Origin of the sequence: Bradyrhizobium sp. BTAi1, from assembly GCF_000015165.1 — a bacterium.
GTDB lineage: Bacteria > Pseudomonadota > Alphaproteobacteria > Rhizobiales > Xanthobacteraceae > Bradyrhizobium > Bradyrhizobium denitrificans.
In genome coordinates this window covers 6890263-7005605 of record NC_009485.1, presented here as the reverse complement: position 1 = coordinate 7005605, position 115343 = coordinate 6890263, and the positions used below count along the sequence as shown (strand labels likewise).

At 65.3% G+C, this 115343-nt stretch carries 97 protein-coding genes and 1 pseudogene (1 of these 98 running past the window's edge); 47 read left to right on the top strand and 51 right to left on the bottom strand.

The window, feature by feature from the left end; translation table 11 throughout:
• Window positions 1-403 precede the first annotated feature (403 nt).
• Window positions 404-928, bottom strand: coding sequence for a ParB N-terminal domain-containing protein (locus tag BBTA_RS31480; protein WP_012046554.1), 525 nt, complete (start codon window positions 926-928; stop codon window positions 404-406).
• Window positions 929-1399: 471 nt separating this feature from the next.
• Here BBTA_RS31480 and BBTA_RS31475 point away from each other — a divergent pair, with 471 nt between their 5' ends.
• Both BBTA_RS31475 and BBTA_RS31470 read left to right on the top strand, forming a co-directional pair.
• Window positions 1400-2380 carry a catalase family peroxidase gene (locus tag BBTA_RS31475; protein WP_012046553.1) on the top strand — a complete coding sequence of 327 codons (981 nt, stop codon included), beginning with the start codon at window positions 1400-1402 and terminating at the stop codon, window positions 2378-2380.
• A gap of 611 nt (window positions 2381-2991) precedes the next feature.
• Window positions 2992-4644 (top strand): outer membrane protein, encoded by a 1653-nt coding sequence (locus BBTA_RS31470; protein ID WP_012046552.1) that lies wholly within the window; start codon window positions 2992-2994, stop codon window positions 4642-4644.
• 129 nt (window positions 4645-4773) lie between these two features.
• Here the strand turns inward: BBTA_RS31470 and BBTA_RS31465 are convergent, their stop codons facing one another.
• On the bottom strand, window positions 4774-6966 hold the full coding sequence (locus BBTA_RS31465) for a methyl-accepting chemotaxis protein (protein WP_041751008.1): 2193 nt from the start codon (window positions 6964-6966) through the stop codon (window positions 4774-4776).
• 384 nt (window positions 6967-7350) lie between these two features.
• On the opposite strand from BBTA_RS31465, the gene BBTA_RS31460 reads away from it, so the two are divergent.
• Complete coding sequence (locus BBTA_RS31460; RefSeq protein WP_012046550.1) at window positions 7351-8400, top strand: helix-turn-helix domain-containing protein; 1050 nt, start codon at window positions 7351-7353, stop codon at window positions 8398-8400.
• 147 nt (window positions 8401-8547) lie between these two features.
• Window positions 8548-10065, top strand: a complete 1518-nt coding sequence (gene adh / locus BBTA_RS31455; protein ID WP_041751007.1) for an aldehyde dehydrogenase — start codon at window positions 8548-8550, stop codon at window positions 10063-10065.
• A gap of 159 nt (window positions 10066-10224) precedes the next feature.
• Here the strand turns inward: adh and BBTA_RS31450 are convergent, their stop codons facing one another.
• The 6 genes from BBTA_RS31450 to xylB form a co-directional block, all read right to left on the bottom strand.
• A complete protein-coding gene (locus BBTA_RS31450) occupies window positions 10225-10692 on the bottom strand; it encodes a molecular chaperone DnaJ (RefSeq protein ID WP_041751006.1) in 468 nt (155 codons plus the stop codon).
• 87 nt (window positions 10693-10779) lie between these two features.
• Entirely contained in the window at window positions 10780-11118 is a 339-nt protein-coding gene (locus tag BBTA_RS31445; RefSeq protein WP_041751005.1) for a Rieske 2Fe-2S domain-containing protein, read from the bottom strand.
• A 220-nt stretch (window positions 11119-11338) separates the two neighbouring features.
• Window positions 11339-12286 carry an ABC transporter substrate-binding protein gene (locus tag BBTA_RS31440; protein ID WP_012046546.1) on the bottom strand — a complete coding sequence of 316 codons (948 nt, stop codon included), beginning with the start codon at window positions 12284-12286 and terminating at the stop codon, window positions 11339-11341.
• A 102-nt stretch (window positions 12287-12388) separates the two neighbouring features.
• Entirely contained in the window at window positions 12389-13429 is a 1041-nt protein-coding gene (locus BBTA_RS31435; protein ID WP_012046545.1) for a ribose ABC transporter permease, read from the bottom strand.
• Entirely contained in the window at window positions 13422-14945 is a 1524-nt protein-coding gene (locus BBTA_RS31430; RefSeq protein ID WP_012046544.1) for a sugar ABC transporter ATP-binding protein, read from the bottom strand. Before BBTA_RS31430 ends, BBTA_RS31435 begins: the two co-directional genes overlap by 8 nt.
• A gap of 154 nt (window positions 14946-15099) precedes the next feature.
• Window positions 15100-16545, bottom strand: coding sequence for a xylulokinase (gene xylB / locus BBTA_RS31425; protein WP_012046543.1), 1446 nt, complete (start codon window positions 16543-16545; stop codon window positions 15100-15102).
• A gap of 126 nt (window positions 16546-16671) precedes the next feature.
• Here xylB and BBTA_RS31420 point away from each other — a divergent pair, with 126 nt between their 5' ends.
• From BBTA_RS31420 to BBTA_RS31405, 4 genes are all read left to right on the top strand, one after another.
• Entirely contained in the window at window positions 16672-17505 is an 834-nt protein-coding gene (locus BBTA_RS31420; RefSeq protein ID WP_012046542.1) for an SDR family oxidoreductase, read from the top strand.
• A 162-nt stretch (window positions 17506-17667) separates the two neighbouring features.
• The gene (locus tag BBTA_RS31415; RefSeq protein ID WP_012046541.1) at window positions 17668-18801 is read left to right on the top strand and encodes a GGDEF domain-containing protein; all 1134 of its coding nucleotides are present in this window, start codon (window positions 17668-17670) and stop codon (window positions 18799-18801) included.
• Window positions 18802-18927: 126 nt separating this feature from the next.
• Window positions 18928-20262 carry an acyclic terpene utilization AtuA family protein gene (locus tag BBTA_RS31410; protein WP_012046540.1) on the top strand — a complete coding sequence of 445 codons (1335 nt, stop codon included), beginning with the start codon at window positions 18928-18930 and terminating at the stop codon, window positions 20260-20262.
• A gap of 87 nt (window positions 20263-20349) precedes the next feature.
• A complete protein-coding gene (locus BBTA_RS31405; protein ID WP_012046539.1) occupies window positions 20350-21900 on the top strand; it encodes a GMC family oxidoreductase in 1551 nt (516 codons plus the stop codon).
• A gap of 3 nt (window positions 21901-21903) precedes the next feature.
• Here the strand turns inward: BBTA_RS31405 and ggt are convergent, their stop codons facing one another.
• Entirely contained in the window at window positions 21904-23577 is a 1674-nt protein-coding gene (gene ggt, locus BBTA_RS31400) for a gamma-glutamyltransferase (protein WP_012046538.1), read from the bottom strand.
• A gap of 208 nt (window positions 23578-23785) precedes the next feature.
• Between ggt and BBTA_RS31395 the strand changes: the two genes are divergently transcribed.
• Entirely contained in the window at window positions 23786-25279 is a 1494-nt protein-coding gene (locus tag BBTA_RS31395; RefSeq protein WP_012046537.1) for an amidohydrolase family protein, read from the top strand.
• Window positions 25276-26205 (top strand): GTP-binding protein, encoded by a 930-nt coding sequence (locus BBTA_RS31390; protein ID WP_012046536.1) that lies wholly within the window; start codon window positions 25276-25278, stop codon window positions 26203-26205. The genes BBTA_RS31395 and BBTA_RS31390 overlap by 4 nt, the downstream gene beginning before the upstream one ends.
• A 20-nt stretch (window positions 26206-26225) precedes the next feature.
• Here BBTA_RS31390 and BBTA_RS31385 read toward each other — a convergent pair whose 3' ends face one another.
• Window positions 26226-27362 (bottom strand): GGDEF domain-containing protein, encoded by a 1137-nt coding sequence (locus BBTA_RS31385; RefSeq protein WP_041751004.1) that lies wholly within the window; start codon window positions 27360-27362, stop codon window positions 26226-26228.
• Window positions 27363-27469: 107 nt separating this feature from the next.
• On the bottom strand, window positions 27470-28537 hold the full coding sequence (locus tag BBTA_RS31380) for a DnaJ domain-containing protein (RefSeq protein WP_012046534.1): 1068 nt from the start codon (window positions 28535-28537) through the stop codon (window positions 27470-27472).
• Between the two features lie 95 nt (window positions 28538-28632).
• Here BBTA_RS31380 and BBTA_RS40375 point away from each other — a divergent pair, with 95 nt between their 5' ends.
• From BBTA_RS40375 to BBTA_RS31370, 3 genes are all read left to right on the top strand, one after another.
• Complete coding sequence (locus tag BBTA_RS40375) at window positions 28633-28893, top strand: hypothetical protein (RefSeq protein WP_148221542.1); 261 nt, start codon at window positions 28633-28635, stop codon at window positions 28891-28893.
• Between the two features lie 294 nt (window positions 28894-29187).
• Window positions 29188-30063, top strand: coding sequence for a dihydrodipicolinate synthase family protein (locus tag BBTA_RS31375; RefSeq protein WP_041751708.1), 876 nt, complete (start codon window positions 29188-29190; stop codon window positions 30061-30063).
• A gap of 249 nt (window positions 30064-30312) precedes the next feature.
• A complete protein-coding gene (locus tag BBTA_RS31370) occupies window positions 30313-32646 on the top strand; it encodes a xanthine dehydrogenase family protein molybdopterin-binding subunit (RefSeq protein WP_012046532.1) in 2334 nt (777 codons plus the stop codon).
• Between the two features lie 84 nt (window positions 32647-32730).
• Here BBTA_RS31370 and BBTA_RS31365 read toward each other — a convergent pair whose 3' ends face one another.
• The 4 genes from BBTA_RS31365 to BBTA_RS31350 all read right to left on the bottom strand — a co-directional run bounded on the left by BBTA_RS31365 (window position 32731) and on the right by BBTA_RS31350 (window position 37104).
• Window positions 32731-33816 (bottom strand): tetratricopeptide repeat protein, encoded by a 1086-nt coding sequence (locus BBTA_RS31365; protein WP_244424214.1) that lies wholly within the window; start codon window positions 33814-33816, stop codon window positions 32731-32733.
• An 8-nt stretch (window positions 33817-33824) separates the two neighbouring features.
• Entirely contained in the window at window positions 33825-35003 is a 1179-nt protein-coding gene (locus BBTA_RS31360) for a lipopolysaccharide assembly protein LapB (protein WP_148221541.1), read from the bottom strand.
• Window positions 35004-35075: 72 nt separating this feature from the next.
• A complete protein-coding gene (locus BBTA_RS31355) occupies window positions 35076-36464 on the bottom strand; it encodes a sensor histidine kinase (RefSeq protein WP_012046529.1) in 1389 nt (462 codons plus the stop codon).
• Complete coding sequence (locus BBTA_RS31350) at window positions 36439-37104, bottom strand: response regulator transcription factor (RefSeq protein WP_012046528.1); 666 nt, start codon at window positions 37102-37104, stop codon at window positions 36439-36441. The genes BBTA_RS31355 and BBTA_RS31350 overlap by 26 nt, the downstream gene beginning before the upstream one ends.
• Window positions 37105-37224: 120 nt before the next feature.
• Between BBTA_RS31350 and BBTA_RS31345 the strand changes: the two genes are divergently transcribed.
• The 6 genes from BBTA_RS31345 (at window position 37225) to BBTA_RS31320 (ending at window position 42153) form a co-directional block, all read left to right on the top strand.
• Window positions 37225-38004, top strand: a complete 780-nt coding sequence (locus BBTA_RS31345; RefSeq protein WP_012046527.1) for an ABC transporter ATP-binding protein — start codon at window positions 37225-37227, stop codon at window positions 38002-38004.
• Window positions 38005-38021: 17 nt separating this feature from the next.
• Window positions 38022-38888, top strand: a complete 867-nt coding sequence (locus tag BBTA_RS31340) for an ABC transporter permease (protein ID WP_012046526.1) — start codon at window positions 38022-38024, stop codon at window positions 38886-38888.
• 41 nt (window positions 38889-38929) lie between these two features.
• Window positions 38930-39946 carry an ABC transporter substrate-binding protein gene (locus tag BBTA_RS31335; RefSeq protein WP_012046525.1) on the top strand — a complete coding sequence of 339 codons (1017 nt, stop codon included), beginning with the start codon at window positions 38930-38932 and terminating at the stop codon, window positions 39944-39946.
• A 175-nt stretch (window positions 39947-40121) separates the two neighbouring features.
• A complete protein-coding gene (locus tag BBTA_RS31330; RefSeq protein ID WP_012046524.1) occupies window positions 40122-40733 on the top strand; it encodes a LemA family protein in 612 nt (203 codons plus the stop codon).
• A gap of 15 nt (window positions 40734-40748) precedes the next feature.
• Window positions 40749-41645 (top strand): YgcG family protein, encoded by an 897-nt coding sequence (locus BBTA_RS31325; protein WP_041751003.1) that lies wholly within the window; start codon window positions 40749-40751, stop codon window positions 41643-41645.
• A 10-nt stretch (window positions 41646-41655) separates the two neighbouring features.
• Window positions 41656-42153: a TPM domain-containing protein gene (locus tag BBTA_RS31320; RefSeq protein ID WP_012046522.1), complete on the top strand. Its 498-nt coding sequence runs from the start codon at window positions 41656-41658 to the stop codon at window positions 42151-42153.
• A 156-nt stretch (window positions 42154-42309) separates the two neighbouring features.
• On the opposite strand, the gene BBTA_RS31315 is transcribed toward BBTA_RS31320, so the two are convergent.
• The gene (locus BBTA_RS31315) at window positions 42310-43293 is read right to left on the bottom strand and encodes a YafY family protein (RefSeq protein WP_012046521.1); all 984 of its coding nucleotides are present in this window, start codon (window positions 43291-43293) and stop codon (window positions 42310-42312) included.
• Window positions 43294-43377: 84 nt separating this feature from the next.
• On the opposite strand from BBTA_RS31315, the gene BBTA_RS31310 reads away from it, so the two are divergent.
• Window positions 43378-44022 carry a glutathione S-transferase family protein gene (locus tag BBTA_RS31310; protein WP_012046520.1) on the top strand — a complete coding sequence of 215 codons (645 nt, stop codon included), beginning with the start codon at window positions 43378-43380 and terminating at the stop codon, window positions 44020-44022.
• A gap of 271 nt (window positions 44023-44293) precedes the next feature.
• Here BBTA_RS31310 and BBTA_RS31305 read toward each other — a convergent pair whose 3' ends face one another.
• Entirely contained in the window at window positions 44294-45034 is a 741-nt protein-coding gene (locus tag BBTA_RS31305; protein WP_168167933.1) for an FkbM family methyltransferase, read from the bottom strand.
• A 1161-nt stretch (window positions 45035-46195) separates the two neighbouring features.
• Between BBTA_RS31305 and BBTA_RS31300 the strand changes: the two genes are divergently transcribed.
• Window positions 46196-47899: a hypothetical protein gene (locus BBTA_RS31300; protein WP_012046517.1), complete on the top strand. Its 1704-nt coding sequence runs from the start codon at window positions 46196-46198 to the stop codon at window positions 47897-47899.
• A gap of 204 nt (window positions 47900-48103) precedes the next feature.
• Entirely contained in the window at window positions 48104-49642 is a 1539-nt protein-coding gene (locus BBTA_RS31295) for a hypothetical protein (RefSeq protein ID WP_012046516.1), read from the top strand.
• A gap of 1 nt (window position 49643) precedes the next feature.
• Here the strand turns inward: BBTA_RS31295 and BBTA_RS31290 are convergent, their stop codons facing one another.
• The 3 genes from BBTA_RS31290 to BBTA_RS31280 all read right to left on the bottom strand — a co-directional run bounded on the left by BBTA_RS31290 (window position 49644) and on the right by BBTA_RS31280 (window position 53321).
• Window positions 49644-50852 carry a CaiB/BaiF CoA-transferase family protein gene (locus BBTA_RS31290; protein WP_012046515.1) on the bottom strand — a complete coding sequence of 403 codons (1209 nt, stop codon included), beginning with the start codon at window positions 50850-50852 and terminating at the stop codon, window positions 49644-49646.
• A 279-nt stretch (window positions 50853-51131) separates the two neighbouring features.
• Complete coding sequence (locus tag BBTA_RS31285; protein WP_006609369.1) at window positions 51132-51332, bottom strand: cold-shock protein; 201 nt, start codon at window positions 51330-51332, stop codon at window positions 51132-51134.
• 255 nt (window positions 51333-51587) lie between these two features.
• Window positions 51588-53321, bottom strand: a complete 1734-nt coding sequence (locus BBTA_RS31280; RefSeq protein ID WP_012046514.1) for an adenylate/guanylate cyclase domain-containing protein — start codon at window positions 53319-53321, stop codon at window positions 51588-51590.
• A gap of 203 nt (window positions 53322-53524) precedes the next feature.
• Between BBTA_RS31280 and BBTA_RS31275 the strand changes: the two genes are divergently transcribed.
• Window positions 53525-55054 (top strand): glycosyltransferase family 39 protein, encoded by a 1530-nt coding sequence (locus BBTA_RS31275; RefSeq protein ID WP_012046513.1) that lies wholly within the window; start codon window positions 53525-53527, stop codon window positions 55052-55054.
• 3 nt (window positions 55055-55057) lie between these two features.
• Here the strand turns inward: BBTA_RS31275 and BBTA_RS31270 are convergent, their stop codons facing one another.
• Window positions 55058-56086, bottom strand: a complete 1029-nt coding sequence (locus BBTA_RS31270; RefSeq protein WP_012046512.1) for a YcjF family protein — start codon at window positions 56084-56086, stop codon at window positions 55058-55060.
• Window positions 56083-57546 (bottom strand): YcjX family protein, encoded by a 1464-nt coding sequence (locus tag BBTA_RS31265; RefSeq protein ID WP_012046511.1) that lies wholly within the window; start codon window positions 57544-57546, stop codon window positions 56083-56085. Before BBTA_RS31265 ends, BBTA_RS31270 begins: the two co-directional genes overlap by 4 nt.
• A gap of 191 nt (window positions 57547-57737) precedes the next feature.
• Between BBTA_RS31265 and BBTA_RS31260 the strand changes: the two genes are divergently transcribed.
• The 3 genes from BBTA_RS31260 (at window position 57738) to BBTA_RS31250 (ending at window position 61446) form a co-directional block, all read left to right on the top strand.
• Complete coding sequence (locus BBTA_RS31260; protein WP_012046510.1) at window positions 57738-58433, top strand: hemolysin III family protein; 696 nt, start codon at window positions 57738-57740, stop codon at window positions 58431-58433.
• A gap of 23 nt (window positions 58434-58456) precedes the next feature.
• Window positions 58457-59251 (top strand): SDR family oxidoreductase, encoded by a 795-nt coding sequence (locus BBTA_RS31255; RefSeq protein WP_012046509.1) that lies wholly within the window; start codon window positions 58457-58459, stop codon window positions 59249-59251.
• A gap of 479 nt (window positions 59252-59730) precedes the next feature.
• Window positions 59731-61446: an outer membrane beta-barrel protein gene (locus tag BBTA_RS31250; protein WP_244424212.1), complete on the top strand. Its 1716-nt coding sequence runs from the start codon at window positions 59731-59733 to the stop codon at window positions 61444-61446.
• A 376-nt stretch (window positions 61447-61822) separates the two neighbouring features.
• Here BBTA_RS31250 and BBTA_RS41905 read toward each other — a convergent pair whose 3' ends face one another.
• The 10 genes from BBTA_RS41905 to BBTA_RS31205 form a co-directional block, all read right to left on the bottom strand.
• Entirely contained in the window at window positions 61823-62314 is a 492-nt protein-coding gene (locus BBTA_RS41905; protein WP_012046507.1) for a hypothetical protein, read from the bottom strand.
• A gap of 109 nt (window positions 62315-62423) precedes the next feature.
• Window positions 62424-63710 carry a hypothetical protein gene (locus BBTA_RS31245; RefSeq protein ID WP_012046506.1) on the bottom strand — a complete coding sequence of 429 codons (1287 nt, stop codon included), beginning with the start codon at window positions 63708-63710 and terminating at the stop codon, window positions 62424-62426.
• Window positions 63711-64039: 329 nt separating this feature from the next.
• On the bottom strand, window positions 64040-65662 hold the full coding sequence (gene mdlC / locus BBTA_RS31240; RefSeq protein WP_012046505.1) for a benzoylformate decarboxylase: 1623 nt from the start codon (window positions 65660-65662) through the stop codon (window positions 64040-64042).
• A 109-nt stretch (window positions 65663-65771) separates the two neighbouring features.
• Entirely contained in the window at window positions 65772-66617 is an 846-nt protein-coding gene (locus BBTA_RS31235) for a MaoC family dehydratase N-terminal domain-containing protein (protein WP_085972736.1), read from the bottom strand.
• 2 nt (window positions 66618-66619) lie between these two features.
• Entirely contained in the window at window positions 66620-67732 is a 1113-nt protein-coding gene (locus tag BBTA_RS31230; protein ID WP_012046503.1) for a CaiB/BaiF CoA-transferase family protein, read from the bottom strand.
• A 9-nt stretch (window positions 67733-67741) separates the two neighbouring features.
• Window positions 67742-68908, bottom strand: a complete 1167-nt coding sequence (locus BBTA_RS31225; protein ID WP_012046502.1) for an acyl-CoA dehydrogenase family protein — start codon at window positions 68906-68908, stop codon at window positions 67742-67744.
• A 162-nt stretch (window positions 68909-69070) separates the two neighbouring features.
• Window positions 69071-69652, bottom strand: a complete 582-nt coding sequence (locus BBTA_RS31220; RefSeq protein ID WP_012046501.1) for a thiamine pyrophosphate-dependent enzyme — start codon at window positions 69650-69652, stop codon at window positions 69071-69073.
• Complete coding sequence (locus BBTA_RS31215) at window positions 69652-70197, bottom strand: thiamine pyrophosphate-binding protein (protein ID WP_012046500.1); 546 nt, start codon at window positions 70195-70197, stop codon at window positions 69652-69654. The genes BBTA_RS31220 and BBTA_RS31215 overlap by 1 nt, the downstream gene beginning before the upstream one ends.
• 340 nt (window positions 70198-70537) lie before the next feature.
• Window positions 70538-71809, bottom strand: a complete 1272-nt coding sequence (locus BBTA_RS31210) for a cytochrome P450 (RefSeq protein ID WP_012046499.1) — start codon at window positions 71807-71809, stop codon at window positions 70538-70540.
• 222 nt (window positions 71810-72031) lie between these two features.
• Entirely contained in the window at window positions 72032-73327 is a 1296-nt protein-coding gene (locus BBTA_RS31205) for a cytochrome P450 (protein WP_012046498.1), read from the bottom strand.
• Window positions 73328-73550: 223 nt separating this feature from the next.
• Here BBTA_RS31205 and BBTA_RS31195 point away from each other — a divergent pair, with 223 nt between their 5' ends.
• The 3 genes from BBTA_RS31195 to BBTA_RS31185 all read left to right on the top strand — a co-directional run bounded on the left by BBTA_RS31195 (window position 73551) and on the right by BBTA_RS31185 (window position 77199).
• On the top strand, window positions 73551-74723 hold the full coding sequence (locus tag BBTA_RS31195) for an isovaleryl-CoA dehydrogenase (RefSeq protein WP_012046497.1): 1173 nt from the start codon (window positions 73551-73553) through the stop codon (window positions 74721-74723).
• Between the two features lie 216 nt (window positions 74724-74939).
• Entirely contained in the window at window positions 74940-76073 is a 1134-nt protein-coding gene (locus BBTA_RS31190; protein WP_012046496.1) for a DUF898 family protein, read from the top strand.
• The gene (locus BBTA_RS31185; protein WP_012046495.1) at window positions 76048-77199 is read left to right on the top strand and encodes a M48 family metallopeptidase; all 1152 of its coding nucleotides are present in this window, start codon (window positions 76048-76050) and stop codon (window positions 77197-77199) included. The genes BBTA_RS31190 and BBTA_RS31185 overlap by 26 nt, the downstream gene beginning before the upstream one ends.
• Window positions 77200-77334: 135 nt before the next feature.
• On the opposite strand, the gene BBTA_RS31180 is transcribed toward BBTA_RS31185, so the two are convergent.
• Complete coding sequence (locus BBTA_RS31180; protein ID WP_083780801.1) at window positions 77335-78072, bottom strand: DUF2927 domain-containing protein; 738 nt, start codon at window positions 78070-78072, stop codon at window positions 77335-77337.
• Between the two features lie 121 nt (window positions 78073-78193).
• The gene (locus tag BBTA_RS31175; protein ID WP_012046493.1) at window positions 78194-78766 is read right to left on the bottom strand and encodes a L,D-transpeptidase; all 573 of its coding nucleotides are present in this window, start codon (window positions 78764-78766) and stop codon (window positions 78194-78196) included.
• Between the two features lie 271 nt (window positions 78767-79037).
• Between BBTA_RS31175 and BBTA_RS31170 the strand changes: the two genes are divergently transcribed.
• Window positions 79038-80585 (top strand): acetolactate synthase large subunit, encoded by a 1548-nt coding sequence (locus BBTA_RS31170; protein ID WP_041751704.1) that lies wholly within the window; start codon window positions 79038-79040, stop codon window positions 80583-80585.
• Between the two features lie 137 nt (window positions 80586-80722).
• Window positions 80723-81238: a hypothetical protein gene (locus BBTA_RS31165; protein ID WP_041751703.1), complete on the top strand. Its 516-nt coding sequence runs from the start codon at window positions 80723-80725 to the stop codon at window positions 81236-81238.
• Between the two features lie 234 nt (window positions 81239-81472).
• Here BBTA_RS31165 and BBTA_RS41465 read toward each other — a convergent pair whose 3' ends face one another.
• Both BBTA_RS41465 and BBTA_RS40370 read right to left on the bottom strand, forming a co-directional pair.
• A complete protein-coding gene (locus BBTA_RS41465) occupies window positions 81473-81817 on the bottom strand; it encodes a hypothetical protein (RefSeq protein ID WP_244424211.1) in 345 nt (114 codons plus the stop codon).
• Between the two features lie 705 nt (window positions 81818-82522).
• Window positions 82523-82930: a hypothetical protein gene (locus BBTA_RS40370; RefSeq protein ID WP_148221539.1), complete on the bottom strand. Its 408-nt coding sequence runs from the start codon at window positions 82928-82930 to the stop codon at window positions 82523-82525.
• An 857-nt stretch (window positions 82931-83787) separates the two neighbouring features.
• On the opposite strand from BBTA_RS40370, the gene BBTA_RS31155 reads away from it, so the two are divergent.
• Window positions 83788-87225 carry an AAA family ATPase gene (locus BBTA_RS31155; RefSeq protein ID WP_041751001.1) on the top strand — a complete coding sequence of 1146 codons (3438 nt, stop codon included), beginning with the start codon at window positions 83788-83790 and terminating at the stop codon, window positions 87223-87225.
• 16 nt (window positions 87226-87241) lie between these two features.
• Window positions 87242-88075, top strand: coding sequence for a protein-L-isoaspartate O-methyltransferase (locus tag BBTA_RS31150; protein WP_012046486.1), 834 nt, complete (start codon window positions 87242-87244; stop codon window positions 88073-88075).
• 65 nt (window positions 88076-88140) lie between these two features.
• Here the strand turns inward: BBTA_RS31150 and BBTA_RS31145 are convergent, their stop codons facing one another.
• The gene (locus BBTA_RS31145; protein ID WP_012046485.1) at window positions 88141-89904 is read right to left on the bottom strand and encodes a sigma-54-dependent Fis family transcriptional regulator; all 1764 of its coding nucleotides are present in this window, start codon (window positions 89902-89904) and stop codon (window positions 88141-88143) included.
• 353 nt (window positions 89905-90257) lie between these two features.
• On the opposite strand from BBTA_RS31145, the gene BBTA_RS31140 reads away from it, so the two are divergent.
• The 4 genes from BBTA_RS31140 to BBTA_RS31125 all read left to right on the top strand — a co-directional run bounded on the left by BBTA_RS31140 (window position 90258) and on the right by BBTA_RS31125 (window position 95055).
• Window positions 90258-91730: a benzaldehyde dehydrogenase gene (locus tag BBTA_RS31140; protein WP_012046484.1), complete on the top strand. Its 1473-nt coding sequence runs from the start codon at window positions 90258-90260 to the stop codon at window positions 91728-91730.
• 80 nt (window positions 91731-91810) lie between these two features.
• Window positions 91811-92911 carry an NAD(P)-dependent alcohol dehydrogenase gene (locus BBTA_RS31135; protein ID WP_012046483.1) on the top strand — a complete coding sequence of 367 codons (1101 nt, stop codon included), beginning with the start codon at window positions 91811-91813 and terminating at the stop codon, window positions 92909-92911.
• A 135-nt stretch (window positions 92912-93046) separates the two neighbouring features.
• Window positions 93047-93991 carry an alpha/beta fold hydrolase gene (locus BBTA_RS31130; RefSeq protein ID WP_041751000.1) on the top strand — a complete coding sequence of 315 codons (945 nt, stop codon included), beginning with the start codon at window positions 93047-93049 and terminating at the stop codon, window positions 93989-93991.
• 176 nt (window positions 93992-94167) lie between these two features.
• Window positions 94168-95055, top strand: a complete 888-nt coding sequence (locus tag BBTA_RS31125) for a helix-turn-helix transcriptional regulator (RefSeq protein WP_063719767.1) — start codon at window positions 94168-94170, stop codon at window positions 95053-95055.
• Between the two features lie 30 nt (window positions 95056-95085).
• On the opposite strand, the gene BBTA_RS31120 is transcribed toward BBTA_RS31125, so the two are convergent.
• On the bottom strand, window positions 95086-96114 hold the full coding sequence (locus BBTA_RS31120; protein ID WP_012046480.1) for a helix-turn-helix transcriptional regulator: 1029 nt from the start codon (window positions 96112-96114) through the stop codon (window positions 95086-95088).
• A 147-nt stretch (window positions 96115-96261) separates the two neighbouring features.
• Here BBTA_RS31120 and boxC point away from each other — a divergent pair, with 147 nt between their 5' ends.
• The 7 genes and pseudogenes from boxC to BBTA_RS31085 all read left to right on the top strand — a co-directional run bounded on the left by boxC (window position 96262) and on the right by BBTA_RS31085 (window position 106301).
• Window positions 96262-97950 carry a 2,3-epoxybenzoyl-CoA dihydrolase gene (gene boxC, locus BBTA_RS31115; RefSeq protein ID WP_012046479.1) on the top strand — a complete coding sequence of 563 codons (1689 nt, stop codon included), beginning with the start codon at window positions 96262-96264 and terminating at the stop codon, window positions 97948-97950.
• 50 nt (window positions 97951-98000) lie between these two features.
• The gene (boxB, locus tag BBTA_RS31110) at window positions 98001-99437 is read left to right on the top strand and encodes a benzoyl-CoA 2,3-epoxidase subunit BoxB (protein WP_041751700.1); all 1437 of its coding nucleotides are present in this window, start codon (window positions 98001-98003) and stop codon (window positions 99435-99437) included.
• A gap of 63 nt (window positions 99438-99500) precedes the next feature.
• Window positions 99501-100682 (top strand): benzoyl-CoA 2,3-epoxidase subunit BoxA, encoded by a 1182-nt coding sequence (boxA, locus tag BBTA_RS31105; protein ID WP_012046477.1) that lies wholly within the window; start codon window positions 99501-99503, stop codon window positions 100680-100682.
• 59 nt (window positions 100683-100741) lie between these two features.
• Window positions 100742-102343 (top strand): benzoate-CoA ligase family protein, encoded by a 1602-nt coding sequence (locus tag BBTA_RS31100; RefSeq protein ID WP_012046476.1) that lies wholly within the window; start codon window positions 100742-100744, stop codon window positions 102341-102343.
• A gap of 435 nt (window positions 102344-102778) precedes the next feature.
• Window positions 102779-104476 (top strand): methyl-accepting chemotaxis protein, encoded by a 1698-nt coding sequence (locus BBTA_RS31095; RefSeq protein WP_012046475.1) that lies wholly within the window; start codon window positions 102779-102781, stop codon window positions 104474-104476.
• A gap of 219 nt (window positions 104477-104695) precedes the next feature.
• Window positions 104696-105331: pseudogene (locus tag BBTA_RS31090) on the top strand (transporter); the annotation flags it as partial.
• Window positions 105332-105467: 136 nt separating this feature from the next.
• The gene (locus BBTA_RS31085) at window positions 105468-106301 is read left to right on the top strand and encodes a hypothetical protein (RefSeq protein ID WP_244424209.1); all 834 of its coding nucleotides are present in this window, start codon (window positions 105468-105470) and stop codon (window positions 106299-106301) included.
• Window positions 106302-107250: 949 nt separating this feature from the next.
• On the opposite strand, the gene BBTA_RS31080 is transcribed toward BBTA_RS31085, so the two are convergent.
• The 13 genes from BBTA_RS31080 to BBTA_RS38320 form a co-directional block, all read right to left on the bottom strand.
• The gene (locus BBTA_RS31080; protein WP_012046473.1) at window positions 107251-108120 is read right to left on the bottom strand and encodes an STM4504/CBY_0614 family protein; all 870 of its coding nucleotides are present in this window, start codon (window positions 108118-108120) and stop codon (window positions 107251-107253) included.
• Window positions 108121-108213: 93 nt separating this feature from the next.
• Window positions 108214-108591: a hypothetical protein gene (locus BBTA_RS31075; RefSeq protein WP_041750998.1), complete on the bottom strand. Its 378-nt coding sequence runs from the start codon at window positions 108589-108591 to the stop codon at window positions 108214-108216.
• Between the two features lie 64 nt (window positions 108592-108655).
• Entirely contained in the window at window positions 108656-109087 is a 432-nt protein-coding gene (locus tag BBTA_RS31070) for a helix-turn-helix domain-containing protein (protein ID WP_012046471.1), read from the bottom strand.
• Window positions 109088-109099: 12 nt separating this feature from the next.
• Window positions 109100-109348 (bottom strand): type II toxin-antitoxin system RelE/ParE family toxin, encoded by a 249-nt coding sequence (locus tag BBTA_RS31065; protein ID WP_012046470.1) that lies wholly within the window; start codon window positions 109346-109348, stop codon window positions 109100-109102.
• A gap of 127 nt (window positions 109349-109475) precedes the next feature.
• Window positions 109476-109646, bottom strand: a complete 171-nt coding sequence (locus BBTA_RS40985; RefSeq protein WP_012046469.1) for a hypothetical protein — start codon at window positions 109644-109646, stop codon at window positions 109476-109478.
• Window positions 109643-110803, bottom strand: coding sequence for a site-specific integrase (locus tag BBTA_RS31060; protein WP_012046468.1), 1161 nt, complete (start codon window positions 110801-110803; stop codon window positions 109643-109645). The genes BBTA_RS40985 and BBTA_RS31060 overlap by 4 nt, the downstream gene beginning before the upstream one ends.
• A 286-nt stretch (window positions 110804-111089) precedes the next feature.
• On the bottom strand, window positions 111090-111380 hold the full coding sequence (locus BBTA_RS31055; protein ID WP_012046466.1) for a hypothetical protein: 291 nt from the start codon (window positions 111378-111380) through the stop codon (window positions 111090-111092).
• Window positions 111381-111385: 5 nt separating this feature from the next.
• The gene (locus BBTA_RS31050; protein WP_041750997.1) at window positions 111386-111646 is read right to left on the bottom strand and encodes a hypothetical protein; all 261 of its coding nucleotides are present in this window, start codon (window positions 111644-111646) and stop codon (window positions 111386-111388) included.
• Between the two features lie 145 nt (window positions 111647-111791).
• Window positions 111792-111965: a hypothetical protein gene (locus BBTA_RS40980; protein WP_168167932.1), complete on the bottom strand. Its 174-nt coding sequence runs from the start codon at window positions 111963-111965 to the stop codon at window positions 111792-111794.
• Window positions 111962-112294, bottom strand: a complete 333-nt coding sequence (locus BBTA_RS40975) for a hypothetical protein (protein ID WP_012046463.1) — start codon at window positions 112292-112294, stop codon at window positions 111962-111964. The genes BBTA_RS40980 and BBTA_RS40975 overlap by 4 nt, the downstream gene beginning before the upstream one ends.
• Window positions 112291-112560 carry a hypothetical protein gene (locus BBTA_RS31040; RefSeq protein ID WP_041750995.1) on the bottom strand — a complete coding sequence of 90 codons (270 nt, stop codon included), beginning with the start codon at window positions 112558-112560 and terminating at the stop codon, window positions 112291-112293. The genes BBTA_RS40975 and BBTA_RS31040 overlap by 4 nt, the downstream gene beginning before the upstream one ends.
• Entirely contained in the window at window positions 112542-112889 is a 348-nt protein-coding gene (locus BBTA_RS31035; RefSeq protein ID WP_041750994.1) for a hypothetical protein, read from the bottom strand. The genes BBTA_RS31040 and BBTA_RS31035 overlap by 19 nt, the downstream gene beginning before the upstream one ends.
• A gap of 200 nt (window positions 112890-113089) precedes the next feature.
• Window positions 113090-113794 (bottom strand): hypothetical protein, encoded by a 705-nt coding sequence (locus BBTA_RS38320; protein WP_148221537.1) that lies wholly within the window; start codon window positions 113792-113794, stop codon window positions 113090-113092.
• A gap of 410 nt (window positions 113795-114204) precedes the next feature.
• Here BBTA_RS38320 and BBTA_RS31025 point away from each other — a divergent pair, with 410 nt between their 5' ends.
• The 3 genes in view from BBTA_RS31025 to BBTA_RS31015 are tightly spaced (at most 16 nt apart) and all read left to right on the top strand, a layout consistent with a single transcriptional unit that may run on beyond the window.
• Window positions 114205-114594: a hypothetical protein gene (locus tag BBTA_RS31025; RefSeq protein WP_041750993.1), complete on the top strand. Its 390-nt coding sequence runs from the start codon at window positions 114205-114207 to the stop codon at window positions 114592-114594.
• Window positions 114595-114610: 16 nt separating this feature from the next.
• Entirely contained in the window at window positions 114611-114916 is a 306-nt protein-coding gene (locus tag BBTA_RS31020; protein WP_012046458.1) for a hypothetical protein, read from the top strand.
• 3 nt (window positions 114917-114919) lie between these two features.
• Window positions 114920-115343, top strand: the 5' portion of a protein-coding gene (locus BBTA_RS31015) for a hypothetical protein (protein ID WP_012046457.1). It continues 14 nt past the right edge of the window; 424 of the gene's 438 nt are visible here — the first part of the coding sequence; it begins with the start codon at window positions 114920-114922; its stop codon lies off the right edge, out of view.

Genomic DNA, 115343 nt, shown 5'->3' with positions numbered 1-115343 from the left:
TGCCCGAAGGATAGGGGCGGGACCGGACCCGTGCAATGCTGGTCCGATGCGTTGGCCGGCGATCAGCGCCTGTCATAAACCAATGTTGACCTCGCCCGTTCCGCGACGTCAGCGGATCCGCAGGGCGGAACGGTCTCGCGATGTTCTCTCGATGGCAGTGGCTGACGGGCGAAGAATGAACCGTGGTGCTGCGCCGCGGTCACGGAGTTCGCGGCCTGCAGACGATCGCATGGTCTGATGCAAGTTGGTCTCAGCTCTATCCCCGACGTCATGGTCAGGCTCCGTCCCGGCCATGACGGCAGGGGCGGGCGTCGAGAGACGCGCAGAAGTCCGATCGGTGGATTTGAGCGCGCCGGCGTGCCAGCGGGTGCGGAACGCCATCCGCGAGGCGGCGCGGACATCGTCAGTAGCGGCCGCCGCTGCGCTCCTGTTGCTTGATCCAGTCGGACAGCGTCTTCGGCGCGGCGGCGGCGGCCCGCGCCGGCTTGGCGGCCCCTGCGCGGCCGGTTCGGCTGGTGGTGTCGGCTGCCCCGCGCGCGCGCGTCGCGGCGTGGGCGGCCGAGCCGCCTCGCGCCGCCGCGGCGAGCTTCTCGGCTTCCTCTTTCTCCAGCCGCAGCTTGCGCAGGCGCTCCATCTTCTCGCGCTCCGGATCTGGCGGCGGTGGCGGCAGCTCGCGCAAGCGGGCCTCCTCGGCTGAGATCAGCCGGCCCTTGATGGCGGGCTCGCCGAGGGCCTTGCAGGCCTCCAAACGGTGCAGGCCTTCGACCAGCACAAAATGGTCCTTCTCGCGGCGGATGAGGATGGGCTCGCGCTGGCCCGCCTCCAGGATGCTCTCGGCAAGCTCCTCGACCGCCTCCGGCTTCAGCGCCTTGCGCTTCCTGTCGGGGACGTGGATCTTGTCGATGGGGAAGCTTTCCGGTGCGGGCACTGTTGGAACTCCGTCATAAGCGCGCCGGTCCGACCTCACGGTCGAACATCGTCACGATGCCGGATCCGGACCGAGGCATCGCGGAGGCGATGGAGACGCGGGCACGCGCGGATACAATAGGGACATTCCGCCGGCGACCGCAAGGCGCGCGCGATGTCACGGTTCGGGGCTGCCGGGCCGCCGAGGGCGTCATCCTGAGGGTTTCACACCGCAGCCGGAGCTGCACATGGGCCATGAGCCGCGTGCTTCTCTATGAACACGCCTCTCGGCGTGTTCATGGTCCGGTGTGCAGTGCCTCGGCTTTTGCCCCTCATGGAGAGGGAAGCTGCAGGCGGGGTCGCCACACATGGCCGCAAGCGGGCCGTCAGTTCCATTCTTTCGCTGAGATGCGCTGCACACCGCTGCAACCGAAAGTCGTTCGCGCGTCAATGGGTGCTGCTATGCTGCATCGCCTCACAGGAGATGTCACTCATGAAGACACGCACGCTCGTTGCCGCCCTCGCCGGGATCAGCCTCGCCTGGCCCGTCGCAGCCTTCGCCCAGGACGCACCGGTCGAGCAGCAGCTCGTCGATGCCATGAACAAGGTGTTCGGCGTCCACGCCGGCTTCCGCGCCAATCACGCCAAGGGCGTGGTGGTCGAGGGCAAGTTCAAGCCGTCGGCCGAGGCGGCGAGCCTGAGCCGGGCGTCGCTGTTCAGCGGCGGCGAGATCCCGGTGACGGTGCGGTTCTCGGATTCCACCGGCGTGCCGAACCTGCCCGACGGCTCCGACGACGCCAATCCGCATGGCATGGCGGTGAAGTTTCACCTCGCCGACGGCAGCGACATGGACCTCGTCATCAACTCGCTGAAATTCTTTCCCGTCTCGACCGGTGCGGAGCTGCGCGACCTGTTCCTGGCGATCGCCGACAGCGGGCCGGGCGCGGCCAAGCCGACCAGGCTCGAGCAGTTCATCGGCAGCCATCCGTCGGTGCCGGCCGCGCTCGGCACCATCGCGACGCCGGACAGCTTCGCCAACGAGGCGTATTTCGGCGTCAACGCCTTTATGCTCGTCAACAAGGCTGGCGCCAGGCAGGCGGTGCGCTGGCAGATGCTGCCGGAGAAGGTGGTGCATCTCGACAAGGCCGACGCCGCCAAGCGCGCGCCGGACTTCCTGATGACCGAGCTGCCGGCGCGGCTGAAGCAGGGGCCGGTCGCATTCCGCTTCATGGCGCAGCTCGCGGCCGCCGGCGACGACACCAAGGATCCCGCCAAGCCGTGGCCCGCCGATCGCAAGCTGGCCGCGCTCGGCACGCTGACGATCGACAAGGCGGTCGACGACAGCGACGCCGCGCAGAAGAAGCTCTTGTTCCTGCCGGGTCAGCTCACCGACGGCATCGAGGCCTCGGACGATCCGATGATCGACATCCGCAACGGCGCCTACGCCATCTCGTTCTCCCGGCGCAATCCCTGATCTCCCTCCACGCCGTGACGCAGGCTCGATTCGGATCCTGCGTCACGCCGCGCGCCGCCATGATCATGGCCGGGATCGGCCGCCGCCGAGGCGCGACACGCTTTCACCACGCTTGACCGATGATCGCCAAATCCTCGCGCCGGCTGCGCCACACCACGCGCATCATCGCGGCGAGCTGACGGCCGAATTGGCGCGCGCACGCCGCGTGATGTTGTGAGTTGCATGGGCCCGCGCGCCGCTTCGGGGGACGACACGTCGACGACGCAGCGTCGCAACTCGTGAGCCGACCGCGTCACGCGCGGCGATCAGTTCGCCGGCACGACTGACAGGCGCGGCGCGTTTCGTCCCTTCACACATGCTCTCCGCCGCATCTGCATCGGTGCGGGCCGCCGCGCGGAGGTGACGACGCGGCACGATGGTCGTTTGTCGCCAGCGTGGTTTTGCCGGAATCCTGCAGCGGCCTTGCAACACTCGGAGTCGAATTTTGCGCGCGGGAACGGCGCGACGCGCATTCCATCGCGCTGACATTTTTCCAATTAGTTCGCGACACATTCTGATCCTCCTGATGCGGCCGTCGTTGTTGCGGCATATGTTCAGGAGTTGTGAGTTCAATGCGTCGCGTATTTGGCGTGTGTCTTTGCCTATCGACTTTCGCGGGAAGTACGACATCGGTCTGGGCGACTGATCTCGCTCTGCCTCCTCCGCTCCCACCGCCCGACATCGTCGCCTACAGGTGGAGCGGCTGTCATGCCGGCGCCAATGGCGGCTATGCCTGGTCGCGTCAGCAGCAGACCTGGAGCCGCAGCGCCAATGCCGCCGCAGCGCCTGTCCCGGCGGTGTTGCAGCCCGCCGCGCCGCCGGCCGGCAATGCCGGCAATGCTCCGCCAGCGAACCCTCCGGCGGCCAATCCGCCGGTCGTCGCGAAGCCGGTGCCTACGCCGCCGAACACTCCGAACACTGGCGGCGGCAAGCCGCCATACAAGCCGCCGGTCTATGGTCAGCACGGCGACAAGGGATGGTGGCAGCCGTCGAACCATGATCACGGCGGCAAGGATCATGATGGGTGGCAGTACGGCCACAAGCATGGCAAGCCCGATCGTGATGATGGTCATTATTGGCCGCAATGGGGGACAAAGGACGGCGGCAGCAAGTACGCCGACCATGACTGGGGATGGCATGCGCCGTCCACCAAGGACAGCAACTACTCCTCCAAGGACAGCAACTATAAAGACGACAGGCACGCCGGCGAGGGCTGGTCGCAGCTGCATTCGAGCGGCTACGCCGACAGGCTGGCCTGGCTGCGCCACGACGATCACGAGCGGCCGGGCTATGGCTGGTCGTCACAGCCCGCCGCCGACAAGCACGAGGCCGAGCTCTGGAAGAGCCATGGCGGCAAGGACAATTGGGGCAAGGATAACTGGGGCAAGGACAATTGGTTCAAGAATGATTGGGCCAAGCATGACGGCAAGGATGACGGCAAGCATGACCATGGCGGTTACGCCTGGAAGCCGGTGCCGCCGCACAAGCCCGGCTGGCCGCCGAAGACCCCGCCCGCCAACAACAATGCCGGCCAGCCGCCACAGCAACCGCCGGTCCAAGGTAACAACAATCAAGGTAACAACAATCAGGGCAACAACCAGGCCAATAATGGCGGCGCTACGCCGCAGAACCCTGCGCCTGTCGCCGGTGCCGTCGCGCCGCTGCCACAGGCGGCGCTGCTGCAGACGCCGGCCAATGTCGCGAGCAATGGCGGCGACGTGATCGGCGGCGTGCAGCTCGGCTGCGACTATCAGATCGACCGATTCGTGCTCGGCATCCAGGCGATGGCCGATCTCGGCATCATCAACGCCTCCACCGCGGTGGCGCCGCAGCTGACCTTGAACGCGCGGACCAGCAATCTCTATACGGCGACCGTGCGGGCCGGCTATCTGGTGACCCCGGAGGTGCTGCTCTATGCGCGCGGCGGTGCGGCCTGGACGCGGACCAGCGTAACGGCGGTCAACGCCGCCAACGGTCAATCCGCAAGCGCGGCGTTCAACCGCAGCGGCTGGACGGTCGGCGCCGGCGTCGAATGGATGTTCGCCCGCAACTGGTCGGCCTTCGCCGAATATGATTATGCGGATTTCGGCACGGTGACGGGCAGGTTGCCGGGCGCGGCCGCGGTGACCGGCGGGCCCGATGTCGTCAGCCTGAACACCAAGATCCATACCGCGCTGGTCGGCGTGAACTACCGGTTCGAGATGCTCGCGCGCGCCGGCCGCTGAGGCCGCGTCCGTTTCGATCGAGAGAAGACGACAAGGCCGCCTGGGCTGGTGCAGGCGGCCTTTTCGTCACTTGTGCGGGCGGCCGGCGGTCTGGCGGCCGCCGGTGGTGATCGCCGATTCCGCGCCTGCTCAGCTCGCGCGGACGGAGACCAGGAACTTGCCGACCTCCTCCTTGAGACGGCCGCTGTCGCGCGACAGCAGCTTCGCCGCCGAGAGCACCTCGGAGGAGGCCGTCCCGGTCTGCGTCGCGCCGCGCTGGACATCGGTGATGTTCGACGAGACCTGCTGCGTGCCCTGGGCGGCCTGCTGAACGTTGCGCGAGATCTCCTGCGTCGCCGCCCCCTGTTCCTCGACGGCGGCGGCGATGGTGGCCGAGATCTCCGACAGCCGTTCGATGGTCTCGCTGATCTCGCGGATGGCGCCGACGGATTCCTGCGTCGCCGCCTGGATGCCCGCGATCTGCTGGCCGATGTCGCCGGTCGCCTTGGCGGTCTGCTCGGCGAGCGCCTTGACCTCGGTGGCGACCACGGCGAAGCCGCGTCCGGCATCGCCCGCCCGCGCCGCCTCGATCGTGGCGTTGAGCGCGAGCAGGTTGGTCTGGCCGGCGATCGTGTTGATGAGCTCGACGACGTCGCCGATCCGCGCCGCGGCCTTCGACAGCTCGCCGACCCGGCCGGTCGTGGTTCGCGCCTGGCTGACAGCCTCGTTGGCCATGCGGGCAGATTGCTGCACCTGACGGCTGATCTCGGTCACCGAGGAGGCCATCTCCTCGGTCGCCGAGGCCACCGACTGCACATTGGTCGACGCCTGCTCGGACGCCACCGCGACCGTCGTGGCCAGCGTCTCGGCCCGTTCCGCCGTCCGGCTCAGCGTTCCCGCCGACGTTTCCAGCGTGCTCGACGCCGCGGAAACGGTCTCGACGATGCCGCCGACGGAGGCTTCGAACTGATCGGCCATCACGTTCATGGCGCGGCGGCGCTCCGCGTCGGCGGTCGCCTGATCCTCCGCACGTTGCGCGATGCTGTGCTTCAGGTCGCCTTGCATGGCCTTCAGCGAGGTCGCGAGCGCGCCCACCTCGTCGGCCTGCTCGATCGTCAGGGTCTGGTTGAAATCGCCCTTGGCGATGCCGTCGGCGAATTCGGCGCAGTCGCGGATCGGACGGGCGATGCTGCGGGCGGCCACCGAAATGAGGAAGATCGCCAGCGCGGTGATCACCACGCCGACCCCGAGCTGCCAGACCGTGCTGGCGGTCGAACGGCCGCTGAGCGAGGCATCGAGCTGCCTGGCCGCGGCCAGCACCACGTCGCGCGGCTCGGAGATGACGACGGACCACGGCGTATCGGTGCGGCCGAACTGGATCGGCGCGTAGATATCGATGTTGGTCACGTTGGGATCGTCCTGAACCGCGCCTTTGCCGGCCCGCACGATCGCGGCGCTGTCACCCCAGTGCGGATCGGCGGCCGTGGCGGCCTTGCCGATGACGCTCTGATTGGCGCTGTTGGCGACGACGAGCCCGGTGTCGTTCAGGATCACGACCTTGCCCTTGCCGTCGAACAAGGAGGCGTTGATCTTCTCGGCGAGCTTCTGCACAAAGTCGAGATTGTAGTCGGCGCCGGCGAGACCGCGGAACTTGCCGTCGATCATCACCGGGACCGACATCGTGGCGAGAAACACCGGCTTGCCCTGAACGATATAGGGCAGCGGCCCGAGAATGTTCTCTTTCCCGGTCGTGCTCGGATTGATGTACCAGGCGCCCTTCACGAGGCCGTTCGGATGGCGTTCGCTGCTGTCATACTCGACCAGCGGCTGGACGGCGATGGCGCCGCCAGCGCTTCTCGTCCAATAGGGCAGGAAGCGGCCGGTCTGGTCGGACCCGAACTCCTTGCGCGCCTTGAACGCGGTATCGTTGCCATCGAGCGCATCAGGCTCCCACGCCGAATAGGTGCCGTTGAAGGCCGGGTTGAGCTCGAGCACGTGGCGCAGAACGGCGTTGAGCTGTGCGCGCCGGGCGCTGGCGGACGTCCCGCTCTTGTCGTCCGCCAGCACGGCGAACGAATGGGCCATGGTGCGTGCCGCGTCGAACCCGACCTCCAGCTCGGCCTTGATGACGTTGGCCTCGGCGGCCGCGCGGTTCATCAGGCTTTCTTTGGTCTGGCGATCGACCAGCTGCATCACCTCGTGATTGACGTATTGGTTCATGCTCTGGGTCGAGAACAGGGCGTAGCCGATCAGGATCACGCAGGTCAGTGCGAGGCACACGCCTGCAATAAGGGCGATCTTGGTCTGGATGGAGCGTATTGCCGCAAAGGATGTCAGGCGCATATTTCTCTCTCTCGGTGGCCATCGCACTGCCAAGCCTCGGCGGTGTGATGCGCGTGTGCGGGAACCATCCGGAATTCGAATTAACGGGGTTTAAGGAACCCGTCCTGGTTGCGGTCTCTGCGGCCGTTTCGGCCGCGAGAGTGTCGCAGCCCTGCGACACCCAGTAGTCTTCCGGGAAACGCAGAGATTGCTATCTTCCTATTAATGCACGCTAGGCGAGATGTAGCTGAACAATCCGGCGCGCACGGCGCAGCGAATCGATTCGTCGACGCTGCGCGCAGGTGCCGGCTTCGCGGCGTTCCTTGACGTCGATCAAATTGGGGTGCTGTATTCGCTCTAGCATGGCAACTAACGACCGTTTGGGAGAAGGCCAGGAGGAGGGACATGGGGCGCTCGCCCGAGAGTGCGCATGCCGACCGCGTGCTGGATACCGTTGTCAAAGGTGATCCCAGGAAGGCTGATCCAAAAGCTGATCCAAAGGACAAGGCCGAGCCCAACCACGACAGCAAAGACGACCCCAAGAACGCTCCGGCGGCGGCTGTGTCCGCGCTGGCGGCGTCATGGCGCCGCTCCGGCCAGCTGCATGCGCTCGATCCGGCCACCCACGCGCCATCCTGCCGCTTGACCGCGGCCGAAATCGCCGCCGCGCGCGAGCGGCTCGGACGCCTGCTCGCGATTGCCCAGGCCAGCCTCGAACGGCTGTTCCTTGCGGTCGGTGGGGTCGGCTGCTCGGTGCTGCTGGCGGATGCCGAGGGCATCGTGATCGACCGCCGCGGCGCCCGTGGCGACGACTCGACCTTCGAATCCTGGGGGCTGTGGACCGGCGCGGTATGGAGCGAGCGGCATGAGGGCACCAACGCGATCGGCACCTGCCTGGTCGAGAAACGGCCGCTCACCATCGATCGCGATCAGCATTACCTCGCCCGCAACACGCGGCTGTTCTGTACGACCGCGCCGATCTTCGACGAGCATGGCCAGCTCAAGGCGGCGCTCGATGTCTCGTCCTGTCGCGCCGATCTCACCGAAGGCTTCGGCCGCCTGATTGCGACCACGGTGGCGGACGCCGCGCGCATGATCGAGGCGGAGAATTTTCGTCAAGCCTTTCCTCATGCGCGCATCGTGCTGACGCCGGACAGCGAGCGCGAGATCAACTCGCTCCTCGCAGTCGACCGCAATGATCTGGTGATCGGTGCGACGCGGTCGGCGCGCCGTGCGCTCGGCCTGTCGGCATCGGCGTTGTCGCGTCCCGTTCCCGCCGGCGATCTCATCAAGGGCGCGCGTGCCGAAGGCGACGACATCGATGCGGCCGAACGCGCCGTGTTGAAGCGGGCGCTGGCGCGCGCCGGCGGCAACGTCTCGAAGGCCGCGAAGGAATTGGACCTGTCGCGCGCGACCCTGCACCGGAAGATGAAGCGGCTCGGACTCGAGCGGTGATCGCGCGAGGATCCGCAATTCGCCGCCGACCTGTCGCAGGACTGCGACACTTCAGCCGACCGGTTGATGACGCCCCCTGGTCTCCCGACACCGTTTGAAGGAGCCTCTCCTCAACGCCGTGTGCATCGGCGTGAATGGGAGAGACAAATGACCAAGGTTGACGTCCATGCGGCGCTCAAGCCGCCTTTCGCTGCGCGTTACGACAATTTCATCGGCGGCGCCTGGAAGGCCCCCAACGCCGGCAAATATTTCGACAACATCTCGCCGATCACCGGCCAGCCGGTGTGCCAGATCGCGCGCTCCGATGCGTCCGATATCGAGGCCGCGCTCGATGCCGCGCATGCGGCCAAGGATGGCTGGGCGCGCACCAGCGTCACCGAGCGGGCGCAGATCCTGAACAAGATCGCCGACCGCATGGAGGCCAATCTCGCCAAGCTCGCGCTGGCCGAGACCTGGGACAATGGCAAACCGATCCGCGAGACCACCGCGGCGGACATTCCGCTCGCGATCGATCATTTCCGCTATTTCGCCGGTGTCATCCGCGCCCAGGAGGGCTCGATCGCGGAGATCGATCACGACACCATCGCCTATCACTTCCACGAGCCGCTCGGCGTGGTCGGCCAGATCATCCCGTGGAATTTCCCGATCCTGATGGCGGCGTGGAAGCTTGCGCCGGCGCTCGCGGCGGGCAATTGCGTCGTGCTCAAGCCGGCCGAGCAGACCCCGGCCTCGATCCTGGTGCTGATGGATCTGATCGGCGATCTCCTGCCGGCGGGCGTGCTCAACGTCGTCAACGGCTTCGGGCTGGAGGCCGGCAAGCCGCTGGCGTCGTCGAACCGCATCGCCAAGATCGCCTTCACCGGCGAGACCTCGACGGGGCGGCTGATCATGCAATATGCCTCGCAGAACCTGATTCCGGTGACGCTCGAGCTCGGCGGCAAGTCGCCCAACATCTTCTTCAAGGACGTCTGCGCCGAGGACGATGATTTCTTCGACAAGGCGATCGAAGGCTTCGTGATGTTCGCGCTCAATCAGGGTGAGGTCTGTACCTGTCCGAGCCGCGCGCTGATCCATGAATCGATCTATGAGCGCTTCATGGAGCGCGCCTTGCAGCGCGTCGGTGCCATCGTGCAGGGCAGCCCGCTGGATCCGGCCACCATGATCGGCGCGCAGGCGTCTGCCGAGCAGCTCTCCAAGATCCTGTCCTATATCGAGATCGGCAGGAACGAAGGCGCGCAGCTCCTGATCGGCGGCGAGCGGAACGTGCTCGGCGGTGATCTTGCCGGCGGCTACTACGTCAAGCCGACGGTGTTCAGGGGCCACAACAAGATGCGCGTGTTCCAGGAGGAGATCTTCGGCCCGGTCGTGTCGGTCACCACCTTCAAGACCGAGGACGAGGCGCTGGCGATCGCCAACGACACGCTCTACGGCCTCGGTGCCGGCGTGTGGAGCCGCGACGCCAATACCTGCTACCGCTTCGGCCGCAACATTCAGGCCGGCCGCGTGTGGACCAACTGCTATCACGCCTATCCCGCTCATGCGGCGTTCGGCGGCTACAAGCAGTCGGGCGTGGGACGCGAAACCCACAAGGTGATGCTCGACCACTATCAGCAGACCAAGAACATGCTGGTCAGCTACAGCCCGAAGAAGCTCGGCTTCTTCTGACGGCTGGGGAAGGAGCCGGTCGGGCATGAGCGCCCCGGCCGGCTTCTTGCTTCTGAAGTCCGGTCATCCCGTCGCATGGGAGCGTTCCGAACGGCTTCACCGCCGCGGGGATCCCGCTCGACATGCCGTGACTGTCGGTCGCGTCAGTGCGCGCAACCTTCAATCCAATCGCGCCAGCAGCGCCGCGCGGGCCTCGGAGATGCGCCGATACAACTCGCTGCTGCCGCCGGCGTCGGGATGCGCTGATTTGGCGAGCCGGCGGAATGCGGTCTTGATGTCGGATGTCGTCAGGCTGCCTTGCAATGGCAGCTCGAGGATGGTGCGGAAGGCGACATCATCTTGGTTGCGTGTGAGCTGATCCAGCAAAGCGCTGCGCGCGGCCCGCGCCGCGATGCGCAGCTCATCCTGATCCTGGCGCCAGCGCTGCTGCGACATCACCAGACAGGCGCCGAACGCGATGCGGCCCTGTGTCTCCAACTCGTCGAGGCTGAACGGTCCGACGACGTCATAGGGCGGCGCGAGCGATACGCGCCGTCCGGCCGCGCCATCGATGACGGGGCCGAGCCGGACGCTGTCGACGATTCCGATCGACCCGTTCCAGATCACCCACTCCGCAGCGCTCGTCATGCTGCCGCTCTCGTTGATGGGGTCACCGGTCCGTAGGCCCGCTCCCATGGCCGGACCTGGCCTCGGCGGTAGCTTTCGAACACCGGGTCAGGCCGACGTGCGGGCCGGCTTCAGCGGACCGACATCGACCTGGATCTCATCGCCCGTGACCTGCAGCGGATAGGAATGCAGCGCATTGCGCACGAGATGGGTGACGCATTTGCCGCTTGCGCCGTCGAAGCCCCATTGATGGTGCGGGCAGGTGATGGTCTTGCCATCGAAGGTCGCCTCGGTCAGCGGCACGTCGGCATGCGGGCAGCGGCCCCGCCAAGCGGTGAGCTCGCCGCCCGCGGGCCAGAGCAGCAGCACGCTCTTCTTGCCGAGTTGATACAAACCCATGCCACCCTCGGAGATGGCGCTTGTCGGACAGATTGCGGTGAAAGCCATTCTGATCGCCTGCTGATGGGTGACGTCAGGCAGGGCCACGCAAGTTCCGGACCAGCGGAAACAGCGAAACGGGTCGCGCGCCTTGTCGCAAATGCGACAACTCCTGGGTCACGCTTGCCGCGAGCGGCGCGACCAGCTCACATGGTGGAGCAAAAAAACGCCGCCCGTGATGGGCGGCGTTCGCGATGCTATCAGCTGCTGCGCGGAGCAATTGCGTTGGCTACTCCTTCCGCTCCGAGGTCCAGCCCTTGTACTCGGCGACATTGTCGCGCGTGATCAGCTTGGAGGGCAGGAGCTCGACGGTCGAAGCGGGCTTCTGGCCGTTGAGGATGCTGACGCCGATCTGCACGGCGCGGCGGGCCATGAAGAATGGGTCCTGCGAGGCCGAGGCCCGGATCTGCGGCGAGGCCGGGTCCTTCAACGCGGTCTCGATGTCGGGAGCGCCGTCGACCGAGGTGATGATGATTCCGGAGCGCTGCTGCTGGCGCGCGGCGAGGTCGGTGCCGATGGCCTGCGGATCGTTGATGGCGAAGATCGCGTCGATCTTCGGGTAGCGCGTCAGATAGCCCTGCGCGACGGTGAGGCCGCCTTCGCGCGAGCCCTTGCCGTCCTGGTCGCTCGACAGCACCTTGATGCCGGGCGCCTTGGCGAACACGCTCTTGCAGCCATTGACGCGGTCGATCACGGCCGACACCTGCGGTCCGTTCTGGATGATCACGTCGCCTTTGCCGCCGAGCTTGTCGACGATGTACTGGCAGGAAATCTCGCCGGCCTGCACGTTGTTGGTCGTGACGGTGGCATCGGCGCCTTCGGCGGCGGTGTCGACCGCGACCACGAGGATGCCGGCCGCCTGCGCCTTCTTGATCGCGGGGCCGATGGCCTTGGGATCGCCGGGGTTGAGCAGGATCATGTCGACGCCCGCGGCGATGAAATTGTCGATCTGCGTGACCTGCTTGCCGAGGTCATATTCGAAGCCGACCGCGGTGATCTTGACGTTGGGATTGGTCTTCTTGGCCTCGAACTCCGCGCCCTTGGACAGGGCGACGAAGAACGGGTTGCCGAGCGAGCCGAGCGACACGCCGATCGATTTCAGCTCCTTGGCCGAGGACGGCGCGGAGCTCATGACAAGCGCCAGTGCGGCACCGGCGAGCGAAATGGACTTCAACATGGTGTTCCTCCCTGGTCCTTCTTCAATCCCTGCGCACGGTGGACCAGCAGCCGTGGAAGAAGCGTGAGGCGAGCGCCGGCGGCGGCCGCCGATGGATAACTCTCAGGTACGGGCCGAGCCCTGCAGGCGATAGCGGTCGAGCGCGACGGCGCCGATGATCACGAGCCCCTTGATGACGTATTGCCAGATGTCGGACACGCCGACCAAGATCAGCCCGTTCGACAGCACCGCGATGATCAGCGCGCCGACCAGGGTGCCCCAGATCGAGCCGATGCCGCCGACGAAGGAGGTGCCGCCGAGGATGACGGCGGTGATCGCGTCGAGCTCATAGGATTGGCCGAGCTGCAGGCCGTTTGCCGCATAGAGCCGGGCCGCCTGCATGCCGCCGCCGAGCCCGGCGAGCAGGCCGGACATGCCATAGACGAAGATCAATACCGCCCAGACCTTGATGCCGGCGAGCCGCGCCGCGCTCTCGTTGCCGCCCACCGCATAGATATGCACGCCGAGCACGGTGCGGCGGAGGATCAGCCAGGAGCCGAGGATCACCAACAGCGCGATCACCGACAGCCATGGGATCGAGACCACGCCGGGGATGAGCGTCAACGACGCATTGCCGATGAAGGCATAAGGAATCGATGGATTGAACACGGTGGTGTCGCTGCCCATCAGGCGGGCCAGACCGCGCACCGCCGTCAGCGAGCCCAGCGTCACGATGAAGGGCGGCAGCCGGAGCAGCGCGATCAGCGCGCCGTTGACGACGCCGAAGGCCAGCCCCGTCAGCACCGCGGCCGGCAGCCACAGCGTGCCGAGATCAGGCATCTTGGACAGCGTCAGGCCGGCCATGGCCGCGGCGGCCAGGATCGAGCCGACCGACAGATCGATGCCACCGGTCAGGATCACGAAGGTCATGCCGGCCGCGAGCACGGTGTTGACCGCGGCCTGCTGCAGCACGATGCCGAGATTCTGCCCGGTGAAGAAGCGGCCTTCGGACAGCATGTGGAAGCCGATGCACAGGATCAGCAGCACCGGCAGCATGCCGGCGGCACGGATCATCAGCCGCAGCCGCTGCTGCTTGCTGTCCGGCGCGGCCGGCAGGCCGCCTGCGGTCGCCGCCTTGGCTTGAGCGGGGCTGTTGTCAGGCATGGACGTGCTCCGTCCCGGTGGCCAGTGCCATGATGTCTTCCTGGGTGATGGGAGTTGTTGCGCTCTGTTGCAGCTCGCCGGCGAGTTGGCCGCAGCGCATCACCAGCACGCGGTCGCAGATGCCGAGAATCTCGGGCAGGTCGGAGGAGATCACCAGGATCGCGGTACCCGACTTGGCGAGATTGTCGATGATCGAATAGATCTCGGACTTGGCCCCGACGTCGACGCCGCGCGTCGGCTCGTCCAGGATCAGCACTTTCGGCGCGGTTGCGAGCAGGCGCGACAGCAGCACCTTCTGCTGGTTGCCGCCCGACAGGCCGCCGACAGTGACGCCCGGATTGGGCGCCCGGATGCCGAGCGCGCTGAACGCCTCGTCGGCCCGCAGGCGCGCTTTGTCGCGATCCAGAACGCCGCCGAGTCGCGCATCGCGCCCGATCACTGCGAGGTTGATGTTGTCGGCGCAGGACATGTCGAGGAACAGGCCGAGCGCCTTGCGGTCCTCGGTGAGATAGGCGATGCCGGCGTCAAGCGCGTCGCGCGGCGTCTCGATCTCGATCCGCTCGCCGTCGAGCGTGACATGGCCGGTCATCTTCGGCGTGGCGCCGATGATCAGATGAGCGAGCTCGGTGCGCCCGGCGCCGATCAGCCCGGCGAGGCCGACGACCTCGCCGGCATGCACGGTGAGCGAGCAGCCCTTGACGCGATGGCCGTCGCCGAGATCGACCGCGGTGAGCACCGGGCGGTCGCGCTTGGCATGCGGATCGTGATCCTTCTTGTAGAACGACGACACGTCGCGTCCGACCATCATGCGGACGATGCTGTCGGCGCGGATCTCCGGCTTATCCAGCGAGCCGACGAGGCGGCCGTCGCGCAGCACGGTGACGCGGTCGCCGAGCGCATAGACCTCGTCCATGCGGTGCGAGATATAGATGATCGCGAGCCCTTCGGCGCGCAGCTGGCGGATCAGCGCGAACAGTTTCTCGCTCTCGCCGGCCGAGAGCGATGTGGTCGGCTCGTCCATGATCAGGATCTTGGAGCGCGCATGCAGCGCGCGGGCGATCTCGACCAGCTGGCGCTGGCCCATCGACAGCTCGGCGACCAGCGTCGAGGCTGCAAAATCAGCACCCAGCCGCGTCAGGATCGGACCGACGCCCTCGCGCATCGCCCCGCGTGCCAACAGGCCCGATTGCGACACTTCGCGGCCGAGATAGATATTCTCCGCGACCGTCAAGTTTGGCGCCAGTGACAACTCCTGGTAGATGATGGAAATGCCCGCGGCGCGGCCGCCGAGCGGTCCCTCGATGCGCACCGGGTGCCCGTCGATCCGGATCTCGCCGCCCGGATCGGGCCGATAGGCGCCGGAGAGAATCTTCATGAGCGTGGATTTGCCGGCGCCGTTTTCGCCCATCAGAGCATGGACTTCACCGGCATAGACGGTCAGATCGACCTTCTGCAGGGCCTTGATGCCGAAGAATGATTTCGACACCCCGCGCATCTCGAGGATCGGACCGCTCATCGTGCCTCCCAACGCACGTCCACTTCATTGCCGCGGCTCGTTGATAGCAGGCGCGGGGGTCGGCATTAAACTAGAGGCTGTTGCCGAATACAATATCAAAGACAACGGGCTATCGCAGGTTGACGTGATCAGCTGTGGCGCTTGCGAACGGGGTTCAGTCCTGGCGCCGATAGAGCCGGCGCCACTGCGGCAGCCGCTCGGCATAGTCTGCCGAGAGCCTGTGATCCGGCGCGAAGCTCCGCACCCGCGCCGGCGGCGTGCACACGCTCGCGATCGTCTCGCCGGTGACCGCGAGGCGCGCGAGCCGCGCCGCACCAAAGGCTGCGCCGGTCTCGCCTTCGGCGAGCCGGTGAATCGGGATGTTCAGCACATTGGCCAGGATCGCAAGCCAGAGGTCGGAGCGCGAGCCGCCGCCGATCGCATCCGCTTCCGCGATCGCCAGGCCCGTATCGGTCAGCGCGTCGCGGCAATCGGCCAGCGCGAAGGCGATGCCTTCGAGCACGGCCTGTACGATCGCGCTGCGGTCGGTGGCATGGCTCAGCCCGTCGAGCAGTCCGCGCACATTGGCGTCGTCATGCGGCGTCCGCTCGCCGGCAAGATAGGGCAGGAAGCTGACCGGCGACGGCGCTGCGGGGCAGGCGCCGAGCGGCGCCAGCAGATCAGCCTCTGAGGCGCCGAGCAGTCGCGCGATCCAGGCAAGGCAGGAGGCGGCCGACAACATTGCGCCGGCCTGCAGCCACAGCGCCGGGACGGCATGACAGAAGGTGTGGACGACGCGATCCGGATTGGCGTTGACGGTCTCGACCGGCGTGATCACGGCGCCCGATGTGCCGAGCGTGATGAAGGTGGCGCCGGGCCGGATCGCGCCGATGCCGATCGCGCCCGCCGGATTGTCGCCGGCGCCTCCGGCGATGAGCGGGCGCTTCGTCATGCCCCAGCGCGCCGCGAGCTCCGGGCGCAGCCGGCCGGCCGGCGCGCAGCCTTCGACGAGGCGCGGCATCTGCGCGCGTGACAGGCCGGTCGCCGCGAGTCCCGCGTCCGACCAATCCCGCTTATGGACATCGAGCCACAGCGAGCCCGACGCGTCGGAAACGTCCTCGATCGCCTCGCCTGAAAGCACGAGCCGGACATAGGCCTTCGGCAGCAGCACGAGGTGGATGGCGTCGAAGATCGCCTTCTCGTGGTTCGCAATCCATACCAGCTTCGGGGCGGCGAAGCCGGGCATCGCCTTGTTGCCGGTGACCTGGCGCAACGCGGGCCAGCGCTGTTCCAGCACAGCGCATTCGGCCGCCGCGCGGCCGTCGTTCCAGAGGATGCAGGATCGCAGGGGCGTCATGCCGGCGTCGAGCAGCACCGGCCCGTGCATCTGGCCGGACAGGCCGATGCCGTCGACCTCGGCCAGTGCGCCGGCATGATCGGCCTTGAGCGCATCCAAGGTCGCGAACACCGCGGCGATCCATGCGCCGGGATCCTGCTCCGCCCAGCCGGCGCGGGGAGAGTCGATTGTCAGATTGTGGCTGCGGCTCGCGACCACGCGCTGGGCATCGTCGACAAGAATCGTCTTGACTGCCGACGTGCCGAGATCGATGCCGAGATACATGAGGTCTCACGCCCGCGTGCCGGGGGATGGAAGGGCGGGGAGCGATAGCAGAGTTCCGACGGCTTTGTCATCCGGGCACGCGTCGTTGCAACCTATGACAGACGAGATCATTCGAGGAGTTGAAGCATGCAGCCATCCGCCCCGCCGACCGTACGCGCGCCGCGCCTCGCCGGACATTACGCACTGGTGACCGGCGCCGCGCAAGGCATCGGTCGCGCGATTGCGGTGCGCTTTGCCGAGGAAGGCGCGCATGTCGCAATCAATTTCGGCGGGCCGTCGCCGTCGGGGGACGAGACCCTGGCCCTGGTGCAGGCGGCCTCGGCAGCCCATGGCCATGGAGCGCGCGATCACTTCACGGTGAAAGCCGATATCGGGGTCGAAGCCGACATCGCCGCGATGTTCGAGACGGTGCTCAAGCGCTGGCCGCAGCTCGACTGCCTCGTCAACAATGCCGGCTTCCAGCGGGAGTCGCCGAGCGAGGCCCTCGACGTCGCGACCTATCGGGCCATCCTCGAGGTGAACCTCAACGGCGCCGTGCTATGTGCACGCCATGCACTGGCGCATTTCGTTGCGCGCGGCGGCGGCAACATCATCAACACGTCGAGCGTGCACCAGATCATTCCGAAGCCCGGCTATCTCGCTTATTCGATCAGCAAGAGCGCGATGGCCGGACTGACCCGCACCTTGGCGCTGGAATTCGCCGGGCGCGGCATTCGCGTCAACTCCGTCGGCCCCGGTGCGGTCGACACGCCGATCAATGCGGCCTGGACCGGCGATCCCGTCAAGCGCGGCGTCGTCGAATCCCACATCCCGATGGGACGGGTCGCGAGCCCGGAGGAGATCGCCGGCGTGTTCGCCTTCCTGGCCTCGTCCGAGGCTAGCTACATCACGGGGCAGACGATCTATGCCTGCGGCGGGATCACGCTGTTCGGGGAATTCCGCGACAATTGGGCGAGCTGACCGCGCGGCATTGTCTCGTCCCGAGACAGCCGCGCGTCGGATCGCCACGCTGCGATTTGCGTTCTCTTAAGCAAGATCGCTGCATGGCAGCTCCTCGCAGTTGCAGCGAGGTTTCGTTAAGGCGCGGGTACGATAGTGCGCGCGTTGGCGAACGGAACTGTGATGCAACGATTGGACTCGGAAACTCGTCGCGAGCTGGCGCATCTGCTTTACAGCTCGATGCCGCTGGTCGGGACGATCTCGGCCGGGGCCGTCGTGATCGGGGCCGTGATGGCGTGGGTCGCCCGCGATCCGGGCTATGCCGCCATCACCATGGCGCTGTTGGTGATCGGCGTCTTCCGCGTCGTCAAGCTGTTGATGTTCGCAGCGCGTTTCGATCAGCTCGACGACGCCGACATCATCCGCTGGGAGCGTCTCTATGGCCTCGGCGCCGCCGCGTTCGGGCTTGCGGTCGGCGGCCTGTCGGCCCGCGCCTTTCAGATCGGCGACGGGCCCGGCATCTGGATGTGCTTCGGCCTGTCGATGTCATTCTGCGTCGGCATCGTCTCGCGCGTCAGTCCGTGGATCGTGATGAGTTCGTCCGCGGTGCTGCTGATTCCGACCGTGATCGCCTGTGTGCTGCAGCCGGAGCCGGTCTTTCGCATGGGCGCTGCAATGCTGGTGCTGTTCTGGATCACCCTGCGCGGCACATCCTACCGGCTCACCGCCGCGTTCACCGAGCGGATCGAGGCGCAGCAGGCGCTGCGCCGCCAGGCGCATCAGGATTTCCTCACCGGCCTGCCGAACCGGGCCGCCTTCATCGCGGCATTGCGCGGGCTCGATGGCCCCGCGGCGATCATCGCGATCGATCTCGACGGCTTCAAGAGCATCAATGACGCGTTCGGCCACCAGGCCGGCGACGAGCTGCTGTGCCAGGTCGGCGCGCGGCTGCGCCAATGCCTCGGTGACAGCGGCCTTGCGGCGCGGTTTGGCGGCGACGAATTCATGCTGCTGCTTCCGGTTGCGGCAGCGCAGCCGGGCCGCGATGCGGCCGGGGCATTGGCGCGCCGCGTTGTGAGCTCGCTCGCCGATCCATTTGTGCTGGCTGGAACCCGCGTGCAGATCGGCGCCAGCGCCGGCATTCTGCTCGCCGAGCATCGGACAGCAGAAACCGAGGCGCTGATCGACCAGGCCGATCGCGCGCTCTACGCCGCCAAACGGGCCGGCGGGCACCAATGGCGCTGGGCCGATGAGGAGCCCGCCGACACCGATTGGACGCGGGCTGACGACACCCCGGCGCTGGCGCCCGCGGTCTGAGCGCAGCGCCGGCGATGTTGCCGCCATCGCGGGGCAGGGAGCCGGCGTTCACGGGTCGCCTTGGCAAGTGCGCCGCCGCATCGTACTCCTGCCTGTAGCCTATCGAGAGAAGACAGGGGGAGGCCCATGCGGAGCGTCAGGATCGGCGCCGGCGCCGGCTATTCCGGCGACCGCATCGAGCCCGCGATCGAGCTCGCCGAGAGCGGCGCGCTGAACTATCTCGTGTTCGAATGCCTCGCCGAGCGCACCATCGCGCTGGCGCAGCAGGCGCGCATCAAGGATCCGAACGCCGGCTACGATCCGATGCTGGCGGCACGGATGCAGGCGGTGCTGCCGATCTGCCGGGCCAACACGATTCGCATCGTCACTAATATGGGCGCCGCGAATCCGACCGGTGCCGCCGAAGCGACGCGCGTGCTGGCCCGCAGGCTCGGCCTGACCGGGCTGAAGATCGCAGCCGTGACCGGTGACGATGTGCTGGCGCGGCTGAAGACGACGGATGTCGCGCTCGACACCGGCGACACGATGGCCGGGCTCGGCAACCGCGTCGTCTCGGCCAATGCCTATGTCGGGGCGCGCGCGATCGCCGAGGCGCTCGCGGCCGGCGCTGATGTCGTGATCACCGGGCGCGCCGCGGATCCGGCGCTGTTCCTCGGTCCGCTGATTCATGAGTTCGGCTGGGCGATGGATGATTGGGACCGGCTCGGCCAGGGCACGGTGGTCGGTCATCTGCTCGAATGCGCGGGTCAGATCACCGGCGGCTATTTTGCCGATCCCGGTGTGAAGGACGTTCCGGATCTCGCCCGGCTCGGCTTTCCGATCGGCGAGGTGCGCGAGGATGGCGAGCTGATCGTCACCAAGGTCGCCGGCTCCGGCGGTTGCGTCACCGCCGCGACCGTGAAGGAGCAACTGCTCTACGAGATCCACGATCCCGCGCAGTATATCCAGCCGGACGTGGTGGCGGATTTTTCCGAGGTCACCGTCGAAGAGCTTGGCCCTGACCGTGTCAAAGTGGTGGGCGGCCGTGGCAAGCCGAAAACCGGCTTGCTGAAGACCTCGGTCGGCTATCACGATTGCTATGTCGGGGAAGGCCAGATCTCCTATGCCGGCCCTGGCGCAGTCGCACGCGGCCGCCTCGCGCTCGACATCGTGCGCGAGCGGCTGGCGCTGACCGGCGTGCCGGTCAGCGAGTTGCGCTGTGACCTGATCGGCGTCAACGCGCTGCATGGCGATGGCCACGCGCAAGCCGGCGAACCCTACGAGGTCCGCATTCGGGTCGCTGGGCGCACCGCGACGATGGCTGATGCACTCAGGATCGGCAACGAGGTCGAGACGCTCTACACCAATGGTCCCGCCGGCGGTGGCGGGGCGTGGAAATCGGCCCGCGAGGTCATTGCTGTCGCATCCTGCCTGGTGGCCGAGGATGCGGCCGAGCCCCGCGTTGAGATGCTGGTGGTTTGAGTTTTCCGGGGCTTCACGGCCCGCATCGGCTCGCGCAAGCTGTGGCCATGCTGGTGAAGGCTCCGATCAGAAGCGAGAACTCATTCGATGTATGACCTCATTGTCGTCGGCGGCGGCTCCGCGGGAGCGGCGGTCGCAGCGCGTCTGTCCGAACAGCCGGAACGGCGCGTGCTGCTGCTGGAGGCCGGCGCCGACTGGCGCGCGGACGAGGTGCCATGGGAGATCGCGACGCCCAATCCGATCCCGATCATCCATGATCGGGCCTTCCAGGAGAAGTGGCAGTGGCCGCAGCTGATGTCGCGCCGGGTGGCAGGCCAGGAGATGCGGTTCTACTGGCGCGGCAAGGGGCTCGGCGGCAGCTCGATGATGAACGGCCAGATCGCGATCCGCGGTGTGGCCGAGGCGTTCGACCAATGGGCTGCCCAGGGCTGCACCGGATGGTCGGCGCGTGAGATCATGCCGCTGTTCTCCGTGATCGAGGACGACCTCACTTATGGCGATCGCGACGGGCACGGCCAGGGCGGTCCGCTGCCGGTCTATCGGGCGCCGGCGGACCAGTGGGGGCCGATCGACGGTGGCTTGCGCGATGCGGCGCTGGCGAGCGGCTATCCCTGGTGCGACGACCTCAACGGGCCCGATGGCGAGGGCGTCGCCTGCTATCCCATCAACAGCCGCAACGGCCGCCGCATCTCGACCAACGAAGCCTATCTGGAGCCGGCGCGAGGCCGTTCGAACCTGGAGATCCGCGGCGGCGCGCTGGTCGATCGTGTCCTGATCAGCGATGGCCGCGCGACCGGCGTGCGCGTGCTTCTCGACGGCGAGGGCGCCAGGGAGATCGCGGCGCGCGAGGTCGTGCTATGCGCCGGGGCCATCCACAGCCCGGCGATCCTGTTGCGTTCGGGCCTTGGACCCGCGGCCGAGCTGCGGCACATGGGCATCGCCGTGTTGCGCGATCTGCCGGTGGGACGGCACTTCTTCGATCATCCCTTGTTCCGCACCACTATCCAGCTGCGCGAGGCGCTGCGTCCGACCGACCGCGACACGCGCCACACCAATTGCTGCGTGACCTATTCGTCCGGCTTGGCCGAGGGCGGCAAGCGCGACATGATCCTGATCGCGTTCAACCACCGTGGCATCGGCGTGCCCGGCGCGATCGGCGCCGGCCTCTTCAACGCCTTCTCGCGCGGCACGCTGAAGCTCGCCTCGCCTGATCCCTCCATCGATCCGATCGTGGACGAGAATATGCTCGCCGATCCCCGCGACATCGCGCGGATGCGGGACGCGGTGAAGCGGCTGGCCGTGATCACGCAGCAGCCGGCGCTACAGGGTATCGCCGATTGGATCCGCCTCGGCGATACCGAACTCACGCTGCCGCAGGCGGCCGCGCTGCCGGATGCCGAGCTCGACGCGCTGCTGCGCCGGGTGACCGGCGATATTCAGCATGCCGCCGGCAGCTGTCGCATGAGCGGCTTCGCCGACGCCGATGGCGTCGTCAATCCCGACGGGACTGTCAAGGGGATCGGCGGCCTGCGCGTCGCCGACGCCTCGATCATGCCGGCCGATTGTCGTGCCAACACGCATTTCACCACGGTCGTGATCGGGGAAGCGATCGCGCGGATGATGCGGAAGAGGACGTAAGCCTCAGGCGATGGCGAAGCGAAGCCCGGCGCGGGCGCGCCCGCCGGAGATCGCGATCGGCGTGCCATCGGCGCGCCAGCACGCCGCACCGGTCAAGCCGTCGTCATCACCGAAGGCGATGGCATTCATGCCGCCGGCCACGATCGGTTCGCGCTTGATCGCATGGCCGCGTGCGGCGAGCTCCTGCGCCACGCTGTCCGAAAACGCCGGCTCGAGCTCGAGCTCGCCGCCTTGCGTCCACAGCCGCGGCGCCTCCACCGCTTCCTGCAAGGACATGCGGTGGTCGATGAGGTTCACCAGCGCCTGCAGCGCCGAAGGGAAGATGCGCAGACCGCCGGGCAGGCCGAGCGCGTAGCGCAAGCGCCCATCGCGTGTCGCCATCATCGGCGCCATCGAGGTGAAGACGCGTTTTCCGGGTGCAATCGACAACGCGCGGCCGGGATGCGGATCGAAATTATACATGTAGTTGTTGGCCGTCATGCCGGTGCCGGGGATCTGCACGCAGGCGCCGAACAGGCCGTTGATGGTCTGGGTCGAGGCGACCACATTGCCCTCGGCGTCCGCGACGGTGACATGCGTGGTGTTCGCGGATTCGGTCGGGGACAGCCCCGGACCGAAGTGTCTTGCCCGGCCGATCTCAATCTGGGCCCGCCGCTCGTCAGCATAGGTCTTCGATGTCAGGCGCTCGACCGGCACGTCGACGAACGCCGGATCGGCGGTGGCGACCGCGCGATCGGCAAAGGCGATCTTCAACGCTTCGGCGAGCAGATGCGCGGCATCGGCCGAGCCGAAGCCGAGCGCGCCGATATCGAAACCTTCGAGGATGTTGAGCATCTGCACGATGTGCACGCCGCCTGAGGAGGGGGGCGGCGGACCGATGATCTCATGGCCGCGATAGGTGCCGCGGACCGGCGCGCGCTCGATTACCTTGTAGGCGGCGAGGTCGGCCATGTCGATCAAGCCGCCGGACCGAGCCATATCGTCGGCCAGCGCGGCGCCGAGCGGCCCTTGATAGAGCGCGTCCGGCCCGTGCTCGGCGATCAGCCGCAGCGATGCGGCGTAGTCGGCCTGGATGACGCGCGTGCCGGCCCGCACCGGCTCGCCGCCGGGCAGGAACAGCGCCGACAGAGCAGGATCCCGCGCAAGGTCGGCGGCGACCAGCCGGACGCAGTCGTTGAGATACGCGCTCGCCACGAAGCCATGCTCGGCGAGCCGGATCGCCGGCGCCATCACCTCGGCGAGCGGCAACCGACCAAAGCGCGTCAGCGCCTCGCACCAGCCCTTCAGCGCGCCCGGCACGGCGACGGCGAGCGCGCCGACGACGTTGCGGCGGTCACGGGTTTCGCGCGCGAGCGCGATCTCGTCGGACACCGGGTCATACATCGCTGGCGTCGCGCGCAGCGGCGCCGTGCTCAGCCCATCGAGCACGATGTGGCGGCCATCGGCGAGGCGGATATGCGACAGGCCGCCGCCGAGCAGGCCGACCATCATCGGCTCGACCACCGTCAGCGCAAACAGCGCCGCCACGGCCGCGTCGATCGCATTGCCGCCGCGCATCAGCATCTCGGCACCGGCGCTCGAGGCGAGCGGATGGTTGGTCACCACCATGCCGCGCGAGCCTGTCGCCGGCTGCTTCTCGCAGGTGAAAGGGGCGATGCGCGGCGCGGGTGAATTCATCCTGATTCTCTTCTGTCGAACGGCGGCGGCCGGTGCCGATCATCCTGACCGATCCCACGCGCCGAGGAAAGAGCATCGCTGTCGGACCGAACTGATAGTTGCGCGCCATGCATGCAGTGGAGGGCATCGATCTGTCCTGTCGCGTTTTCATCACGGCGCATCTGTGTTAGGCCTGCGCGCAGTTCCACTTCGTGAGCCTGCTGACGGCATGTCCCATTATGATCTGATCATTCGCGGCGGTCGCGTGCTCGACCCCGAAACCAAGCTCGATGCGACGGCCGACGTCGCCGTCAAGGACGGGGCCATCGCTGCGGTCGGCGATATCGCAGGCGTCGCGGATCAGGTGATCGATGCGGCGGGGCTCGCCGTCGTGCCCGGCTTCATCGATCTGCACGCGCACGGCCAGTCGCTGCCCGCCGATCGCATGCAGGCCTTCGATGGCGTCACCACGACCTTGGAGCTCGAGATCGGCGTGATGCCGGTGGCGCGCTGGTACGATGAGCAGGAAGCGATCGGCCGCACACTGAATTACGGCGCGGCGGCGGGCTGGGTGTTTGCGCGCATCGCGACGATGACCACGCAGCAGACCGCATCGAGCATTGCCGGCATGGGCGAGGCGATGCGCGACAAGCGTTGGATCGAAGAGGTTGCGACGGCTGCGGAGACGGCCGAGATCGTCGAGCGCACGCGGCAGGGACTGGACCAGGGCGGCCTTGGCATCGCCTTCCCGAATGCCTACGCGCCCGGCACCGGCATCAAGGAATTGTCCGAGCTGTGCAGCCTGGCCGCGAGCCAGGATGTGCCGACCTATACCCACATCGCCTATATGTCCAACGTCGATCCGCGCAGCTCGGTCGATGCCTATACGCGGCTGATCGGGCTGGCCGGCTCGACCGGTGCCCACATGCATATCTGCCATTTTAACAGCACCAGCCTGCAGGATGTCGGGCGCTGTGCCGAGCTGGTCCGGACCGCGCAGGCGCAAGGCTTGAAGGTCACGGTCGAGGCCTATCCCTATGGCACCGGCTCGACGGTCGTCGGGGCTGATTTCTTCGCCGATCCCGCCTTTTGCCAGCGCATGGGCACCGGCTATGACGCTATCGAGATGGTGGCGGAGCGGCATCGTCTCGGCAGCCGCGATGAGTTGCTGCAGCGGCAGCAGACCGATCCCGGGGCGCTGGTGCTGATCCACTTCCTCGACGTCGCCGTCAATCCGCGCCATCGCGACCTGCTCGATGTCTCCGTGTTGTTTCCCGGCGGGGCCATCGCGTCGGACGCGATGCCGTGGATCCTGTCCAACGGCACCGACTACACCGGCGAAGCGTGGCCGCTGCCGGACGATGCGGTGTCGCATCCGCGCTCGTCGGCGACCTTCGTGAAGTTCCTGCGCGAATGGGTGCTGGACCGCCAGGCGGTACCGCTGCTCGACGGCCTCGCCAAATGCACGCTGATTCCGGCGCAGATCCTGGAGCGATCAACGCCGGCGATGCGGCGCAAGGGACGGCTGCAGGCGGGATGCGATGCGGACATCGCCGTGCTCGATCTGTCATCGTTGCGTGATCGTGCCGACTTCCTCAACATGAACCGGCCGTCGGAAGGCGTGAGACATCTGCTCGTCAATGGCCGCGCCGTGATCGCCGGCGGACACCTCGTCCGCGACGCACGACCGGGCCGGCCGGTGCGGCGGCCGGTCCTGTCATGATCGTCCCCGTTCTGCTGGTGGCCGGCGCGCTCGGCGCCGGCAAGACGACCTTGCTGAATCATCTGCTGGCCAATCCTGACGGCCGGCGCATCGCCGCCGTGGTCAACGATTTCGGCGCGGTCGATATCGACGCGCAACTGCTCGGGACCGTGACCGAGGAGGTGATCAGCCTGAAGAACGGCTGCATCTGCTGCTCATTGCAGGGCGACCTGCTGCGCACATTGTCGGCGGTGATCAAGCGCGATCCCGCGCCCGATGCGATCGTGATCGAGACCTCGGGCATCTCGGATCCGGCCGAGATCATCCGCAACCTGATGGATCCTGTGATCTTCAAGGTCGCGCCGCTGGAGACTGTGGTGACGCTGGTCGATCCGCAGCGGCTGCGCGACGCGCCGGAGCTGGAGCAGGATGCGCTGTGGCGCTCGCAGCTGCGCGCGGCCGATTTCGCATTGCTGACGAAGACCGATCTGCTCGACCGCGTGGCGCTGGACGAGGTCCGTGCCGTGGTCGGTCGGCACAAGCCGCAATCGGCGATCTTCGAGGTCGCGCACGGCATCGTGCCGCCCGATCTGCTGTTCAGCCGCGAGCTGCGCGCGCCCCGGGCTATGCCGCGGCAGATGCCGGTGATGTCCGAGCCGTTCGCAACGGTGACCTGGACCTCACGTGCACCGCTGTCGCTCGCTCGCTTTCAGCAGGTGATCGGGCAGCTGGCGGCGCGGACCCTGCGCATCAAGGGGCTCCTGCTGTTCACCGAGCATCCGGGGAAGCCGATCCTGTTTCAGTCGGTGGCGACGCGCGGCACGCTGGCGCCCGCGCCGCTGCCGCCGGCCGACGGACTGACGGCGCAACTGGTGCTGATTGGGCGCGAGGGGGAGATTGCCGCAGATCAGATTGATGCGGTGATGCGCGGCATCGAGATGTCATAGCACCGGCAAGGCGAGCGCTCTCAGCCGGCCTGACGAAGCTGTGCGGTGTCGGCGTCGGCCCAGCTACAGCGGCCGCCACCGGCGCGCTTGGCCGCATAAAGCGCCTCGTCGACCCGGCGCAGCACCTCGTCGACCGTGTCGTCCGTCAGCGGCCGCTCGTTCACGAGCAGTCCGGCGCTGGCGCCGATCACCATGGGGATATCGGACAGCAGGAACGGCATCGACAAGGTGCGGACGGCCTCGCGCGCCAGCGCCATCGATTCATCGCGTCCTTCGGCACCGTCTGCGACCGGCTTCAGCAGCATGAACTCGTCGCCACCGAAGCGCGCGGCAAGGCCGCCTGAGCCTACGCAATCCGACAGCCGCGTCGCGACCTGGCGCAGTAGCTCATCGCCGGCATGGTGACCGTGGCGATCGTTGACCGGCTTGAAGCCGTCGAGATCGATGGCGATGATCGCGACGCTGCCTGTGGTGCGCTCCAGTGCGGCGAGGAACGCGGCCCGATTCGGCAGGCCGGTCAGGAAGTCGTGGTTGGCCTGGCGGGCCAGCGCATGTTTGGCCTCGAGTCGCTCGATGAACGCGGTGCTGAGATGGCGCGATGCTTCGCGGATCGAGAACCAGAACAGGACGAGCATTGCGGCGCCGAGCTGGTAGGGCAGCTCCGGGCGCATCAAGCCGGCCACCAATGTGGGCGCGAACAGCACGGCGGTTGTCGTCAGCACCACCCAGGGGCGGATCGCCGCGCGCGAGACCATGCCGACGCAATAGGACATCGACAGTCCGAACGCGATCCACGCGCCCGGCGCATCGTTGAGCTGAAAGGCCCGAAAGGTGAGGGCGCCGAGCGCGAGGCCAAAGGCGGTTGCGCCGGCGGCATAGACCTTTTCCCAGAGCACCACGTCCCGGTCGGAGAGGCGGGCGCTGCGCTGCTTGTAGCGGAGCAGGCTGACCACGCGGCCGATCGCGTTGACGATGATCGCGAACGTGATCGCGATGTAGCCGGGGTCGCGATGCAGGACGGCCAGCGTGACCGATCCGGTGATCGCGGCCGCGTTGATCGACATCACCTGCGGCAGGGACGTGTACAGGAGCTCGACCAGCTCGCGCCGGATCGCCGGGTTCGGATCAACGAATCTGGAAGACTGCCCATGTCCCATGGAACCACCATGAGACACCTTTCCTAACAGTTGATGGGTGGCCACATCTCGCGCGACGAAGAGGTTTGCGATTACCTTAAATCTTCGTCAACGCAAACGTCGAAGCCTCACGGAGCGCGGCTTGGATCGCTGATGGCATAGACCGGCGTCGCTGTTGCCATTCTCGGGGACATGGTGGTCGCGGCGGCGACCTTTGGCGGCTCGGACTTCGGCAGCTCCGCCTTAGCCTCCGTTTTGGGCGGATCAAGCTTCAAGGGGCGGAGCGGCTGACGCTTCGCCATCGCATCCAGCACGGCCCGGTTTGCCTTTTCCAGCCGCTTGGCAGCAGCGACGTCGGCGAAGGCACGATCGAATTTGCGCATCCGGTAGAAAACGATGCCGCGATCGATATAGGCCTCTTGATAGCGCGGATCGAGCTGGATCGCGGTGTCCAGATCGCTCAGAGCCGCCGAGAGGTCGCCTTTCTGGAACGAAGCCATGCCGCGATCATGGAAGGCGCGCGCATCGTTCGATGGAGCGTTGCCGGGGAAGGCTGCGTCCGCATTGCACGAAGCAGCAGCGCCCGGCGCGCAGGACGAACGCTCCTGCTCGGCCGAGTAGACCGCGTCGACCTTGCTGACCCGAAGCGGCAGGGTCTCGGCAGCTGCCGGTGCACCGGCGTTTGCGGCGGCATCGGCCGGCGTCTCGACGGCGGCTCCCGCGGGCGCCTCCGCGGTCGTCGTCGCCTCCGGCGTCACCGCAACCGTCTCGATCGGCTTGGCAGGCACTTCATGCGGCTTGAGCTTGTTGGTCGCGACCACGATCGGCTTCAATGGCGCGACTGAAGCCGCCGACATATGGGTGAACAGGAGATAACCGGTCAGCGCCACGGCAGAGGCGCCGGCCAACGCCATCACGCCGGATGCGACCTTGTGCACCTTGGCCGCGACGGCGAGCTTGGACTCCTGCTGACTCTCGTCCTGCGCGGCCCCGAGCAGGCGGTCATAAGCAGCACGCTGCTCCCTGTCGCCGAGGATGTCGTGAGCGCGGACGATCTGCCGAAACCGCAGCGCCGTGTCGGGATCTCCCGCGTTGAGGTCGGGATGGCTCTCCTTGACCGCCTTGCGGAACGCTGCCCTGATGTCGTCAGCGTCGTCGTCCGGAAGAGCTCCGAGCAAATCGTAAAGCGTCTTCATGATCGATCTCGCTGCAGGTTTCCCTCGTCTCCGATCGAAATTCCCACGGCGAATTTACGCTGGAGCACTCGTACTAACACTTTCCGCCTTGCACGATGCTGGGCCAATTCGGCGGAAAAATGACTGAAAATGGCGAAATTCGCAGCCAATTCTGCCGGGTTTGGAACCATGAAACGCTTGAACCTATCTGGGGTCTCGCTGTTGCAGCTTCCGGCATGGTGAAGAAAAAGTTTGAAATGACGTTTAACGCGAGGGCCTATGGCCTCATCAAATCGCGTGACGTGCAGCACATTCCCTGGGGCGTGCCGGCCGTTATGGTCCGCATGCAACGAGCGATCGCGGGATCGGAGAGGTGATGTCATGAGACGGAGGGCTGGGACAATCGCAGCGGTTGCATCGTTTGCGTCACCTGCCGGTGTCCGCGCGCAGCGAGCGGCTCCGCAGGGACGTCATGCCACCCTGGTGGACGCGTGGGCGAGGCCCGGCGCTGCGGCTGCAGTCTTTGTCGGCAGGGCTCCGGACCGGCCGGTGCCGGACCTGTCCGGCCGCTGAAGAGCATGTCCTGCCGGCAGCGGACCACTCCTTTGCGCGCGGCAGGCGCGCACGTCGCCCGCTTGCGGGGGCGGCCGGCCGGCCGCTATACCGATCGCATGAGCGATTTTCACGGCGTCTTTCCCTATCTGGCTTCACCGATCAGCGCCGACGGTACGATCCGCACCGATGTGCTGGAACGGCTTTGCGATGACCTGATCCATGCCGGCGTGCATGGCCTGACGCCGCTCGGTTCGACCGGCGAGTTCGCCTATCTCGACCGCGCCCAGCGCATGATCGTGGTCGAGGCGACCATCGACGCGGCGAAGGGACGCGTTCCGGTCGTCGCCGGTGTGGCATCGACCGCGATCGCCGACGCGGTGGCGCAGGCCAAGGCCTATCAGAAGCGCGGCGTCAGCGGCATTCTCGCGGTGCTCGAGGCCTATTTTCCGGTGAGTGATGCGGGCATCGAGGCCTATTTTCGTGCCATCGCCGATGCCGTCGATGTTCCTGTCGTCATCTACACCAATCCGCAATTTCAACGGTCCGACCTGTCGCTCGATGTGATCGCGCGCCTCGCCGAGCATCCGCGCATCAACTACATCAAGGACGCCTCGACCAATACGGGACGGTTGTTGTCGATCATCAACCGATGCGGCGATGCCCTGAAGGTGTTCGCGGCGTCGTCGCACATTCCCGCTGCCGTGATGCTGATCGGCGGCGAGGGGTGGATGGCCGGACCCGCCTGCATCATCCCGCGCCAGAGCGTCGAGCTCTACAATCTCTGCAGGGCGTCCTGTTGGGATGATGCGCTCAAGCTGCAGAAGAAGCTTTGGCGCGTCAACGAGGCGTTTGCCCGCTTCAATCTCGCCGCCTGCATCAAGGCCGGGCTGGCGATCCAGGGATATGACGTCGGCGACCCGGTGCCGCCACAGGCCGCACTGACCGCCCAGCAGCGCAAGGTCGTCGAAGAGGTGCTGCGCAGCCTGGGGTGACACGCGGATGACGGCCCGGCTCTCTCCGGTGTCATTCCGGGACAGCCCGAAGGGCCGAGCCCGGCATCCCGTCTCCGCGGCGCCTCGGCCGGCCAGGTTTGGCGACGCCGACCCCCTAAAACATTGTTTGTGGCCATGGATTTGGGGCTCGCGCTGACGCCCGTCCCGGAATGACGGCAGCGGTTGTGTCGACCGGCAAATCCGCTAAAAAGCATGCAATTGCATTTGAACTTACCCAAGGACTGACGAATGAACATTCTTCCCAACAATATGCGGTTCGGATCGGGGCAGCCCGTCAAGCGCCTGGAGGATCAGCGGCTGCTCACCGGGAAGGGGCAGTTCATCGACGACAAGCCGGATGACGGCGCGCTGTGGCTTTACGTGCTGCGCTCGCCGCATGCGCATGCGAAAATCCTGTCGATCGACACCGCTGCGGCGCGCGAGATCGCGGGCGTGCAGGCGATCTATACCGGCGCCGATCTCGTCGCCGACGACGTCGGCACCATCCCGACGCTCGCGATCTTCAAGCGGCCGGACGGCAAGCCGATGACGGTGCCGCCGCGTCGCCTGCTCGCCCATGAGGTCGTCCGATACACCGGTGAGGCCGTCGCGGCCGTCGTCGCCACCTCGCGCGTGATCGCGCAGGAAGCCGCCGAAGCGATCGTCGTCGACTATGAGGTGCTGCCGGCAGTCACCGATCCGGTGCAGGCGCTCGAGCCTGGCGCGCCCGTCGTCTGGGCCGAGGCGCCCGACAACATTGTCGCCGCGATGAGCTATGGCGATGCCGCCAAGGTCGAAGAGGCCTTCGCCAGCGCCCCGCACAAGGTCTCGCTCGACATCGTCAGCCAGCGCCTGGTGCCTTCGGCAATGGAGCCGCGCTCGACGATCGCCGAGATCGAGAAGAAGACCGGCCGCCTGCTGCTGTATGTGCAGTCGCAGACGCCGGCCTCGACCCGCGACGTGCTGGCGGAAGCCGTGCTGAAGCGGCCGAAGGAGAGCGTGCGCGTGCTGGTCGGCGACATCGGCGGCGGCTTCGGCCAGAAGACCAACCTCTATCCGGAGGATGGCATCGTCGCTTATGCCGCCACCAAGCTGGCCAAGAAGATCCGCTGGCGCGCCGAGCGTACGGATGAGTTCGTCGGCGGCACCCATGGCCGCGACCTCACCTCGACCGCCGAGTTCGCGTTGGACGCCAAGGGCAAGGTGCTGGCCTATCGCGTGCGCTCGATCGGCGCCACCGGCGCCTATTCGTCCGGCGCGGCCAACATCATCCCGCTGGTGCTCGGGCCGTTCGTGCAGACCGGCGTCTACGATTTGCCGCTGGTGCATTTCGAGGTGAAGACGGTGATGACGCACACCGCGCCGGTCGGCGCCTATCGCGGCGCCGGACGCCCCGAGGCGGTGTTCATCGTCGAGCGCCTGTTCGATACGGCGGCACGCCAGATCGGCATCGATCCGCGCACCATCCGCAAGGCGAACTACATCAAGCCGGCGCAATTGCCCTACACCAATGCGGTCGGCCAGGTGTATGATTCCGGTGCCTTCGCCCACATGCTGGAGCGCGCCTCCAAGCTCGCCGACTGGGACGGCTTCAATGCGCGGAAGCGCGAAGCCAAAAAGCGCGGCATGCTCTACGGCCGCGGGCTGACGAGCTACATCGAATGGACGGGCGGTCGCGCCCACACCGAGAAGGTGTCGCTGCACGCGACGTCCGAGGGCCGCGTGATCCTGCATTCCGGCACCATGGCAATGGGGCAGGGGCTGCAGACCACCTACACCCAGATGATCTCCGACACGCTCGGCATTCCCTTGGACAAGATCGACGTCGTGCAGGGCGACACCGATCTGGCCACCGGTTTCGGCAGCGTTGGCTCGCGCTCGCTGTTCGTCGGCGGCACGGCAGTGGCGGTATCGTCGAACGACCTGATGACGAAGGCCCGGGAAAAGGCATCGAATCTGCTGGAGACGGCGGTCGAGGACATCGAATATCGCGACGGCTTTCTCACGGTCGTCGGCACCGACCGCCGCATCAGCCTGTTCGAGATCGCACAGAAAGAACAGGGCGCCAAGCTGTCGGTCGACAGCGAGGGCGAGGTCGACGGCCCGAGCTGGCCGAACGGCACGCATATCTGCGAGGTCGAGATCGACCCGGAGACCGGCATCAGCCGCGTGGTGCGCTACACCACGGTCGACGACGTCGGGGTCGCGGTCAATCCGATGTTGGTGGCCGGCCAGATCCATGGCGGCGTCGCCCAGGGCATCGGCCAGGCGCTGTACGAGAACGTCGCCTATGATGCCGACGGCCAGCTCCTGACCGCGACCTATCAGGACTACTGCATCCCACGCGCCGACGACGTGCCGCCGATCGTCGTCACGCTCGACGATTCCGCGCCCTGCAAAACCAATCCGCTGGGTTCGAAAGGCTGTGGCGAGTCCGGTGCCATCGGCGGCCCGCCCTGCGTCACCAACGGCGTGATGGACGCGCTGTTCGAACTCGGCATCACCAACCTGCAGACGCCGCTGACGCCGGAGAAGGTGTGGGCTGCGATCCGCGATGCCAAGGCAAAGAAGGCTGCGGCCTGACGATGAGCGATGAGACCGCCCGCGCCCGTCCGCTGCAAGCCGGTGCGCGGGCGCGGCGGTCACCACGTCACAACAGGTGTGATTCTATCCGCGAATGGTGATGCCGCGGCCGCAGGCGTTGTTGATGAAGCAGGCGCGCAGCGCATCGTCGAGCTGCTCGGACCGTTTCCCGTCCAGACTGACGTCTGGAAAACCGTGACCCCGCAGATAGACCTGCATCTGTAGAACGGCGCGATGGCCGCCCAGCGTGACGATGGTTTCGAGGTCCTGCTTGGCCTCCGGCTCTCGCCCAATGCGGGTCAGGATCAGAGCGCGCTGCACGAACATGTTGACGAGGTCGGGCCGCACCGGGCCGGGAAGGACGCGCTGCCCCGGCGGGCCGAGAACTTTGTTCAGGTCGGCAAGCGCACCGTTGTCGTCTCCCATGCCGGCCAGAATCGTCACCCGCATCTGCAAGGCCTGGAGATCGGACCCGGCCGCGAGCAGCGCATCGAGGTCCTCCTTGGCGCCAGCCGTCTTGCCGCTCTGCAGCCGAATCTCGGCGCGCGTCATGCGCGGTCGCCGCTCGACGGGCTCAAGCGCGATGGCGGAATCGAGATCCGCTTCCGCCTGCTCCGGTCTGCCGCTCCGGTTCGACAGGAGGGCGCGGATCCAGAGCGCATCGACCGACGAGGGATTGAGCGTGAGGGCCTTGGTGGCCAGTTCGAGTCCAGCCTGATCGTCCTGACCGATCAGGATGAAGGCCATGGTTGCCAGCGCATCGGCATTGTCGCCATCGGCCTGCAGCGCCGCCGTCACGTCGCGGGTGGCTTCGGTAAGCTGGGCCGGGATTCTCAGCCGGGCGCGGAGCAGCAGGGCCGCTGCGTTGCTGGGCTGCTCGGTGATCGCTGTATCCAACTCTGCGATGGCTTGCGGCAGCCTGGCAATCTCGGTGAGTTGCCGCGCGCGGAGGACGCGCTGCTGCGAACGGACATCCGCGGGCAGAGTTGCTGAAACCTCCGGCGGATCGCATTCGCCGCGTGCTCTGGCCGGATAAGGCAGCTTGCATGTTCCGAAACTGAACGAGCGGATCGGACCGGCCGTACCCAGCGTGTCTTCGGCGCGCGAGGGCGTGCTCATCAGCTCGGCGATGAGCATGAGCGGAATCGCGAAGCGCATGCGGAATGTCATCTTCGGACTCACTTGCAGAGCTTGTCGAGCATGCAGGCGCGGATCGCGTCCTTGAAGTCGGGCGTCAGTTGGTCCGGCGCTTCGCTCGATCGCCAATAGCCGGCTGTGCGCAGCGCGACGACCGTCTTCTTCAGCGCGGACTCCTCGGTGGTCACGGCCTGGATCATGTCGTCGAAAGCGAGGTCGGTTTCGCCGAGCTCCCGGTGCATCAATGCGCGCATGCGAACGGCTTCGCCGGACGGAGGAAAGATCCCCGCAGCGCGATCGAACTCCGCGAGCGCTTCCCGAAATTGCTGGCGCTTGGCGAGAATGAGTCCAAGGTCGAAGAATGTCTCATATTGCTCGGATCCGAGCGATTTTGCTTCCTGCAGGTCGGCAAACGCCTGCTGCTCGCGTCCGGGCGTGTAGGTCAGTAAATGACCTCGTGCCGTGAGCGACATGGCGGATCGGCGATAGGTCACAGCGGCGTTCAGGTCCTGCTCGGCGCGATCAAGGTGACCGAGCATCCAGTGGATCCGGGCGCGGTTCTTCAGAGCGATGAAATAGAAGTCCAGCCGATTGCCTTGATAGTCGAAATAGGGCTTGAGATTGATCTCGTCGGGACCGAGCCCAACCAGAGCATCAGCTGTCTTCAATGCCTCGTCGAAACGGCGCAGGCCCTGATTGCTGGTGCTGCTGAAGAGCAGCGCATACTGGTTTCTCGGGGCGATCGTCAGCGCCATCGCATAAAAGCGGATCGCGGTGCGGTAGTCTCCGGCGTCCTCATACCCGGCGCCCACGCGCCACATCGCGTCCGGGTTCGACGGGTTGAGCGTCAGCACCTTCTCGATGAGTGATCTGCCCAGAGTGCCGTCGCCGAGACGGAGCGCTGTCGATGAGCGCGATAGCAGCAGCTCCTCATCGGTGGGAAGGAGCGCGATCGCCGCATCGTAATCCTGTGCCGCGAGCGTCCAGCGCTTGGTATAGTAGTAGCCCGAACCCCGGACCGAGAGGGCGCGGCCGCGCTCGGCGGCCGGTTTGGCGCCATCGGCGATCAGTCTGGAGCAGGCCGCGATGACGCTCTCGGGATCGCTCCTGAGCTGCGACGCCACACACTCGCCAGTATCCTGCGCGGCCGCCGTTCCGGGGGTAGCGAATGCCAGAAGGACGATGGCTGCAGCAAATTGGCGAATGGCAGGTCGGATCATCGCGGCTCCCCGAAGCAGGGCAACCGAATATCGGCAATTTTCAAAAGGGCGTGTAATGAAACAACTAAAGGTTTAGATATGGCGCGCGAAGGGCGAAGCCGGGATCTCGAACCGCACGCTGAAATCGCCAGCGCCGCCCGCAAACCGCAAGCTCCCGCCATGGGCCTGCGCGACCTCGGCGGCGATGGCCAGGCCAAGCCCTGAGCCATGCGATCCATCGCCTTTCTGGAACGGCGACACCAGATGCTGCTGCGCCTCGGCTGCGATCCCCGGTCCGTCGTCCCACACGACGATCGCGACATGCGCCGCCGCTCGCTCCACCCTGACCATCAGTCGCGTTCGCGCCCCATGCGCCAGCGCGTTGTGAATGAGATTGGCGAGCGCCTCGCGCAGGCTGATGGCATCTGCGGCGATCACGGTGTCTCCCTCCGACGGGACGAAGCTGACGGAGACCTCGCGATCCAGCGACAGTGGCACGCTCTGCGACAGCACCGACTTGGCCAGCGCATTGATGTCGGTCGCCGCAAAACGCGGCGCCTGGGCGCGGTGCTGGATCATCGCGTGATCGAGCAGTTGGCTGGCGAGGCGGGCGAGGTCCGCGATGCGGCCACGGAGCTTGTCGAGCGCCTTCGGATCCCTGGTCTGGTCGGTCAGCAGTTCGACCTCGGCGTCAATGGCCGCGAGCGGCGTGCGCAATTGGTGGGTGGCGTCGGCGATGAAGCGCTGCATCAGCGTGATGCGCTCGGACAGGCGCTGCATGAAGCCGTCGATGGCGCCGACCAGAGCGCGCACCTCGCGCGGGGGCGTCATGGCGATGGGACTGAGATCATCCGGGCGTCGCCTGACGATCTCGGCCTCGATCCGCGTCAGCGGGGCGAACACCAGCCGGAGGCACAGCGCGGTCGCGACCAGCGCCAGCAGGCTCATCGCCGCGATCAGGCCGATGGCCTTCGACGCCAGATCCCAGGTCAGGCTGTCGCGGGCGCGCAGGGTCTGCGCCAGCACGATCGCGCTCCAGCCGTCGCCCGGCGCACCGTCGAGCCGGCGTGCCACGGCGGCAATCCGCACCGGCTGGTCGCGATAGACGCCGTCGCGCAGCACGACGCCCTCCCGGAGCGCCGCAGCCGGCGCGCTGATGGCGAGATCATCATAGCCGGCGACGACGACGCCGCGCGGATCGGTGACGCGATAGAACACCAGATCATACGCCGATAATGTCGCGAAGGCCGCGGCTGGCGGATCGAGCGTCACCACGCCGCCCTGCATGTAGATGTTCTCGGCGATCTGCACGGCGCCGCCGGCGAGCAGCCTGTCATAGGCGTCGCGCGCCGCGGTCGCGGCATATTGCCAGGCGGCGAGGCTGAGCACGATCGCGCCCACGGTCAGGATCGCGCCGATCGCGATCAAGAGCCGCGCGCGCAACGATGTCCTGATGTCACGAAGCGTGGAGCTGATAGCCAAGGCCGCGCTCGGTCTTGATTTCGACTGTTGTTGCCGCCAGCTTGCGGCGCAGCCGCGCGATGAACTGCTCGACGGCGTTCGGGCTCGGGTCCTGGTCGAAGCTGAACAGCTGCTCGACCAACTCCTCCTTGGCGACGTAGCGGCCCGGACGCGCCGCGAGAATCTCCAGCACCGTCAGTTCGCGCCGGGTCAGGTCCAGCGGCTGGCCGGCGACGCTGGCTGTGCGGCCGGCGCGGTCGATCACCAGCGGCCCCAGCGTCAGCAGATTGTCGGACTGCCCCGCAGCGCGCCGCAGCAGCGCGCGGGCGCGCGCCTCCAGCTCGCGATAGTCGAACGGCTTGATCAGATAATCGTCGGCGCCGAGGTCGAGTGCGCCGATGCGGTCGTCAACCGCGGAGCGCGCCGTCAGTACCAGCACCGGCGTGCGCAGGCCGCGCTTGCGCAGATGCTTGAGCACGGCGAATCCGTCCATGTTCGGCAGCATCACGTCGAGCACGATCAGGTCATAGGTCTGCACCTCGATCAGCTCGCTCGCGGTCCGGCCGTCCTTTTCCCAGTCGACGGCGTAGCCGATCCGTTCGAACCGGCTGGTCACGGCGGCGCCGATCTCGGGCGTGTCTTCCACCAGCAGGATGCGCAAGGTCTCGTTGTCCGGCTCGGAGTCAGTTTCGCGTCAGTCTCCTCCTCTATCACTTCGAATAAGGGCGCCGAAGTGCACCGGGCGAAATTTCGCACTGCAATATGAAGGAGGGGAGGACGCATGACCGTCCATCAATCGCAATCCCAGTTCGAGCCGCTGCTCTCGGTCGAGGGCGTGACGCTGCAATACAAGACGCCGGACACGTTGGTCACGGCGACCTATCGCGTCGATTTCAAGGTGTTCGATTCCGACCGCTTCGTGCTGCTCGGCCCCTCCGGCTGCGGCAAGTCGACGCTGCTGAAGGCGATCGGCGGCTATCTGAAGCCGACCGAAGGCCGTATCCGTCTCAAGGGCCACGACGTCACCGAGCCCGGGCCGGACCGCATGATGGTGTTCCAGGAGTTCGACCAGCTGTTGCCCTGGAAGACGGTGCGCGAGAATGTCGTGTTTGCGCTCACCGCCAGCGGCCGGTTGGGTACGGCCGAGGCCAACGAGCGGGCGAAGTCCTATATCGACAAGGTCGGCCTGACCAAGTTCATCGACTCCTATCCGCACATGCTGTCGGGCGGCATGAAGCAGCGCGTGGCGATCGCCCGGGGCATGGCGATGGAGCCGGACGTGCTGCTGATGGACGAGCCGTTCGCTGCATTGGATGCGCTGACCCGGCGCAAGATGCAGGACGAGCTGCTGCAGCTCTGGCAGGACACCCGCTTCACGGTGCTGTTCGTCACGCATTCGATCGAGGAGGCGATCAAGATCGGCTCGCGCATCCTGTTGCTGTCGCCGCATCCGGGCCGCGTCCGCGCCGAGCTCAACAGCGTGCCGCCGGGCACGATGGGCTCGCCCGAGCAGGTCGCGCTCGAAGGCCGCATCAACGACATGCTGTTCGGCCATCACTGAAACACGAGGAGAGCATCATGAGCGAGACGCTGGCGCTGCGCCCCGAAATCGTCAATGCGGAGACGCCCCTCGGCGACGTCAAGGTCGAGGCGAGCCTGTCCATCATCGAGCGGATCTACCATGTCGCTGGTGTCCGCAAGGCCGTCATCCTGGTGGCCTTGGCGGCGCTGTGGCAGGCCTATGGATTGTGGCTCGGCAACCCCTTGCTGTTTCCGACCTTCACCGACACCCTCTCCGCGTTCTTCGAGAACATCGCCAATGGCGTGATTCCGGCGCGGACGCTGGTGTCGCTGGAGACGCTGCTGATCGGCTACGGCATCGGCATCGCGCTCGCGGCCGTGCTGACCACGATCGCGATCGGCTCGCGGATCGGCGCCGACATGCTGGAGGCGCTGACCTCGATGTTCAATCCGCTGCCGGCGATCGCATTGCTGCCGCTGGCGCTGATCTGGTTCGGCCTCGGCAAGGGCAGCATCATCTTCGTGCTGGTGCATTCGGTGCTGTGGGCGATCGCGCTCAACACCCATTCCGGCTTCCGCTCGGTCTCCAACACGTTGCGCATGGTCGGCCTGAACTACGGCCTCCGCGGACTGAAGCTGGTGCGCTTCATCCTGATCCCCGCCGCCTTCCCGGCCATCCTCACCGGCCTGAAAGTCGGCTGGGCCTTCGCCTGGCGCACTCTGATTGCGGCCGAGCTGGTGTTCGGCGTGTCCTCCGGCGCGGGCGGCCTCGGCTGGTTCATCTTCGAGAACCGCAACCAGCTGGAGACGGCGAACGTGTTCGCCGGCCTGTTCACCGTGATCTTCATCGGTCTTGTCGTCGAGAACGTCGTGTTCGCTACGATCGAGCGCAAGACGGTGCGGCGCTGGGGCATGCAGCACTGATTTCGGCTATAACCATAACAACAAGGGATAAGGAGACGAACATGTCCTGGAGCAAATCACTCGCGGCGGCGGCGATCGGTGTTGCCGCGCTGCTCGGCGCCACCGGTGCGTCGCTGGCCGAGGTCAAGGAGGTCAGGCTCTCCAAGGGCTATGGCATCCTCTATCTGCCGCTGATCGTGATGGAGGATCAGAAGCTGATGGAGAAGCACGCCGAGAAGGCCGGGCTCGGTCCGTTCAAGGTGAGCTGGCAGCTGCTCGACGGCGGCAACATCATCAACGATGCGATGATGGCCGGCTCGCTCGACATCGCCGGCACCGGCGCGCCCGGCTTCATCACGCTGTGGGCCAAGGCCAAGGGCATTCCCGCGGTGGAGGTGGTCGGCGTCAGCGGGCTCAGCTCGACCTCGCTGTGGATGAACACCAACAATCCCGAGATCAAATCGCTGAAGGACTTCAAGGCCGGCGACAAGATCGCGCTGCCGGGCATCAAGACCTCGCTCTCGGCCGTGATGCTGCAGATGATGGCGGCGCATGAGTTCGGCAAGGAGAATTATGCCAAGCTCGATCCGATGACGGTCGGCCTGCCGCATCCGGAAGCGGTGGCGGCGCTGATCTCGGGCAAGACCGAAATCACGGCGCATTTCACCTCGCCGCCATTCTCCTATATCGAGCTGAAGGATTCCAAGATCCATCGCGTCGCCAATTCGGCCGACGTGCTCGGACGGCTGACAATGGACGTGGTATTCGCGCCGAAGCGCTTCGTGGATGCCAATCCGAAGGTCGTGCAGGCCTTCCTCGACGCGCTCGACGAGGCCTGCACCCTGATCGCCAACGACAAGGCCGCCGCGGCCGAGATCTATGCCCGCACCGCCAAGGTGAAGACCACCAAGGAGGAGGTGCTGGAGATGCTGCAGGACAAGGACACCTGGTTCTCCGCGACGCCCGAGGGCGTGCTCAAGATCGCCGAGTTCATGCACGGCGTCGGCTCGATCAAGGTCAAGCCGGCGAACTGGCAGGACATGTTCGTGACCCAATTGCGCGACCGCAACGGCAGCTGAACGGCCTCTTGCGGGGCAACTGATACGCATCCGCATGGCGATCGCCGCCCACCGGTTCCCTGAACCCGCGCCCCGGCCGCCGAGACACATGTCCGGCGGCCGGTGCCGTCATTGCGCCGTCGCCAAAGCTGTGCTGTGTGAGGGCGGCACAACCGGACGAACAGGGGGACGCGCAATGCGGAAATTGCTGACCGTGCTGGCGGCGCTGATGACGCTGAGCCTGACCAATTGCGGCTACAACGCCATCCAGACCAATGACGAGCAGGTCAAGGCGGCTTGGTCGGAGGTGGTCAACCAGTATCAGCGCCGCGCCGATCTCGTGCCCAACCTCGTCAACAGCGTGAAGGGCTTTGCGCAGCAGGAAAAGGACGTGCTGCTCGGCGTTACCAACGCCCGCGCCAAGGTCGGCAGCGTCCAGGCCACGCCCGATGTCGTCAACGACCCCGCGGCGCTGCAGAAGTTCCAGGCGGCGCAGAGCGAGCTGACCGGCGCGCTGTCGCGGCTCCTCGTCGTCACCGAGAACTATCCGCAGCTGAAATCGGACGCGCTGTTCCGCGACCTGATGTCCCAGCTCGAAGGCACCGAGAATCGCATCACGGTGGCGCGCAACCGCTACATCAAGGCGGTGCAGGAGTATAACGTCGGCATCCGCACCTTCCCGAACAATCTGACGGCGATGGCGTTCGGCTACAAGGAAAAGGCCAACTTCACGGTCGAGAACGAGCGCGAGATCTCGGTCGCGCCGAAGGTCGACTTCAACGCGCCGTCCCCCCAGCCCTCGAAATAGCGGGAGCGCTTCCTCTTGCGCGCATTGTCGGCCGTCAAGGCGCTGCTGGCGACGCTGCTGGTCTGCCTCGCGACGATGGTGCTGGCCGACGTCGCGGTGCCGCAGCTGACCGGCCGCGTCGTCGACCAGACCGGCACGCTGTCGTCGTCGGACATCGCGGGCCTGACGCAGAAGCTGAAGGATCTGGAGACGCGCAAGGGCAGCCAGGTCGCGGTGCTGATCGTGCCGACGACGCAGCCGGAGACGATCGAGCAGTTCTCGATCCGCGTCGCCGAGACCTGGAAGATCGGCCGCAAGAAGGTCGATGACGGCGCGCTGCTGGTGATCGCCAAGACCGACCGCAAGCTGCGCATCGAGGTCGGCTACGGTCTTGAGGGCAGCCTGACCGACGTCACCGCGCGACGCATCATCGACGAGGTGATCACGCCGAAATTCCGCCAGGGCGATTTCGCGGGCGGCATTGACGCCGGCGTCGATCGCATCATCGGCGTGATCAATGGCGAGACCTTGCCGGTGCCGCAGCCGCAGGCGTCGCATGGCACGGATCTCGACTTCGACTCCCTCACATCGTTCGCGCCGGTGGCGCTGTTCGGCGCGCTGGTGATCGGCGGCATCCTGCGGACCCTGCTTGGCCGCCTGATCGGATCGCTTGCGACCGGCGGCGCCATGGGCGTGATCGCCTGGCTGCTGGTGGGATCGGCCGGGCTGGCGGCGCTGTCGGCCATTGCCGGCTTCGTCATCGCCTTCATTGCCGACAGTTTTGCCGGGATGAATACGCCGGGCAGCCCCCGTCGCGGCGGCTGGACGAGCGGCTCGTCGGGGGGCTGGAGCAGCGGCAGCTCCAGCGACAGCGGCAGCTTCTCCGGCGGCGGCGGCAGTTTCGGCGGCGGCGGCGCCTCGGGCAGCTGGTGAGGCGGACGCAATGAGCATCACACGGATCGGCCGGCATCTCCTGCAGCATCATTGGCAGCTCAAGCGCATCTTCACGTCGGACGTGCTGGCGCGCATCGAGCAGGCGATCCAGGATGGCGAGCGCAGCCATGCCGGCCAACTGCGTTTCGTCGTTGAAGGCGCGCTCGACGGCCGGCCGCTGTGGCGCAACCAGCCGCCGCGCGAGCGCGCGCTCGACCTGTTCTCGCATCTGCGCATCTGGGACACCGCGCACAACAATGGCGTCCTGATCTACCTCCTGCTCGCCGACCGCGATGTCGAGATCATCGCCGACCGCGGCATCCACGCAAAGGTCGGCGCCGCGCGCTGGGAGACGATCTGCCGGGCGATGGAAGCGGAGTTCAGGCAGGGACGCTTCGAGCAGGGCGTGATGCAGGGCATCGCCGCCGTGTCCGCCGAGCTGGCGAAGCACTATCCACCGCACGCCGGCGATCTGAACGAGCTGCCCGACGCGCCGGTCGTGCTGTAGCCCCGATTCTACCGGTCGCGCTCACTGGGGCTGGACCTGAGCGGGCACCGCTCTCGCCCCGTCATTGTGAGCGCAGGAAGCAATCCAGAGTCCTTGCTGGGTCCTGGATTGCTTCGCTGCGCTCGCAAAGACGTGGGGAAGGCGGTGGTCTAAAATTTATACCGTCGTCGCAGAGCCGGCGTAACGGTTTGCCATGGCCTGCGCCAGCTCGGCCATCTTGGCGCGGAGCTCGGGCGGATCGAGCACTTCCGCCTCGGCACCAAAGCGCAGCAATTCGCCGGCGGCGTGCCACAGCGTCGTCCCTGTGGGAATGATCGCGATGCGCCAGCCCTCGGCATCGGTGCCGTCGGCGAGCCGCGTGCGCGCGCGCACATAGGGCTGGCTCCACACCTCCAGCAGTTTCACGCCGAGCGGTGACAGCCGCACCGTAGCCTGCTTCGGATGCAGTTCCGCTTCCAGCCGCTCGGTCGCAGCGCGCCAATAAGCGGCGAGATCGAATTCCGCCGGCCGCGTGAATGTCTCGTCCGTCACGGTGCAATCGAGAATGCGCGCGACCCGATAGGTGCGCACGCTGCGCTCCACTTGGCCGGCGAGATACCAGCTGCCGCCCTTGAGCACGAGGCCGAGCGGCGCAACGCGGCGGCGCTTTTCGGCGCGCCAGCTCTGATAGCGGATGTCGATCAGGTGGTCGGCGAGCAGCGCGTCGGCAATCGCGCGCAGATGTGGCGGCTCCTCGGCCTCGCCGAACCAGCCGGGCGCGTCGAGATGGAAGCGCGCCTGCATCCGTCCGGCATTGGCTCGCAGGTTCTGCGGCAGCGCCGCGACCAGCTTGGTCTGCGCTGCGTTCATCGCGCTGTCCAGGCCGAGTGCTGCGGCGGGGCCGGGCAGCCCGGCCATGAACAGCGCATCGGTCTCGGCTGCCGACAGCCCGTTCAGCCGCACGCGGTAGCCGTCGAGCAGGCGGAACCCGCCTTCGGCGCCGCGCTCGGCATAGACCGGGATGCCGGCGGCGGCGAGCGCGTCGATGTCGCGATAGATCGTGCGCACCGACACCTCGCAGGCCTCCGCGAGCGCGGGCGCGGTGACCTGGCCCTTGGCCTGCAAGGTCGTGAGGATCGAGAGCAGACGGCTGGCGCGCATAGGCCATCAAACCATACGTGACATGGATTGTCAGGTATCCTGTGCGACAAGCTCCCCGTCGCAACGATCAGGGAGGAGACCATCATGTCCGCCGACGACAAGATCACGCTGTATTATTCACCGCAGACCCGCGCCGCCGGCGCCCGTGTCCTGCTCGAGGAGCTCGGCGCGCCCTACGATCTGCGCGTTCTCAACATGAAGGCGGGCGAGCAGCGCAAGCCGGAATTTCTCGCCATCAATCCGCTCGGCAAGGTGCCGACAATCGGCCACCGCGGCCAGATCGTGACCGAGCAGGTCGCGATCTTCATCTACCTCGCCGATCTCTTCCCGCAGGCCGGGCTGACTCCGGCGCTCGACGATATCAGGCGCGGGCCCTATCTGCGCTGGATCGCCTATTATGGCTCGTCGTTCGAGCCCGCGGTGATCGATCATTTCATGAAGCGCGATCCCGCGCCGGTGACGCAGTCGCCTTACGCCGACTACGATACAATGCTCGGCGCGCTGGAAAAGCAGCTCGCCGCCGGGCCGTATCTGCTCGGCGATCGCATGACCGCCGCCGACATCCTCTGGGGAATCGCGCTGAACTGGACCATGATGTTCGGCGTCGTGCCGCGGAACGACGTCCTCGTCCGCTACGCGGAACGCATCACCGCGCGCGCCGCGTTTCAGCGCGTAACCGCCGCCGATGTCGAGATGGCCGCGCAGCACGCTGCGGAATGCGCGGGCTGATCGCGCCTGGTCGTGTCCGCCGTTCGGCGGGTGCCGTGACGGAGGAGTCACGGCATCCACCGGGCGAGACATGATTGAGCGAATGGCGAGGCGGGGATTGCGCGGGTCAACGCTTTCGGCGAGTTCGATCGAACTCAGTGAATGTGACAAGATGTCTGTCGGATTAGCAGATCGCTGCACTTGCACCGCTGGAACGTAGTCGTCGGGAAACAAAAATCTATGCCAGATCGAGTCCTCGCGCCCGGCCTGATCCTGCAGCGCAATCGTTGACTCAACCGCTGCGGCACACGGTCAATTCGCCGCAGTGCGAGAGTGCAAAGCCCCGTCGTTCGATGGCCGCGTGAAATGTGCGTTCCGCGTGGTCTCCGTGGAGCTCGATGACGATGTTGTCGACATGATCGATCCATTCGTCACACGCCGAGCTGAACAGCGCGCTCTCTGAGCCTTCGATATCGATCTTGAGCAGCGAGATGCGCTGTTGCCCGGCGAGCGCGATCAGCTCCGGCATGGTCACCGCTGCGACAGGCACGGAGTCGTCGTTGGCTTCGATGCGTCGTCCCCACTCCGCTCCCTGCATCATCGTCCGGCGATCGAAAGACAGCCGTTCCTTGCGCGGCCAGATGGCGGCCTGCAGGGTCTTGCATCTGTCGCCATAAGGCTGAACGTTGCGCTGGAGCAAGGCGAAATTGCCCGGGTCGGGTTCGACCGCGATCAATGTGCAGCTTGGAAATCTCGACAAAAAATAGGCTGACGAGTAGCCTGCATTGGCGCCCAGGTCGAGGATCACGTCAGGATTTCGCAGATCGTCCAGGCATCTATATTCGCGCTCGATAAGGATCTGGTTGAAGACGCCCAGGTCGCTCGTTCCGCGTCGCGCGATGACTGCGTGGTCCAGGTGTTTGGACGTCAAACGCAGGAGATCCGAACGTCGTCGCTTCTGGATGACGAAGTTGATCGTTGGGAAAATGCCAAGGCTTTCGACGGCCGATCTGTAGAAATCTGTGCGTTTCACGGGAAGCCACTGCCTGAAATATCGCGCCAAGCTACGTCAGGTTTCGACGTCCGCCAACGTCTAATAATTGGCCGCCGGAGCAAGGCGTGCGTCGCCAGACCTGTAAGAAGGTGAGCTGGGCAAGTGGCGCGGAGGTTTCCCGATGATGACGTGCTCGGCGAAACGCCTCGGACGCTCGTTGTAATTCGGCGCGAGGCGGTCCATGCCAGCGAGCAGCTTGCGGGCCGCGCCGCTAAGGAGACGGTGCCGCAGGCCGTCGTACTATCCGTCTCTCTCTCACGAAGATTTCGGCGAGATGCTCACGGTGGGAGCTGTCCACAAGGAGGCCGCGCCTGCCTCGTAGCTACGACGAACTTTCTCATGCACGACGCGGTGCATAGGCCATCCTCTCTTTTCGTAGTCTCCCAGCCCGACGAGCAATTCCCGCATGCACGCTCTGCACAAACTGCTCCTCGAGCCTGTTTGTTGCATGCTTGGCGGCTTGTTGTGTCGGGCAAATCACTACGATGATCCCGGCTATCCCGCCTGCAATGAAGAGGGCGTTTCGGCCGAACGTCACGAGGCGTAGCAGCGGGGAGCGGTGGACGTCGCGGACTTGGGGTTCTGCGCGAGCGGGCCGACGAGCGAGTCCGGTGCGGACGTCAAGTCGGAGGGGCCTTGCATCCCGATGCCCCGATGCCACGCTTGCCTCGGCGCTGATGTGCTGCGCAGTCAACGGAGACCAGAAAGCCCGGCGCACCGGGGAGACTACGAAGCAGCCGCTAATCATCGCGCAGGGAAGGCCGGTCGTTCCGGCTGTGCCTGTGGTTCCTTCCCCGTGATTTTTGTTCACACGGGGCCGCGGGTGCCTGTCGGCACTCGGTCTTCCCTGCGCCCTCCGAACACATGGAGGCGGTGACGACGGCAGTGCCTGGGCCTGGCGGCCGCGAGAGGCTATGGTGCTCGGCCCATCGTGGATGTCGTGGACGCGTGTCCTGCGGGCGCGGCCGTTAACGATGAATATTCAAGCACCGCTTGCCACATCTGCTCCACTTTATCGGCGCAAATCCGCCCCGGATGAATTCCTAAAACTCACGTAAGCCCAGGAAAAGTAAGATTTTGGCAATCAATCAAACGCTAACAATGGTTACCAAGGGCTGAACGTCATCTGGAGACTTGAACGTGAGCGAGCAAACGGCCGAACAGACCAGCCTTGGCATTGCCTCTCTTGGCGTCGCCGGAGCTGAGCCGGCGCTGAAGACCTCGGCGTCCCCCGATGTTGTCGATATCGCCGTGCCGGCGATCGCTCCGGCCGCACAGCCGATGATCGCGCCCGATCACGAGGCCCCCGGCGCCGATCACCCGGCAGTCGAGGTCAAGGCCGAGGCCATCAAAGCCGAGTCGCTGAAGACCGAAATTGGCAAGACGGAGCCGAAGCGACTGGATCTGGTCAAATCCGACAAGCCGAGGCTGGAGCCGGTCAAGGTCGATGCCGCTCCGACGCCCGTCAACGCGAGCGCTCCCAAGTCACCCGCGACCATCCTTGACCTGATCAGGACCGAGCCTGTCAAATCGGAGCCTCTCAAGACCAGCGCCGCCACGGGTGAGCTGCTCAAGGTTGAGACACCCAAGCTGTCCATGCTCGCGGCAAACGCCCCGAAGATCGGATCGATGGCAGCCGCCGCGCCGAAGCCTGAGGCTCAAGTGAAGGCTGAGACCCAAGTCAAGGCTGCAGCTGGCGCAAAGCCGGACGGCTCCGTCACGCCAGTGGTGACCGCCAAGACCGAGCCGTTTGCAAAGCCCGATGTTTCCGTCAAGGCGGAGGCCAAGGTGGAGGCTGCAGCCAAGGTCGAGACGAAGTCCGAGCCTGTGGCGAAGCCTGACACGGCGGCGCAGCGCCCGAATGGTCCGCGTGACGCGAAGGCGGAGCCAACCAGCACCAAGGCTGGCGCGGTGTTCGACAAAGCGACGGCCTGGGCCAAATCGAACTTGGCGTCGAAGTTCAAGGCCGAGCCGTTCAAATTCAATGCGAGCTCCAAAGCGCCGACGACGGCCGAGGCGCCTGCTATCGCGATCCTGTCGCAATCGGGAAAGCCAGCATCCGCTCCGCTCGCCCCCGCTGGCAGGCTCCGCCTGCCGGCCGTTGCCGCGACAGTGCTGCTGGCGATGGTGGTCGGCGGCGTGGCCGGTGGCCTGGTGACTGCAACCCTGATCAGCCCCCCCAACGCGGCGACCGTGGGGGACACGGCGGGCGCCACGTCGGATCCGACGCTCGCAGCCACCGTGTCGCGGATCGATAATGATGTCGCCGCGCTCAAGGCCAGCCTGGAGCAGACCAACCAGACCAGTCTCGTCGAACTGAACAAATCCGCCGAGCGCCTGGACCGGCTCGAGAAAGTGCTGGGCGAGCTGTCGACCAAGTCGACGGGCAAGCCGAGCGAGCTGCAGCGGCTGAGCGACGCCGTCGAACGGCTGCGCGCGGCGCAGGCGTCGGCGACCGCGCAGCCGGCAGCCCGCGACAATACGGCGCCGGGGCAGCAGGCCGTCGGGGCCATCAATGCTGCCGCGCCGCCTGCCGGAGTGGCGAGCCGCCAGGAGGCGAACCGGGCCGAGGCGCCGAGAGCGGACACGAGCCGGGCCGAGGCCGCGCGCGCCGAGGCACCGAGGGCCGAGGCCAACCGCGCCGACACCGCCAAGCTGCGCGTGCTCGATGGCTGGGTCCTGCGCGATGTCGGTCGTGGCGGCGCGTTGATCGAGGGCCGCGGCGGTCTGTACGAGGTCTATGCGGGCGATCCCGTGCCGGGTCTCGGCAAAGTGGATGCGATCCGAAAGCAGGACGGCCGCTGGGTGGTCGTCACCACCAAGGGACTTGTCGTTTCGCGCTGATCGACCACATCCACTGATCGACCATGTCTGTTGCGTGAAGCGAATATTGCGAGGCGCCTCACCGCGACGTGAGGCGCCGTGCCGCATATTAGCGCGTTGCCGCCGCCTTTCGGCTATCTTCGTTTCGTAGCAAGCCGGCGCGCGGCGGGGCCTCTGGCCCGGTTCGTGCGCTCGGTTCGAACGAGGAGGCGCATCTTGCGACCGTTGCTGATTGGCTTGGCCCTGCTGTGTTGCAACTCGCTTGCTCATGCCGACGAGGCTGCGCCGCTCGAGCGCGGCACCGCCATCCTCGAGCCGTTCGCGCTGCGTGAGCTCGACAAGGGCCCGTTCGGCCTCGGCCGGATGCTCGCAACCGGCAGCGATGCGACCCTGACCAGCGCAACGCTGTTTGCGCTGCCGGCGATGCAGCCTATCCGCAAGGCGCTCGATGCCGAGTTCGACCGCTATGTCGAGAAGCACAGGACGACGCTGCCGAACGAGAGCATCGGGGTCGGCACCTCCTATGCATTCCAGCTGTTCGACCGCGCCGTGCTGGATGCGCCCGATACCCGTTTTGTGCTGGCCGGCGTCGTCAACCGGATGGATCGCGCCTTCGTCGATCCCGACCATTGCGGCGAGGTGCGGCTGCTCTACAGGCTGACGCGGACGACACCCCCGGAAGCAAAAGGCGGCGAGTTGGCGTCGCCGCGGCTGCCGATGACGCTGAACATCGTGCTCAAGGCGCGGAGCGACGAGCAGGCCCGGAGCAACGCGCCGAGCTGCGCCGACATCGCCAAGCGCTGGCTGGCGACCTCGGACCTGCAGCTGACAGGGCCCGAGCTGGCCGCAAGACTTGTTGCGCCCGACGGGCCGCTGGCGCTGATCAGGCCGGAGAACATCCACCGCATCGAGACCAATTTGCAGATCGCCCATGCGCCGAAATCCGACGTTCGCGATTTCCGCACCGACTACATGATGAAGGTGTTCGACTATCAGTCTGCCAGCGGCACCTTCGAGGAGGCGGTGCTGGAGGACCAGGTCGACCGCGACCGGCTGCTGGCGGATGCCGCGCTCGCGCGCGAGTTCAAGGCGTGGCTGCTCGATCCCGTGCATCTTGGCGAGCTCGACCGTGGCACGGCGGTGATCCCGGACAAGTTCCTGGCCAAGGTCGCCGTGGCGCCCACGCCGGTCGGCTTCGTCAATTCCGATTTGTTGCCCGCTTATGGCCTGGTGCAGGGAGATTCCAGCGGTCCTGCTCCGCTGTTCACCCAGGCCGACGTGGTCGGCGCGCTCGAACAAGCGGCCGCGCAGGGGGTGAGGCTGCAGAACATCCAGACGGTCGCGGGCTTCGAGCGCCGCCTCAACGATTCGAGCTGCGGCGGCTGTCATCAGACGCGCGGTATCGGCGGCTTCCATTTCCCTGGCGTCGACTGGATGGCGGAGAAGCCGTCCAACACTGTTGTGGTGCCGGGCTCGCCGCACTTCTTCGGCGATCAGGTGCGCCGCCGCGATATCCTCACCGCTCTTGCCGAAGGCCGCACGCCGGACTTCTCGCGCGGTTTCGCCAGCCGTCCGCAGCTGCGCGGCAGCGACGAGCTGGCCGGCACCGTCTACAATGACGGCTGGGGCGCGCATTGCTATGCGGGCCGCACCGATCCTGCAGAGAATGACAAGAGCTTCTCGACCTGGACTTGCGCCTCGAACCTGTCCTGCCAGACCGGGCCCGCGACGCGCTTCGGCATGTGCTTCATCGCGACACGATAGGTCAGGCGACCGCGCCGCGTGCGCGCAATTCGCGGATGGCCTGGTCGTCGAAGCCGGCCTGCCGCAGAATGTCGTCGCTGTGCTCGCCTAGTCCCGGCGGCTTGCGCGGGACGACCTTGCGCTGGCCGTCGATCCAGATCGGGCTGTTGACCGTCAGCATGGTGTCGTTCTCGAACGGCACCAGCACCTCGTTTTCGATCATCTGCTTGTCATGGGGGATGTCGTCGAGAATGCCGACCACCCCGAACACCAGCCCGCTGCCATCGAGAATCCTGCGCCACTCCGCCAACGGTCTGGTCGCGAACACCGCGTCGAACTCCTGGATCAGCTCGACCGAGCGCGCGTGGCGGTCGGCCTTGGTGACGAAGCGCGGATCCTCGATCAGATCCTCACGGCCGAGGCAACGGGCGAGAATCGGCCACTGCTTCTCCTCGTTGAGCAGCGACAGCATGATCCAGCGGCCGTCCTGGCATTTGTAATGGTTGGCCACCGCGTTCAATGCGCGCTCGCGCGGCCGTCGCTCGACGAAAGTCGCGCCGCACAGCTTCGCCTGGGCCAGGACCGAGGCTGCCCAAACTCCGTTCGCCATCAGGTTGGAGGCGACGTGGCTGCCTCTGCCGGTCCGCTCGCGCTGATACAGCGCGGTGACGATCGCGCCGTAGAACGCCATCGCGCAAGGGTGGTCGCCCATTCCGGCCACCGAGCGCGCCGGTGTCGTGCTTTCGTCGGCGCGCACCAGATCCATCAGGCCGGACCGCGCCCAATAGGCGTTGCTGTCGAAGCCGGGCTTGTCGGCTTCCTCGCCCTTTTCGCCATAACCGGTGAACGACGCATATATCAGCCGCGGATTGAGCGGCGCGAGTGTCTCGTAGGTCAGGCCGAGCTTGGCCCGGACCGAAGGGGGGAAGTTCGTGATGAAGACGTCTGCCTCCGCAACAAGCCGCCTTAGGACGGTTTGGGCCTCTGGCTTCGCCAGATCGAGCGCGATGCTGCGCTTGTTCCGGGCTTCGAGATACCAGGCATAATTATGCTCGCTGCGCGGATAGCCGGGCAGGTTCGGCAGGTTGCGATAGGGATCGCCGGCGCCGGGCGGTTCGATCTTGATCACGTCGGCGCCGAAATCGGAAAGCACCGTCGCCGCGGCGGGAGCAGCAATGAAGCTCGCGCAATCCAGCACTTTCAGGCCGTGAAAAATGCCCTTCTCATCCATGAGACGCTGCTCCCGTTTTTTGCTTTCCGCGCGCTGGAATTTTGTTCTTTGCGCGGCTTGATGCCCATTTGACTCATGTCGGGCCAGCAAGGCAATGGCGGGAGGGAGCTGAACCTACAAACAAGTGCAAGCTAAAATGCATGACAATATCAGGAGCGGACACCGCTCCTGTCTGGTTCCTCGTGGCTCGTGTTGTGCTTGCTCGGCAAGCGGCACGATGTGCGCCGAAGGGCCGTGAGGCAGGGGGGCCATGAGGCAGAAGGCGCGCGAGCTCGTCTATTACACTTTCAGGTTCTCGGCCGAGCTCCTGCCGCGATTGGCGATCTCTTCGTACTCGATCGTCTGGCCTTCGTTGAGGGTCGTGAGCCCGGCCTTCTGCACTGCAGAGATATGGACGAAAATGTCTTTGCCCCCGGCCGCGGGCTGGATGAAACCATAGCCCTTGGTCGGGTTGAACCACTTGACCGTACCTTTAGCCATACGTTGCCTCCGCGGGATCAATCCAGATCGAGCCGGCGGTCCCCGCAAACCGTCAGGCCCGAAATTAAGGATACTGCGGTTGGGACGGCCTTGATAGCGCAAACAGCGGGCGCTTTCGGCCCCAATTGATCGATATCGTGGCGGCTTTGCGGCTTTTGGCTGCCGCGCCGCCCACCGCTTCGCCAGCCGCCGCCCAACCGCGGCAACCATTCTCGTATGACAGTTGATGGCGCAAACAGGTTCAACGCCGATCTCTCACGCAACCGCGCCTTCATCGGATGGCGTCAACGCCGCGATGTCGGCGGCCTCCATCGCGATCCGGACGCGCATCGGCTCGGCGCGGCCGCGGATCTCCACCTCCTGCTGCGGCAGCGAGCCGTGCGCAATGCCGGCCCGCGTATAGACATCCTCCGAAATAATGAACTGGCAGCCGAGGGATTTGGTCATGTCCTGCAGCCGCGAGGCGACGTTCACGGCGTCTCCCAGCGCGGTGAAGACCATGTGGTCGCGGTAGCCGATCTCACCGACGATCACTTCGCCACCGTGGATGCCGATGCCAAAACGCAGCGGATCCTGCAGGTCATGGCTGAGAACCTGGTTGAGCGCGGCGATGTTGGCCGCGATGTCGCGGGCGGCCTGAATCGCCTGACGGCAGGCCAGGTGAGGGGTTGCCGATAGTCCGAACAGCGCGAGCATGCCGTCGCCGACGAACTGATTGGGCTGGCCGCCATTGCGCAGCACAGCCTGGGAGACGGCTTCCAGAAAGCGGTTGACGATGAACACGACGTCGAACGGCAATCGTTTCTCGGCGAGGCTGGTCGATCCGCGCATGTCGACGAACAGGCTGACGAGATACCGTTCCTGTCCAATGCGGGTCCTTGGCTTGCCGCGCTCGCCGGAGGTCAGGTTGGGCATGAAGAGCTGAAAGAACGAGAGATCGGCCGTCGGGCGCAGCTGACACGCCAGCCTGATCGAGGGATCGGCGGCACCGACTTGGGACAGGACGAAGGCCTCGCGGGGCGACGGCGCCGGCAGCGCAGTGTGATCGCCGATCACCCTGATCCGGCAGGTCGAGCAGCGCGCACGGCCGCCGCACATGCTGGCATGCGGCACGTTGTTGCGCTGACTGGCCTCGAGAATCGAAAGCCCCTTGGGCACCCGGACGATGCGCCCATTGTTGTAGGACAATGTGATCATGCCGCCGCGGCGTTCGCTGATGGCCCTGACGCCGCGTGCCGCGAGCACGGCGCCGATCAGGCCGATATAGCCGATCAGGAAGCCGTTCATGATGGTCTCGAGCGCGGCCTGCTCCGAGGGGATCCCGGTCTGCCGCGATGTCAGGTTCTCGGCGCGCCATTCCATGGACGTGCTTGCAGCGATCACGTCACGGCCGCCTCGATAAAAGCCGAGCAGCGCCAGCGTTGGGATCAGCACGGCACAGGCGAGAAGCCAGGGCGCGGCTCGCTCATAGAGCGGCTTGAGGCGGAGCCAGGCATGCAGGCCGATGCAGCCATGGGTCCAGGATGTCAGCAGTGCCGTGGTCATCAGTCCGACCCGCCAGGGCGGTCCGGCCCAGTAGGAGTACAGGACCTGCGGATAAAACTTCTCGTGCCCGTACAGCGTCTGACCGAGGCGGACGCCGGCGATATGGGTGAAGATCAGTGCCGGGATGCTGAGGCCGAGCACGAGCTGCAGCGGCTCGATGAGGCTGCGGCTGAACTGCCGGCGCTGATAAAGCGCCCACAGACCGAGGCCGCCATGGATGAGAACCGCCGCGTAGAACAGCACTGCGACCGGCAGGAATTGCCAGAATGCCACGTGATAGGACAGCCCCGCGGCGAGCGCATGCAGCGACACATTGCCGAGCGCGTGATTGAGGAAATGGCTGAGCAGGTAGCTGAAGAGAATAATGCCGCAGATCAGCCGCACCTGACGCAGGCCGATGCCGCGCAGCGCCGTTCGCAGATGATGAGAAATCGAGATGGTCATGCGGCCCGTGTGGTCATGAACAGTGATGCTAGAGATTTATTCCCTGGTAGCCTAGTGGGGCGGAGCGTGGGAAAAGGCCTGCGATCCCGCCTGCGTGGGGGAGCGTTGACTCGCCCGGCAGAGTCGGGGAAAAGCACCGCGTGACGGCCATTTCCCCCAGCATCGCAGGTCCAGATTCCCGCTCCTTGCGCGCCGCGTGGCTCATGGCTGCGGCGATCATCGCCGGCATGACGGTGCTCCGGATCGTCTATGCGAGCGCGCTGGATCTGCGCACTGACGAGGCCTATTACTGGACCTGGTCGAAGGAACTGCAGCTCTGCTTCCTCGATCATCCGCCCATGATCGCCTGGTTTGTCCGGCTTGGAACGGCTCTGTTTGGCGACACCAATCTCGGGGTCCGCTTCGCGGGAATCGTGGCGATGGCGGCATCGCAGCTTCTGCTCGCCGACATCGTTCGCCGCGTCACTCACAATGCGCGTGCCGTGATCCTTGCCGTGCTGCTGCCCGAGGCTGCGCTGTATTACGGGCTGCTGATGGCCAAGGTGGCACCCGATATTGCGGCGATCCCTTTTGCTCTGGCGATGATCTGGGCGCTGGTGCGCCTGGTCGAGAGTGACGATGGCCGCTGGTGGCTCGTCGCTGGACTGTTCGGCGGCCTGGCGCTGCTGTCCAAATTCACCGTCGTGATGCTGCTGCCGGGCGTGGCGGCATTCCTGCTCGTTCCGGCGTGGCGGAGCCGTTGGCTCGCGAGCCCCTATCCATGGGGCGCAGCACTGATCGCGCTCGCGGTGTTCTCGCCGGTGCTGATCTGGAACGTGCAGCATGACTGGGCCTCGTTCCGATTCCAGCTCGTTCGCGCCACGGCGCCGCGCGATTTTTCCTGGCGGACGGTCGGCGACTATATCGGACTGCAGCTCGGACAGGTCGGCTTCGTCCTGCTGCCGGTGACGCTGTCCGCGCTGACGCTGACAGCCTGGCGCGGTTATCGCACCCGCGAGCCGGTCGCCATTCTGCTCTCGACCGCGGTGCTCGTGCCGTTCCTGTATTTCCTGTGGAAGTCGCTCACTCTGCGGATCGGCGACACATGGCCGATGTTCATGTGGCCGATCGGCTTTGCCGCGGTGGCGATCAACATCGTGAGACTTTCGCAGGAGGGCTGGCCGGCATGGATGATTCGCTCGACCGTCGGCTGGGCGCGGATCGCAGTCGCGAGCGGCCTCGCGATGGTCGTTCTGATCTTCCTCTATTATGTCGCGGCACCCTGGAATTTTCTCGGCAGGGCCGACCCGATCGGGAGCGAGGCAGGGTACCAGCAGGTCGCGGCGCAGGTCGAGCATGAGCTGGCTGAAACCGGCGCAACCTGGATCGCCACCTCCGACTATCGCACCTATGCGATGATGCGATGGTTCTTCAGGGGGCGTGTTCCGGTCGTCCAGGTCAACGAGCGCGCCCGCTTCCTGGGCTTTCGGGATCCCGGCATGAACCTGATCGCAGCGCATCCCGGCCTCTATGTCGTCCGCGGCCCGGACGATTCCGGCCTGCTCTGGGCCGGCACGACGGCGCGCCTCGCGCCGCTCGGCAATGTCACCCGGTCGTGGCGCGGCACGGTCATGGAGACCTACGCGATCAAGAAGCTGACGGGGTGGACGCCGGATCTGTCACCACCGCCGGACTCCCCGTTGTATCAGTGGCGATGGCTGGCCGGAGATCTCGACGCCGCGAGCTTCGCCTGAGCATCACTCCGCCTCGTCCTGCTTGCGCAGGAGATCCTTGGCGAGATCGGCGAGAGCCGGGCGCGGCAGCGCGGCAAACGGCATCGGCCGGGTCACGTCGATCGCGGCGAGGCCGAGCCGGGCCGTGAGCAGGCCGTTGAGCACACCTTCGCCAAGCCGCTGTGACAGCTTCGCGGCGATGCCATGACCCAGCACCTGCTGGATCAGGCTGTCGCTTGCCGCCATGCCGCCGGTGATGGCGAGATGGGCGATGACATGGCGCAACAGGCTGATCATGCCGAGCGCACCGGGGCGGCCGCCATAGAGCCGCGCCAGCTGCCGGATCATCCGCAAGCTGGCCACAAACACGAACAGCACGTCGATCAGTGCCCGTGGGCTGACCGCGGTCACGACCGAGACGCGTTGCGCTGCCAGCGACACCAGGCGCCTGGCTTCGACATCCAGCGGCGCCATCAGCTCGCGCTCGGCGAGCTTGATCATGTCGGCGCCATCGATGATGTCGTCGGCATGGCCGGTGAGCGCGGCGCGCGGACGCGCCAGCCGCGGATTGGCGTGGGCGATACGCAGCAGCTCGGCCACCACGGCGCGGCTCTCGGCACGGTCGTCAGAAATCAGCACGGCAGCGGCGCGCTGATGCAGCTTCTCGATCGTGGCGAGACGCACCAGGCCGTAGGTCTCGCGGCCGATCACGGCGGCAAGTGCGACGGCGGCGGCTGCGGCAAGGCTGGCGCCGACATAGCCGAGCGCCTCGCTGCGCGCGAACAGATCCTCGATCAGATGCGTGACCCCGAGGCCGAGGCCGAGCAGGACGAGGCCGGCGACCGATCCCCAAAACAGGGCGCCCCAGCGGAAGCCGCGCCGCGCGGGCAGAGCGAGTTCGACCGGGACGGGCAATTGCGCCGGGTCGGCTTCTGGCGTGATCTGAATTGTGCCGCGGCCGGGCCGGGCCGCATCCTCGGCATCGACGACAACGACGTCCGGATCGTCGAGCCGGAATGTCTGGGGACGGCGGGGCTTGGCGCGTTCGCTCATTGCAGCCGGTCTCCGATCAGGAACTGAAGGGCGCGGTCGAGACGGATATGGGGCAGCGCGGGCTCGCCGCCAGCCTCCCGCTCCAGCAGCGGCGGGCGGAAGCGCAGAAAGCGGAAATCGGTACCGTCGGCGCCGGCGCTCGACAGGCCCCGATAGGCGCCGCCTTTGAACAGCTCCTCGGCATCGGCGGGCAGCTCGCCCGGGAACGTCGCCACTTCGGTCTGTCCGTCGAAGATCTCGCCATTGGCGCTTTCGCCCGCCGCGGGGGTGCCGAGCAGGGACGGCAGCTTGTCGCGGCCACGCGCCACCAGCGCCTCCCGCGTCGCCCTGACAGCGGCGAGCGCCACCACGTCGATCTCGGCGCCGGTGCTCTCCGCCCGGGCGACCGCATGGTTGACGGCCCGCCGCAGCACGGCCTCGAGTCGATCATGGCTGGTATGGTGCAGATGATCGGCCTTGGTGGCCGCGAACAGGATGCGGTCGATGCGCGGCCGGAAGAGTGCCGACAACACCGAGCCGCGCCCGACCCGGAAGCAGTCGAGAATGCCGGTCAGGGCGGCTTCGAGATCATGCAACGCCTCCGGTCCGGCGTTGAACGCCGCCAGTGCGTCGACCAGCACGATCTGGCGATCGAGCCGCGCGAAATGGTCGCGGAAGAATGGCCGGACCACGATATCCTTGTAGGACTCGTAGCGGCGCGCCATCATGGCCCATAGCGAGCCATCCGGTGCCCGGCCGTCCGCCGGCACATCGAGTGGCGCAAAGGTCAGCGCGGGGGATCCCGCGAGATTGCCGGGCATCAGAAAACGCCCCGGCGGCAGCAGGCTCATCGCGAAGCGATCGTCCCGGCAGGCGCGCAGGTAGTCGGTGAACAGGCGTGCTGACTCGAGCGTCGCCGGCTCGTCCTCACGACCTTCGGCGGAGAGCGTCGCCAGATGCGCGTGCCACGCTCCGGCCAAGTGCGACCGCGGCTCGCTGCGCGACAGCGCGAGGCTTTCGCGGGCCCATTGCTCATAGCTCTTGTTGAGCAGCGGCAGGTCGAGCAGCCATTCACCGGGATAGTCGACGATGTCGAGCGTCAGGGTCCGCTCCGCGCCGTTGCCGCGTTGAAATTCGATCACCAGCCGGAGCTCGCTGATGTCGACCGTCGAACTGGGCCAGCGCCGCTCGGCGACCAGCGCCCGCACATGGCTTTCATAGGCGAAGCGCGGCACACCATCGTCCGGTTGCGGTGCCAAAAAGGCGCGCGCGATGCGCCCGGAGGACAGCGCCTCGAACACCGGCATGCGACCGCCGCGAATGAGGCCGTGAATCAGCGCCGTGATGAACACGGTCTTGCCGGCCCGTGACAATCCGGTGACGCCGAGCCGGATCGTCGGGTTGAAGAAGCTCTCGCCATAATCGAGCAGGGCACGGGCGGAGAGCCGCGCTTCCTCGACGATTTCGGAAAAAGACACCATGAGAAGGAAAGAATTCGCCAGTTGAAAAGCGCGTGAGCGATTTTTGACAGGTGGCGATGAAAAACGCTGAAATCAAGCTCACATGTCCGCGGCATTTGCGGATAGAAACAGCGATTGAACGGATCGTTGACCTCTGGAAACCATAATCGTCCGGGCAAGTTTGTCTTGGCAAGCCAGCGCCAGGTTCCTCCATGACCGTATTCCAACTGAAACAGTTCGCCTCGACCTCCGTCCACGCCGCCGCCGGCGCGGTCCGCTGGAATTACGACAAGGTAGAGATGATTGCCGACGGCATCGTTCATGCGGTCGGGATCAGCTTCGGCCTGGTCGCTGCGACCGTGCTCGTCGTCCTGACCTCCATCTATGCCAGTCCCGTCGACATCGTCGTGGTGTCGGTCTACGTCGCCGGCCTGCTGTCGATGTTGATCCTGTCGGCGACCTATAATCTGTGGCCGGTGTCGCCGACCAAATGGGTGCTGCGCCGGTTCGATCACTCGGCGATCTATGTGCTGATCGCCGCGACCTATACGCCATTCATCGCGGCGCTGAAGGATACGCTGTTCTCGGCCGCGCTGCTGCTCGGCGTCTGGGGCGTCGCCATCTTCGGCATCGTGCTCAAGCTGCGTTGGCCGGGCAGGTTCGATACGCTGTCGATCGGGCTGTATCTGGCGCTCGGCTGGAGCGGCATCATGATGTACGACCGGGTGATCGCGGTCATGCCGACCTCGGTGCTCGCCTGCGTGCTTGCCGGCGGCATTCTGTACAGCCTCGGCGTGATCTTCCATTCCTGGCGGCGCTTGCGCTTTCAGAACGCGATCTGGCATGGTTTCGTCTTGCTGGGCGCCGGCTTTCATTATACCGCGGTGCTCGATCTGGTCTTGACATAGAAATTCCGCGGGGAGGGCTTTGCATGCAGGTGACCGGCAAGATCGTGGTGGTCACCGGCGGAGCCCGGGGCATCGGCAAGGCGCTGTGCGAGGCCTTTGCGCGGGCCGGCGCGGCCAAGGTGATCGTGGCCGACCTCGACGAGACTGCAGCGAAGGCGGTTGCCGAGAGCGTCGGGGGCGCGGCGTTCAAATGCGATGTCTCGCAGGAAACCGACATCAGCCGTGTGATCGAGGAGACCGAGCGGCAGTTCGGCCCGATCGCGCTGTTCTGCTCCAACGCCGGCATCGGCGGCGGATTCGATCCGCTCGCGGTGAATGTCGGAGGCACGACGGATGAGCCGTGGGCGCGCAGCTGGGCGATCCATGTGATGGCGCATGTTTACGCGGCGCGGCACCTGATCCCGCGCTACAAGGCTCGCGGTGGCGGCTATTTCCTCAACACGATCTCGGCGGCTGGCCTGCTGTCGCAGGTCGGCAGCGCGCCTTATTCCACCACCAAGCACGCCGCGGTGGGATTCGCCGAGAATCTCGCGATCTCGCACAAGGCTGACAACATCAAGGTCTCGATCCTGTGCCCGCAGGGCGTCGACACCGACATGCTGCGGTCGATCCCGAAGGGCCCGCAATCCGGTGACGGCGATCTGACGCCCGAGCAGGTGGCGCAGGATGCGCTGAAGGGGCTCGCTGAAGAGACATTTCTGATTTTGCCGCATCCGCAGGTGCTCGGCTATATGCGCAAGAAGACCGAGAATTACGATCGCTGGCTCGGCGGCATGGCCAAGATCCAGGCCAAGATGCGCGAAGAGTTCGGCAAGTAACTTCGCGATCATTGTCGTCGATGATCTGACCGCGCCCCTTGGCAAACACACCGGCCTTGGCTGTGACGGCGTGGCGGGTCCTGCATCCGGTCCTGACAACTCAAGACACGACCTCTCGTTTTCGCGGAGCCCGATTCGCGTGGTCGGTCCGCATTGTTCGGTTTACGGCGCCGGCAGGGCGGTCGAACCAAAAATTGACTAATTAGTTCGTTCAGCGAGCGCCGATGGCGTCTGCAGATCGCTTCGATCCTGCATGTTGCGAATGCTCCTCATTGCCACATGAAATCTCCCCGGCTCGGCAAAATTTCCGCCGACCTTTGCCAGTCATCTGGTCACAAGGGGAGCGCGTTGGCTGCACATGTTGCGGACGATGTCGGGCGCATCCCGACGTTCTCGCGAGACCTGTGTATCTTCGGCTTTCCGTGCAAACTCATTCATCCCACAAGACCGGCGCGTTCGCCGTGCGGACGAAGCGGCTGATGGTGACGCGATCACAGCGCGGGGTTACGCTCACGCTGGTCGAGGTGCTGCTGCTCACGGTCATGGTGGCCGATGCCGCGTCGGCGCAGCAGACCATCACGGTCAAGCCGACGGATGTCGTTCCCGGGCGGGCCGATCGGCTGTTCTTCCGTCACGTCACCGCGCGCAGCATCTACTACAATGTCCCGCGCATCGCCAATGACAGCCGGATGCTGGCGATGCGCCAGGACCCGCGCAACGTGGGCGCGTTATTGCGTCCCGTGCCTGAGTCCGGTGCGCCGGCGCTTGCGGCTCCGGGCAAGGCCGGCGTGTCTCCGGGCAGCTTCACACTCAAATCCGCTGCGTTCCAGCCGGCGCGTGGTCTGAGCGCGCCGGTGGCGGCGCGTGACGTCACGCGCGGAGTGCAGCTGGCAGCAGCGCAACCGGCCCCGTCGCAAAATGCAGCACCACATGGTGCAGCAGCGCTAGCGGAGCCGGTCGCGGTCGCGCCGGCCTTGCCGGCCGTCGCGGCAAGCCAGCCGGTCGGCGTGATCCGCAACCGCGACGTCTTGCCCGATCGCAATCTCGCCACGGTGACGCCGCAACCGGTAGCCGCCGACGCCAAACCTTATGATCCGACCGGCGTGACGGTCGGATCCTTCCTCGTGAAGCCGGCGGTGGAGATCTTGGCCGGCTATGACAGCAATCCGACACGGCGAGCCCGGGGAGCCGGATCGCCGGTGGCGATCGTGGCAACCGACGTCTCGCTCCGCTCGCAATGGGAGCGGCATCAGCTCAACGCCGATTTCCGCGGCGCCTATACCGATGACACCAATGTCCGCGGCATCAGCCATCCGACCTTCGAGGCGCGGGCGCAAGGGCGCTACGACGTCATCGATGGGACGGCGGTCACTGGTGAGGCCCGGTTCGTCAACGATGCCTTGACGATCCCGGGACTGCTCAAGCTGCCGCGTGTCACCAGCTTCGGCGGCAGCGCAGGCGTTCTGCAGAAGCTCGGGGCGAGCGAGATCGCGTTCAAGGGATCGCTCGATCGGGTCGTCTTCAACGACGCGATGATCACGACCAACATCCCGTTGCGGACACAGGACCGCAACTACACTCAACCAGGTGCGCAGCTCCGCGTGACCTATGTGCTGACGCCGAACATCTCACCCTTCGTCGATATGAGCTTCGACCGCCGCAATCACGATCTGCAGGTCGATTTCAACGGCCAGCGGCGCGATTCGACCGGCCTTGCGGCGCGTGCGGGCGCTGTCGTCAACATGGGATCGCTGACCGGCGAGGCCTCGGTCGGCTATCTCACGCGTCGCATGGACTCGCCGGCGATGCCGAACATCAACGGCGTGATCGCGGATGCGACCCTTGCCTGGGCCGCGACCGATACGACGACGTTCGTGCTGGTGGCGCGGTCGCAGGCCTCGGAGACGCCGGCGATGAACGTCTCGGGCATCCTGTCGCGGGACGTGATCCTGCAGGTCGACCATCAGTTCGAGCCGTGGCTGATCGGCACCCTGCGCGGCGGCTACGGCCAGGATCAGTTCGTCGGCATCGGCCGGACCGATCAGCGGACCTTCCTGGCGGCCGGCGGCACTTACAAGATGAATCGCAACATTCAGCTCAAGAGCGAGGTCCGTACCGAATGGACGCGCTCCAATATCGTCATGAACAACTTCATGGCCGTGGTCGGCGTCGTCGGCGTGCGCTTCCAGTATTGATGGCGGCGTCGGGCCCCGCGCGAAGGCTTCTGACCAACCGCCGCGCGATGGTCCCGCGCCAATCGCCATGCGTGGCGCGCCAGCCGGCTTCCTCTGCAAGAGGGCCGTCGTGATCAGCCTATATCGTTGAGCGGGGCGGGCTCTCGTCGCGACTTTGCCGGGGCTGGACGCAAGAAAAAGCCCCGCAGGGGGGCGGGGCCTGAAGGCAATGCATGTCCGGCGGATGGGGGAGGCCGGGGCAGATCATGCGGTGGGGTGAGGTTAAGTCCCAACGCGTGACCGTCATCCCCGGCCGGGTCGGCATGCGGCTGGTTGCGGCCTTGTTATCGTTTATCTGGTCCGCGCCGCCGGGCAGGCGGCGCGGAGCGCAGTGGCCTTATTGCTCGAGCGCGGCAAGCGCGGCGTTGCCGATCTGCTGCGCCTCGGCCCAGGCGGCCTGGGTCGCCTGCTGCGCAGCGGTGTAGCCGGCCTGGATCTGCTGCTGGGCTGCCGCCCGCAGCGCCTGCTCCTGCTGCTCGCCGCTTTCGCGCGCCTGGGTCAGGGCTTGATTGTCAGCGTTCAGGGTCGCGTTGGCCTGGTTGAAGGCGTTCGCGGTGGTCTGCGCCTTGGCGTTCGCAGCTGCCAGCGCGGCCTGGTTGGCGGCGTTGTTGGCGCGTTCAACCTGCTCGGCTGCCTCCTGCGCATCCTGCTTGGCCTGCTGCGCAGCCTGCCGCGCCTGCTCCAGCGCCTGCCGGTCCGCATTCACTTTCTGCTCGGCCGCCTCGACCGCCGCATCGAGCGCGCCGATCTTCTGGTTCAGCGCGGCCTCGACCGTCTTCTGGTTCTGGGTCGCGGCGGCCTGCGCGGCCTGGGTCTTCTGCTGCGCCACCGCGCGGGCCTGCTCGCCAGTCTTGAGTGCAGCCTGCAGCGCGGCCTGCTCGGCGGCTTCCTTGGCCTCCTGGTTCTGCTGGTTGTTGTTGTTGGCCTTGCCGTTGCCGTTATTGGCCGCGGCTCCGCCGTTGTTGGCAGCGGCTCCGCCATTGTTGGCCGCAGCGCCGCCATTGTTGGCGTTGCCTGCAGCCTGGCCGGCCTGCTGGGGCGGCCTTGCCGGCCGCTTCGGCGGTCTCGCGCGCCGTATCCTTGGCGGCGTTCGCGGCCTCCTTGGCCTCGTTGGAGACGTCGATATCCTTGTCGAGCTTCTGGAAGGCGGCCTGCAGCGTCGACGAGGCCGCCGTCAGCTTCGCGGCAGCTGCGGTGGCAGCAGCCTGGTTGGCTGCAGTCGGATTTTTCTCCGCCTGCTCCTGCGCTTCGATCGCCGCACCGCGCGCATTTTGCTCGGCCTGGCGTGCGACGTCGATCGCCTTGCGGTCGGCGGCGACCTGAGCTTCGGCGGTGGCTGCGGTCTGCGCAGCAGCTTGCGCTGCGGCGTTGGCCTTGGCGACCGCGTCGTTGCTGCTCGATGCGGCTGCGGCCTTGGCGGGGGTTGCCGCGGCCGCCGCGGGGGCGGCGGTCGTCTTCGCGACGGCGACTGTCGTGGTTGTCGTTGACGAGGTCGTTGCCGGCTTGGCCGCCGCAGCCGTCGTGCTCGTGGTGGTCGCGGCTGCCGTCTTCGTGGTGGTGGCTGCCGCTGTGCCGGTCGTCGCAGCGCCCTTCGTCGCCGTGCCAGTCGTCGCCGTGGCCGTCGTGGCGGCTGCGGGCTTTGCGGCGGCTGTGGAGGTGCCGAAGCCGGTGCCTGTGCCGTTGCCGGTTGCTGTCGCCGTTGCGGTCGCGGCGCCGTTCTTGGCGGTCACCGTCGTGGTGTTCGTGGTGCCGGCGGTGCCTGTGGTGGCAACTGCGACCGTTGTCTTGGCCGCGTTCGCGGCCGTCGCCGCCGTGGTCGCGGCCTTGCTGGCTGCACTGGCTGCGGCATTGGTCGCCGCCTTTGCAGCCGCGTTTGCGGCGGCCTTGGCCGCAGCGTCGGCTGCAGCCTTCGCGGCCTGCTTTGCGGCGGCATCCTGAGCCGCCTTGGCCGCGGCAGCGGCCGCAGATTTGGCGGCGGCATCCTGGGCCGCCTTCGCGGCGGCTGCGGCTGCGGCCTTGGCGGCTGCGTCCTGCGCGGCCTTCGCAGCCGCGTCCTGCGCCGCCTTCGTCGTGGCCGAGGTCGCGAGCGCGGTCGTCATCGCCGCCTGGGCGTTGGCGTCACGCGGCAGCGTGGTCACGGCCAAGGCGGCCATGAGAGCCAGCACGCTGACGTGCCGATAGAGGTCTTTCCTCGATGATGCGGTTTGAATGTTCTTATCCATCATCAGCTCAACTCCATTGGTACGCTGGATCAGATGACGGAACCTTTTGGTAATGATTTTGGTTTGCAGAATGGTCGGACCTTGCAACCAACATGGCGGCTGTCTGCCAGCTGACGGCAGGATTTCGCGGCCTTTGCGGCAGCGGCGCTGCGGCGAGATGGCGCAGCGCGTCAGAAAGCTTTCGAAACAATCGCTTGTCGGACGACAGCGAGCGTCACGGTTGCGGCCCGATCATGCGCATTCGGCGGCAGATCACGCTGCCGACATCCGCGTTGAGGCGAATTGTCGCAAGGTCGATATCTTGACTCTTTGTCCGCTGTTCGAACCGCGTGTCAGCTCTTCTGCGCGTAGAGCAGCGGGACGGCGGAATCCACCATCACCTCGACGAGGCTGGGGCCGTCATGGGCGAGGCCGCGCGCGAGGGCGGCCGGAAGCTCCGCCGAACGGCTGACGCGGACCGCTTCGCAGCCCATGCCCTCGGCGAGCTTGACGAAATCGAGCCCCGGCAATTCAAGCCCGGGGACGTTGCGCACCTGCATGACCTGGCTGAACGAGCGCATCGCGCCGTAACCGGAATTGTTGATCACGACCACAGTCATTGGCAGCCGGCGCTGTGCCGCGGTCCATAGCGCCTGCAGCGAGTACATCGCCGAGCCGTCGCCGATCAGGCAGACAATGCGGTCCTTCGGCCGCCCAAGCGCCATGCCGACCGCCGCCGGCAGGCTGTAGCCGAGGCCGCCGCTCGACATCGTGTAGAACGAATCCGCGCCGGGCATCGGCATGAATTTGTGCATCAGCGGCCGGTGCGAGGGGATCTCCTCGACCAGTGCGGCGCCGGCGGGCAGCGCCTGCCCCAGCGTATGCAGCAGGTAGTCGACCGGGATCGGATCGGATGGCTTGGGGGCCTCGGGCAGCACGCGGGCCTGCGGCGCGGCGCGCTTGGTCTCGGGCAGGAGCTCGAGCAGCAGCAACAGCGCCGGCCGCATCGTCGCGATGATGCTGGTGCTGATCGGCGGCACCGCCGCGCCGTCGGCGTCGTCGGTGATCTGATAGATCGCCGTGGCGCCGTCGAAGATCGCGGCATGGCCCTCGACATGGAAGGTGAAGACCGGCGCGCCGATCACGAGCACGAGGTCATGCGGCTTGAGCGCGTCCGACAATTGCCCGGGCGAGGCGTGCAGGAAGCCCTGGAACAGCGGATGCCGCTCGGGGAACGAGCAGCGCGCCGAGAACGGGCTGACCCAGACGCCGGCTTTCGCCCTCTCGGCGAGCTGCACCATCAGCGTGACGCAGCCGGCGCGGTCGACGCCGGGACCGACGACGAGCGCCGGGTTCCTCGCCGCTGTCAGGGCGGCGACCAGCTCGTCCATTGCGGCGCGGTCAGGGCCGAGTTCGCGGCTGACCTTGCGCGCCGAGACCGGCTGTGCCGGATGCATCCAGTCGTCGATCGGGATCGAGACGAAGGTCGGTCCGCAGGGCGGCTGCATCGCAGTGTAGTAGGCGCGCGCGATCGCGCCCGGCACGTCCTCGGGGCGCGCCGGCTCGACGCTGTATTTGACGTAAGGGCGCGGAAATTCGCTGGCGCGCTCGGCATAGAGGAACGCCTGCAGCGGCAGGATCGCGCGCGCCTGCTGGCCGGCGGTGATCACCAGCGGCGTCTGGTTGCGATGCGCGGTGTAGATGTTGCCGAGCGCATTGCCGACGCCGGCGGCCGAATGCAGATTGACGAAGCCGGCATTGCGCGTCGCCTGCGCATAGCCGTCGGCCATGCCGACGACGGAAGCCTCCTGCAGGCCGAGCACGTAGTCGATGTCATCGGGCCAGTCGCTGAGGAACGGCAGCTCGGTCGAGCCGGGATTGCCGAAGACTTTCTTAATGCCGAAGGCACGCAGCAGCTCGAATGTCGCCTGCTTGACGGTGACGGGCTTGGTCGTTGTTTTTGTTGTCTTGGCCAAAGGCGTTTCCTCACATGCCGTCATTGCGAGGAGCGAAGCGACGAAGCAATCCAGAGTCGTCGCGGAACTCTGGATTGCTTCGCTTCGCTCGCAATGACGATAGACTGTCTCACCACACCGCCGTGCCCTTCATCGTCGGCTGCCGCTCGGCGTTGGCGATCCACAGCTCCAGACCGCCATCCCTGTCGTTGGCGTTGACGGAGAACTCGCTGCCCTCGAACAGCGGCTGCACGCCGCGATAGGCGAACTTGGCCGGCGGCTTGCGCTTCAGCCCGGCGGCGAACTCGACCAGCAGCGCGGCCTGCAGCGGGCCGTGGAAGATCAGCCCCGGATAGCCCTCGACCTTGGTGACGTAGTCGCGGTCATAGTGGATCCGATGGCCGTTGAAGGTCAGCGCCGAGTAGCGGAACAGCAGCACGGGATCGGAGACGTGGCTCTCGCTGTGCTGCGCCACCGGCGGCGGGGGCGCCTTGGGCGACGCAGGCTGCGCGCCGCCCATGTCGCGATAGACGATGTCCTGGCGCTCGCGGATTGCTGTGCCGCGCGGCGTCGAGACGACATGCTCGACGGCCACGAAGCAGAGCTGGCCGGTCGAGCCGCTTTTCAGGCTGACATCCGTGATCGTCGAGACCCGCGTGGCGACGTCGCCGACGCGCAGCGGATCGATGAACTGCACCTCGCCGCCGGCCCACATCCGCCGCGGCAGCGGCACCGGCGGCAGGAAGCCGCCGCGGGTCGGGTGGCCGTCGGGCCCGAGCTGATCATGCGGGAACACCGGCTGGCCCAGGCACCAATGCACTGTGTACGGCGCGATGTCGCCGGTTTGCGGCTCGCCGATATCCTGGAACAGCGTGGCGCGCAGCCCCTTGGTCAGTTGCGCGGTGACGATGTCGGTTGCCTCGGCGCTGCGGCCGACCCATTGCCGGAGGTGATCGAGATCGAGCTCATCCGTCATGATCATCCCTTTCGCTGATGCGGCGAGGCCGCCTCGCCGATCCCTGGCACGGCGCCATAATGCCTGTCGTCGCCGACGACGATCGCCGCGGGCGCCGGATAGGAGACGACGCCGTTCGGCGTATTGACTTCGATCCGGCGCAGATGCGGATGCATTGCGAGGTCCGCCATGCTGTTGACCTCGGCAAAGGCGATGTCGGCAGCGGCGAGCTTGGCCAGCAGCTCGGCCCGCGTCAGCGCTGCGAAGCGCTCCGCCACGATGCCATCCGTCAGCGCGCGGTTGCGCACGCGCGCGACCATGTCGGCGAAGCGCGGATCGTCGGGCAGGCCGGGCTGATCCAGCACCTTGGCGCACAACGTCTTCCACTCGCGCTCGCTCTGGATCGAGATCAGGATGTCCTTGCCGTCCTTCGAGGTGAACACGCCATAGGGCGCGATCGAGGGATGGGCGAGGCCGATACGCTTCGGCGCATTGCCGGCTTCGGCGTTCAGCAGCGGCACTGTCAGCCAGTCGGCCATCACGTCGAACATCGAGATCCGGATGTCGGCGCCTTCGCCGGTGCGCCCGCGCTTGATCAGCGCCTCCAGGATCGCGGCATGCGCCGTCGCGCCGGTGGCGACATCGACGATGGACATGCCGACCCGCGACGGACCGTCCGGGCCGCCGGTGATCGAGGCCAGACCGCTCTCGGCCTGGATCAGGAGATCATAGGCCTTGCGATCGGCATAAGGACCCGAGTCGCCATAGCCGGTGATGGTGCAGCAGATCAGCTTCGGATAGTCCTTGCGCAGCCGCTCGCGGGCAAAGCCCATTCTGTCCATCGAGCCGGGCTTGAGGTTCTGCAGCAGCACGTCGGCGCTTGCGATCAGCCTCTCCAGCTCGGCGCGGCCGTCCGGCTTGGCGAGATCGACGACCAGCGAATCCTTGCCGCGGTTGAGCCAGACGAAGTAGCTGCTCTGCCCCTTCGCCGCGGCGTCATAGCCGCGGGCGAAATCGCCTTCGGGCCGTTCGATCTTGATGACATGAGCGCCGGCATCCGCCAGGCGCGACGAGCAGAACGGCGCGGCCACCGCCTGCTCGACGGCGACGACAGTGATCCCTTCAAGCGGCAGCATCGCAGGACCTCAGTAAGACCTGGGCATGCCGAGCACGTGCTCGGCGACGTAGGACAGGATGAGGTTGGTCGAGATCGGCGCCACCTGATACAGCCGCGTTTCGCGGAACTTGCGCTCGACGTCGTACTCCTCGGCGAAGCCGAAGCCGCCATGGGTCTGGATGCAGGCGTTGGCCGCCTCGAACGACGCGTCCGCCGCGAGCATCTTGGCCATGTTGGCCTCGGCGCCGCAATCCTGCCCAGCCTCGTATTTGCGGGTGGCTTCCTTGACCATCAGCTCGGCCGCGCGCATCGACGCATAGGCCTTGGCGATCGGAAACTGGATGCCTTGATTCTGGCCGATCGGACGGCCGAACACGACGCGCTCCTTGGCGTAGTTGGTCGCCTTGGCGATGAACCATTTCGCATCGCCGACGCATTCGGCGGCGATCAGGATGCGCTCGGCGTTCATGCCGGAGAGGATGTAGCGGAAGCCCTTGCCTTCCTCGCCGATCAAATTCTCCGCCGGCACCCGCATGTCGGTGAAGAACACCTCCGTCGTGGCGTGGTTCATCATCGTCCGGATCGGGCGGATGGTGAGCCCGGCCTTTTTGGCCTCGCGCATGTCGACGATGAAGACGGAGAGTCCGTCGGTGCGCTTCTGCGCCTGGTCCTTCGGCGTGGTGCGCGCGAGCAGGATCATCAGGTCGGAATATTCGGCTCGGCTGGTCCAGATCTTCTGGCCGTTGACGATGTAGCTGTCGCCGTCGCGCTTGGCGAAGGTCTTCAACGACGAGGTGTCGGTGCCCGAGGTCGGCTCGGTGACGCCGAACGCCTGCAGCCGCAATTCGCCGCTCGCGACCTTCGGCAGCCATTTGGCCTTCTGCTCGGCCGAGCCGTGCCGCAGCACGGTGCCCATCGTGTACATCTGGGCGTGGCAGCCGCCGCCATTGCAGCCGGCGCGCTGGATCTCCTCGAGGATCGCGGCCGCAGCCGACAGCTTGAGGCCGGCGCCGCCATATTCCTCGGGAATCAGCACGGAGAGATAGCCGGCCTGCGTCAGCGCATCGACGAACGCCGACGGATAGGCCATCTCGCGATCCAGCTTGCGCCAATACTCGCCGGGGAACTGGGCGCAGAGTTTCGCCACTGCGTCGCGGATGTCTGCGTAGTCGTCGTGCTGATGCTGTTCTGTCATTCCTTGCTCCGTGGGCCGTGATCACACGTCCCGCGGTCTCCCTCTATGTGTTGATGATAGCCTATGACGAAGCGTGCGGTGCTTGGCAAGCTTGGAATGCCAGCGTTGCGGCTGGTCAGCCTTGCCTGCTTCGACACATGAAAGGTGCGTGGCAACCATGGTCTAGCTGACCGGATAGCCGAGATGGCCGCGGAAGCGGTTCTTCAGGAACACGCCATCGCGCGGCGGAAGGGCGCGGTCGACGTGATCGGTGGAAATCACGACGCGCGCAAAATGCGGACCTGCACGGTCGCGCAGCTTCGGCCGGAACGCATCGAGCGCAACCTGATCGGCGATCGTGCTCACGGAGGGAAAGCCCGCGCCCGAGGCGATCAGCTCCAGCCTCGCGCCGAGCCCGGAATGGCTCATCTGCATGCCGGTCTCGCCGAAATGCGCATTGTCGAGCACGATGATCGACAGATTGCTGGGCTTCTTCGCCGCCGCGGTCGCAAGGCCGCCGAGCCCCATCAACTGTTCGCCGTCGCCGGTGATGACGGCCACCGGTCGCGACGGTTGCGCCAGCGCGAGGCCGAGTCCCATCATGGCCGCGCCGCCCATCGCGCCCCAGAGATAGAAGTTCGCCGGATGATCGCCGGCCGCAAACACGTCGTAGGAGGACGAGCCGAGGCCGCTGATCACCAGCAGGTCGCCGCGGTCCTGCAGCAGCGCCTGCACGGCGGCGCGACGGTCGAGCGCTGTGTTCATCACTTGCCCTCCGTCCACTTCTTGGCGCCGATCATGCGCTGGGAGATCAGCACGGCGATGGCCTGATCGCTGTCGAAGGCGAGCCTTGCGGCTGCGGCCGCCATCTCGCCGGCGTCGTCAGGCCGCTCCAGCCGGAACACGGTGACGCCCATGATGTCGAAGGCGGCCGGCGTCGCCTTGCCCATCGCCACCTGCCACGGATTGAACTCGGCCCATTCGCCGCGCATGGTCACGAAAGTGAGGAACGGGAACCGGCAGCTCGAAAGCAGCGACAGCATGTTGACGCAATTGCCGACGCCGCTCGACTGCATCAGGAGCACCGCGCGCTGGCCGCCGAGCCAGGCGCCGGCGGAGAGCGCCACGCCTTCCTCCTCGGTGGTCAGGACAGTGGTGGCGATCGCGGGATCGTCATGCGCCAGGCGAATGAGGCGGGAATGGCCGGCGTCGGGCACGTAGCAGAGCTGCCGGACATCGGCCGCCTTCAGCGCCTCGTAGATGGCGAGCGGCCAGTCGGGACCTGTCGTCGGCGTGTCGGAAGCGGCCATGGCGTCCTGCGGTTCATGCGCACCGATGGTGCAGCGGATGATTTAGCCAGAAATGGCGACCGGGGCCCATTGAATTTGGTTCACCCGGCCATGCCGGATTCTTATAGGGAGTTGGCGGCCTCATGGTTCGAGACGCCGCTGCGCGGCTCCTCACCATGAGGGGCGCCGCCGCCCAACAGGCGGAACTCCAAACCTCATGGTGAGGAGTGCCGCGCGAGAGGCGGGCCAACACAAACAGTCTTGCTCGCGGCGCGTCTCGACCCATGAGGCCGCTGTCCCGGCCTCGCCCTTCGAGACGCCCGCCTCCGGGCGGGCTCATCAGGGTGAGGCTCGGAAGCGCTCACCCCGGGATGCGCACCGGCAGCGACTCATAGCCGCGGACGAAGCTGGAATAGACCCGCTTCGGCTCGCCGACGACCTCGATGCGGTCGAAGCGCTTCAGGATCTCCTGCCAGACGATGCGCAGCTGCAGTTCGGCCAGCCGCATGCCGACGCAGCGGTGGATGCCGAAGCCGAAGGAGAGGTGGATGCGCGGCCGTTTGCGGTCGATGATGAAGGCGTCGGGAGTCTCGATCACCTCCTCGTCGCGGTTGCCCGAGACGTACCACATCACGACGCGGTCGCCCTTCCTGATCTTCTGGCCGCCGAGCTCGGTATCGACCAGCGCTGTGCGCCGCATATGCGCCAGCGGCGTCTGCCAGCGGATCACCTCGGGCACCATGGTGTCGATCAAAGCCGGATTGTCGCGCAGCTTCTGATACTCGGCCGGGTTCTCGTTCAGCGCCAGCACCGAGGCGGTCATGGTGTTACGCGTGGTGTCGTTGCCGCCGACGATGAGCAGGATCAGGTTGCCCATCAGATTGTCCGGCGTCATGTGCCGCGTCGCCTCGCTGTGCGCCATCATCGAGATCAGGTCGCGGCCGGGATTGGCCTGGCGCTCCTTCCACATCCGGCCGAAGGTTTCGGCGCAGTCGGCGAGCTCGCGGCGGCGCTCGTCCTCCGACGACACGATGCCGCTCTTGGGCAGCGCGGTGGACACGTCGGACCAGCGCGTCAGCCTGCGCCGCTGCTCGAACGGGAAGTCGAACAGGGTCGCGAGCATCTGCGTCGTCAATTCGATCGAGACCTTCTCGACCCAGTTGAAGGTCTCGTTGCGCGGCAGCGAATCCAGCACCTTGGCCGAGCGCTGCCGGATCAGCACCGCCATCTCGTCGAGATGATCCGGCGTGAACATCGGCGACACCGTCTTGCGCTGCTCGCCATGGCGGGGCTCGTCCATCGCGATGAAGCTCGGCCATTCATAGCCGGGCGGCACGTCGCGAATCATGATGCCGCCATTGCTGACATCGGAGGAGAAGATCGCATGGTTGGTGTCGACATGCATGATGTCGTGGTAGCGCGTGACGGACCAATACGGCTCGATCGGCGCCTTGGTGCAGTAATGCACCGGCGCTTCCTTGCGCAGCCGCTCGAACCACGGCCAGATCGTGTCGCTTTGGAACAGGCGCGGTGCTCCGGGATGGAAGTCCTCGATCGGCGTCGAATAGGCCTCCAGCCGCGCCTGGCGCAGCAGATCGGCATGGTCGGAACGAAGCGCGGCCTGGGCGGTCATGGGGTGGTCCTTTTCTGGAGAAATGCTCCAAACCCTAACAATGGATCAAGTATGGCCTGCCGTCCGTCATTGCGAGCGACGCGGAAGCAGTCCGGGGCCGGAAACAGGTCTGGATTTCGTCCGCCGTCGCCTGTTGGGCTATGACGGACACGTCGTCACCCTCGGCTCCTCATCATGACGGAGATTGGTGGATCGTCATCGTTTCAAATCGTCGAGTTGACTCTAGGCCGCAATCCTGACCGGCAATGTCTCGTATCCCTTGACGAAGCTGGAATAGACCCGCTTGGGCTCGTCCATCACGTCGATATGATCGAAACGCTTCAGGATCTCTTCCCAGATGATCTTGAGCTGCAGCTCGGCAAGCCGCAGCCCGACGCAGCGGTGGATGCCGAAGCCGAATGACAGATGCTGCCGCGGACGGGCGCGATCGATGATGAAGTCGTAGGGGCGCGCGATGGCGGTCTCGTCGCGGTTGCCCGAGACGTACCACATCACCACCTTGTCGCCCTTTTTGATCTGCTTGCCGCGGAACTCGATGTCTTCGAGCGCCGTGCGGCGCATATGGGCCAGCGGGGTCTGCCAGCGGATCACTTCGGGCACGAAGCTGTCGATGAGGGCCGGGTTGTCCTTCAGCTTGCGGTACTGATCGGGATTCTGGCTGAGCGCATAGATGCTGCCGGACATGGTGTTGCGCGTGGTGTCGTTGCCGCCGACGATCAGCAATACGAGATTGCCGAGGAAATTCTTCGGGTCCATGTTCCGCGTCGCGTCGCTATGCGCCATCATGGACAACAGGTCACTCTTCGGCGGCTGGTTCTGCCGCTCCTGCCAGAGCCGTGCGAAATAGCGCGCGCACTCCATCAGTTCGGCCTGGCGCTCGTCCTCGGTGGCGACCAGCCCGTCCGGTCCGGGGATCGTGGTCGTGATGTCTGACCAGCGCGTCAGCTTGCGGCGATCCTCCCAGGGGAAGTCGAACAGCACCGCCAGCATCTGCGTGGTCAGCTCGATCGACACGCGATCAACCCAGTCGAACACTTCGCCGCGGGGCAGATTGTCCAGGCACTCGGCGGAGCGCTTGCGGATGTTGATCGCGAGCTCGTCGAGATGCGTCGGCGTGAACATCGGCGCCACCGTCTTGCGCTGGGCGGCGTGGCGCGGCGGGTCCATCGCGATAAAGCTCTCGCGGCGCAGCTCCGGATCGATGTCGCGGATGGTGATGCCGCCCAGCGCCGAGGCCGATGAGAACACGGCGTGATTGGTCTCGATCTCCATGATGTCGTCGTAGCGGGTGATCGACCAATACGGACCGAACATCGAGTCCCTGCAGTAATGCACGGGATCTTCGCGGCGCAGCCGGTCGAAATAGGGCCAGTGCGTGTCGCTGCGGAACAGCTCGGGATTGCCGGGATCGAACGCGTCGAGCGGCAGCGACGCGGCGCGGCGACTGGCTTCGTCGATGGCGCGCTCGCCTGTCGCGACAGGCCTGCGGATGTCGGCCGTAATGGTCGTCCCGAGCATGGATGTCTCCTCCTGGCCGGATTCTTGATGTCCGACGATATTGGGCGCGATTACATCCTGCCCGGGCGCGCTGGGCAAGCGGGGAGTTTGACGGAGGCCCCAAGGAGGGATCTTGCGCTGCGGCGCTGCTGTTTCCTGGACGCCGGGCGTGACAAGCGCCACGTCACGGAATATGGCTACGCCGATTTGTTGCAAAGCAGAAGATAAGCAGGAGGCCGCTGTCATGATCGCCAACGCGCAACGCATGTTCAATTTCGACCTCGGCGAGACCGCCGATGCGATCCGCGACACGGTGGCCGGTTTTTCGCAGAACGAAATCGCCCCGCGCGCGGCCGAGATCGACCGCTCCAACCAGTTTCCGCGTGACCTCTGGCCCAAGATCGGCGAACTCGGGCTGCACGGCATCACGGTCGAGGAGGAGTATGGTGGTGCCGGCCTGGGCTATCTCGAGCACTGCATCGCCATGGAGGAGATCTCGCGCGCCTCGGCGTCGGTCGGCCTGTCCTACGGCGCCCACTCCAATCTCTGCGTCAACCAGATCCGCCGCAACGGCAACGAAGCGCAGAAGCGCAAATATCTGCCCAAGCTGATCTCCGGCGAGCATGTCGGCTCGCTGGCGATGTCGGAGCCGCAGGCCGGCTCCGATGTGGTGTCGATGAAGACCCGCGCCGACAAGCGCGGCGACCGCTTCGTGCTCAACGGCAGCAAGATGTGGATCACCAACGGTCCCGTGGCGGAAACGCTGGTGGTCTATGCCAAGACCGATCCGCAAGGTGGACCGCGCGGCATCACCGCCTTCATCATCGAGAAGGGCATGAAGGGGTTCTCCACGGCGCAGAAGCTCGACAAGCTCGGCATGCGCGGCTCGGATACTTGCGAGCTCGTGTTCGAGGACTGCGAAGTGCCGGAGGAGAACGTGCTGGGGCAGGTCGGCCGCGGCGTCAACGTGCTGATGTCAGGGCTTGACTACGAGCGCGCGGTGCTGGCGGCAGGTCCACTCGGCATCATGCAGGCCTGCATGGACGTGGTCCTGCCCTACGTGCATGAGCGCAAGCAGTTCGGCCAGCCGATCGGCACCTTCCAACTGGTCCAGGGCAAGGTCGCCGACATGTATACGACGATGAATGCCGCGCGCGCTTATGTCTATGCGGTTGCCAAGGCCTGTGATCGCGGCGAAACCACGCGCGAGGATGCCGCCGGCGCCATTCTGTTTGCCGCGGAGAAGGCGACGCAGTGCGCGCTGGACGCGATCCAGCTGCTGGGCGGCAACGGCTATATCAACGACTATCCGACTGGTCGGCTGCTGCGGGATGCCAAGCTGTACGAGATCGGCGCCGGCACCAGCGAGATCCGCCGCATGCTGATCGGGCGGGAATTGTTCGACAAGACGTCATAAGCCGCCGCCGTATCGGCGACGCAGGCGGATGCCTGCGCTCGCCCGTCGGCTGGGCTGCAGATATTTATTCGCGTGTCGCCCCGGCCGGTGTTTTTTTCCGGCCGACTTGCGTACAAAATGCGTCACCAACCTCGAACCTCGGATTCGCCGCGGCGACGAATCTCCGAGGTATTTTGCATGTCGTTGCGTGTGTCGGAGTCGTGAGCCGTGAACCAGATGAGTTTCGTTCCGCAGCAGCCTCCGCCGCTTCCGCCGCTCTCTGTCACTTTCTCCGGCGCGCGCAGCGAGTTCTTTCGACTGGTCAGCCGCGGTGCGGCCATCGAACTGATTACGCTCGGGTTCTATCGGTTCTGGCTGGCCACCGACATTCGCCGGCACCTGTGGGTCAACACATCGGTCGACGGCGATTCCGCCGAATATACCGGTCGCGGCAAGGAGCTCCTGATCGGCTTCCTGTTCGCGATGGCCATCCTGGTCCCGATCTACCTTGCCTACTTTCTCGTCACTGTGGAGGCCGAGCGTTACGAGGGCTTCGCCAGCATTCCGCTGCTGATCTCGTTCTACGCGTTCGGCCAGTTCGCGATCTATCGCGCGCGTCGCTACCGCCTGACGCGCACGGTGTGGCGCGGCGTGCGGTTCTGGATGGATGGCTCGGGCTGGGCCTATGCCGGGCGCGCGATGCTGTGGACGCTGCTGGCCGTGCTGACGCTCGGACTGGCGTGGCCGTGGCGGGCGGCTGCGCTCGAACGCTACAAGATGCGGCATTCGCATTACGGCGATCTGCGCGGTGATTTCGAAGGACGCGGCTGGGAGTTCTTCAAGCAAGTTTGGTATCTGTGGCTGATTGCGCCATTCGCGATCCTGCTGTTTCCGCTGTTGCCCTTCGTCTATGCGCAGTTCAAGGCCGTGGAGTGGCGCTGGTGGCTGTCGGGCATCCGGTTCGGCGGCGTGCGCCTGGAATCGAGCCTTCCCGTGAATGCGTTCCACGGCCTCTATTGGAAGGTGATCGGCTGGTTCATCCTGCTGTCGCTCGTCTACGTGATCTATCTGGGCGCCGTGATTGCGCTCGGCACGAGCCTGCTCGGGCTGGGAAAAGACGGTCTGCCGCAGGCCCAGGCGCTGGCCACTCAGATGCTCCTGGTGGTCGCGATGGTGCCTGGCTACATCGCGCTGATCCTGGCGGTCAACGTCGTGATGCGGCTGTATCTGGTGCGCGACATGTGGGCGGTCGCGCTGGACTCGGTTCGGGTGTATGGCATCGAGGCCATGGCCAATGTCGCCGCCAGGGGCGATCTGGCCAGCGCGCTGGGCGAAGGGTTTGCCGATGGGCTCGACGTCGCCGGCTTCTGATCGTGAGCCCACCCCCGCAGATGGTGTTGTCGGCGGCACGTCGGCTGCGCAGGACGCTGCTCCGCCGAGCGGCCCCGCGACCTATTTCGACGGACTGTCGAACCGCCGTCAAACCGTCATCCTCGGCCTTGCCAACCAGCTCGTGTTGCGGAGCCCCGACAATTTCGTGTCGTGGCCTTACGAGGATATCCGCCGGGTCGATGGTCCAACCGGCACGCTGCGCGTCAGTTGCCTGTCGGCGTCACCGCTGGCCCGCCTCGAGATCCGCGACCCGGCGCTGGCGGCGGAGCTGTGCGCGCGCTGCAGCCGCATCGACGAGAACAGGATCACCCGCGGCACCATCGCGCGCATCGTCGGCTGGTCGTTGGCGGCCGCGGCCTCGATCGTCGCGGTCGTTCTGGTGGTGCTGCCTTTTGCAGCCGACCGGCTGACACCCCTGGTGCCGCCGAGGATGGAGCGGCATCTCGGCGAGGCGGCCGTGGTGCAGATCCAGGCGCTGTTCGGCGACAAGCTCTGCAGCGAGGCGGCTGGGCAGGCGGCGTTCGCCAAGCTGGTCACGGCGCTGCGCAGGCCGGCGGGCCTCGACGACGGCATCGCCTCGCAGGTGCTGGATACGCCGATTCCCAATGCGTTCGCGCTGCCGGGCGGACGCATCTTCCTGTTTCGCGGGCTGCTGGACAAATCGAACGACCCGGACGAGGTCGCCGGCGTCCTGGCCCATGAGCTCGGCCATCTCAAACACCGCGACAACCTGCGGCAGCTGATCCACAATGGCGGCAGCTCGTTCCTGATCGGCCTGTTGTTCGGCGACGTCACCGGCGCTGGCGCCGCGATCTTCGCCTCGCGCGCCATGATCGACGCGTCCTATTCGCGCGAGGCGGAGCAGGCCGCCGACAGCTTCGCAATCCAGGTGATGCATAAGCTCGGACGTCCGACGCGACCAATGGGTGAACTGATGGTTCGCATCACCGGCAAGGAGGACGGCACGCTGTCGCTCTGGGCGAGCCATCCCCTCAGTGAGGACCGGCTGGCCCGCATGCGCGCCGAGAACCGCCCGACCAGCGGCCCGCCGCTCTTGAGCGCCGAGGAGTGGCGCGCGTTGAAGGGGATTTGCAGGCCGTCCTGAGTTGGCGCTGCGCTGGAAGAAGCTGTCACTCAGCCTGCCGGATCGCGAGTCCGGACTTCCCCGGGACGACAATGGTGGATCGAGGTGCTGTCCGGCCTCACAACCGATCGCTTCCACCCCAAACTCCTGCGCTCCTCATTCCGGGAGATTGTTGACCTTCTTCACCCAGACGCGGACGTCGGTGAGCACGTCCGGCAGCACCGCCTTGACTTCGGCGAGCGTCATGCCGGCCTTGACGCGCGGATCATAGAGGAGGTTGAGGATGTACTGGTCGTAGACGTCGAAATAGCCCATCGAGACGTTGTCATTGAACATCGTCCAGGGCACGCTCGCGGTGTCGTTGATCGGCCCGAGCGACTGCAACAGCTCCTCATAGGCGCAGTCGAGAAAGACGAAATCGCCGTTGTCGACCGTCAGAATGACGTCGGAATGCTCGATCTCGAAGGCCTCGTTCTTGCGGAAGCCGGAGAGGCATTGCGGGTCGAGTGAACTCTTGATCTCGCGCGCGCGCTCGCTGCCATAAGACTGGCTGATCGTGTGGTAGAGGTCGCGGTCGCGCACCAGCTTGACGCGGACATTGGCGTCGCCGTCGGTCTCGGTCATCGCGATGTCGAGATGGCGCACGCGCGCGGCGATGTCGCCGATCACCCTGGCGAGCTGTGCCTTGCGGTCGGCGCGGCGGCCATCGGCAAACACCCGGACCGGCGTGCTGTACTTCCTGATGCGGTCGACCCGTCCGGCGAGGTGATATTCGGCGCCGAACGCGGTCTTGAAGAAGCCGTCGGTGATCTCGGCGTCGGTGAAGCTCTTCTTCTCGGCACGCTGGCGGGCCGCGATCGCCGGAATCTCCGCCGTCGAGGCCGGCAGCGGCATCGTCGTCACCGCAAGCAGGCTCAGCGCGGCGGCCGCCAGCCGCAGGAACGCCCGCCCGGTGCGGGCGGGTCCGTGGTCGGCATCAGCGGTCCGCCGGCGCGGCATCGGGTGGGTCCAGCTCTCAGTTCTTGACGATCACGGTCGTGCCGACCGCCACGCGATCATAGAGGTCAGCGACGTCCTCGTTGGTCATGCGGAAGCAGCCCGACGACACCGCCTGGCCGATCGTCTCCGGCTCGTTGGAGCCGTGGATGCGGTACAGCGTGGAGCCGAGATACATCGCGCGGGCGCCGAGCGGGTTTTCGATGCCGCCCGCCATGTGACGCGGCAGATCGGGACGGCGGCGCAGCATCTGTGCCGGCGGGGTCCAGGCCGGCCACTCCTTCTTGGCGGTGATGCGATGCACGCCGCTCCAGCGGAACCCATCGCGGCCGACGCCGATGCCGTAGCGCAGCGCCTGGCCGTTCCCCAGCACCAGATAGAGCCGGCGCTCTGACGTGCTCACAACGATGGTGCCGGGCGCATACTGGCCCTGGAACATTACCGTCTCCCGTGGAATCGGGCTGACGCCGCCCTGGAAGAAGTTCGGCCCGCCGCCGAAGACGTCACGCGAATCGAAGAACTCCGCACGCGCCATTGCGGTGCTCGCGAGCGACGCGACCGCAGCAATTCCAAAAGCAATAGACCGCTTCATTTCCATCCCCTGAGATCAATCCAATTGCATCGCAGACAGGCCATAAACGTCCGTGTTTCGCAACCCACGGCGCCGTGAGGCTGGCCGGCGGTGCTGGTCCCGTGGCCCAAATCCCACGGCGATCCCGGTCCTGCCTGCTCCGGCCTGCGACGCCCGGCATCGGCATGGCCGCGATGGCTGCAATGCGGCTGCGCCCTTTGACGCCGCAGGCGAACAATGATTGATCTGCCTCACCTTGCAAGACAACGCGCGGGATCAACGGGAGAACATGATGAACGGTGCGGAAAGCCTGGTGCGGACCCTGGTCGCGGGGGGCGTTGACGTCTGCTTTACCAATCCGGGTACCTCCGAGATGCATTTCGTCGCGGCGCTCGACCGGGTCGAGGGCATGCGCTGTGTGCTCGGCCTGTTCGAGGGCGTGGTCACCGGCGCCGCCGACGGCTATTTCCGTATGAAGGGAACGCCGGCCTCCACCTTGCTCCATCTCGGCCCGGGCTTGGCCAACGGTCTTGCCAATCTGCACAATGCCAAGAAGGCACGTTCCGGCATCGTCAACATCGTTGGCCAGCACGCGACCTACCATATCGGCTTCAATGCGCCGCTGACCTCCGACATCGAGGGCCTGGCGCGGCCGATGTCCGACTGGGTGCGGACGTCGCCAAGCGCCAAGGCGGTGGCCGCGGACGGCGCCGCCGCGATCGCCGCCGCCCGGAGTGCGCCGCCGCAGATCGCGACCCTGATCCTGCCCGCCGACACCGCCTGGAACGAGGCCGACGGTATTGCCGACGTGCCGGCGGAGACGCAGCGTCCGAGCTATTCGGCCGACGCCGTCGAGAAGGCGGCCAAGATCCTGCACGCCCACGGTCCGGAGACGCTGGTGCTGATGACCGCCGGCGCGCTGACCGAGCAGGGTCTCGCCTTCGCCCAGCGCATCGCCGGCAAGACCGGTTGCCGGGTGATGGGGCAGACCTATCATCCGCGGATGGCACGCGGGGCGGGACGGTTCTCGATCGACCGCATTCCCTATGTCATCGAGCAGGCGCTGCCGATCCTGAAAAACTATAAGCACATCGTGCTGGTCGAGGCCAACGATCCCGTCGCCTTCTTCGCCTATCCGAACAAGCCGAGCGTGCTGAAGGCCGAGGGCACCGAGGTGCACCGCATGACCGCCTGGGGCGAGAATTCCGCCGCCGCGCTGGAGGCGCTCGCCGACCATCTCGGCGCCAAGGCCCAGGACGTGAAGCCGCAGCAGCTCGCCGAGCTGATCAAGCCGACCGGGGCGCTCAATCACACGACGATCGCCCAGGCGATCGCCTATGCGATCCCGGAGAATGCGATCATCGTCGATGAATCCATCACCACCGGGCGCGGCTTCTTCCCGCCGACCGCAGCCGCCAAGCCGCATGACTGGCTGCAGAACATGGGCGGCTCGATCGGCTTCTCGACCCCGGTCGCGACCGGCGCCGCGGTCGCCTGTCCGGATCGGAAGGTCATGTGCCTGGTCGGCGATGGCAGTGCGATGTACACGATCCAGTCGCTGTGGACCCAGGCGCGCGAGAACCTCAACGTCGTGACGGTGGTGTTCGCCAACAGGATCTACCAGATCCTGCGCGGCGAGTTCGACGGCGTCGGGGCCGGCCAACCCGGCCAGCGCGCCCAGGACATGCTCAAGATCGACCGACCGACGCTGGACTTCGTCGCCATGGCCAAGGGCATGGGTGTTCCCGGCCGCGCCGTCACCACGGCCGACGAGTTCAATGCGGCGCTGGCCGAGGCGAATGCGGAATTTGGCCCGCGCCTGATCGAAGTGCAGATGTAAGTGTACTCGCCCGCAATCGGCGGCCGCAAATCGGCCGCCGGTTGATGGCAGCGTCATTGCCGCATTTTGATGGTTGGCGACTCAGCCCGATCACGTGTTGATGGGGGCGTCTCCATCGTTTGTTCTGTTTGGGCGGCATGCACAGCGAATTGAACCGGCTGATATCTGCGCTGCAGGAGTTCTACGCGCGCGAGCGCTTTATCCTGGATCGGGATCTCGGCGAACGCACCCTGACGCACCGCCTGGCGGTGCATATCGAGCGCAACTTCCTCGGCTGGGATGTCGACTGTGACTACAATCGCCTCGGCGACCGCGCCATGCTGCTGCCGAGGGGGTCGATCGTCTCGACCGACGACGACCTGGCCAAGTCGATCTACCCAGACGTCGTGGTGCACAAGCGGGGCGTCCCCGACAATCTGCTCGCGGTCGAGGTGCGCAAGGCCGGCAATCATCAGCCACTGGCGCATGACCGTCACAAGCTGATGGCGCTCACCGATCCGCACCTCTGGTTTGCCTATTGGATCGGCGTGCTGCTGATTCTCGACCGCCGCAGCGTGCTGACACCCGAGGTCTATGTCGGCGCGCGGATCGATCCGCCGCTGTCGGCCTGGTTCGCCGGGCGATTGCAGCAGCTCGGACTGACCGCTCTATAGGGCGTGATCCGGGAAAGCGACAACCGGATCTCGGCACGATCGCGCTGCAACGACGAGCTCACGTCATGACGCGCCTGCGCGTGATGATCTGGCCGGATCAGTCGGTGGTGCCGCGGCCGGTGGCGGATCGAACGCGGCCTGGATTGGATGGAAGAGGAGCGAGGGGCGACGCATCTGCCGCGCGGGGCGGCGGGCGCCGGGCGTGCCCAAGAGAGGCACGCCCGCGCTGAGGGGCTACTTCGACATGCCGTCGCCGGACGTCTTCTTGGCCGCCTTCTTCTTCGTCTTGCTCATCTTCATGTCGTCGCCGCCGCTCATGGCGTCGCCACCCTTGGCCGCCTGGCCGGTGGTCGTCATCGGCTTCTCGGTCGACTGGGCAAGAGCAGCCGACGAGACGAATGCGAGCGCGGCGGTGGCGATGATCAGTTTACGCATGCGGAAAACCTCCGTGGGTTGGAAACGCGCGGGACCATAGGCGAATTCGTCCCGCGGCGTTCTGACGCGGGAATCAGGAAAACGTGAGAGTTCCGCCCTGCAAAAGCCGCCTTGCGCCGCCGCCACGGACAGCAGCAGGCGCATTCTGTGACGCCTGCGGTGGACGCAGGGGGCTTATGCACATGAATTCGCGTGATGCCGCCGGCTGTTCGACCCTCGCGGGGCCGTTCGATGGTCAGGGCCGAAGCCGTCGCTCGCGATTTGCGCTGCGCACCGGCCCGCCGGCAAACCGCAAGCAGGATGCCGATCACGTCATCATGGCCTCACCGGGCGATCATGAGCCCCGCCGATGCCCGGCAGGCCCATCCGCGAGCTCGATGACGGCCCGCTGCCGGATCAGATGACGCATTTGCGACAAGCGGCCGCTCGCGAGGTCCAGCCTGACAATTGATGCGATCAGGTGATGGCGAACGGTTCGACGAGGAGGTCGTGGGAGCTCGGTTTGATGAAGCCGAAAAAAGGACGTGCGGAGCTCACCGATGGCCACCAAGCGCGTTGGCGATCAGCAGTTCGGCCTCGAGGCGAGGGCCGGAGCCCAGTCATGAACAAAGCGAGAGCGAGGCCGGGGGAGGTAGGAGGTTTGCGGTTGACTTGCCGACACGCGGCCTGACCGCGCGCGAACAACATGGACGGGCTGAACCAAAGCCGACGAGGATGGGTGTCCGGCAACGAATGCCATCCTCAGTAAACATCATCCTCAGCAAACAAGATTTGTCGGGATGAGCCGCTCAGCTCCGAATGCCCACCCGCGCCGGTCTAGCCGCGCCGCCTCTCGCCCTGTGCTGGGCCTTACCGTTTGGTCTTCTTGGTCTTCTTGGGTGCTTTCGGCTTGTCGCTCAGCTGATCGATTTCGTTCAGTTTGTCCTGGATCTCCTTGAGTTGCGTGTTGAGGACTTTCCTCAACTCCGCCTTTTGCTTCTCGCTCAAAAGTTTGGGGTCTAGGTATTTGAGGGCCATTGCAATTCCCTTTGAACTGATTCTAGCCAAATGAACCCCGGGACGTTGCTTGCTGGCGAGAAAAGAATCAAGACGAGATTGACTGATCTGCGTTGGATGGCCGGGCATCATCGGCCGTTGAAGTTTGGGCGCGATATCGCGTCGGGCCTTTGCGAACGGACGCTGCTGCAAGCTGTCTTTGCTGGCGCGGCCAGGGTGTTCTGTCCCGCCATGATCGTCGATGGCGACAGGGGCGTCCAACACCAAACGCGGATGTTGTCAGTACATCGGCGGTGGTCATGGGCTGCATCAGAAATGGAGGTGCAGCGCATCGAAATCCGACCGGTCGACGATGCAGGCATGGGGGCGCATTGTCGGAGAGACCGATCCGGCAAGCCAAAGGATCGCTGCCGCGCTGTGCGTCGGTGGCCGCGTGTCACGGAGGCTCTCTGTCGGGTCCCGCTATGACTGGTGGCCTCTGGACGGGGAGCGCCGATCGCATCAAGAACGAACAAAGAACGAGGGGCAGGCGGATGATGCCGCCGCGATCGCCCGACCTGCAAATGGAGGTCGGGCGGTCGCGGCCGCTGTGATATGGTCGAGGTGCCCTGGCTGGGCAGCGGCTCGGCACCGCTCCTCAGCGTGTGTGCTGTTCTGCTCAGTCTTTGAGCGCGCGGAGTGGGAATCTATCAGCTCGATCTGAGCTGGTGACGTGGCAACACGGCTGTAGTTGCCGGGTCGCGGCGGGCGAGCCGGGGCGCGGCGACTTTCGCTGAGTGAATTATATAAGTGTCTGGAGCGAGATGTCCTTCCGGCCACCGAGCCATCGCGTTGCCGTGAAGGCATGGTGTCGGGCAGGGGCGTGCTGTCCCCTCATGGTCGCGCCAGGCGGGCCAAAAGCTCTGTGATCGGCCCGAAATCCAAGACCTTGACGGCATGATCCGATAGGATGGCGTAACCTGCCTAGTGTTGCCAAATGCATCCAAGATCAAGTGCGGCGCGCAGACTGTCCACTAGCGATGAAGTCTGGTCCGAGACAGAAACAGTTCTGAACTTTTGCATAATGTACTTGCGGTGCTATCTTTTGGTGTCCGATCATACGGCCGCACGGATTGGTAATGGCTGAGGAAGAACCAAGCGTTGAAGTCCAGAGCGGTCTGAAAAACTGGCTCGAGAGTATTGGCCTTGGCCAATATGTCGGCCTGTTCGAGCGGCAGTGCATCGACCTGGATGTCGTTGCCGATCTCACCGAATCCGATCTGGCACAACTTGGCCTGCCCATCGGGGACCGCCGGCGACTCCAGCGCGCGATCGCGGCTCTCGACAACGGCGCCGGCAGCACTCTTGTGGTCAATGGCCGTAGAGCCTCCGGCGTCACGTCCGGCGCTGAACGGCGGCAGCTGACCGTGATGTTCTGCGACCTCGTGGGGTCGACGTCGCTTTCGGAACGGTTCGATCCCGAAGATGTCCGCGACATCATCGCCGCCTACCGCGAGACCTGTGTCGCCGTGTTGGGACGTTATGAGGGGTTCGTCGCCCGCTACATCGGAGACGGCATTCTCGTCTATTTCGGCTACCCGAATGCGCATGAGGACGATGCCGAGCGCGGCGTTCGCGCCGGGCTCGAGATCGTGCGCGCGATTTCAGCGCAGTCCGAGGAGCCGAACCGCGTCTTCACGGGAGCGCTTGCCGTCCGGATCGGGATTGCGACCGGCCCGGTCGTCGTCGGCGATCTGATCGGCAAGGGCACCGAGGAGCGCGATTCCGCGGTCGGGGAAACGCCCAACCTCGCCGCCCGATTGCAGGGACTGGCGCCGCCCAACGGCGTCATCATCGCCTCGTCGACCAAGTCTCTCGTGAATGCAAGGTTTCACTATGAAAGCCTCGGTGGGCATCTGCTCAAGGGGATCTCGGAGCGAATCCAGGCTTGGAAAGTGGTCGGCCCGTCGCGCGTAGAGAGCCGGTTCGCTGCGGCGGTCGGAGCCAAGCTGACGCCGCTCGTGAACCGTGAGGAAGAAATCGCGCTGCTGCTCATGCGCTGGCAGGAGGCCAGAAGGGGCGGTGGTCAGGTCGTCATATTGTCGGGCGAAGCGGGAATCGGAAAATCGCGCATCGTCCAGGAGTTGCGGGAGCAGATCGCCGGCGAGCCGCATGGGCAGGTCTCGTTTCAGTGCTCTCCCTATTACACCAGCACGGCGCTCTATCCTTTCGCTGAGCACCTGAAGCTTGCGATCGGACTCGATCACGACGATTCGTCGGAGAACGTCCTGACCCGGCTCGAAGCGGCAATCCTCGCTTGCGGTACTGAGGCGGTTCGGGTGACCCCGTTGCTTGCGGCCTTATTGTCGATCCCTACGCATCATCGCTACCCGCCCCTCGTGCTCTCTCCCCAGCAGCAGCGAGACGCGACGGTCGGTGCGCTGGCGGACTACTTTATCGGGCTGGCCCGTGACAAGCCGCTGTTGGTTGTCCTCGAAGATGCGCATTGGATCGATCCGACGTCTCATGAAGCGCTCGAGCTGCTCGCCGATCGCATTCAGAACGAACCCGTTCTGATCGTCATCACATCCCGGCCCGAGTTTCAGCCGGCTTGGACCGCGCATTCCCACATTACGACATTGACGCTCAACCGGCTCAGTCTGCAGCTGCGGACGATCCTGGTGGAGCGGGTCGCCGGTCCGAAGACGCTGCCAAAGGAGCTCGTCGACGAAATCATCGTCAAGACCGACGGGGTCCCGCTGTTCGTCGAGGAGCTGACAAAGGCGGTGCTGGAGTCGAGTGCCGAGGGCGAGAAGGACGGGCAGCAGCTCGCTTCCGGTGCGTTTCGTCAGCTCGCCATTCCCGCCACGCTGACCGACTCCCTGATGGCCCGGCTCGATCGCATGGGGCCGTTCAAGCGCGTCGCGCAAATCGGCGCAACAATCGGCCGGGAGTTCTCATACAGCATCATCCGCGCCGTGGCGGATCTGGCCGAGGAGCAGCTCAACGCCGCGCTGGTTCACCTCGAAGGTGCCGGTCTGATCGTGCGCCGGGCCCAGGCGCCGGACTCGGTCTACCTCTTCAAGCATGTGATGATTCAGAATGCGGCCCATTCGAGCCTGTTGCACAGCGAGAAGAAGAAGCTTCACGCGAAGATCGCGGTCGTTCTTGCCGAGATGTACCCGGAGCGTTCCGAGCGCGAACCCGAGCTTCTGGCCTATCACTTCACGGAATCGGGGCAGAGCGAGGTCGCGGTCGGTCTGTGGTTGAAGGCCGGCAGGCAGGCTGCGAAGGCCGGCGCCAATCTTGAAGCGATCGGCCACCTTCGACGCGGTCTCGAAGTGGTGCGGAGCAGTCCGCAGATGCAGGAGCGCGACGACTCCGAGCTCGCTCTGCGCGTGGCGTTGGGAGCGGCCTTGATCGCAGGCAAGGGCTATTCGGTGCAGGAGGTCGAGGACAATTATACAAGGGCGCTCGCGCTTGGTCAGCAGTGCAACGACAAGCCCACCATCTTCGCCTCGATGCGCGGCCTCTGGGTCTATCATTTCATTCGCGCCAATTTGGCGAGAGCTGACAATCTGAGTGGCGATCTGCTGGCCTTCGCGACGCGCACGGACCCGGACGAGACCGCGGAGGAAGCTCTTGAGAAGACGGGTTATCTGATCGAGGCCCAACGAGCGACCGCGCAAACCATGCTCTACCAAGGTCGGTTCGCCGAAGCGCGACATCACGTCGACCAGGGCATTCGTCTCTATGACGCCAATCTGCATAATCACCTGGCCGAGATCCACGCGATCGATCCCGGCATCGTCCTGTTGGCCTATCGCGGATATGTCGAGTGGTTTCTCGGTCGCCCGGAGACGGCGCGCCGCGCCATCGAGCAGGCGATCTCCTATGCGGAGCAGAAGCGGCATCCATTCTCGCTCGCGTTTGCGTGGGAGTTCGGCGCCTATCTGTGCCAGCACCTCAAGGACGTCCAAGGAACGATGGACTATGCCAAGAGGGCCCTGGTGGTCTCGTCCGAACACGGATTTCTGCATTGGAGGCACCAGGCGACCATCCTGCAGGGCTGGGCGCTCGCTCAATTCGGTCAGATCGATGAGGGATTGAACCTCATACGCTCGGGCCTTGATGCCTATAAGGCGACAGGTTCCTGGCTTGCGACATCATGGTTCGAGAGTATGCTCGCGAGTGCGTATTTTGGCGCCGGCCGTCCAGACGCTGCATTGAGGGCCTTGGATGATGCGCTCTCAATCGCGAAGCGGAACGAAGAGAGATTTTTCCTCGCCGAGGTCTATCGTCTGCAAGGCGAGATTACCCAGACCCTCGATAGCCCGACGGCGTTGCAGGATGCGGAGGATTGTTACGCGCTCGCGCTCGATATCGCCCGCAAGCAGAACGCGGTGGCGTGGGAGCTCCGAACCGCCGTGAGCCAGGCGATGCTTTGGCGCGACATCGGCAAGCATCAGCTGGCGCTCGACTTGCTCGCGCCGATCGTCGGCAAGATCGACGAAGGAGTCAGCACCGCCGACGTCACAAAGGCGTCGACATTGCTGGCCGAGCTGAGGTCGATGTGATCAGGAGACCGGCTCGATGAGCGATGTTGCGGCGGCCCGCCGGCGTTACGCCGATGAAATTGCGCGCAACGAGAAGATCACATCGCCGCGCTTGGTGCAGGCCTTGGCCACCGTTCCCCGCGAGCGCTTCCTGGACCAGGGACCGTGGCGCATCCGGAGCGGCACGGTGCGCGACTATTGGAGCACGCAAAGCGCGGATCCGATCCATCTGTATTCGGATGTGCTCGTCGCCATCGATGAGAGCCGCCAGCTCGATACGGGGCTGCCGAGCCTGTGGGCGCATGTGTTCGACGTGCTCGACATCAAGGAAGGCGAGCGCGTCGTGCAGATCGGATGTGGGCTGGGCTACTACGCGGCGATCTTGTCCGAGCTGGTCGGCAGGCGTGGAACGGTCATTGCGATCGACTGTGAAGAGGCGTTCGTCGCGCGCGCCGAAGCCAATCTGCGCGATTGGCGAAATGTCGAGGTCGTGCATGGCGACGGGTTCGAGGCGATACCCGGGCCGGCCGATGTCGTCGTCGTCCACGCCGGGTTCGGCTATCCACATCAATCGTGGATCGATTCGCTCGGACGGACCGGTCGTCTTCTGGTGCCGTTGACGGGGCCGGACAGGCAGGGGCGGGTGGTCAAGATCGCACGGTCGCCAGGCGGATATCGAGCAGATACGATCTGCGGGATCGAGATCTTTCCGTGCGCAGGGCGCGGCGATCCGGACGGCGACGCGCAGTTGACAGCGTGGTGGGCGCAGGCCTCCGCTCTCTCGCCGCTGTTTTGTCGTGACATTGAACGCGGCTTACCCTCGCAGGTTTCGACAACGCCGCTCCGGAGAAAGACCCGCAGATCGTCGTGAGCGACTGGTGGATTACGCCGGGATCGCTCGCCGAGAAGGGGCTTTGATCCACAGGCGATTGCGGTTCACCGCTGTTTTCTGAGGCGATATTCGAGCTTGGCACGACTCATTCCGAGCGCGCGTGCCGCAGCTGAGACGTTGCCGTCGGCCGCGGCGAGCGCTCTCGCATAGAGCGCCTGCTCCGCGTGGCGGAGCGCCTCCACCTCCGATCCTGGCGACGACGGTTGACGCCGCCCTGCGTCGGCTGCGGAATCGGGAGCCTGCTCGACGCGTCCCATATCCGTCAGCCGCAATGCCGATGACAGGCGCTCATTGCCGATGAACAGATGATGCTGGTCGATCTGGCGCTCGTCATCGGCGAAGATGACACCGCGTTCGACGAGGTTCTGCAATTCACGGATATTGCCTGGAAAGCCGTAGCCGAGCAACGCGTCGGTCGCAGCCCTGGTGAAGCCGAGGACCTTGCGCCCGTGTTTCGCGTTGAACAGCCGCAGGAAATGCGACATCAGCAGCGGAATGTCGTCGCGACGCTCGCGCAGCGGCGGAATCAGGATCGGAAACACGCTGAGCCGGAAATACAGATCCTGGCGGAAGCGTCCGGCCTGAACCTCCTCGGACAAATCCACGTTCGCCGCGGCCACGACGCGCACATTGACCGGGATCGTCTTGCCTCCGCCGACCCGCTCGATCTTGCGCTCCTGCAATGCGCGCAGCAGCTTGCCTTGCGCGGAATAGGCAAGCGAGGAGATCTCGTCGAGAAACAGCGTGCCGCCCGAGGCGCGCTCGAAATAGCCGGGCCGGGACGCGATTGCGCCGGTGAAGGCGCCGCGTTCGACGCCGAACAATTCCGATTCCACCAGCGTTTCGGGGATTGCCGCACAGTTGATCGGGATGAAGGGGCCGCTTCGCCGGGCGCTCATGTCGTGGAGCTGGTTCGCAAACAGCTCCTTGCCGACGCCGGATTCGCCGATGACGAGCACCGTGGCGTCGGTCGGCGCCACCTTTTCCATCATCAGCCGTGTGCGCAGAAAGCCTGTCGACACGCCTACGGCGACGCCGCCGTCCATTGCTGGCGCCGGCCGACTTGCCCGGGACGGAACTCGGGGTGGCGCCGGTGATCGACGGCGTGCGCGCCACTCGAGTCCGAGATATTCGCGCTCCGGAGCGTCCTTGCCCCACGCCTCCGCCTCCCGCCCGATTACAAGGCAGCGCGGCGCACCCATTCCGGCACATTCCATCTCGCGAAAGATGACGGTGCGGCCGAGCAGCTTGGACGTGTAGCCCGAGGGATAGCCGGTCTGCATCCAGCACACCGGCTCGGACGCCAGTCCGTAGCCCGCAACATGCTCGGCGGCCTCGGAGGAATCGTCCCAGTGGAATTCGCCGTAATAGGTGCCCTTGGTCCGGTCGAACTCGAAATGCTTCGTCGTCACCTTGACGAAGCCTTCCAGTGTATGAACGCGGGGGCCTGCAGCGAGCGCGCGGGTCAGGTCGTCCTGCGGAAATCGTTGGCTGATCAGTTCGGCGTCGCGGACGCCTTGCATGAAGCCCACCCGCATGAAGATAGCGCGCGCCGTTTCGAAGCCGAACGCATCGATGATCTCGGCGCGAAGGCGTCCGAGCACCAGCGACTGCATCAGCACCATGCGTTGATCGTTCAGCCAGATGCGACCATCCCCGAGTGCAAAATGCAGCACCTCGGTCAGGTCCCGCAGCGTCGGACTGGCGCCATCTTCAAGCGCGCGGCTGGTGCCTCGGTCCGGCCGTTGCCCCTGTTGTTGAGCGGCTTCCGCGAGTGAGATCTTCCGATCCTGACGTCTTCCCGCCATCTAAAGTTTCATCATTTTCTTAACCAACCAACTCCGGATTCATGTTTTCATGAATCCACAGCGGAGGCAACCAGGCCCTCCTGTCCGCGAAAGCGTGCCGGGAAGCCTTTGAAGATAAGAAAAGAATTTCGGTTTTGACGACGTGCGCCACAACGTCCCGGCGGCCTGGCACGGTCCTTGCGAACTACGTTTTGCGATCTGCGACGACAGCGGACGCGGGAGGAAGTCAGAGGCTCGGGCCTGGCGATGGCACCGGCGCGGCGTCGAACCGACGTTGTGCCTGGTTGAACAGCTCCGTCCTCTCCGTTCTCGCGTGCCCCATGATCGTTCGCGAGCTAACGGAGGATGGGACGTTGAGCATTCAGACTGACACCTTTCTTGATGCGGGCCGCTGGGAAGGCCGGGCGTTCTTTGCCGACTGGGCCGGGACATCCGCGGGCGTCATCGACGTCCGCGATCCGGCAACGGACGCCGTGATCGCCATGGTCGGCGTCGGCGGCGCGGACGACATTGCCCGCGCGGCGCAGCAGGCGCGCGCCGCCCAGCCGGCCTGGGCCAGGACGCTGCCCGCCGAGCGAGCCCGTATTCTCAACAAGGCCGCGGACCTGCTGGAGGCCAACAGCGCTGAACTCATTCCTTGGATCATGCGCGAATCCGGCTCGATCCAGCCCAAGGCCGGGATCGAGATCGAGCACGGCGCGCTGTTCATTCGTCATGCGGCGACGCTGGCGACGCAGCCCATGGGGGTGATGCTGCCGGCCATGGACGGCCGCAGCAATCATGCGCGGCGTGTGCCGCATGGCGTGGTCGGCGTCATCTCTCCCTTCAACTTCCCTCTGGTGCTGTCGGTGCGCGCGATCGCGGCCGCGCTCGCATGCGGCAACGCGGTGCTGCACAAGCCGGATCCGCGCACGCCCATCGCCGGCGGCATCATCATCGCCCGCATCTTCGAAGATGCGGGACTTCCGAAAGGCGTGCTGCAGGTCGTGCCTGGCGGGGCCGAGGCCGGCGAGGCGATGTGCAGGGATCCGAACATCGCCATGATCTCCTTCACGGGCTCGGCCGTTGCCGGCGCGAAAGTCGGTGAAGTGGCAGGACGTCATCTCAAGAAGGTGCAGCTCGAACTGGGCGGCAAGAATGCGCTGATCGTGCTCGATGACGCCGACCTGGATATCGCCGCGTCGAACGCCGCCTGGGGAGCCTTCTTGCACCAGGGACAGATCTGCATGGCGACGGGCCTCATCCTCGCCCATCACAGCGTGGCGGATGCGTTGACGGAGCGGCTGGTCACCAAGGCGGCGCACCTGCCCGTCGGTGACCCGTCCACGGGACAGGTCGCGCTTGGTCCCATCATCAGCGACAATCAGGTCGCGTCGATCCAGAAGATCGTTGACGATGCCGTTGCCAAGGGAGCGAAGCTGCTGGCCGGCGGCACCCATCAGGGACGGTTCTACGCGGCGACCGTGCTGGCAGGCGTGAAGCCGGGCATGCTGGCCTTCGAGGAGGAGATCTTCGGTCCGGTCGCGTGCGTCGTCTCGTTCTCCTCCGACGCGGAGGCCGTCGCACTCGCCAACGCATCCGACTACGGGCTGGCAGCGGGCGTGATCTCGTCGGATCTCGGGCGCGCCATGGCGATTGGCGAGCAGCTCAATGTGGGCCAGCTCCATATCAATGATCAGACGGTCAATGGTGGTCCGTTTGCGCCCTTCGGCGGACGTGGCAAGTCCGGCAATGGCAGTCGGATCGGCGGGCCGGCCGACATCGAGGAATTCACTCAGTGGCAGTGGATTTCCACCAAGGCGCAGGCCTCAGCCTATCCATTCTGACCTTGAACGATCAACTGCCGGTCCGGGGCGTTCCGGACCGGCTGGCGAGACGTGTCCCGTTTCCTGTCTTGGAGTCCATCATGCAGATCAAAGCCGCCGTCGCCCGCGTTCAGGGCGCTCCCCTGAGCATCGAAGCGCTCGACATCGAAGATCCCCGCGACAACGAAATTCTCGTCAAGGTCGTGGCCACCGGGGTGTGCCACACCGACCTGGTCGTCCGCGACGGCATGTTGCCGACGCCGCTGCCCGTGGTGCTCGGCCATGAAGGCGCCGGCATCGTGACCAAGGTCGGCCGCGCGATTTCCAAGGTCGATGTCGGTGATCACGTCGTCATGACCTTCAACTCCTGCGGCCGCTGCCCGAGCTGTCAGGACCATCATGTGAGCTATTGCCACGAGTTCTTTCCGCGCAACTTCTTTGCTGCCCGTGCCGATGGCACGAGTGCCCTTTCCAAGCAGGGCGAGCGCATCAACGGCAACTTCTTCGGCCAGTCGTCGTTCGCCTGCCACGCCATCTGTCACGAGGCCAATGTGGTGAAGGTCGATGCGAAGTTCGATCTGGAATTGCTGGGGCCGCTGGCATGCGGCATCCAGACCGGCGCCGGGGCCGTGATGAACGCGCTGAAGATCTCGGCCGGAAAATCCTTTGCCGTGTTCGGGGCGGGCTCAGTCGGCCTGTCGGCACTGATGGCGGCACGGGTGGTGGGTGCAGCGACGATCGTCGCTGTCGATACCAATGATGATCGCCTGGCCATGGCCCGCGAGCTCGGCGCCACCCACACCATCAATCCGACCAGGGTCGACGCCACCGAAGAGATCACGAAGATCACCGGCTATGGCGTCAACTTCGCGCTGGATACGACCGGCATCGCTGCAGTCATTCGCGGAGCTGTGATGAGCCTCGCTCCGATGGGCACGTGCGGCATTCTCGGCGCTTCGGCGATGGGAACTGAAATCACGCTCGACGAGGTGCACTTCATGAGCGGCGGTCGCCGCCTGATGGGCATCGTGGAAGGTGAGAGCGTGCCTGAGGTCTTCATCCCGATGCTGGCGGAGCTGAACGCGCAAGGACGCTTCCCGTTCGACCGGCTGGTGAAGTTCTACAGCCTCGACCAGATCAACGAGGCCATTCACGACTCCGAGACGGGCAGGACCATCAAGCCGATCGTGCGCATGAGCTGATCGGATCGTCGTCTTCGGCGCGGTGCCATCGGGCTCGGCTGCAGACCATCGCGTGAATGGCGAGCTGACGACTACGTCATCCACGCTGCTGCCGGGCCGGCGATTACAACACCATGACCCATTCAGGAGAATAGATTGCTCATCGTTGTCTTCGTTGCCGCCGTTGCGGGGATTTTGCTTGCCATCGCGTTTCTTAATTTCATTGTCCCCGAATTCACCGCCAGACAGCTCCTCGCATTGCGTTTGCGGATCATGGGATTTGCCGACAAGCGGCTGAGCATACGCGGAATCAACATCGCATATTGGGAGGCCGGCAGCGGGGAGCCGCTCGTTCTGCTTCACGGAATGGGCGTCGACCGCGGCACGCTTCTGGACGTCGCCGGCAAGCTGACGGGGCATTACCGCGTCATCCTTCCGGATCTCCCAGGGTTTGGCGACAGCGACAAGCCGGAGCGGGCCGACTACGGCATCTCGGCTCAGGTCGACAATCTCCGCGAGATCATCAAGGCCCTTGGCCTGCATCGGGTGCATCTCGGCGGCCACTCCATGGGAGGCTGGATCAGTGCCGGGTTCGCCGCATCCAGCCCTGAGATGGTCGAGAGCCTGTGGCTGATCTCCGCCGCGGGAACGTCTGAGCTCGATCACTCTCTGCCGATGGAGGCGTTCAGGCGCGGTGAATATGTCCTCTGTTGCCGCTCGCCGTCGGAGCTGCGTGGTGTCATGCACCTCGCGATGTTCAAGCTGCCGAGGCTTCCGTATTGTGTCTGGCAGGCCCTGGGGCGCCGCGCCGCGGCGAATTATGCGCTCCACACGCGCATCTTTGCCCGGATCATGCAGGACATCTCCGGCTACAATCTCGAAGAGCGGCTTCCCAAGATCACGGCGCCGACCCTCATCGTGTTCGGGGATTCCGATCGGCTTGTTCCGCCGTCCGTGCTGCGGACGTTCAAGCGGCTGATCCCCAACTCGCGTTCGATCCTGCTGAAGAATGTCGGGCATGTCCCGCAGATGGAGGCGGTCGACCGCTGCGCGAGCGACTATCTGGCCTTCCGGCAATCGCAGGAGGCGACTGGACGCTGAAGGCTCCGGAGACCTCGTCAGCCGCCGCCGGTTCCGCCGCACCCGGGTGGGGTGGCGGACGATCACGTCTGAAGCGCGCTTGTTGAGGACGCCGGCCGCGAGCCCCTGCAAGGTTCACATGGGCTGGATAAAGGCTTAGTGTCGCAGCGATTGCTGACGTCTCGAGCCGAGGAACGGTGAATAGCCCCGACGACAAGCCACCCGATACGTCCGGACGTGCGGCTGCATTCTTGTCGTTGGTCGGAGAACGGGTGCGGAAGGCGCGGGAACGCCGCGGCATCTCCCGGAACAAGCTGGCCGAATTGTCGCGCGTGTCGCTGCGCTACCTCGCTCAGCTCGAGAGCGGAAGCGGCAACATCTCGATTGCGCTGTTGTGGCGGATCTCCGAAGCGCTCGATCACCGCATGGAATGGCTGGTGGGATCCGACGATCCCTGGACCTCCGAGGTGGTCCGCTGCGCCGAGCTGTTCCGCGAGGCCAAGCGCGAGCAGCGTCGGCAGGTGATGCGGATCCTCGATCCGAGCCAGCCGGCGCAGCTGCGGCAGAAGCGGCTATGCCTGATCGGTCTGCGCGGCGCCGGCAAGACGACATTGGGGAAGCGGCTGGGCCAGGCGCTGGCACTGCCCTTCGTCGAGCTGAACAGGGAGATCGAGGAGGTCAGCGGCATCCCCGTCAACGAGGTCCTGGCGCTGTATGGCCAGGAGGGATATCGCCATCTGGAGCGGCGCGCGCTCGAGCGTGTCGTGGCGACCGCCGACGAGGTCGTGCTGGCGGTGGCCGGCGGCATCGTGGCGGAGCCCGAGACCTTCGCCTTCCTGCTGCGGCACTTCCATACGATCTGGCTGAAGGCCCGCGCCGACGAGCACATGGAGCGGGTCCGCGCCCAGGGCGATCTGCGTCCGATGAGCGGCAATCCGCAGGCGATGGACGAGCTGAAGTCGATCCTCGCAAGCCGCGAGGAGCTTTACGCGCAGGCGGAGCTCATGGTGGATACCAGCGGCCGGACCCCGGACGAAACCACGCGCGATCTGGTCGACAGCATCGCCAAGCTCGGCATCGTCTAATCATGCTGCGTTTCCACAGACACGCGTGATCTAGCGCTCCGCGGCCGCCTCGCATACCGGCCCGTTCGCGCCCGCTGCCGCGATGCGATTGCGGGCCACATAGGGGCAGCCGGCGGTGCAATAATTGCGGACCATCCGGAGCAGCGCCTGCACCGAGTCCCCGACGCGGGCGCCCGACGTATCGAGCGAGGCGCGGGCCCGCGCGTACAGGGCCTCGCGGCTCTTCAGGATGGTGACGAGCTCGCTCATCGCGCTGCTGTCGTCGGCCATCGGCCGGACATCGCCCTGCGCACGGACCCGCTCCATGTGCTCGGTCGGGCTGGCCTTGATCCAGATACAGAAGTACTCGGCGAGCAGGCGCTCGAAGGTGACCGGATCCGACACGATGCCGCCGCCCACGGCGAGCACCATGGGCCCGGGCTCCGCGACGATGCGCGCCAGCGCGGCCTGCTCGAACCGGCGATAGGCGTCCTGGCCGTAGAGCGAGAACACCTCGCTGACGGAGAAGCCGGCGTCCCGCTCGATTTCGCGGTTGAGCTCGACAAAGCGCCAGCCGAGCTGCTCGGCCAGCAATCGTCCGAGCGTCGATTTGCCGGCGCCGCGCAGCCCGATCAGCGCGACGCGATCGACCTGGATGTTGGCAGTCTGGGTCGGCCGATCGAGCGGGCGGCCCGTCAGCAGCGCCTTGACGTCGTCGATCACGACCGGCGGCGCCTGCATCAGCAGTTCGCGGATCAGCACCCAATCCTTCGGCCGGCCGGCGGGATCGGCAACGAGATCCTCGAGCTGGACGCCGGCGACCTCGGCGAGCCGGCGCAGCAGCATGATCGAGACATTGCCCTGGCCACTTTCGAGCTGGGCGATGTAGCGCTCTGACACGCCGGAGGTCTGGGCCAGCACCTTGCGGGACATCCCTCGCACCGCGCGCATCGTGCGCACGCGCGCGCCGAGCTCGCTGAGGAACCGATCGGGGACCGCCTCGCCTGCCACGGGGAAGCTGTCCTGGCGCTGGTCCTGCGGCGGCGCCGAGCGGCGCTGAAGGGGTCTGATCCTGCTCATAAAAATGCATAATAATACACACTCGAAAGCTCGTCGACTAAAACCTCAGCGCTATTCTGCATATTTCTGCAGATTAGAACTAGACAATGCAAAATAATGCACTATAAGAGCGACCCAGACATGCAAAATCATGCAGGGGAAACGGCCATGGCTGGCGCACCGCGGAAGCTCGCAAACGGAAAAGCGTTCATCGATTTCCAGACGGAACCGTCGCGCTACCGCCACTGGAAGCTGTCGGTCCAAGGCGAGACCGCGACGCTCGCGATGGATGTCGACGAGAATGCCGGGCTGTTCGAGGGCTATCAGCTCAAGCTGAACTCCTACGATCTCGGCGTCGACATCGAGCTTGCCGACGCGTTGATGCGGCTCCGCTTCGAGCATCCCAACGTCAAGGTCGTGCTGCTGCGCTCGGCCAAAGACCGCGTGTTCTGCGCGGGCGCCAACATCCGCATGCTGGCCGGTTCGGAACATCCGCACAAGGTCAACTTCTGCAAGTTCACCAATGAGACGCGCAACGCGATGGAGGATGCGAGCCAATATTCCGGCCAGCGCTTCGTCACGGTGGTGAACGGCACGGCCGCCGGCGGCGGCTACGAGCTGGCGCTGGCGACCGACCACATCATGATGGTCGATGATGGCTCCACCGCGGTGTCGCTGCCCGAAGTGCCGTTGCTCGCCGTGCTGCCGGGCACCGGAGGCCTGACGCGCGTTGTCGACAAGCGGATGGTGCGCCGCGACCACGCCGACGTGTTCTGCACCATCGAAGAGGGGATCAAGGGGCGCCGCGCCGTGCAATGGCGCCTGATCGACGAACTGGTGCCTCCGTCGAAGCTCGAAGAGCGTGTCAAGGCGACGGCGTCCGATCTGGCGACCAAGTCGCCGCGCAGCGGTCCCGCCGAGGGCGTGAAGCTCACGCAGCTCGATCGCAAATTCCGCGCCGACGGCATCGACTACGGCTTCGTCCGGCTCGACATCGAGGCGGCGCAGCGGCTCGCCACCATCACGGTGCGTGTGGCCGAGGCGGCGTCAGCCAAGTCCGCCGCGGAGATCGTGGCGCTCGGAGCTGCGTTCTGGCCGTTGCAATGCGCCCGCGAGCTCGACGACGCCATTCTTCACTTGCGCAACAATGCCTATGAGATCGGAACGGTCATCTTCAAGACCGAGGGCGATCCCGAGGTCGCCCGCGCCTATGATGATCTGCTCGAAGCGCATCGCGACAATTGGTTCGTGCACGAGATCCGCCATTACTGGAAGCGCGTCCTGAAGCGCATCGATGTGACCTCGCGGACCCTGGTGGCGCTGATCGAGCCCGGCTCCTGCTTCGTCGGCACGCTCGCCGAGCTCGCTTTCGCCGCTGACCGCAGCTACATGCTGCTCGGCCAGTTCCAGGGCGACAATCGCCCGGCAGCGACGATCGAGCTGACGCGCGCCAATTTCGGCGCCTATCCGATGTCGCATGGCCTCACCCGCTTGCAGTCGCGCTTCCTGGCCACGCCCGACAAGCCGGCGCAGCTCGAAGCCAAAATCGCAACGGCGCTGGACGCCGACGAGGCCGAGGCGCTGGGGCTCGTCACCTTCGCATTGGACGACATCGACTGGGCGGACGAGGTGCGCGTGTTCCTCGAAGAGCGCGCGAGCTTCTCGCCCGATGCGATGACCGGTCTCGAAGCCAATCTGCGCTTCGCCGGGCCCGAGACGATGGAGTCCAAGATCTTCGCGCGGCTCACCGCCTGGCAGAACTGGATCTTCCAGCGGCCTAATGCGGTCGGCGAGGAGGGCGCGCTGGCGCGCTACGGCACCGGGCAACGCCCGACCTACGATCTGAGGCGCGTCTGACGCGCGCGGTTTGACAATATCGGAGAGGGAGAGGACCCATGCTGGACACCATGAATGTCGACTACTCGACGCGGATTCCCAACAATGTCGGGCTCGCCGAGGACCGCACGGTGCTGCGCGCGCTCGAAGGCTGGCACCCCGGCTACATCGACTGGTGGAAGGACATGGGACCGATCGGCTTCCAGGAGTCGCGGGTCTATCTCCGCACCGCCGTCTCCGTCGATCCGAAGGGATGGGCCAAGTTCGATTACGTCAAGATGCCGGAATATCGCTGGGGCGTGCTGCTCGCGCCGCAGGAGGAAGGCCGCAAGGTGAATTTCGGCAAGCACAAGGGCGAGCCCGCCTGGCAGGACGTTCCGGGTGAATACCGCGCGATGCTGCGCCGCCTGATCGTGATCCAGGGCGACACCGAGCCGGCCTCGGTCGAGCAGCAGCGCCATCTCGGCGCCACCGCGCCGTCGCTCTACGACATGCGCAACCTGTTCCAGGTCAATGTCGAGGAGGGCCGCCACCTCTGGGCCATGGTCTATCTGCTGCACAAATATTTCGGCCGCGACGGCCGCGACGAGGCGGACGAGCTGCTGCGCCGTCGCTCGGGCGATGCGGATTCGCCGCGCATGCTCGGCGCCTTCAACGAGGCGACGCCGGACTGGCTGTCGTTCTTCATGTTCACCTTCTTCACCGACCGCGACGGCAAGATGCAGCTCGAAAGCCTGGCGCAGTCCGGCTTCGATCCGCTGTCGCGGACCTGCCGCTTCATGCTGACAGAGGAAGCGCACCACATGTTCGTCGGCGAGACCGGCGTCGGCCGCACCCTGCAGCGCACTTGCGAGGCGATGAAGGCGGCCGGCATCGAGGATCCCTATGCGATCGAGAAGATCCGCGCGCTCGGGGTCATCGACCTGCCGACGATCCAGAAGAAGCTCAACCTGCATTATTCGCTCACGCTCGATCTGTTCGGTGCGGAGATCTCGACCAATTCGGCCAATTTCTACAATGCCGGCCTGAAGGGACGCTTCCAGGAGACCAAGATCGACGACGACCACGAGCTCACCAACGCGACCTATCCGGTGCTCAAGCTGGTCGACGGCCAGATCGTCAAGGTCGACGAGCCTGCGCTGACCGCATTGAACATGCGGCTGCGTGACGACTATTCGGAGGATTGCGCGCGCGGCGTCGAGCGCTGGAACAAGATCATCGAGAAGGAAGGCATCAAGTTCCGCCTCGACCTGCCGCATGTCGCGTTCCACCGCAAGATCGGCGAATTCCGCAACGTCAACGTGTCGCCGAAGGGCATCATCCTGTCCGATTCCGACTGGGCCAAGGTCCGCGATCAATACCTGCCGTCGCTGGCCGACGGCGAGTACATCACCTCGCTGATGAAGCCCTGCTTCGAGCCCGGCCGCTATGCGAGCTGGATCGCCGCGCCGAAGGTCGGCATCGACAACAAGCCCGGCGATTTCGAATACGTCCAGATCGCCGCCTGATCTCGCGACATCAGGCCGTCCCACCTTCCGTGGGACGGCCGCCTTTTCCCTGCGGTGTGAGCCATGAACGCGCCCCTCAAGCAGCACCTGATCGACCCGGAAATCTGCATCCGCTGCAATACGTGCGAGGAGACCTGTCCGGAGGATGCGATCACGCATGACAACAACAACTATGTTGTCGATGCGACCAAGTGCAATTTCTGCATGGATTGCATTCAGCCCTGTCCGACCGGATCGATCGACAATTGGCGGATCGTGGCACAGGCCTATTCGATCGACGATCAGTACTCCTGGAACGAGTTGCCGAAACAGGCGGAGCTCGCGTCGGGCGCGGAGGGCGAGGCGGTCGATGCCGAGGTGCTGGCGCTGATCGATGCCGCCCATACCGGCGCCGGCGGCAAGTCCGTCGCACCGGCTTCGGCGGCCAAGCCCGCGATCAACCTCTACAACCGCGACGCCGCGGCGGTCGCCACCGTCACCGGCAACTACCGGCTGACGCACGACGAATCCGATGTCGACGTTCATCACGTCATCCTCGATTTCGCCGACCAGCCGTTTCCGGTGCTGGAGGGCCAGTCGATCGGCATCGTGCCGCCGGGCCTCGACGCCGACGGCAAGCCGCATCGGATCCGGCTCTACTCGATCGCAAGCCCGCGCCACGGCGAGCGGCCCAACACCAACAACCTCGCGCTCACGGTCAAGCGCGAGCCGAATGGTGTATGCTCGAACTACATCTGTGATCTGAAGAAGGGCGACAAGGTGCAGGTCACCGGCCCGTTCGGCGCCACCTTCCTGATGCCGAACGATCCGGCGGCCAACATCATCATGATCTGCACCGGCACCGGGTCGGCACCGTTCCGCGGCTTCACCGAATGGCGGCGGCGGGCGATGCCCGGCGCCTCCGGCCGCATGATGCTGTTCTTCGGCGCGCGAAGGCCGCAGGACCTGCCTTATTTCGGGCCGCTGCAGAAGGTGCCGGAGAGTCTGCTCCGCAAGCATTTCGCCTATTCGCGCGTGCCGGGCGAGAAGAAGGTCTATGTGCAGGATCTTCTGCGGCGCGAGGAGGCGGCCGTCTCGGGCCTGCTGGCGTCCGCCGCCACCCATATCTATGTCTGCGGCCTCAAGGGCATGGAGCAGGGGGTCGATGCGGCGCTCGACGACATCTGCCGCGGCTCCGAACTGCGCTGGCATGAGCTGCGCAGCCAGATGCGCGCCGAGGGGCGCTATCACGTCGAAACCTATTAGTAACCGCCGGCAAGAGCGGGGATCGCAAGCGGCAAAGTCGCCGCCTCAGGGGGAGGAACATGGATCAGATCTCGGAGAAGTCCTCGCCGCACGTGCCGGTGCCGCCGGAGGCATTCAATTTTTCCGCGCATCTCTTGGCGCTGAACAGCAGCCGCGGAACGAAGGCGGCGTTCGTCGACAACCGCGGGACGTTGAGCTACGGCGATCTGGAGGATCGCGTCCGCCGCATCGCCTCCGCCTTGCGCGATCTCGGCATCAAGCGCGAGGAACGCGTGCTGCTGGCGATGCAGGACTGCACCGACTGGCCGGCGGCGTTTCTGGGCGCGATCTATGCCGGCATCGTGCCGGTCGCAGTCAATACGCTGCTGACCGCGGACGACTACGCCTACATGCTCGAACATTCGCGCGCCCAGGCCGTGCTGACCAGCGGCGATGTCTTGCCGGCGATCAAGGGGGCTTTGACCAAGAGTGATCACGAGGTCCGCAAGGTGATCGTGTCGCATCCGATCGCCTCGCTCGATTTCGGCGAGATCGCGCTTGAAACCGTGGTCGAAACCCACGCGCCGATGGCGCGTCCCGCCCGCACGCATTGCGATGATCCGGCGTTCTGGCTGTACTCCTCGGGCTCGACCGGGCGCCCGAAAGGCACGGTGCATTCGCACGCCAACCCGTATTTCACCGCCGAGCTCTACGGCAAGGCGGTGCTCGATCTGACCGAGACCGACATCTGCTTCTCCGCGGCCAAGCTGTTCTTCGCCTATGGTCTCGGCAATGCGCTGACTTTCCCGATGTCGGTCGGCGCCACCACGCTGCTGATGCCCGACCGCGCTTCGCCGGACGAGGTGTTCAAGCGCTGGACCGGCGCGGTCGGCGGCTTCAAGCCGACCGTGTTCTATGGCGCGCCCACCGGGTTCGCCGGCATGCTGGCGTCACCGGCGCTGCCGTCACGCGAGCAGGTGGCGCTGCGGCTGGTGTCTTCGGCGGGCGAGGCGCTTCCGGCCGAGATCGGCAAGCGCTTCAAGGCGCATTTCGGCGTCGACATCGTCGACGGCATCGGCTCGACCGAGATGCTGCACATCTTCATCTCGAACCGCCCCGATGACGTTCGTTACGGCACCACCGGCTGGCCGGTGCCGGGCTATGATATCGAGCTGCGCGGCGACGATGGCGGGGCGGTGCCGGATGGCGAGCCCGGCGATCTGTATATCCGCGGTCCGTCGGCAGCGATGATGTACTGGGGCAACCGCGCCAAGACGCGCGAGACCTTCCAGGGCGGCTGGACCAAGAGCGGCGACAAATATGTGCGCAACGCCGACGGGACCTACACCTATTCCGGGCGCAGCGACGACATGCTCAAGGTCTCCGGCATCTATGTCAGCCCGTTCGAGGTCGAGGCGACGCTGGTCCAGCATCCCGCGATCCTCGAGGCGGCCGTGATCGGCGTGCCCGATGCCGAAGGCTTGACAAAGACCAAGGCGTTCGTGGTGCTCAAGCACGGCGCGACCACCAACGACGCCGAGCTCAAGGCGTTCGTCAAGGATCGGCTGGCGCCGTATAAATATCCCCGCATGATCGAATATGTCGACGAGCTGCCGAAGACCGCCACCGGAAAAATCCAGCGCTTCAAGCTGCGCGCGTTGGAGCAGCAAGCCGCAGGCTGAGGTTTCGAGCCCGCAGGGCGCAACGGACTGTCGGCGGGTCCCGATCGACCGGCGGCGGTCCGATTTGCTGATGAGGTTCAGCGATCAGGCCAGACCCGTGCGCTTCGGCTTGATCAGAGCCGACTTGATCGCGACGAGGATCCAATCCTCGTCACCGGACGAGAGCCAACGGCCAGGCGACCGAAACTGTTTCAATCGTAGCGCCCGGACGGTTCGACGATTTTCGACCAGGAGTAGTAAGCCACGGACCGTGTAGTTGGCTTACCTACACACCAATGTTCTCCGTGAATCTACGGAGAGCGCGAAATCACTGCCTGAAACGCTCGCGGGTCCGTAGCACTACGGTTTCGGAATTTGGTACATGTTAAGCTTGCTGTCCTTAAGTCGCGCCGGGTCTACGTGACATATCGTCGCAAGGATGCGGAGTGAAGGGCAATGAAGCTCTTAGATAATCTCAAAATCGTCTGGAAACTCGGTCTCATCGTCGCGGTGCTTGGTTCGGCACTTGTGGGGATCGTTGCCTATAGTACCGTCCAGCTGGCTGGCACGGTCGAGGACTTCTCCGAGCTGATCTCGGACCAGTCAGCCAATATCGGTCTCGTCCGGGCTCAGCGCCGCGCCGAGACGTATCATGCGGCTCTCTACGCGCTCCTCACGGAAACGACAGACGAGGCGAATGCGAGTCGGATGAAGACCGCAGTGGAGGCACGTGACGGGATCGCGGGACTGTTGCAGGCGGCCGCCAAAGATAGCGCGATTCAAGCGAATGACATCCGAAACTTCGCCTCACGGTTTCAGGCCACATTTGCCGCGTGCGATCCGATTCTGCTAGCGGCCGCGAAATCGACGACAGCTCAAGAAAATGCCAAAGTGGGCGAGCGGGCACACAAGGAATGTGACCCATCGATCGATCGATTGCTTGATGAGCTTCAGAAGTTCTCCTTGGCGACGGTTGACCGGGTGAACAAGCAGCGTGCGGCGCTCAGAGCGGAGGCTGCCGCAACCACTCGCAACGTTCTGCTGGTTGGCGGGGCAGGTCTCCTCATCGGCGTTCTCGCCGCCTTGTTCATTGGATTGAAGTCATTGTCAGGACCCGTTGCAAGGCTCAAGGAGGCCATGGGGCGGCTCGCCAATAACGATCTGACGACGGAGGTGCCCGAGATCGCGCGCCGTGACGAGATCGGCGAGATGGCCAAGACCGTGGAGGTGTTCAAGACCAACGGGCTTGAAGTGGCTCGGCTGAAGCAGGCACAAGAGGAGGCGGAACGGAAGGCATCAGAACAGCGCCGCCGCGACATGCTCGATCTCGCGGACCGCTTCGAGCACGCTGTCGGTGAAATCGTGGATACGGTCTCCTCGGCATCAACCGAGCTGGAAGCCTCTGCCGGCAGTTTGAGCACGACCGCCTCGCGCTCTCAGGAACTGTCGACGACGGTTGCTGCAGCCTCGGAAGAAGCCTCGACCAATGTCCAGTCAGTAGCTTCGGCCACCGAGGAATTGTCATCCTCCGTCACGGAGATCAGCCGGCAGGTGCAGGAGTCCGCCCGTATGGCCAACGATGCGGTCAATCAGGCGCGAAAGACGAATGATCAAGTCGCCGAACTGTCCAAGGCCGCAGGCCGTATTGGCGACGTCGTTGAACTGATCAACACGATCGCGGGCCAGACCAATCTCCTCGCGCTGAACGCGACCATCGAGGCGGCTCGGGCCGGCGAAGCGGGCCGCGGATTCGCGGTCGTTGCAACCGAGGTCAAGGCCCTGGCGGAGCAGACTGCAAAGGCAACAGGAGAAATCGGTCAGCAGATCGGCAGCATCCAGGCTGCGACCAACGAGTCGGTCGATGCGATCAAGGCGATCTCGACGACGATCGAAAAGTTGTCGGAGATTGCGTCCACCATCGCCGCCGCGGTGGAAGAACAGGGCGCCGCAACGCAGGAAATCTCCCGCAACGTCCAGCAAGCTGCCGCGGGCACGCAGCAGGTATCGACCAATGTCGTCGATGTGCAACGCGGCGCTTCTGAAACCGGGTCTGCGTCGAGCCAAGTGCTCGCGGCGGCGAAGTCGCTCTCGCGCGACAGCGAGCGACTCAAGGTCGAGATTGGCCGTTTCCTCTCGACGGTGCGGGCTGCCTAAGGTGCGAAGGTCAGGCGGAGCCGGGTCTTTGCCCGGCTCCCGCGAGACAGACGCATGGGGCTTGTTCCGGACGAATGGAGAGATGCGGCAGAGCCGAGCTTAGGCACTGGCCGGCCTGCGACAGCCAAGTCGTCGAGCAAAAGAGAAACGTCTGAAATCAGCGGACTTGAATGGGGAGCACTTCAGGCATACTGGCGATGCAGCCCACGGGGTATCGCAGCAGGGCCTAACGTGATCTCGCGCGAAGGAAACCTCCAGGACGCACTCACATCTTACGGCGACCTTTATCCAACGCTGAAACTGAAGTGGAGCGAAGGCGTCAACAACTACATGGTGTACGCAACCGGAAACCGTCCCGTGGGTGACTACAGTCCGTCTCGACTTGCGAACATCGGCCTTGGTCATGGCGCATTCGATGTCGGTGGTGGCTACACGTACATGAACCCCGCCACTGCGATGGAGCTGTCGGGCGTTGCCGGCTTCACCTACAATTTCAAGAACGTCGACACTCAGTATCAGAGCGGCATAGATTTTCACTTTGACTGGGGCGTTTCGCAATTTCTCTCCAAGCAGCTTTTCGTCGGCCTTGTCGGCTATGCTTATCAGCAGGTGACCGACGACGTGGGCCAGCCCCCGGTGCTCGGAGGTTTCCGCTCTCGCGTAATCGGTATAGGATCCCAGATCGGATACGTGTTCCCGATTGGAGCCAACCAGGGTTTCCTCGGGTTGAAAGGATATGGCGAGTTCGACGCCGCGAACCGGCCGTCCGGCTGGAACACCTGGCTGACGTTCTCGATATCCGAGGTCGCGCCGGCGACGACATCATCTCAGAAGGGGCAAGCCCGTCGAAGATAATTGACCGGATGAACCCCGGCGGTATGCTCGCGCCCTGTGTCGCCCGACCGTCGCTGATGAACCGGCAGCGAGTTTCCGGTCTGAGCCGGGAGAGGTGATCGTGAGGGGCAGCAGGGGTGATCGTGCGAAGCTCGCGGTGGGCGGAGCTCTCGCGCTCTCGGTTCTCGCCGTTCGTCAGGCAGCCGGGGCTGACCCCGCGGATCATTCCACATCGCCCGCAATCTACCTGGACATGCGCACCAGCTATGCCCGCATCCCCGCGGGATCGCTGGGACTGGGGTTCGGCCCGGCCTCTCTCCTGAGCAGACTGCTGCCGGCCGCATCCATCAGCATCCCGGCGGCCACGGCCGTCAGCGTCGATCTGCCCTTGACGGTCGATGTCACGGACAGCCTTTCGATCTACGGCGGGGTATCCGGCAACTCGACCCGGTTCGACGGTGGAGGCTGGTCGGACTTCGTCACGTCGAGCTGGAACATCGGCTTGCAGGCGCAACTCTACGACCAGAACGGCGGCTTTCTGCCGTCCGTGACATTGCAGACGACATTGACGCAGTCGCTTCCTCCAGGCCCCCTGGCGACGACATCTTTCAGTTCGATCCTCGAATTCGACTATGCCCTCGACGAGGACGCCACCCGCGGACTCCTTACGGGATTCCAGAACAACCAGACCGTCGTTGCCAGCGACCTCGCCAGCATCCGCTCCTACTCGATCGGGTATGTCGGAGGTTACTACCAGTGGCCCAACAACTGGAAGTTCACCGGGCGCATCGGCATCCAGCATTTCGAAGGGGCGACCTTACTCAACGCAAGCGTGGTTCGCCCCTTCACGCAGCCGGTCGTCCGGCTGGATCTCGATCGCATGGACGACGACGACAATCGGCTGTTTGGGGTCACAGCCGAAGTATCGTGGGTTCCAAAGCCGGCTTACACTTTGACCTTGCGGACGCCGATTTTCCTATCGAGGCCGTGAAATCCGTTGTTGGCGGCTCTCCGACTTTGCGCGGTGTCTACGAAGAAAGTCCTCTCGCCTCATATTTTGGCCTGGTAGGCACCCAGCCGGCCGACTTGCAACCCGACCACGTTTCTCATCTTTTGGTATCGGCTGGGGTGCCACGCACTGACCGCCATGCTCCCAGGGCGGCCAAAACTCGTGCAGCAGCGAGATACGTCGCGAAGGACCATTTCCGGACTTTGCAAGCGAAGCTCGCTGGTTGAAGGTGACTCGGCTCCCCTTGCCCGACGGCGGCACCGAGCTGACCGGCATGGCCATGCTGCGCGCTTCAGGAAAGTGAGATCGAGTGGCACTACATCGCGCCCGGCAAACCGACCCAGAATGCCTTCATCCCGCTTGCCGGGCCGCGAGAAGTCCAGCACGACGCCTTTCTGGTAAATCTAGATGTCGAGATCGCGCGAAACGAACTCCGAGCCTTGGTCGACGCGGATCGCACCGCCGGTTTTTCAAACGATTTGGGTACGCCACGTGGCTGTGGACGGTGTCGCTCCTAGCGAAAAGGTTAGGTCCAGATTCGAAAATTGAGCGGGAGTTCGAATCCCACTCTCGTCGCCGTCGACGTGAAATTCGACGAAGTTCACCCTGAACCCAGCGCCCAAATCGCTTGCTCGACGTCTTGTCGAGCCAATCCCCTCGCTCGTGCAGCAGGCAACGCACTTGTGGCATGGGGCCGGCGAAAACGACGTCGATCGCTAAAATTATCGTGTGCCCAGAATGCCCCGGCTGAGTTGGGGCACACCGTAAGGGAGCGGTTAGTATAAGTCACTGAATTGTCGGACTTAATGGTGGGCGCACAAGGGATCGAACCTTGGACCTCTCCCGTGTGAACGTAGGGGAGGGGGTAATCTATCGCTTTGATATAGCGTTTGTTTTTGCATTTTTGCGTGGCGGCTGCGCGGATTTTGCGCTAAACCTTCGCCGCCTCGATAGCCAGAACGATGTTTGCTGCTGATAGGTGAATGGCGTAAGCAGCAATGTAATCCGGCACTTTTGGCGTGTCGGGTGCGCCGCCATGGGGACCCGCATCGTTGCGAACGCCGGGTAAGCCGGTTTTCATCGCAGCTATGTAGCTCTCAAATCCTTTGTCGAGGTAGTCGGGAAACAATCCCTTGGCGTTCACGACCTTGATCAGGTCCGTCGCACGGGCTCCCTTTTCGTAAGGCCAACCCTTTACTGTGCAGATCGCCTTGAGCGTGGACTCGAATGCACTGCCGGCGAAGGTCACAGCCTGCCTATTTTCTCCTGCGCGGTAGTGAGCGTGCGCCGCGACGAAATCGGCGTTCGCGGTCTTAAAAATGGGATTGCGTGACAGCAGGCCGAGCGCCGGCTTGACGATTTCAGCATGCACGAATTGGTCGTTGATTTTGATGATAAAGCCGTTTTCGAACTGGTAACCTATGCTGCTTTGTCGGAATCGAAAATTTAGGTCATCAATAAATGTATCCTTCTGAAAGCTCTTCATCGCGCGCGCAGACAGTTCGATTATCGTCAGTGCGCCTTCGACAAGGTGCATGTCCAAAAGCCATTCCTTGCAAGATGCGAAAGGGTCCGGATTCCCGGTCAAACGCGGAATGCCGAGCGCTGCGGCGGTAGTCTTTTCTATCCCCCAAAAGACCTCAAGTGTCCTTTGCATCGTTAGTCCGGAAAAAGCATAGTCCCAGATGTGAATGATCTGGTGCTTTAGATGTTGTGGAATATCGTCGTAGATGTAGACATCGGGACCGCCACTTTTTTGCTGTCGTTGCATTCGCTCAAAATACGTTTCGAAAATTGGCATCTTTGCCCCTCTAAGGTTGAGGATTCGGCTCTCAAGCTACTACTTTTGTCTTGGCTTGGCGTCCCTGCTTTGCAACCAGCCGGGCGTTCGTCGCTATGGTGCCTCCTCGCGGCCGGCTTCGTAGGCATCATGCAGCGCTGCGCAGATGCGCTTGGCGAGCTCGCCGCATACCTCGGGAGAGAGCAACGGTAAGCCGTGGTCACGCTTCCATGCCGCGACAATCGCGGCGGCGTGGTCGATCGTGGTGCCGCTCGGTTCATCTTCGAACATCGGCGCGGATTCGCGCGCCGGCGGGCTCGCGCTGCGGGCGAAGGCTTGCGCGGCTGATTGCGCCGCCTTTCGATCCGGCCGGCCGTTGATCGACCGTCGCCCCGCGTTGTCGTCAAAGTAGAAATATCGGCTGATCCGTACCTCGAAACTCTCCTCGTGGGGAATCAGCCTTACCGTCGTTTGCTCCGTCGTCGCCTTCATGGTGTGGTCCAATGAGGGTTGTCACGCTTGAATGATGTGGGCCGTGCGTGGCCGCGATCGCCATTCACGACGCCTTGCGCTTTTTCGTGCTCGGGCGCGGTGACTCTGCCTCGCTCGGCCCATCCGGCACCAAACTATCGATTGTTACTTTCAACGCGTCCGCGAGCTTGCGCAGCGTTTGAACGTCGCCGCTTTTCCGCCCGCCCTCGATCTCGGACAGATAGCCTTGCGTGATGCCCACGCGTTTGGCGAGATCATCTTGACTCAAGCCGCGCTTCTTACGGAAGAACGCGAGCGGCGTTTTCGCCGCAAGGAATGCGTCAACCTCGGCGCTGCTGAAGGTTTCTTCTTCGCCGCTCTCAACGCGGGCGATCGAGCGGCGGAGAGTTTCCGCGTCGGCGGCATCTTCATTGGCTGCGGCGACGAGTTGATCGTATTCCTTGCGGGACAAGATCACAATGTCATCGCCTTTCGGGCTCTTGGTCATCACGGGCATGTCGGTTTGTCCTTAGTCATAAATCCCGCCGCGCGGGCCGATGTCGTGAACTGTGATGGTGTCGGCAGTCTCAGTAAACAGGATGCGGAAATCCTGAACGCGCAACCGCAAACGATCGCTTCCAACCAGCGCTTTGACGTTGCGGGCCTGTGCTTCCGGGTTTGCCGCATACTGCTCGATCTTAGCCCGGATCAGCTTAGCCTTGTTGGCGTGACGCTTGAGGGCCGTCATTGCGGTGAGGGTGTAAGCGATCGTTTTCATGACGAGAATATAGCTTATAGCGATATTATCGTCAATGGCTGTAAGCGATATTATTTCGGCCTACGCTCTATTTTATTTGGAGTGGCGGGCCGCCACGCGCGCGGCCTTCGCCGGACTGATCTAGGGATCAGCTTCCTTCCCCTCCTAATCCTGCGGCGAGGCCGATCCCCGCGACAATCAAAATCCCGCCGGCTACGATGGCCGCAAGCGTGTAGCCGTACGAAGCGGCGCCAGCCGCTCCGATCGCACACACGCCGCCTATGATGGCTGCAAAAGCCTTGGCGCGCTCGGCGGTCATGCTGCCGCGCCCTTCTTGGCCTTGCGCCGGGCCGGTGACACGTTTTGGCCTGGTTGTTTCGTCGCAGGCGCCGGCCCGATCGACGGCATGTTGTGGATCGATGGCGCGGCATCCTCGACGTTGAGGTGCGCATAGCGCAACACCATCTCAAGGCTTGACCATCCGCCGAGTTCCTTGAGGCGGTTTAGATCCCGGTTTTGTCGATAGTGCCACGTTGCCCAAGTGTGCCGGCAATCGTGCGGATGAAAATCGGTGATCCCGGCGCGATCGCATGCGGCCTTGAATCCTTTCTTGATCCGCGAACCGGCCGACACGTCGCGCTCGTCGTCGGGATCGAGCGGGGCATATGGCTCGCCGAGAGTGTATTCAACCGTCTCGATCAGCTCGCCGCTGTTGCTGCCGCTCGGCAACCATTTGGTGATCTTGTGGCCCGGCTTGCGGAACACCTCGCCCTCGCGGTGGGGCAGATTGGCAAGGATCGCGACAATATCCGGGTGAAGCGGCACGCCGCGATCTCGGCCGTTCTTTGTGTCGAGGAACTGCACCTCACCGCGCTGCAAATCGACGTTGCGCCAATCGAGCCAAAGCGCCTCGCCGCAACGGGCGCCGGTGTAGAACAGGAAGGCGACAAGCGGTCTGAGATGCGGCGCGCATGCCTCAATCAGCTTGTGCGCTTCGGCGTGTGTGATCCAACGCACGCGGCCCTTGGGCTTCTTAGGGCGTTTGAATTTGACCGGTGAACAAAAGCCCTTCGGGCCGTGCTGATGGGCTTTGTTGATGACGGCCGAGAGAGGCGTGTAAAACTGACGATCGAGCGTTGCCGGGGCGAGACCGGGGTAAATCCTCTTCGCGGCGTCGTCGGCGACTGTTTGATCGATCTTGTCGAGCGGGGTGATCCCAAAATGATCTATCAGAGGTTGTAGGAATCGCGCTTCGCCGCCGTTCTCTAAGTAGATGACTGCTGCGGCCTCGAACGTGCCGCCCGCCTTGATGCCATGGACAACACTTTGCAGGATTTCCCACTCGCGTTTCGCGCGGATTTCCTCGGCAACCGCTCTGACATCAGTTTCGCAAGTCTCGTGGACGTAGACGCCTTTGACGGTGCCTCTGATGTACCAATTTGGTGAGTTGGGCCGCTGATAGAGTTTGAGGGGCATTCCATCCGCTCATAGAGTTGTGCAAGGTCCTGATCGGTAAAGAGTTTCGCACGCCCAATAGTACGGTAAAAGGGGTTGACTGCGATAAACTCTGCGAAAACCCGCTTAGAAACCCGAAATTGCGCCGCCGCCTCGTCGAGTGTGTAAAGTTTCGGTGCCATTCCCCGCCCCGTTAACCAAGAATGAGCCAGCGGGATCGCGCCCGCCGGCGGCCATCGTCAGGCGAGCGCCCAAGCCGCGATCGCGGCATTGCCGATCAGCAAACCCATGAGAAGGTGATAGGCCATCATGCCCAGGCCGCTCCGAGCGCGCGCGCCCGCGCAAAATAGGCGGCCTCTTCGGCGTCGAGTTCGGCGAGGTGTTCGGCTCCGGCCTCGATCGCGATCGCTACACCGCGTTGCCGGCGCAAGACCTCGAGCGCGTTAAGCAGATCGGCGAGGATTGCGTCGCGCTCGGCCTTACGTGCCGCAAGAAGCGACATCGTGTTCTCGGTGATCCGCCGAATGTCGGCGATGAACGCGAGCGGTCGGCTCGCGCGTTTGCAGCGCGGGCAAGCGCAAGCTTGCAATGCGATCATTGCTGTCAGTCCTCGGATTGGTAGCGGCCATGTGAGACGATGATGCGGCTCGCGAGCGCGCGCTCGGTGCCATTAAAGTATCCCAGTGCGACGGCGTGCCATGCCTGTTGACCATCGCGCGAGATCAGCGCCCGGCAGAGTTTTCCGCCGAGCGATTTTGCCGTGCGGTACACGTCGGCGCCGCTGGCGCCCGTGACGCACGCCGGCAACTGTTCGAACGCCTCGCGCGACATCATTGCGTCGCGTAGAAAGACGATCTCGCTCATTGTTGGGGCCTCGCTTTCGCCGAACGAGCACGAGCGATCTCCTCGACGGCGCGCACGTCGGGCAACTCCCGCTCGGCAGGGGGGATGCCTCGCCGGGCTTGTCGGCGCCACAAGTCGAGCAGTTCGTCTGCCTCCTGCTGTCGGGTCATGATGGGCGCCTCTCGATCGAGCCGACGATCTCGATCGTCGCGGCGTCTTTGCGAGTGTTGAGGATGGTGCGCCGGTCGGCGCTCGTGATCTCGGCACCCGGCTCGATCTCGATCGTGTCGATAATCTTCTCGTTAGAGTCGCGCACGATCAGGGTTTGCGTAGTCGTCATTTCGACTGCCTCCGCAAGAAAGCGGGAATGTCGAGGTGATCGGTCCCGGCGGCGCTTGGCTGCGTTGTGCTCGGCGTCGCCAGCGCCGAACTAACAACGGGCGACAACAGCCGTTTCACGGCGCGCTGCTCGGCGGCTTCATACGCGGCTTTGAGTGGCGCGATTTCCGCCGCGATCCGATCGCGCTTGGCGATCAGGCTCGGCAAAATCTTGCGCTCGACCTGGTGCTTGGAATTGCGCCGGTTCTCAATCTCGCGCTCGACATCGTGTAGAGCGAATGCGGCACGTTGGTAGGGGTGCCATTCGGGGATTTGATAGGACAAAATCATTGCCGGACCGCTCTTGCTTTGCGCGTCTTGCGCGGGGTGACGTGCGCGAGGCCGGATGCCGTGATCATCGCCGCGAAGTGCGGGCGCTCGCCGTTCGGGCCGCGTACCGGCATCGGTACAATGCGCACGTATTCAGGAAATACGGTTTCGACGACGCGAAGGTTGAGCGCGACCGTTCGGTTGTAGATCGGGTGCAATGCCGACGGGTCGGGTGCGAGGATACGCAGGGCGTGCAAGCATCCCTCGGTCAGGCGGCGTCGCGACATAGTGCTCCCTCCTCGTTGCTGGTGTGAAGGGCGGTGCCGGCGATCTCGCTGCCGATCGTGCGCGCGCACCATTGGCCGCGTTTCGTGATCCGGGCCGTGTTGGGGTCGCTGGAATAGATCAGCCGGCGCTCGATCAGCGCCGCGATGGTGCGGCGGTTGATCGGCGAGCGCTTGTCGGGGCCGTACCAATGCGAGCCGGCGCGGCGCAGAGTTCCGAGATGGGCGGAAAGGATCGCGGTGCGGGCGGCTTGGCCGAGCGTCGCGATGTCGTGGCAACCCGGCTCGCCGGCGGCGAGATGCGGGAGTGTGGAAAGATCGAATGGGCGCATCCAAAACCTCAACGGTGACTAGTCGATATGGCTAGTTTGATTCCGTCGGGTCAACAAGTCTTTTCCACTAGTAAAACGGAATTTTGCCGAAGCCTGTCCACAATTCGGCGGCGCTGTGGGTTTTTGCAGCGCACAAAAAAACCGCGTCGGGAGCGACGCGGCTTTGTGCGTGTGGCGATGATGTCGCGGTGTTAGTTCGCTCAATCCTCGCGAAGAAACACGCCGCGCACGCGGCCGAGGATCTCGACCGTATAGCCGTCGCGGCCTTGTAACGGGATCGCGGCGTGACGCGGATCGCTCGACTCGGGCTTGAGCCAAACTTGCCCCTCGGGGCCGAGCGCTACTTGCTTGATCGACTCCTCGATCATGCCGTCGTGCCGGGTGACGCGCACATGATAGCGCCGGCCCTCGACGAGCTCGGCCGGACGGTTGACTGCGCCGGCCTCAAGCTTGGCCAGGATGACGATCGCGCCGGCCGAATATCTGAGATTGTTGTCAGTGCCCCGTATTTCCCCGGCGTAGAGCGCGAGGCTATTCAATTCATCGGAAAAGGGAATCATGATGTCGAACTGTTCCGCAACTGGTAACGCGGCACCCTTTTTGAAGTGCCCGCCCTCTAACGCACACGTCACAGTGACGCGCAACAGGTTTTCAGCAAGAGGTTGCGCGATGATCTCGGCGGGCGGCACGCCGAACACTTCGCCGAGCAACGTCATCCATTCTTGAGTCAAATTCTGATCTCCGGTGGCGAGCTTGTTGATTGTAATTGTGTGGCACTTCGCGCGGTTGGCGTCGTGTCGGGCCTCGGCGAGATCGCGCACGCGCTGCGCCACCTCTTGATAGGTCCACTTGCGTTGTTTGGTTAATTCGAAAATCCGGTTTGGCCGGATGCGTTTGCGCGCCACGGTGCCCCTCTGCACGAAAAAAATATTTCGTAAACTTCTCAAGTCCCTAGCGCAAAAGAATGGCTTTGAAAACTAGTCATATTGACAAGGGTCTATTGACCATAAACTAGCGAATCAGGCTAGTCTTTTGGCGTCAGGTTCGGCGGATTGGGTATGCCGTCCTGTGGGGGTTCTCACTCTTGACATTCTGAATTTGGGGTCGCGACGGCGGCGGATGCCGCACGCCTTCGCGTGGGGGTTTTCATGTCCAATCGTCAACCCGTCGCCCATGACGGGCAGGGCGACGCGATGCCGTGCGCTTGCCCGGCTTGCCGCTCGCCGTTTGTCTTCTCTCGCATCGTCAAGGTTCACGCCACGACATCGGCAAAGCCGCCCGTCGAGCGGGGCGACGTTGTGCGAAAGGCGCGCGCATGTTGACCGAGATCGCGCACGATCTCGGGATTGTTTCGTTGGCCGCCGGCGCCGCGATCATCGTCACGATCGGGGGAATTTGGGCGCGTGATGCTTTGACGCGCCGGCGGCCGGGCGACGTGCTCGACTACATCGAACCGGCGCCAGCGCTTTGGCTCGCGACGCTTCGCTGCACATGCACGGCGCGCCTCGGCGAATGCGCCTGCGCCGTCGATGGCGTGCGCAACCCGCGCGGCGCCGGCCGCGCTCGCCCCGCACCCCGCCCGCTCGGGTGCCCCGCATGCCGCGATCAAGACTGTTCGACGCCGGCCGTGTGCCGTGCCGTCGCGCGCCTCTATCCGGGCGACGACACGCCTTGCCCGATCCGATCACCGCGTTTCCGCAACTAACAGGGCCAAACTGACAATGCGCGACTCCTCAAGCTATCGCGGCGCTCGCCGCAACCTCGCCCGCCGCTCGGGCTTCCTCGGATGGTGGCGCACGTCGGCGACGTACGTCATTGCCGCCAACCATAAGGCGCGGCTTTACGATCGGGCCGTGATGGCGAACGGCGCTCGCGAGGCCGCCGCCAAGGCCGCCGTCGCCAATCACAACGGCGCGCCGCTCGCCGGCGTCATCCATGCGGCCTATGTGGCGTTCTACGCGTCGCAGAAGCGCACCCGCGCCGTCGCGCGCATCTTGCGCGATCTTGGTTCGGTCAAGGCGGCCTGATCGATGCGCGAGACAACGAAAATCAGGTTGCGGCACGGCTATCTCGGCGCGCTCACAAAGGCGCAGATCGCGCGCGCTAACGGCGTGTCAGAGATCACCGTCGAACGCTTCTGGCGCGGCGAGAAGGCCGCCGGCGTGTTGCCGGCGGTTCGCCCGCACTTCGCCGAACAAACCACCGTGCCGGCGCCGCTGGCGCATGCCGTTGGCGATCCCGACGACATGCCCGACGCCGACGAGCCGCCGGCGCCGGCGCCGCTCGGCGACATGCTCGCCGCGCTTCGTCAGCATCACGCCGATCTCGATCGCGCCGGCGCGCAAGAAGTGTCGCGCGATCTTCTCCGCTTCGATCTCAAGGGAATGCCGCTGCCGATGCACGGCATGCTCATGGCGATTTGCCGGGCCGCCGACGCCAACGCAGCGGCGCGCA

What these genes read in the sequence shown, in the direction of transcription:
- BBTA_RS31475 (WP_012046553.1), top strand. Translation starts at nt 1,400, where the DNA reads ATGAAGACACGCACGCTCGTTGCCGCCCTCGCCGGGATCAGCCTCGCC.
- BBTA_RS31470 (WP_012046552.1), top strand. Translation starts at nt 2,992, where the DNA reads ATGCGTCGCGTATTTGGCGTGTGTCTTTGCCTATCGACTTTCGCGGGA.
- BBTA_RS31465 (WP_041751008.1), bottom strand. Translation starts at nt 6,966, where the DNA reads ATGCGCCTGACATCCTTTGCGGCAATACGCTCCATCCAGACCAAGATC.
- BBTA_RS31460 (WP_012046550.1), top strand. Translation starts at nt 7,351, where the DNA reads ATGGGGCGCTCGCCCGAGAGTGCGCATGCCGACCGCGTGCTGGATACC.
- adh (WP_041751007.1), top strand. Translation starts at nt 8,548, where the DNA reads ATGACCAAGGTTGACGTCCATGCGGCGCTCAAGCCGCCTTTCGCTGCG.
- BBTA_RS31450 (WP_041751006.1), bottom strand. Translation starts at nt 10,692, where the DNA reads ATGACGAGCGCTGCGGAGTGGGTGATCTGGAACGGGTCGATCGGAATC.
- BBTA_RS31445 (WP_041751005.1), bottom strand. Translation starts at nt 11,118, where the DNA reads ATGGCTTTCACCGCAATCTGTCCGACAAGCGCCATCTCCGAGGGTGGC.
- BBTA_RS31440 (WP_012046546.1), bottom strand. Translation starts at nt 12,286, where the DNA reads ATGTTGAAGTCCATTTCGCTCGCCGGTGCCGCACTGGCGCTTGTCATG.
- BBTA_RS31435 (WP_012046545.1), bottom strand. Translation starts at nt 13,429, where the DNA reads ATGCCTGACAACAGCCCCGCTCAAGCCAAGGCGGCGACCGCAGGCGGC.
- BBTA_RS31430 (WP_012046544.1), bottom strand. Translation starts at nt 14,945, where the DNA reads ATGAGCGGTCCGATCCTCGAGATGCGCGGGGTGTCGAAATCATTCTTC.
- xylB (WP_012046543.1), bottom strand. Translation starts at nt 16,545, where the DNA reads ATGTATCTCGGCATCGATCTCGGCACGTCGGCAGTCAAGACGATTCTT.
- BBTA_RS31420 (WP_012046542.1), top strand. Translation starts at nt 16,672, where the DNA reads ATGCAGCCATCCGCCCCGCCGACCGTACGCGCGCCGCGCCTCGCCGGA.
- BBTA_RS31415 (WP_012046541.1), top strand. Translation starts at nt 17,668, where the DNA reads ATGCAACGATTGGACTCGGAAACTCGTCGCGAGCTGGCGCATCTGCTT.
- BBTA_RS31410 (WP_012046540.1), top strand. Translation starts at nt 18,928, where the DNA reads ATGCGGAGCGTCAGGATCGGCGCCGGCGCCGGCTATTCCGGCGACCGC.
- BBTA_RS31405 (WP_012046539.1), top strand. Translation starts at nt 20,350, where the DNA reads ATGTATGACCTCATTGTCGTCGGCGGCGGCTCCGCGGGAGCGGCGGTC.
- ggt (WP_012046538.1), bottom strand. Translation starts at nt 23,577, where the DNA reads ATGAATTCACCCGCGCCGCGCATCGCCCCTTTCACCTGCGAGAAGCAG.
- BBTA_RS31395 (WP_012046537.1), top strand. Translation starts at nt 23,786, where the DNA reads ATGTCCCATTATGATCTGATCATTCGCGGCGGTCGCGTGCTCGACCCC.
- BBTA_RS31390 (WP_012046536.1), top strand. Translation starts at nt 25,276, where the DNA reads ATGATCGTCCCCGTTCTGCTGGTGGCCGGCGCGCTCGGCGCCGGCAAG.
- BBTA_RS31385 (WP_041751004.1), bottom strand. Translation starts at nt 27,362, where the DNA reads ATGGGACATGGGCAGTCTTCCAGATTCGTTGATCCGAACCCGGCGATC.
- BBTA_RS31380 (WP_012046534.1), bottom strand. Translation starts at nt 28,537, where the DNA reads ATGAAGACGCTTTACGATTTGCTCGGAGCTCTTCCGGACGACGACGCT.
- BBTA_RS40375 (WP_148221542.1), top strand. Translation starts at nt 28,633, where the DNA reads ATGCTGGGCCAATTCGGCGGAAAAATGACTGAAAATGGCGAAATTCGC.
- BBTA_RS31375 (WP_041751708.1), top strand. Translation starts at nt 29,188, where the DNA reads ATGAGCGATTTTCACGGCGTCTTTCCCTATCTGGCTTCACCGATCAGC.
- BBTA_RS31370 (WP_012046532.1), top strand. Translation starts at nt 30,313, where the DNA reads ATGAACATTCTTCCCAACAATATGCGGTTCGGATCGGGGCAGCCCGTC.
- BBTA_RS31365 (WP_244424214.1), bottom strand. Translation starts at nt 33,816, where the DNA reads ATGACATTCCGCATGCGCTTCGCGATTCCGCTCATGCTCATCGCCGAG.
- BBTA_RS31360 (WP_148221541.1), bottom strand. Translation starts at nt 35,003, where the DNA reads ATGATCCGACCTGCCATTCGCCAATTTGCTGCAGCCATCGTCCTTCTG.
- BBTA_RS31345 (WP_012046527.1), top strand. Translation starts at nt 37,225, where the DNA reads ATGACCGTCCATCAATCGCAATCCCAGTTCGAGCCGCTGCTCTCGGTC.
- BBTA_RS31340 (WP_012046526.1), top strand. Translation starts at nt 38,022, where the DNA reads ATGAGCGAGACGCTGGCGCTGCGCCCCGAAATCGTCAATGCGGAGACG.
- BBTA_RS31335 (WP_012046525.1), top strand. Translation starts at nt 38,930, where the DNA reads ATGTCCTGGAGCAAATCACTCGCGGCGGCGGCGATCGGTGTTGCCGCG.
- BBTA_RS31330 (WP_012046524.1), top strand. Translation starts at nt 40,122, where the DNA reads ATGCGGAAATTGCTGACCGTGCTGGCGGCGCTGATGACGCTGAGCCTG.
- BBTA_RS31320 (WP_012046522.1), top strand. Translation starts at nt 41,656, where the DNA reads ATGAGCATCACACGGATCGGCCGGCATCTCCTGCAGCATCATTGGCAG.
- BBTA_RS31315 (WP_012046521.1), bottom strand. Translation starts at nt 43,293, where the DNA reads ATGCGCGCCAGCCGTCTGCTCTCGATCCTCACGACCTTGCAGGCCAAG.
- BBTA_RS31310 (WP_012046520.1), top strand. Translation starts at nt 43,378, where the DNA reads ATGTCCGCCGACGACAAGATCACGCTGTATTATTCACCGCAGACCCGC.
- BBTA_RS31290 (WP_012046515.1), bottom strand. Translation starts at nt 50,852, where the DNA reads ATGGATGAGAAGGGCATTTTTCACGGCCTGAAAGTGCTGGATTGCGCG.
- BBTA_RS31285 (WP_006609369.1), bottom strand. Translation starts at nt 51,332, where the DNA reads ATGGCTAAAGGTACGGTCAAGTGGTTCAACCCGACCAAGGGCTATGGT.
- BBTA_RS31280 (WP_012046514.1), bottom strand. Translation starts at nt 53,321, where the DNA reads ATGACCATCTCGATTTCTCATCATCTGCGAACGGCGCTGCGCGGCATC.
- BBTA_RS31275 (WP_012046513.1), top strand. Translation starts at nt 53,525, where the DNA reads ATGGCTGCGGCGATCATCGCCGGCATGACGGTGCTCCGGATCGTCTAT.
- BBTA_RS31270 (WP_012046512.1), bottom strand. Translation starts at nt 56,086, where the DNA reads ATGAGCGAACGCGCCAAGCCCCGCCGTCCCCAGACATTCCGGCTCGAC.
- BBTA_RS31265 (WP_012046511.1), bottom strand. Translation starts at nt 57,546, where the DNA reads ATGGTGTCTTTTTCCGAAATCGTCGAGGAAGCGCGGCTCTCCGCCCGT.
- BBTA_RS31260 (WP_012046510.1), top strand. Translation starts at nt 57,738, where the DNA reads ATGACCGTATTCCAACTGAAACAGTTCGCCTCGACCTCCGTCCACGCC.
- BBTA_RS31255 (WP_012046509.1), top strand. Translation starts at nt 58,457, where the DNA reads ATGCAGGTGACCGGCAAGATCGTGGTGGTCACCGGCGGAGCCCGGGGC.
- BBTA_RS31250 (WP_244424212.1), top strand. Translation starts at nt 59,731, where the DNA reads ATGGTGACGCGATCACAGCGCGGGGTTACGCTCACGCTGGTCGAGGTG.
- BBTA_RS31245 (WP_012046506.1), bottom strand. Translation starts at nt 63,710, where the DNA reads ATGATGGATAAGAACATTCAAACCGCATCATCGAGGAAAGACCTCTAT.
- BBTA_RS31235 (WP_085972736.1), bottom strand. Translation starts at nt 66,617, where the DNA reads ATGACGGATGAGCTCGATCTCGATCACCTCCGGCAATGGGTCGGCCGC.
- BBTA_RS31230 (WP_012046503.1), bottom strand. Translation starts at nt 67,732, where the DNA reads ATGCTGCCGCTTGAAGGGATCACTGTCGTCGCCGTCGAGCAGGCGGTG.
- BBTA_RS31225 (WP_012046502.1), bottom strand. Translation starts at nt 68,908, where the DNA reads ATGACAGAACAGCATCAGCACGACGACTACGCAGACATCCGCGACGCA.
- BBTA_RS31220 (WP_012046501.1), bottom strand. Translation starts at nt 69,652, where the DNA reads ATGAACACAGCGCTCGACCGTCGCGCCGCCGTGCAGGCGCTGCTGCAG.
- BBTA_RS31215 (WP_012046500.1), bottom strand. Translation starts at nt 70,197, where the DNA reads ATGGCCGCTTCCGACACGCCGACGACAGGTCCCGACTGGCCGCTCGCC.
- BBTA_RS31210 (WP_012046499.1), bottom strand. Translation starts at nt 71,809, where the DNA reads ATGACCGCCCAGGCCGCGCTTCGTTCCGACCATGCCGATCTGCTGCGC.
- BBTA_RS31205 (WP_012046498.1), bottom strand. Translation starts at nt 73,327, where the DNA reads ATGCTCGGGACGACCATTACGGCCGACATCCGCAGGCCTGTCGCGACA.
- BBTA_RS31195 (WP_012046497.1), top strand. Translation starts at nt 73,551, where the DNA reads ATGATCGCCAACGCGCAACGCATGTTCAATTTCGACCTCGGCGAGACC.
- BBTA_RS31190 (WP_012046496.1), top strand. Translation starts at nt 74,940, where the DNA reads ATGAGTTTCGTTCCGCAGCAGCCTCCGCCGCTTCCGCCGCTCTCTGTC.
- BBTA_RS31185 (WP_012046495.1), top strand. Translation starts at nt 76,048, where the DNA reads ATGGGCTCGACGTCGCCGGCTTCTGATCGTGAGCCCACCCCCGCAGAT.
- BBTA_RS31180 (WP_083780801.1), bottom strand. Translation starts at nt 78,072, where the DNA reads ATGCCGCTGCCGGCCTCGACGGCGGAGATTCCGGCGATCGCGGCCCGC.
- BBTA_RS31175 (WP_012046493.1), bottom strand. Translation starts at nt 78,766, where the DNA reads ATGAAGCGGTCTATTGCTTTTGGAATTGCTGCGGTCGCGTCGCTCGCG.
- BBTA_RS31170 (WP_041751704.1), top strand. Translation starts at nt 79,038, where the DNA reads ATGAACGGTGCGGAAAGCCTGGTGCGGACCCTGGTCGCGGGGGGCGTT.
- BBTA_RS31165 (WP_041751703.1), top strand. Translation starts at nt 80,723, where the DNA reads ATGCACAGCGAATTGAACCGGCTGATATCTGCGCTGCAGGAGTTCTAC.
- BBTA_RS41465 (WP_244424211.1), bottom strand. Translation starts at nt 81,817, where the DNA reads ATGCGCCTGCTGCTGTCCGTGGCGGCGGCGCAAGGCGGCTTTTGCAGG.
- BBTA_RS31155 (WP_041751001.1), top strand. Translation starts at nt 83,788, where the DNA reads ATGGCTGAGGAAGAACCAAGCGTTGAAGTCCAGAGCGGTCTGAAAAAC.
- BBTA_RS31150 (WP_012046486.1), top strand. Translation starts at nt 87,242, where the DNA reads ATGAGCGATGTTGCGGCGGCCCGCCGGCGTTACGCCGATGAAATTGCG.
- BBTA_RS31145 (WP_012046485.1), bottom strand. Translation starts at nt 89,904, where the DNA reads ATGGCGGGAAGACGTCAGGATCGGAAGATCTCACTCGCGGAAGCCGCT.
- BBTA_RS31135 (WP_012046483.1), top strand. Translation starts at nt 91,811, where the DNA reads ATGCAGATCAAAGCCGCCGTCGCCCGCGTTCAGGGCGCTCCCCTGAGC.
- BBTA_RS31120 (WP_012046480.1), bottom strand. Translation starts at nt 96,114, where the DNA reads ATGAGCAGGATCAGACCCCTTCAGCGCCGCTCGGCGCCGCCGCAGGAC.
- boxC (WP_012046479.1), top strand. Translation starts at nt 96,262, where the DNA reads ATGGCTGGCGCACCGCGGAAGCTCGCAAACGGAAAAGCGTTCATCGAT.
- boxB (WP_041751700.1), top strand. Translation starts at nt 98,001, where the DNA reads ATGAATGTCGACTACTCGACGCGGATTCCCAACAATGTCGGGCTCGCC.
- boxA (WP_012046477.1), top strand. Translation starts at nt 99,501, where the DNA reads ATGAACGCGCCCCTCAAGCAGCACCTGATCGACCCGGAAATCTGCATC.
- BBTA_RS31100 (WP_012046476.1), top strand. Translation starts at nt 100,742, where the DNA reads ATGGATCAGATCTCGGAGAAGTCCTCGCCGCACGTGCCGGTGCCGCCG.
- BBTA_RS31095 (WP_012046475.1), top strand. Translation starts at nt 102,779, where the DNA reads ATGAAGCTCTTAGATAATCTCAAAATCGTCTGGAAACTCGGTCTCATC.
- BBTA_RS31080 (WP_012046473.1), bottom strand. Translation starts at nt 108,120, where the DNA reads ATGCCAATTTTCGAAACGTATTTTGAGCGAATGCAACGACAGCAAAAA.
- BBTA_RS31075 (WP_041750998.1), bottom strand. Translation starts at nt 108,591, where the DNA reads ATGAAGGCGACGACGGAGCAAACGACGGTAAGGCTGATTCCCCACGAG.
- BBTA_RS31070 (WP_012046471.1), bottom strand. Translation starts at nt 109,087, where the DNA reads ATGCCCGTGATGACCAAGAGCCCGAAAGGCGATGACATTGTGATCTTG.
- BBTA_RS31065 (WP_012046470.1), bottom strand. Translation starts at nt 109,348, where the DNA reads ATGAAAACGATCGCTTACACCCTCACCGCAATGACGGCCCTCAAGCGT.
- BBTA_RS40985 (WP_012046469.1), bottom strand. Translation starts at nt 109,646, where the DNA reads ATGACCGCCGAGCGCGCCAAGGCTTTTGCAGCCATCATAGGCGGCGTG.
- BBTA_RS31060 (WP_012046468.1), bottom strand. Translation starts at nt 110,803, where the DNA reads ATGCCCCTCAAACTCTATCAGCGGCCCAACTCACCAAATTGGTACATC.
- BBTA_RS31055 (WP_012046466.1), bottom strand. Translation starts at nt 111,380, where the DNA reads ATGATCGCATTGCAAGCTTGCGCTTGCCCGCGCTGCAAACGCGCGAGC.
- BBTA_RS31050 (WP_041750997.1), bottom strand. Translation starts at nt 111,646, where the DNA reads ATGAGCGAGATCGTCTTTCTACGCGACGCAATGATGTCGCGCGAGGCG.
- BBTA_RS40980 (WP_168167932.1), bottom strand. Translation starts at nt 111,965, where the DNA reads ATGACGACTACGCAAACCCTGATCGTGCGCGACTCTAACGAGAAGATT.
- BBTA_RS40975 (WP_012046463.1), bottom strand. Translation starts at nt 112,294, where the DNA reads ATGATTTTGTCCTATCAAATCCCCGAATGGCACCCCTACCAACGTGCC.
- BBTA_RS31040 (WP_041750995.1), bottom strand. Translation starts at nt 112,560, where the DNA reads ATGTCGCGACGCCGCCTGACCGAGGGATGCTTGCACGCCCTGCGTATC.
- BBTA_RS31035 (WP_041750994.1), bottom strand. Translation starts at nt 112,889, where the DNA reads ATGCGCCCATTCGATCTTTCCACACTCCCGCATCTCGCCGCCGGCGAG.
- BBTA_RS31025 (WP_041750993.1), top strand. Translation starts at nt 114,205, where the DNA reads ATGTTGACCGAGATCGCGCACGATCTCGGGATTGTTTCGTTGGCCGCC.
- BBTA_RS31020 (WP_012046458.1), top strand. Translation starts at nt 114,611, where the DNA reads ATGCGCGACTCCTCAAGCTATCGCGGCGCTCGCCGCAACCTCGCCCGC.